Origin of the sequence: Acinetobacter modestus (genome assembly GCF_014636095.1) — a bacterium.
GTDB lineage: Bacteria > Pseudomonadota > Gammaproteobacteria > Pseudomonadales > Moraxellaceae > Acinetobacter > Acinetobacter modestus.
Genome location: NZ_BMDV01000008.1, coordinates 1 through 99,339 on the forward strand (window position 1 = coordinate 1; position 99,339 = coordinate 99,339).

Below are 99,339 nucleotides of genomic sequence, written 5' to 3' on the forward strand. Positions count from 1 at the left end.
ATCCTTGTTTCTCAACAAGTTTTTATCTGCATCACCGCCGATGGATGTGCATTCTACAGCATTCCCAAACCAATACAACCCCCTTTCTTAATCTTTTTATTTAAGTGAACATTTTTAAACCAAAATCACAATTTTTCTTATATTTTTCGACCGAATTTGTTTTAATAATAAGAGAACAACTAAACTGTATACCTTATATCTATGTTTTGCGTCATGCAGCGCAATCATTCTAATGACTGTATTTCGCTCTAATGGCGATGAAGGACTTATATGCATTACTCAAATTATATCTTGCTTGGGCTGTTAACCGCTGGGGCATGCTCACCTGTATTAGCACAAGAAGTTCAAAACGAGCCATCTATTCAAACAAGCTCTGTAGCAAATACTAACAATCAACAATCAACATCGACGATTCAAGCCATAAAAGATTTAAAACATATCACTAGAAATGATTTAAAGGTCAATGCAAACGCTGCCCAACCTGATGCTGTAAAAGATCCTTTACAACCATTAAATAGACAGATCTTTGCTTTAAATGATGCTTTGGATCGTAATTTATTAAAACCTATTGCAATACAGTATGTAGCAAAAGTTCCAGAAGAAGTTCGTACTCCTTATCGCCAATTTAGAAAAAATCTAGGTGAACCTTGGAATGCAGTCAACCAATTAATCCAAGGACGACCAACTCGCGCTGCCAAAACATTAGGTCGCTTCACGATTAATACACTTACAACACTAGGTTTTGCTGACCCTGCTCGTCGTTTAGGCCTAACCACTGAAGAGGAAAGTTTTGGCGTCACTTTAGGTTACTACGGTGTACCATCAGGTCCTTATGTGATGCTGCCATTTTTTGGTCCAAGCACATTCCGTGACGGTTTTGGTTTAGCAACAGATAGTTTTGGTCGCCCACAAAAATATTTATTAGATGATCAAGAAGGTATTTATTGGTCTACTAATTTATTACAAGCAATTGATGCTCGCTCACAAATTTTGGATATTGAAGAAAGCTTAAAAGGCGATAAATATTCAATGATTCGTGATTTTTACTTACAACGTAAAGCCTTCCAAATTGCTGAAAAGCATGGAGATTCGGCAGATGTTTCATTTGTAAGTGACGAAGATGATAATAACGATCAATCAGGTGATGACAAGTAATCTCTGAGGAACTTTAAATGATAGACTTATCTATTAATTTAAAGTTTTAGCAATACTATGTTTTTCATCATATTTCATCTATGATGAATTAAAAAATGATCATACAAATACAAAAGGTCGGCTACTTATCTATGTATTTTATTCAACCCACACGCTCAATATCTTATTTAGACCAAGCACTAAATGAGTTACCGAGTTTACAAATCATTCATATTGATGATTTAGATTTGTATGATCAAACTATAATTGCTATTGCCGATGTACAAGATTTTTTAAAATACCAATGGAAATTGCCTACAATTGTTCTTGCTTTTGAACATGAAGGAACTGCATTAGCTCAAGCATGGGAAATGGGTGCGTTGGCAGGATGGATCTGGAGTGAATTACCAAAAAATCCTGTTCACTCATTGTTTAAAATCGATGCTCAATATAAACGTAATCAAGATAGTAGAGATTTACCTTCCGCCGCAGAACTACAAAAAAGATTATTACCAAACCCGATCGAATTACCAAACTATCAATTTGAATCATTTTTTCAGCCTTCAGCTTATCTGTCAGGAGATTGGTATGATTACTGGAGATTAAATGATGATGAAGTCTTGTTTTATTTAGCAGATGTTTCAGGTCATGGGGTAACAAGTAGTTTACTGACATCTTGGATGGCGGCATTTCATGGTCGATCAAAGACACCTAGTCAATTGATTCAAAAACTAAATGCAATGTTAGTACAAGAAAATATTGAAAAGCATATTACTATGGTTGCAGGAATATTAAACTTAGCAACCCATGAAGTATGTTGGTCTAGCGCTGGTCACTACCCTCCTCCAATTATTTTTGAGCCCAACCAACCTCCACAAATCCTTACAACAAGTAGCTTTCCATTAGGTCTTACTGAAGAGCTAGAAGTTGAAGAACATTGTTGTACGCTGAGTCGTAATGCTCGTTTTATATTATGTTCTGATGGCGCACTTGAACCATTTGATGGCGGTTTGAATGATCAATTTAATCAATTGGTCGAACATCTTCAGCATGACGCTTTCAAAGCACCAGATCACGTTGCTGACGATATTGCAATATTAAGCATATGTCGAATGAATTAACTCTAAAATCAATATTTTAATTAGATCACAGCATCCAACCACTTGTGTCTAGAATATCACTATGGGATAATTTTATATCCTTTCTCTGAAAATGGCATTTATATGTCAACAGGTCATGTTGAATATGCAAGTTTGAACGGAACGCATATTTTCAAGCTTATTGGCGAAGTGCGCGCTCACTCTTGTATAAGTTTAGACAAGTTACTCAACAAAATTGAACAGCAACAGAATGTTGTCGGTGCAATTGTTGATTTAACTGAAACTACATTTATTGACAGCACAGTCTTGGGTGTACTTGCAAAACTAGGTCTTAAGCTTAAACAAGTTCATCATATTCAAGCTGTTATGCTCTCGACAAATCCAGATATTACAACTTTAGCCAACAGTATGGGGCTAGGTCAGGTATTTGTGATTTTAAATTATTGCGGCGATCCAAACGTATGCACTTTAGAATTAACTGAAGAGCATGTTACACATAGTGCAATGCTCAACACTGTGTTAGATGCGCATAAAACTTTAATGCGTTTAAATGAAAACAACCAAAATATGTTTGAGCCACTTGTAAAGCAATTGCAAAAAGAACAAGAGTGTTTATCTCTTGATTCACAAAAACAAAATGCATAATTGCTGAAAACTAAATTGTGATGCTTGTATGACCTTACTTTCTGTTGCACAAATGAACTCTCAAAATGACATTGAAGCAAATTTCATCGTCATTGAGTCATTGATCCAACAAAGTAAGGCCCAAGCTGCTGAGCTTATTGTTTTCCCAGAAAATTTTGTTTGTTTTGCAGCAGGGAAACAACGCGAGACAGCAGCACAATTCGAGAGCATCCAACAACGATTGGAACAATTGGCTCATCGTTATCAAATTTGGATTATCGCGGGTACCCTCCCTTGCCCATTTCGTCCTGATGGTTCAATCATTGATGATGGTCGAGTTCGAACCGTCAGCTTATGTATTAGCCCTGAAAGAACTGAAGCGCGTTATGACAAAATCCATTTATTTGACGTTCAGGTCAGTGATGCTGTAGGTGGCTATCAAGAATCAAAGTTCTTTGAACCTGGCGATCAAGTGGTGGTTGCCAAAACACCGTTTGGTAATATTGGACTGATGGTATGTTACGACTTACGCTTTCCAGAACTTGCTTTGATTCTACGCCAACAAGGTGCAAATATCTTAACCGCGCCTGCCGCATTTACTTACACCACAGGACAACTTCATTGGCAATTACTATTACAAGCACGTGCAATGGATAGCCAATGTTATGTGCTTGGTGCAGCTCAGCAAGGCTGGCATGGTGAACAGCGTCAAACTTGGGGTCATGCAGGAATTACAAATAGCCGAGGGCAACTATTAGAAATGATTACGGCTGAAGGGCATGGTTTAATTACATCTTCATTTGACCTAGTAGAACAAAATAATATTCGACTAGCAATGCCACTGATGCAGCATCGCAAACTTATCAATTATTAAAAATAATCGTTTTATCTGAACATACTTTTGTTCAATTTATCCCCATATGGCATCACTTTGACTGTTATAGTCAATTTTCATAAATGTATGTTTTGTAGGATCATGATTTAATAGGCTTTATTTATCATGGTAGAACAAGATCAAATGGTCGTATTCTATACTTGATGTAATATCCTCAATTAATTCATATTAAGTTTGATTTATGTTTAAAGTAGTTTTCATTTTTTTATTTTTCATAGGGGCAATTGCACAACTTCATGCAGCAATCGTTGAAACCAATACCAGTCCACAAAGTGTCTTATCTACACCGCAAAATTTATCATTAAATTCTTTTGGGCAATGGGTGATTGGTTGGGGGACGGGTGCTGAAGGTGCAAGACAAAGATTAGATAATATTCAGCGAGAAGACGTGCTTATTATCAAACAAAAAGGTGCAACTTTAGAAATGATTATTGCTTGGCAACAATATTATGAACAAGAAGCGCTTAATAACCCCAATAATCCAACAGCTCGCTACAGAGCACGTTTAATGAAGAAGATTACTGAGCTTTGGTAATTATTGATGTGAAATCTGCGTAACTAATCATAAGCGGATCACGATATACTGATCACATGAATATAATGTTTGAGAAGCGCATGGGTGATGAACATAAGCAATTACTATTAGATAATCAGCTTTGTTTCCTGATTTATTCAACCAACCTTGCCTTAAATCAAGTCTACCGTCAATTGCTCTCTCCTCTCGGATTAACTTACCCTCAATATCTGGTAATGTTAGTGCTTTGGGAAAGGGATCAACTCAGTGTTTCTGAGATCGGTGAAAGATTATTCTTAGAATCTTCCACACTCACTCCATTATTAAAAAAACTTGAAGCCTCACAACTAATTTCACGCAAACGCTCAGTCGAAGATGAAAGACAGGTTATTATTTCCCTTACACCACAAGGTCATACTTTAAAATTACAAGCAGTCGATATTCCATCCAAAATTTCAGAAGCAGCGGCCTGTTCAACCGCATCACTTACAGAGCTTAAAGATCAGCTTGCGACATTACGTCACCATCTCACGCAATAGAACCTAAGTTTACAAATCGATAACTTGCATTCCTATATATATCGTGTACGATTTAATTGTATACAATATTTATTCAGGAATAAGAATCATGTCTCTAGAACAAGTCGTTTATCGTGCAAAAGCAAAAGCTACAGGTGGTCGTGATGGTCGCGCAACTTCATCAGACGGTGTCTTAGATGTAAAATTAGGTGTGCCAAAAGAAATGGGCGGTGCTGGTGGTGAAGTTACCAATCCTGAACAGCTTTTTGCGGCGGGTTATTCAGCATGTTTCTTAGGTGCAATGAAATTTGTTGCAAATCGAGATAAATTCAAAATTACGAAAGATGCTTATGTTGAAGGTGAAGTGGGAATTGGTCCAATTCCAAATGGCTTTGGTATCGAAGTCACTTTAAATGTCTATCTGATTGGTATGGAACAAGCTGAAGCTGAACAACTGGTTGCCGCTGCACACATTGTTTGTCCATATTCAAATGCAACTCGTGGCAATATTGATGTGAATTTGAATGTAATTGTATGATTAAATAATTACTCTGAAGTCATAATCATCACTTCAGGGTAATTTTTTATTTAAAAGGGTTAAAAATTAATATAGTCTAAACCTTTACTTTCTTATAAAATATTTTATATTATGAATTTAAATGATTTAATTGGCAGAGGATACTTCCCAAAAGAATTACCGCCTCCATTCAATTCAAAAAAATTAGCCCTTCAAATTGGAACTATACTTCCTGCATGGACAACAATCTATGAAAATAATACATTAATTAGTTCACCAAATTTTATTTTAGTACAAAATTCTGGTGAAACACTTCAGGATTTTAAAAAAAGAAAAAAAGTACATAAAGCTCAATTTATTTCTAAATACAATACATCTAAAGCCACTACTTTTTCTATTTCAAAAGGCAAGTTATCAAGACGCTTTCTTCAAATCCCAAATCCTAAACACTTTTCACTTTTAGCAGAGAAAATTGTTTCTCGTTGGAGTGATTACGAAGCAGTATTTCAACTTTCTACATATTCACATAGTTATCCTGTACTAGAACCAAGTCTAAATAAAAGATCTGTTTCAACATTTAGTAAAAATGTGTCCGAATTTAGAAACTCTCTCTTGAGTACTTCTATAGACAAATTAATAGAAGTAAAAGTGGATATATCAAAATTTTACCCAACTATCTATACACATTCAATTGCATGGGCATTACTTGGTAAAGAAAAAGCTAAACAGTATTTTAAACAAAAGGATAATTTAGATATATTGATTACCTCTGGAGATACTGATGCTGAACTATATAAATATGCTGAAAGTGTTGATATAGCTCTAAGAGCTTGTCAAGAAAGGCAATCTATAGGAATACCGATTGGACCAGATACCTCTCATATAATTGCTGAAATTATTGCATGTAGAATTGATAGCATTATTAAAACTCGTTTTAATTCACTTGGTCTTAAAGCGTGTAGATACTACGATGATTATTATTTATATGTTTCTTCCAGAGATGAAGCCGATAAAATATTGAAAGGTCTTCAATTAATCCTATCTGAATTTCAACTTGAAGTGAATGAATCTAAAATTAAAATTCATGAATTCCCTTTTGGTTTTGAAGATGAATTTACACATAGCTTACATTCTTTTGATTTTAAAAAATCAAAGCAAATTAATAATATTAAATACTATTTCAGTATGCTTTGGATGTTTGCAGAAAAACAACCAAATAAAACAGATTGGATATTCAAATATGCCTTAAGAGTTTTTGAATATTCATCTATTGCTATCCAAAGAGAAAATTGGAAAGTATTTGAAGATTTATTAATCAAAACAGCATTAGTTGAACCTGCAATTCTCGATATACTAACTCGGATTTTTCTGACTTATAATTCATACTTAGATTATGACTCAAAAATAAAATTAAAAAAATTAGTCAATCTAACTATTAAAGAACACTGCTCAGTTCATCATAACTTTGAAATAGCTTGGGCTTTATGGATCTCAAAAACTTTTAATATTGAAATTGAGGAAAATTGTGCAAATCAAATTATTAAGACTAAAGATAGTGTTTCAAATCTAATTTTATTAGATCTAATTAATAATACTAACTTAGTACAAGGCAACCCCAATATAGATATACTCCGTGCTGAATTGAAAGATGACATTCTAATGACTGAAAACTGGCTATTAGCTTATGAAGCAGTAAAAAAAGGATGGTTAATACCATCTGATACAAATTTTATTGATAATAATCTGTTCTTCAAAATTCTAAGGGATAATGATGTAGAGTTTTATGACACAACAAAGCAACTCGAAATTTATGAAGCAAGTACCGTACCCGTAGAAATTTCTACAACAGTGTTTTCAGGCTTTTTAGCATCATATTAACTTAAATAAGAGAGCTGGCTGTTATAAAAACTTCCTAATAATGGTGAGCTAGTACTTAAATTAGCTCACCAATGATTTATGATTCAGCCGCTTCGTTGGTCACACGCAATACTTCTTCTAATGTGGTTTTACCTGCTAGAACCTTGAGCAAACCATCATCACGAATCGAAGCTGCATGGCGACGCGCATGATTTTCTAATTCAAACTCAGCTGCATTACCATGAATCAAACGGCGCATCGACTCATCTACTGGCACAATTTCATAAATTGCAGTTCGTCCGCTAAAGCCAACATGTGAACATTTCTCACAACCATGCGGTTCAGGTAACTGCATATATTCATCAACTTTGAGATGTTGGAACACTTGTCGCTCAAAATCATCTGCTTTTCGCCAAGCCACGCAATGTGGACACAAGGTACGAACAAGACGTTGTGCAATGACACCTATCAAAGAACTTGCCAACAAGAATGGTTCGATTCCCATATCTTTTAAACGTGTTACCGCACCAATTGCTGTATTGGTATGCAGTGTTGATAAGACTAAGTGCCCTGTTAAAGATGCTTGTACCGCAATTTCAGCAGTTTCAAGATCACGAATCTCACCCACCATCACCACATCTGGATCTTGGCGTAGCATCGCTTTTAATGCACGTGCAAAGGTCATATCGACTTTAGTATTGACCTGCGTTTGACCAATCCCTTCCAATTGATATTCAATCGGATCTTCGGCGGTCAAAATATTACGTGTATTGTCATTAAGATCAGACAATGCAGCATATAAGGTTGTGGTTTTACCCGAACCTGTAGGACCTGTAACTAAAATAATGCCATGTGGACGATGTACCAATTGCGTTAAACGCTCATAGTCATTTTTCATTAAACCAAGATGAGTCATGTTTAAACGCCCAGCTTGCTTGTCTAATAAACGCATTACCACTCGCTCACCATGCGAAGATGGTAAAGTCGATACACGTACATCCACTTCACGTCCCGCTAAACGTAATGAAATACGTCCATCTTGTGGAACACGCTTTTCAGCAATATCCAGTTTCGCCATGACTTTAATACGTGATACCAATAATGGCGCAAGTTCACGGCGTGGCTGTACAATTTCACGCAGTTGACCATCGACACGTAAACGTACCGAAAGTTTTTTCTCAAAAGCTTCAATATGAATATCAGATGCGCTGACACGAATCGCTTCAGACAATAAGGCATTAATTAGGCGAACAATTGGTGCATCATCCTCTTGATCCATCAAGTCTTCAGCTTCAGGCACTTGGTCTGCCAAACTTAATAAATCTGGATGATCTTCTAGACCCGCAGCCACTTGTTGTGACTCACCTGTATCCCCTGCATAACTCGAACTCAATAGAGCATGGAACTCTTGATCAGTACACAACTGATCGTGAGCCGATTTCCCCAAAATTCGACGTGCTTCCTGCAAAGCAATACGCGCGGTGTCCTTCCGTCGCACAATAAAAATTTGATCGCCTTCATAACGTAATAAAACGCCATGTCGTTTAGCAAAACTATAAGGAATTTGTATTTGTTTAAGTATTTGCATCACACAAATAATGATAAAAGAAAACAGTGAGTGTACTCTAAGCAGATTACAGCGTGAAGTCTGTTTAGCATACTCACACAGGAATTTTGCATCTTGTCTCAAAATAATCAATATCAAGCTCCACATGCCAACGAATTGAAATGGTGGGGCGAACAACAATTTGAAATTCAACAAGCCAAAGCTTGGCAATTTGGTTCATTATTATTTCGTCTGACACGTGGCATTAAAGAATGGCGCTTGGAATATCATCGTCCTCAATCTCAACATGATTACGAACAGCAATGGCATGTCTTGAATGACACGATTTTTGCAATGCCACAACCTGCAAAGATCGAACGTTATATGTTCCATAACACCCACAGTACGTTTCATTTAATGCCCCGTTTAGCAGATCGCTCTGTGGTAATTAAACCCGTTGATCCGATTTATATTCCTGCTGGACAACGTGGAACTTTATATATTAGTACACCACTATGGATTGCAGGTTTAGTGGATGGGCTCACTGAACCTCTATTTGATATTCCTGTGATCCAGCCGAAAGACACATGGTTCGGTAAAGATCCTCAGCACGGAGAGATTTGTTACGCGACCTCTGTAGATGGTCGTACTGATTTAAATTTGTTAAAACCACGTGCTTTTCGTGCAGTCACTCCAATTGAATTCCACAATACTAGCCAACATCAATTACGTTTTGATCGTATGAATGTTCCTGTTCCTGCTCTTCCCCTTTTCTATAGTGAAAGTACAGGTCGTTTATGGACTTCACAAATCAAAGTCTATTATGAAGGTACGGATCATCCAGCACGTATTCGGATTGAGAATAAAACCCCAACTCAAGCGGGTGAGGTTATCTATGTACATCCTCCTCGTGCGCCTGGAAGTACATTATTCAATATGTTTGATTCATTCTTTTAAGAGGTTGCTATGCCTGATTCGAATATTCCAAAGGATGTTGCTAGCAGTCTCGCCAGTATTTTCACCAATATTAACTTCGAACGTTTAAGCGAAATCGTTGTTGCGATTATTTTAGCGTTTATTGGTTTTGTGATCGCAAGGCTCGTATCGAATGCCTTCATTCGTACAATTGGAAATCGTTTTAATGCCCATCAACGCCTGCTATGGCGTAGAGGGATTTTTTATTTTATTTTCCTGTTATTTATTATGACCAGCTTAAGAGAAGCTGGATTTAAACTCAGCGTGTTCTTGGGTGCGGCAGGGATTCTGACCGTTGCTTTGGGTTTTGCATCACAAACATCGGCAACCAACTTGATCAGTGGTTTATTTTTGATTGGCGAAGGTTCATTTGAAGTTGGTGATACGATTCAAATTACCTTAATTCGCGGACAAACGATTGAAGGACAAGTCATTTCAATTGACCTCCTCTCAGTTAAATTGCTAACACTAGATAATGTGTATATTCGCCTACCAAACGAACAATTGATTCGAACACCCGTCATGAATTTATCAAAATATCCAATACGGCGTATTCCAATTACATTGGCGATCAATTTCCATGAAGACATTATCAAAGTACGACAAGTACTTTTAGATGTTGCTGCTAAATATCCTTTGGTCATGGATGACCCGAAAGCAACTGTTACTGTAACAGCATTTAGGGAGTCATCGATTGAACTTCTCTTTGCGGTATGGTGTAGACAGGAAAATGCATTGAAAGTTCGCGATGAAATGCAAGAACGTGTACGTAATGGTTTCTTAGAAAATCAAATTGAGATTCCTGTACCTAAAATGGGTCTAATTGATCGCCCTTTACCATTAGAAGATGATGAAGTCGATCAATATGCAAATCAAAAAGAACTGAAAACAGCAGAGAAAGAGAGATAATTAACTCTCTTTCTGAGTATCAGAAATTGCTGGTGGTAACGGTGCAATATATGCAATCACAAGCATGATTGCACCTGACCCAATAAATGAAATGACACGAGTCAATGTGCCACTTTGCGATAGATCAAGCAGCAATAATTTAGCGACGACAATTGCCAATAATGCAGCTCCAACAAACCAGATTTGTCGAATATGGCGGCGACTGGAAAACGTCATCAAAATAAAGGCCAAAATCACCCATAATAAAGTTAGGCTCAGTTGTACATCACCATTCGACCAAATCTCGATACCCCATAGTGGTGTCGCAAGATAATAATGCATCGCACGCACAACAATACTACTCAAAACCAATAAGCCAACTAAAATAGTGGTGACTTTAAAGCCCCATTCTATTGAATGCTCATCACTCAGCTTGTATCGATAGACTATCCAGATCAGTCCTATAAAGATCAATAACGAGAAAAGATCAGTAAGATTTAATAAAGGTAAGAAATAATATTGTTCAGCAGAATGTATATCTAAACTAATCAGGATTAACCAAACTAGGCTTAAACTAAGCACAGGTATTTGTTGTATAAGCTGTGTATTTTTAGTGGTTATTAAAAACATTCCATACAATACTGGAATAATGGCTAATCCAATCAATGGCATAATTGGGAAAATCGACAAACCAATGCTCGCCAAACCTAGCCACAATAAGCTTGACCATATAATGAGACTTTCCTTAGAAGTAGTACTCTTCAAAGTGATTAGTATTAGAGCCAATACAACCGAAGCAACCGCAAAGCTGACTTGATTTAACTTACTTGACCAATGCAACAGAACATACACATTCTCTGCAAAACTTTCACCATAAAGCAGAAATAATAAACTTCCCAATAAGATCAGCTGTACATTGTCCCACTGTAATCTTGATGTAAAGTGAACGGCCAGATTGAATGAAGCCAATAATAAAACTGCTATTGCTAAATATGGGCTCAGTCCATATTGTTGCCACCGCATCAATTCAACGCCTGCAATCGCTCCTGCATACATTCCCAAGGCTAAAAAAATTCCACTGAGCATTCGAGCACTAAAATATTTTTCAACTTGTTGATAATTTGATAAATAGTAAGCTGAAATAAACTGAGCGATTGCATAGATGACTGTACTGAGTATCGGAAAGTGGTCATTTGACCAAACTTGGAAAATGAGTGCCACTGAACTTAACAACACCAATACAACACCCACATAACGACTTAAACGATAACGTTCAGTTACTCCCCAGACAATCAATGCTGTACCTTGAATCACCCAACCCGTTGAAGTCCAATGTGCCCCTTTAGCCAATGGGAAAATTAATGCCGTAAAAACCACTGCAAGAATAAAGAAACTTTTTGCCAAGATAGATAATTGTGGATGCCGACGTTTAATCCATAGATTTAATGCGATGTACACAATGGCTAATGCAACAGCTCCCCAAGTTAATGCTTGAGTCGAGTTATGCATTAAATATGCATGCAAGGAAAAACCAAGTACAGGAACACTAAAAATAAGCCCAACATCTAAGATAGGCTGTAAACGTTGACGACTTTGAGGAACTGTCCGATCGATACTTGTATCTTGAGTTTGTGTCCGTAACATTAGTTGGCTATAGCGAATACTTAACCAAATGAATAAAGCAATATGCAGCCATAAGATAATATCTAAGGTGTCAAATTGATATGTTTTTGCATATATCCCAATCGTTGCACCACCGATAAACATCGTGGCAAAAAATGCGATTTGATGCAAAATTTTCCACGGCTGAATAAAATTAACCGCAGCAACAGCTAAATTAATTAAAAAGTAATAGCCAAATAAGAAAATCACATCAGGATGATTTTGTGGAATCACCAGTGGTGCAAGATATGCCATGCTCAAAGCTAACATCGCTAAATACAAGGCTTGCTGTTTTAAACTAAGATAGACCGTCGCTAATAATAGAATTACAAATAAAATACTCGCTGTACTTAAGCTAGCAATCACGGCGAAGTGATGAGAGAAAATCAAGGTCAAAAAAACGACTGCTAAACCCACGCCTTGTAAAGCTACAGCAAATAATTGGTTTTTCTTTTGCAGTAAATAACCAGCAATGGTCGTGATAACACCAGCAATAGCAATAAAACTCAGTTTTACCCCCAAGCTTAATTGCCAATGCTCGCTAGCAAAGCGTAACAGTAACACCACGCCAACCATTAATATTGCAACTGCAACGCGTAAAATTGGATTGCCATGCATCATCCAATCAAGTGCAGGTTGCCACCATGATACTGTTTGAGTTGTTGCTTGATGCTCAAAATCAATAGGTGACTGACTATTTTGATTTGGTATCGCCTGATAATCAGCTTTCATCCACGCAGGATGTTGTTCAAAAACTGGTGTCTGAGCTTCTGTCTTCTTGGCTTCATCAAGATACCGTTCAATATTTTGGGCGTTGATCTTTTGCTGAGCTAAAGCCTCTATGTCAGGCTCTACATTTGCATATTGTTCTAAATGAGTCAGTCGAGTTTGAAATGCACTAATCGTTTGGATTAAACATAGCATTAATACCAATAATGCACTGCCAGCTAACCACATCCACGTATTGGCGTAAGCAAAAAGTGCCACGAGTGCCGCAGCATAAATGATAATTTTTTGCCCATTTATATTCGCTGATTGTGCAAAAAAACTTGGCGCGACCTGCTCTAGCTGGCGTAAGCGCTGATGAATTTCTGAAATAACGTGCACAATAACAACAGTTAATCCAATTGTTGCAGCAACAATCGCTCCATGCCATTGAAATGCAATTGCGCAAGCAAGCAGCACAGTCAAAGCAACTAAAACGATAATAATTCCCTGTTTATTTTTTTTATACATAGACTTAGATCAATTATGACAGCTTCATTTAAGTTATCTTACTTGATCACTTGATAAGCAGCCATTTTTACATACAAAATACTGCAATTATTTAATGCGACACAGTTTGCCACTGCTCTACAAGACAACAAGGACAGCCACTACTTTTTCACGTAAAATGACATTTAGTTCATAATAAGGATTTGCATAATGCCACCTTTTGTCTTGGTTGACGGGTCTTATTTTTTATTTCGTGCTTTTCACGCTTTACCGCCATTAACAACCTCTACAGGTTTACACACCAACGCAATCCGTGGCGCAATTTCAGCAATTCAAAAGTTAATGCGTCGTACTCAGCCTACTCATATGGCTGTGATTTTTGATACACCAGAACCAACTTTTCGCCATAAATTATCACCCATTTATAAAGGTGATCGCCCAAGCATGCCTGAGGAATTATCTCAACAAATTCCCTATCTACATGCATTAATCAAAGCTCAAGGAATTCCTCTGTATAGTCTTCCAGGTGCGGAAGCCGATGATATTATTGGCACACTCACTAAACGTGCCTTGGCTGAAGGTCACCATGTCTTGATCTCAACAGGTGACAAAGACATGGCACAATTGGTCAATGAACACGTTAAACTCGAAGATAGTTTTAAAGAACGTGTGTTAGATGAAGCTGGGGTACTAGAAAAATTTGGCGTACATCCACATCAAATTATTGATTATCTCACTCTGATGGGAGATGCCTCTGACGGTATTATGGGAGTGCCAGGTGTAGGCGCAAAAACTGCCGCAAAATTACTGACTGAATATGGTTCATTAAATAATATTATTGCCAATGTTGATCAACTGAAAGGTAAAATCAGCCAAAATATTAAAGACAATTTAGAAAATATTAAGATTGACCATCAACTGGCCAGTATTGTCTGTGATCTAGATTTAGCTTTAGATTGGCATGATTTAAAACTGAGTAACCCAAATGTAGATCAATTACGTGACCTCTATACAGAATTAGAATTCCGTAACCAATTACAATCTTTAGACCATCCCAACAATCCAAATAACTCAGCTTACCAACAAACATCTCAAAGTATTGTCAAAGCCGAACAGAAAGTTGAGCAAGTGGTCACTGAGGATCATGCCAACCTTTCCAGTCAAGATGATCAACTCGGAACTGCAACCTATCACACTGTATTAACCCAAGATGCTTGGGATGCTTTATTTCAACGTATGCAGCATGCTGATCATTTTGCAATTGATACTGAAACTACTAATCTAGATTATCGTGTTGCTGAGTTGGTCGGTTTCTCAATCGCATTCGATGCTCATGATGCTTATTATGTACCTGTTGCACATGACTATGAAGGTGCACCTGTTCAACTCAACCGTGAAACATTATTAGCTCAGATCAAACCAATTTTAGAAAATGAGCAAATCAAGAAAATTGGTCATCACTTAAAATATGATGCGCATATTTTTGCTAATCACGGTATCACGATTCAAGGCTGGTATTTCGATACCATGCTTGCCTCGTATGTACTCAATGCAGCGGCAACCCGTCATGGGATGGATGATGTAGCACGTGTTTATCTCAGCCATTTGACCACCACTTTTGAACAAATCGCAGGTAAAGGCGTAAAGCAAAAAACCTTTAATCAGATTGAATTAGAAATAGCGGCACATTATGCTGCTGAAGATGCACATGTCACTTATCGTCTTTATGAAGTATTAAAAGCAAAACTTCAAAGCCATCCTGAACTTGTTCATATTCTACATAATATTGAAATGCCTGTAGCACGTGTGCTTACAGGTATGGAAGAAGATGGAATTAAACTGGATCATCAATTTTTGGATCAACTCAGTGTTGAGTTCTCTGAAACGATTCAAACTTTAGAAAACCAAGCAACTGAATTAGCAGGTGAAGCATTTAATATCGCATCACCTAAACAAGTGGGTGAAGTCCTATTTGATAAGCTTGGACTTAAAGGTGGTAAGAAAACTGCCACGGGTCAATACAGCACCAGTGAAAGTATTTTAGAGAAAATCGAACATCCTTTAGCTGAAGTCATTTTAGAACATCGTGGATTAGCAAAACTCAAAAACACCTATACTGATCGCTTGATCGAGCAATCACATGACGCAACGCATCGTGTGCATACCAGCTATCACCAAGCACTCACAGCAACTGGGCGTTTATCTTCCACTGATCCAAATTTGCAAAATATTCCAATTCGTACACCAATTGGCCGTCAGATTCGTAAAGCATTCATTGCGCCTGAAGGTCGTGTATTACTCGCAGCCGATTATTCACAAATTGAGCTACGCTTAATGGCACATTTTTCGCAAGATGATGCTTTAGTCCATGCTTTCCAACAAGGCCAAGATGTACACCGTCGTACTGCATCAGAAGTCTTGGGAATTGCGATTGAAGATGTCACTAATGATCAACGTCGACAAGCCAAAGCCGTTAACTTTGGTTTACTCTATGGAATGTCTGAGTTTGGGCTTACTCGTCAACTGGGTTTTACACGCGAAGAATCTCGTAGCTATATTGCACGTTATTTCCAACGCTATCCGGGCGTACTCGACTATATGGAACGTACCCGTCAGATTGCACGTGAACAAGGCTTTGTTGAAACCATTCTAGGTCGTCGTTTATATACACCCGACATTATGGCAACCAATAAAATGATCAAACAAGCGGCTGAACGTGCTGCGATTAATGCGCCTTTACAAGGCAGTGCAGCTGATATTATTAAACTTGCAATGATTGCAGTTGATAAAGTCCTACCAAAAGATCAGGCTAAGCTGTTATTACAAGTTCACGATGAATTGGTATTTGAAGCAGATGTCGCAATTGCAGATGAACTTTCAAAACAGATTGCTAAAGTGATGCAGTCTGTATTAGAAATTTCAGTGCCATTTGTGGTTGAAGTTGGGCAAGGTCTTAACTGGGATGCTGCTCACTAATATGTGAACAATAAAAAAAGGATTGTGTAACACAATCCTTTTTTTATTTAAAACAGATTAAAGTCCTGTTAAAAGAACTTTAGCCGCTTCATTCATTAAGATTTCAGCAATATATAAAGCTAAGAAAGCCAAAATTGGAGACAGGTCAATCATCCCCATATTCGGCAACAGACGACGAAATGGCGCAAGTAAAGGTTCTGCAAGCTCTTGAATCACTTCAATATAAGGTGACCGTGACTGCGTAAACATCACCACCCAACTCAAAATGATCGTTGCAAAAATCAAATAACGACAGAAACGAATTAAATCTTGGATCATCGTCACAAATGTCGTGATCACAAGATACACCGCACTATGTGGCATTTGCCCTGATAAATACATCAACCCAAAAATTTTCAGTAAGTACAATACCACTAACAAAGCAACTGCGGCTAAATTGACACGCCCCTTACCTAGAGTGGGAAAAATACGGCTAAAAACATCCACAATCTTGGTCGCTTTCACGGTTGAAAGGACCACCGGATTGTATGGACTGACTGCCGCTAATTGCATTAAAAAACGGAAAAAGACCAATAAAATTGCAACATTGATCAAAACACCAAAAATTAGCGCAGAACTTGCACCCATAATTGTCTTATCCTACTTAAACCGATTTAGTCTTGTCACTCAACTCTTGTGCAAGCTCTTGGCTACGCTTCTGAGCTGCTGCAAGCGCTGCTTGAATATTTTGTGAAATCTGCGCACGATCAAACACTTCTAAAGCTGCTTGCGTTGTACCATTTGGAGAAGTCACATTTTTACGTAATTCTGCTGGAGAATTTGAGCTAGTAATCGCCATTTGTGCCGCACCCAACGCTGTTTGCAGGGTCAATGCCGTCGCGACTTTCTCATCTAAGCCCAAGTTTTTACCTGCACGAATCATACTTTCCATCAAGTAAAAGAAATAGGCTGGACCAGAACCAGAGACTGCTGTTACTGCATCAATTTGCGCTTCATTGTCTACCCAAATGGTTAAACCTGTCGCAGCCAAAATTTGACTGGTTAATTCACGATCTTGAGCATTTACTGCTTCAGATGCATAAATACCATGCGCCCCCGTTTGTACCAATGCTGGCGTGTTTGGCATTACACGAACAATACGCTGACTACCGCCAATTAAATCTGAAATCGTTTGAATTTCAGCACCTGCAATGATCGAAATCACGAGTTTATCTGACAATAAGTCTTTTAATGGTTGTAATACCGTTGCCAAAACTTGTGGTTTTACTGCTAACACCACCACATCGGCGTGTTTAACTGCTTCGACATTATCGACTGTGGTTTGAATTCCTTTTTCTTCTAATATGTGACGAATTTGTTCAACTGGATCAGAAACGGTAATGCGGGTCGTCGGTAAACCACGAGAAAGTAGCCCACCAATCAAGGCTTGCGCCATGTTACCACCACCAATAAAACAAATATTTTGATTCAATGTTGTCGCCATGTCCTACTCATCATATGAAAAAGACTGCTGAAAAAAGTCATTGCAGTCAGAAATTAAACTTGGTTGCCAACCGCCCTGTTCTAAATAATCAGATTGCGCCAACCAAAAACCCTTTGGGCTAAAAACCCCAAGCATAACATTATCTACAACTAATATTTGAATTGTATGACGTAACCAAGGCAAAATCTGCGCATCTTGAATGGCTTTTTTCAGTGGCCAATGTCCAACACGACCATAGAGATGAATTTTTTCTCCCCCTAGGCGTTTCAGCAGCTTTAACTCTCGCCCTAAAAGCTGGGATGAAAACCCAATCGCTTGAGATTCGATTTTAAACGTTCCAGCCGCAACTTTGATCGTTTCACCCATCTCATATCGCTCTAATAATGCAGGCAGAATGGTAGATTGTTTTTCTGCATATAATTGGTTGTGAGTTAAACGATATAATTTTTTCTGATAGCGAACAAAATAGTGTTGATTGATATGTAAAATTGCCTGAGCATCTGGCTTTGCCAGAATAACCTCTTGTTGTAAACGTTGTACCATATCGAAGCTTGGGCGATATTGATCCTTAGCTTTTACCCAAGCGGACAATAATTGACGTTTTCGTGCATCCGATAATTCCAACAGACAAGTTAAATCCAGCTCATTCTCAGTTGCACATAATTTCCAATCACTTTGCAACACATCATCTAAAATTTCTGCGGCATCTTGCATCAGATAACTCGTTCGTGACACAGCTGACTGCATTTTAGGGAAGCGATTTTCTAATACAGGCCATAACTCTTCTCGACACCATGCCCGATCATAGTGCGTATCGTAATTGGTTTGATCAGTCACATAATCAAAACTCAGTTGCTGTGACCAGTGCTTAATTTGCTCACGACTCATATCTAAAAATGGTCGCCAAATGGTCATATCTTGCCGAACATCAATTTGCTGCATCGCTGCCAAACCATTGACACCTGCACCAGAGAATAATCGTAATAACAGCGTTTCCGCTTGATCCTGCTGATGATGCCCGAGTACTAAAATGTCATTCTCAGTTAAATGTCTACGATAAGCTTGATAGCGCGCATTTCGTGCTTGTTGCTCTAGATTACCTGACTCAACTGAGACTTTTTGCAAAACACAAGGAATCTTTAGCGCATCAGCGTGCTTTTGTACTAAATTTCCCCATTCTTCACTCATCGATTGAAGTTGATGATCAATATATATCGCGCGGGTTCGGGTGGGGAAAAGTTCAGACATCAGATACAGCAACAGCATGGAATCCATGCCGCCGCTGCACCCAATTAAGAATTGAGTTTGTTCAGAAAAATGCTGAGTTTGTGCTAAGACGCGATGCCTAAATTGCTGCTGCCAAACTTCATTAAACGTTGATAACGTGCATCGCATCGTTCTTGTGCATCCATCGGTTGCAATTCATTTAAGGCTTGTTTTAACACATCTTTCAAATCATGCATGACTTTTTCAGGTTGTAAGTGTGCACCTTCACCCTCATCCACCACATACTCAACAATACCTAAAGCTTTCAGCTTGTCGGCAGTTAATGCGAGCGCTTCACTGGCTTGAGCAGCTTTATCTGCAGTTTTCCATAAAATCGAAGCACAGCCTTCAGGTGAAATGACTGAGTAAATACTATGCGATAGCATAATTACGCGGTCAGCGACACCAATACCAAGTGCCCCGCCAGAACCGCCTTCACCAAGCACAGTCGCAATCACAGGTACTTTTAAACTAGAAAGCTGTGCTAAACTTGTTGCAATCGCTTCTGCTTGACCACGCTCTTCGGCACCTACACCAGGATAAGCTCCCATGGTATCGACAAAAGTAAATACTGGAAGATTAAAACGTTCAGCCATATCAAGTAAACGCTGTGATTTACGATAACCTTCTGGATTACACATACCGAAGTTATGTTGTAATTTTTCACGCGTACTGCGACCACGATGTTGACCAACCACCATCACTGACTGCCCATCGAAACGAGCCAAACCGCCAATCATAGCACCATCGTCACCATATAAACGGTCACCATGAAGAGCATCAAATTCAGTAAAGATTTCACTGACATAATCTAGAAATTGCGGACGTTCAGGATGTCGTGCAATTTGAACCGTAGCCCAAGCCTTGGACTGAGTCGCTTTATTTTTCATAAGTCGTAGATAATCCCTAACAAGGATATATTGTTAATCAACAAAATTGTCTGACTGAATATTTAACTCAATGTCCCAATGTTTAAATTGCACTTGCTCATCATGCAAGTCTGCAACCAATAAAGGCCATTGTTTAGCATCACCAGAAACGCTGAGTTGCCATTGTTGATCATTTTCAACGCTCAGTTCAATGGCAGGAAGCATCTGATCACTACGACTATGGTTCAGCAAAACAGCGAGACGAAGCAACAAGCAGAGATACAATAAATGACTACCACCAACTTTTAGAACATCATTTTTTGCATCAGCGCGTAACTTACGACGATGATGTGAAACTAAATGAGACAGATGATTTTGATCAATTTGTGAAAAACCGGGAATATCGGAGTGCTGTAATAAATATGCACCATGACGATGGTATCCACCATGACTAATTGCTAAGCCGATCTCATGCAAATAGGCTGCACGACGCAGTAAGTCACTGTCTTCAGTCGTTAAATTTAAAGCATCCGCCACACCATCAAATAACTGTTGTGCTGTATTTACGACACGTTCAGCTTGCTTTGGGTCAGCATTATAACGTCCCATTAAGGCTTGCACACTTCGGTCACGAATATCTTCATGTTTAAAGCGACCCAGTAAGTCATACATCACGCCTTCACGTAAAGCACCATCAGAATATGCCAATTTATCAAGCTCTAAAACTTCAAAAATGGCATATAAAATCGCAAGACCTGCTGGCAAAACTGCTCGTCGATCTTCACGTAGACCTTCAAAATCAATTTCAGAAATATGTTTAAATTTGAGCAAACGATCTTTTAACTTATATAAACCTTCACGAGTTAAATTTTCTTGTTCATCGCTCAAACCAAGATTTACTGTAATTTGACGACAAGCTTTGATTGTTCCACTTGAGCCAACAACAGTATCCCAACCTTCTGCTTTATAGGTATTTGCGATCGCAGAAAGTTCTTTACGCGCTGCAACAACAGCCTTATCAAAAGCCTTGCTTGAAATCTCACCATCAGCAAAATAAGCTTTACTGTAAGCGACGCAACCCATTTGCAAAGATTCAGTGTGCAGTGGCTCAAATTCTTCACCAATAATGAACTCTGTTGAACCACCACCAATATCAATCACTAAACGTCGACCACCATTGGCCATCGTGTGTGAAACGCCTAAATAAATTAGACGCGCTTCTTCACGTCCAGCAATAATTTCAATTGGTTTTGGTAAAATTTCAGCCGCTTTTTGAATAAATTCATGACCATTTTTTGCTTGTCTTAAAGCATTCGTCGCCACAATTCTTAGACGATTTGCTTGAACAGAGCTTAAACGACCTACAAAACGAGCCAAACACGCCAATCCACGCTGTTGCGCAGCTTCAGTTAAATTTTTATTTTCATCCAGCCCAGCTGCTAATTGTACTTTTTCTGACATTGAAGCAACTTTTTTCACTTCACCGTGATCAACACGAGCAATCGCCAAGTGGAAACTATTCGACCCCATATCAATTGCAGCAAGTAATTCTTCATCAATCAGAAAATCAGACATTATTCATATAAACCTATGCTCAATTCACGCATTAGAGTAATTCACACGCCAATAATTTTAAAGTCATTTTAAGCAATAATAGGTGCGTATTTTCGCTTTTAAGCTATAAATGATTGTAGAAGTCGATAATCAACATCGTGAGCATCCATTAGACTTTTCATTTTGAAACTTGAATAATCAGAACAAACCCTTACATTGAATAAAGTAGCAATGTAATATTCATGCTGATGATGAACGAATTTGCACTTTATTTATTAAATTTGGAGTAACCTTATGTCTGCGACTATTGTTAATACAACTGATGAAAACTTCCAAGCAGATGTTTTAGATTCTGAAACTCCTGTACTTGTTGACTTTTGGGCTGGCTGGTGTGCGCCATGTAAAGCCATTGCACCAGTGCTAGAAGACCTTTCAAATGAATATGCAGGAAAAGTCAAAATCGTTAAAGTTGACGTGACTGCATGTGAAGACACTGCTGTGAAGTACAACATTCGTAACATTCCAGCATTATTAATGTTTAAAAATGGTGAAGTTGTTGCTCAACAAGTAGGTGCAGCGCCTCGTTCTAAACTTGCAGCATTTATTGATCAAAATATCTAATCAGATTTTGACCGTATAAATAAGAGAAATACGTCTAAATTAAGCGACGTATTTCTCAGTAAAAATTGACAAATTTCTTAGTTTCGCTTATATTCTTGGATCAAGAAGCTTTGAATGGAATCTACTTCATCGCGTTTCTTACAAGACACAAACATAAGATCGCCGCTCGGCAATAATAATTGTTTTCACATTTCTCTCTGAAACAATGAACCAGACTACTGAATTGTGGTTGTGTAACTATACAATTACATCAGCATGTATGTATGCGGTCGATTTTTTATTCTTTCCAAACACTCCTCCACTTATTCCATTCTGTCTGACCACTTATGAACTTAACTGAACTCAAGAAAAAACCCATTGGCGAACTCATTAAAATTGCGGAGTTTATGGGCCTTGAAGGCATGGCACGTAACCGTAAACAAGATATTATTTTTGCCATTTTAAAACGCCATGCCATGAATGGCGAAGAAATTTTTGGTGATGGTGTTCTCGAAATTCTTTCAGATGGTTTTGGCTTTTTACGCTCTGCTGCTGGTTCATATTTAGCAGGACCAGATGATATCTATGTCAGCCCATCACAAATTCGCCGTTTTAACTTACGCACAGGCGATACCATTACAGGTACTATTCGCCCACCAAAAGAAGGCGAACGTTACTTTGCATTACTAAAAGTTAATCAAATTAACTATGACACACCCGAGAACTCGCGTAATAAAATTTTATTCGAGAACTTAACCCCTCTCTTCCCAACAGAACAACTGATTATGGAATTGGGCAACGGTACAACTGAAGATCTCACAGCTCGTGTGGTCGACTTGGTTGCTCCGATTGGTAAAGGTCAACGTTCTATTATTGTTGCACCGCCTAAAGCGGGTAAAACAATGCTATTACAAAACATTGCTCAATCAATTGTGCGTAATAATCCCGAAGTGTTCTTAATCGTACTTTTGATTGATGAACGTCCTGAGGAAGTTACAGAAATGGAACGTACTGTTCGCGGTGAAGTTGTGGCATCAACATTTGATGAAGCACCTGCTCGCCATGTTCAGGTTGCAGAAATGGTGATTGAGAAAGCAAAACGTTTAGTTGAGCATAAAAAAGACGTTGTGATTTTACTTGACTCAATTACTCGTCTTGCGCGTGCCTACAACACTGTGATCCCGTCATCAGGTAAGGTATTAACTGGTGGTGTTGATGCTCATGCATTAGAACGCCCTAAACGTTTCTTCGGTGCTGCACGTAACATCGAAGAAGGTGGTTCTCTAACCATCATTTCAACTGCTTTGATCGAAACAGGCAGTAAAATGGATGACGTGATTTACGAAGAATTTAAAGGTACAGGTAACCAAGAAATTACGCTTGATCGCCGCATCGCAGAGAAACGTGTATTCCCTGCAATGAATATCAAAAAATCTGGAACTCGTCGTGAAGAGCGCCTAATGAGTGAAGAAAATCTACGCAAAGTTTGGATTTTACGCAAATTGCTTCACCCTATGGATGAACTTGCTGCAATGGAATTCTTATTAGATCGTATGAAGGAAACCAAAACTAATGATGACTTCTTTGATCAAATGAAACGTAAAGCATCTACATAAGATAAGTGCATTAAAAAAGGCTACCTTTATGGTAGCCTTTTTTATTTGGTTGACAAACTTACATAATATTTACAGATTATTTTAAAATTCCAATAAAACCATAAGCTATTGTTTTAAATATATTTAAAATTAATTTCAATAAAAAAAACAATGAAATACCGATTTTAAATTTAATTTCCATAGTTTTTTTCTATCAAAAAATAGCCAAATTCTGCCCATTTTTGTCGTTTTGTTGGACAGAACAGTAGTAATTCATGATCTGCTTTGATAGGATAGCAGCAGACCAGTTAGGCTGCTCCCTGCGTTGTTACCTAAAGCGTTTAGGAATAATAAAAGCACAAACAGACTAACTCTAGGTTTTTTTTAATCTCACAATTTTATGAGAGTGATGCCATGTTATTCAAAAAATTCGCTGTTGCTGCTGCTATTGCTACTACTTTAGCTTTCGTTGGTTGCTCTAAGAAAGAAGAAGCTCCTGCTGCTGATGCTAACGCTGCTGCTTCTGAAGCTGTAGCTGCTGCTTCTGAAGCTACTACTGCTGTTGAAGCTGCTGCTTCTGACGTTGCTGCTGCTGCTTCTGACGTTGCTGCTGCTGCTTCTGACGTTGCTGCTTCTGAAGCTGCTCCAGCTTCTGCTGCTCAATAATCTAATATTTAGATTATCAAAAAGAGAACCTTTTAGGTTCTCTTTTTTTATGCCTAGATTTCTAATCAAATAAAAATATAACTATAAAAAAAGCAGATCAATCGATCTGCTCATTTCCAACGCGCTGTCTAAATTTTTGACCCGCTCTAAACGTAACCACACGGCGGGCAGAAATCGGAATTTCTTCACCCGTTTTTGGATTGCGTCCTGGACGCTCACGTTTATCACGTAATTCAAAATTACCGAAACCAGAAAGTTTGACTTGTTCACCAGCAATTAATGCTTGGCTGATCTCATCAAAAAATAACTCAACCATCTGTTTTGCTTCACGGCGATTTAAGCTAGTAAGCTCACTTAAATGGTCCGCCATCTCTGCTTTTGTTAATGCTGTCATGAGGCCCTCAATGTCGCTTGGTAAGTGTCTTCCAACACTTGAATAATGTTATCCATACCAGATTTAATTTCAGCATCTTCAAGCGTACGTGCTGGATGTTGCCACAACACTGCAAATGCTAAAGAGCGCTTGCCTTGTTCAACCCCTTGCCCCGTATACACATCGAACAACCATGTTGAGTCGAGTAACTCACCACCAGTCTGCTCAATTAACCGCTGAATATCTCTTACCTCAATATTATCAGAGATTAAAAGCGCAATATCACGTCTAACCGATGGAAAACGTGATAATTCTGTAAAATTAGATACATAAGATTGCAAAACTGCATGCTGATCCAGTTCAGCCACCCAAGTTGTGCCCAAATCTAGTTCATTTTCCAAAGATGGATGTAAGCGACCCAGATAACCAATTGACTGCCCATTCACTAAAATTTCAGCTGACTGACCTGGATGTAACCACTCGCGTTCAGTACGAACAAATTCAACAGCAATACGGCCGGCTGCTAAAATCTCTTCAATCTCACCTTTGAAATCGAAGAAGTCCATTGCTTGTGGTTTTGCATGCCAAGACTCTGGTACACGTGAACCGACCGCAATCAATGCCAAAGTTGGGATCTGTTTTAGATCATGAATGCTTTGCGCATTCTGATAATCAAAACGCAAACCGAGCTCGAAGAAACGAACACGCTGCTGCTGACGGTTTAAGTTGTATTGAACACAAGGAATCAAGCTTGACAGCAAGGTACTACGCATTGCTGCCAAATCACTTGAAATCGGATTCGCCAACATCAGCGGGTGTACATTTGGATTCAATTGCTTTTCAAGTTTTGCATCAGCAAAGCTAAAACTAATCGCTTCTTGGTAACCCAAGGTTGCAATAGTTTGACGTAATTGAGCGATTTCAAAACGATCTTGATATTTCTCCAATTTCACATCAATTTTTGGCAAACTGATTTGGATATTGTCATAACCATGAATACGAGCAACTTCTTCAATCAGGTCTTGATAAATTGCCATATCATAGCGATGTGATGGTGGAACTACGCTCCACTCACCTTGTGCTTTGCTTTCAACCACACAGCCCAACCGTGTTAACGCATCCGCAATAAAATCACTAGCCACTTCATAACCCAACAACTGATCAACTTGCGCTTGTTGTAATGCAATCGCTTCACGCTTCGGCAATAAAGCCTCTTGCTCAGCAACAGTAATTGGGCCAAATTCGCCACCAGCAAATGCTTGAATCAGCTCAGAAGCACGATGCATTGCAATCATTGGTAATTCAAAGTCAACGCCACGTTCGTAGCGCTGTGATGAGTCAGTATGCAAACCGAAACTACGAGCACGCCCTGCAATAGCTAAAGGTGCAAAGAACGCACTTTCAAGGAAAATGTCTTGAGTCTCATCAGTTACCGATGAATCCAACCCACCCATAATCCCTGCAATCGCCAATAGTTTTTGATCATCGGCAATGACCATGATGTCATCTTGCAATTCAACTTCTTGATCATTGAGCAAGGTCAGTTTTTCTTGTGGCTGCGCTTGGCGCACTTGAATCGAACCTTCGATTTTTGCCAAATCAAAGGCATGCATCGGTTGACCCAATTCAAGCAACACATAGTTGGTAATATCCACCAAAATACTATGCGTACGGATGCCTGAGCGTGCCAATGCCTGTTCCATCCATTCCGGTGTCGGCGCTTTTACATTGACATGTTTAACGATACGACCTAAATAACGTGGTGTACCTTCTGTACTGATGTTGACCACTTTCTCATCAGCAATATTTGCTGCAATGGCCTGAATCTTTGGCTCATTCACTTCAAGCTGGTTAATCACCGCGATTTCACGTGCAATCCCGCGGATACTAAAGCAGTCACCACGGTTTGGCGTGATACTGATGTCAATCACATTGTCATCAAGTTTTAAATATTCACGAATATTCATTCCCACTGGTGCATCAGCAGGCAACTCTAACAAACCATCAATTTTGTCTTCTAAATCAATTTCAGAAGCACCACAGAGCATACCTTGTGATTCAACACCACGGAGCTTGCCTTTTTTAATTTTGAAATCACCTGGTAATACCGCACCGATCGTTGCAACAGGTGCTTTCATACCCACGCGAACATTTGGCGCGCCGCATACAATTTGTAATGGCTCACCAGAACTAATATTAATTGTCGTTACACGTAAACGATCTGCATCTGGATGTTGTTCAACAGTTAGAACTTCCCCCACCACCACGCCAGTAAATGGTTTTGCTACAGGCGCTAACTCATCAACTTCCAAGCCCAACATGGTCAATTGATCAGAAAGTGCTTCGCTATCAATTGCAGGGTTCACCCACGTGCGTAACCAATTTTCACTAATTTTCATTTGTATAAACCTTATTTAATCCTGAAAAAATGTTTAGGCAAACTGGCGTAAAAAACGCACATCATTTTGGTAGAACATACGCAAATCGTTTATGCCATAACGCAACATTGCAAAACGCTCTACCCCTAAACCAAAAGCAAAGCCTTTGTATTTGTCAGGATCAATCCCTGCAGCACGCAGTACATTTGGATGCACCATGCCACAACCTAAAACTTCTAACCAACGACCACGCTCATCCATAATATCTACTTCAGCGCTTGGCTCAGTAAATGGGAAATAAGAAGGACGGAAGCGTACTTTCAAATCTTTTTCAAAGAATTCGTTTAACAGGTTAATCAATAAACCTTTTAATTCAGCAAAGCTGGTATTTTCTGCAACGTACAGACCTTCGATCTGATGGAACATTGGCGAATGGGTTTGATCTGAGTCACAACGATAAACACGGCCAGGACACACGATACGAATTGGCGGCTGACTAGTTTCCATGGTTCGAATTTGCACGCCCGAAGTATGGGTACGAAGCAAATGCGTTGCATCAAAGTAGAAAGTGTCATGCATCGCACGGGCTGGGTGATGTCCCGGAATATTTAAGGCTTCAAAGTTGTGATAATCATCTTCAACTTCTGGACCATGAGCAACTTGGAAACCTGCTTTAGTAAAGAATTGGCAAATACGCTCTTGTACTTGAGTCACAGGATGAATACTTCCCATGCGCTGACCGCGGCCCGGCAAGGTAATATCAATGGTTTCACTTGCTAATTTTTTTGCAAGTTCAGCTTGTTGTAATGTCTGTTGACGCTCAGTCAAAGCTGCATTGATTGCTTCACGCACAGCATGAATCGCAGCACCTTGTACTTTTCGCTCTTCAGGATCCATTTTTCCAAGTGCTTTCGACTGTTCTGCGAGCTGGCTTTTCTTCCCTGTAAATTGCACACGAACTTGATCGAGTGCAGCAAGGTCTTGAGCCGCTGCAATGGCAGCAAGCGCTTCAGTGGTCAGGGCTTCCAGTGACATAGTAACTCTCAAAGCAACAAAATATAGAAATATAATAAAACGCTATAGTTTATCAGCTTTTTACCAGTTTGATGAAAATAAACAGCGGTTTAAATAGCGTACTTTTGAAAATATAGATGCAAAAATAAAACAACAAGATACCTAAGCAGATCAACTAAAATTTCTGAAAAATTACTCAACAATTGAATAAAATGTATAAGATACTGATATCGTCAATGAGAAAGAATAACGATGGCGCTTGATCAAATCTGGAAACAACAGCTTACACTAGTGACTTATGGCAATGAATATTTAGCAGGAAATCTCAATTTTAGTCGTTGGATTGAACATCCGATTTTCAGTCAAAATCGACTCATTTTTAGAGACTTACTGTCTCAACACCTATTGGCACAACATTTCCAGATTTGGCTTGAAGGCTTAAAAAAACAAGGTGTTAAAAAACTCAGCCTACATTTATCTAGCATCCTCAATGATGAGCAAAATCCAAATGCCAACGTAGAGCTGCTTCCTTTTGCGCATTTTATTGTGAGCCATCAAGGCAATAAAAAAACCGCATGGATCTGTGGGCATGAACTGGCTGAATGGGACAACAGTGATCAAGCCTTTAATGTGCCGGCACCTCAACAAACAACACTCCGCCAAGAAATATTTTGGCGTTATGAGTTGAATGATAAATTCGCTAAAAAAATTGATGCTGACTTACAGAAGGTAAATTGGAATCAGGTTGCCATTTTCTTGGAGAAAGAACTGTTCGATAGTAAATATGCTGAACATTTTCCAGAGCCAGAACAACAAGATTTGCCTTTTTATGGTTATGAAGCTGATCTTATACATCTTTCTAGCAAACAATTAGCATTGATTCCAACAGATTATCCAGCGGATTGTGCACATCGATTATTACATCGCACACAAGCATTAACTGATTATTTAGAACAACAAAGAAAGCATCCTTATACGGCTACAGGTGAGTTAATTAGCCCTGAAGAACAGATTAATCTCCGTAATTTTTCACAAAAAACTGATGACTTATTTGCAAAGCTGATTGTAAAAACCGCAAATCACTACCAAACGGCTCAACTTACGGCAGAAGAACCTGAAATCATTGACCGAACCATGGAAATTCCACATCAGATTGATAAGTCCCACCATCATAAAGTAGGTGCGTCTAGCGTAATTAAATTGATTATATTAACCGTGATTATTTGTCTAGTTGCTTATTATTTTGGGCTATAACTCCCATCAAATGCTCAGTCATATTCATAGATGTTGATAAATCAGATTCAGATGATAGCTCAAATTCTATCGTCATAACATCAGCATGTTTGAACAGATTTATATAAGGGCTATACAATAAATCTGAGTATAGCTTCTTCTCAAAGGCTCAATACTACTGAGCCAGAAATTGAGACCGAACCTGTATCGGAGCAAATCCAAGTAAGTTTAACCCCTGCCATTGGTTAGGGTCTTGGATATGCTCGTGATCTTGTGCCATACCAATCCCCCAAATCTGATCGACAGGCGATGCTTCAACCAAAATACGTTCATGCGTAGTAAGTAGAAAATCTCTTAGCTCAGGATGCTGTGAAAATTTAGCCAAATTTGCCTGTACTACGATCTCAAAACGCTTTTCCTGCCACAATTGCTCGTCATAATGCTGTACTTTCCGACCGAGTTATTTTGCTTCATTCGGGTGTGTGACCTTCAAAATCTGTTGAAATATCTCATCATCGTTAAAGAGTTTTGCTTTTTGCGCCATCATATAATGTTCCGCAGTGAGATATTCAATACCCTCCTGTTGGAATGACGATGGAAACCACTGGCTAAAACAACTTTTGTCTACATGATTGGTTTGCTTTGGGGTATGTCCCCAGAAATATAAATATTTAAATGGGCGACCTTGTTGGACTTTTTGAATTAAATCATTTAAAAATTGTTCATCTTGCATCGTCCATCTCTGATTATTATCTATTGTTGGAAATTCAATACGCTAAAAATAAAAAAGACCGCTAAAAAGCGGCCTTCTTTGAATCTCTAAGCTTATGCAGCTAATGCGCCTTTAGCTTTTTCAGCTAAAGCAGCAAATGCAACTGCATCATGCATAGCGATGTCAGCTAATACGCGACGGTCGATGATCACTTGAGCTTTTTTCAAGCCATCGATCATACGGCTGTAAGACAAACCATTAAGACGAGCACCAGCATTGATACGCGCAATCCATAAAGCACGGAATTGACGTTTCTTTTGACGGCGGTCACGGTAAGCGTATTGACCAGCTTTGATTACCGCTTGGAACGCTACGCGGTAAACGCGTGAACGAGCACCATAGTAACCTTTAGCGCGAGCAAGAATTTTTTTGTGACGGCGATGAGCCACTACACCACGTTTTACACGAGCCATTTATAATCTCCTTAGATGTATGGGCACATAGCACGAACTGATGCAACGTCACTTACGTGAACCATTACACAACCGCGCAATTGACGGATACGCTTAGCAGATTTTTTGGTCAAAATGTGGCGCTTGAATGCTTGTTTGCGCTTGAAACCGTTTGCAGTCGCTTTAAAGCGTTTAGCTGCACCACGGCGAGTTTTTAACTTAGCCATAGTAACCTCTTTTGGGCACCTGTTCGGCTCGTTTGCACTATTGCAAATCGACCTGCAGGTAAGGAAGGCAGTATCATATAGCATCTGCCTTTAAAACAAAAGTAAAATGCTCATTTTTTAACAGCAACTACTTTATTTTTCTCAAACGTTATTTTCCATAATTAATTCTCAAATTATGAGAAACATCCACAAAATCAGCGCCTATAATAGAATCAAATTATTAAATCTTTATTCTTATGAATATTCAGAATGACGCATTCGCCGCGTTACGGTATCGAGATTTCTCTATCGTGACCTTGAATCAATTTTGCTTAACACTGGCAATTTTAATTCAGGAAATTATTGTTGCTTATTCACTCTATCAAATCACTCGTGATCCCCTAACCTTGGGTTTTATTGGTCTAGCTGAAGCAATCCCATTTATCACGCTTTCTTTATGGGGTGGTTATTTTGCAGATAAACTGAATAAACAAAGCATTATGAAGGTGTGTTTATTCTTTTCCATTCCTTTACCTTTGGTTCTTTGGGGCTTATTCCATTTACATGGCTTAGAAAAAATTGGTATTAGCACACTTTCTTGGGGCATTTATGCTGTCATATTTGCCTTGGGTACTATTCGAGGTTTTTACAATCCATCAGCAACCTCACTCAAACCCTTTTTAATTCCACGCGAACTGTATGCAAATGGTGCCACTTGGACCACGATCGGCTGGCAAAGTGGTGTCATTATCGGGCCAATGTTGGGTGGCTTTATGTTGGCATTTCTGGGACGTGAAACGAGCCTTTTTGCAGTATCAGCATTATTATCAATCTGCTTTATTTTGATTAATTGCTTACAGAAACGAACATTCCCAAAAATGGAAACTGAGAATGTCTTACAAAGCCTGACCGATGGTTTCCGCTTTATTTGGAAAACCAAAATTGTTTTATGGGCAATCTCACTAGACTTGGTATCGGTACTCTTTGGTGGTGTGATTGCACTATTACCCATTTTTGCCGAAGAAATATTAAAGGTCGGCCCTGAAGGTTTAGGTTATCTACGCGCCGCCCCTTCGATCGGCGCACTAATTACTATGATTGCCCTGACCAAGTTCCCACCGATGCATCACGCTTGGCGGAATATGTTATTGGCTGTCGCTGGCTTTGGTATTTTTACCATTCTGTTCGCCTTTTCAAACAATATATGGCTATCACTATTTGCCTTAGCCATGACCGGTGCTTGTGACAGTGTTTCTGTCGTGGTTCGTCAAACTGTGCTACAAATTTTCCCGCCTGAAAATATGCGAGGTCGAGTGGCTGCGGTAAATGGAATGTTCGTTTCATCGAGTAATGAACTCGGGGCTTTTGAATCAGGTCTGGCAGCCAAATATCTCGGAACAATCACTGCGACCATATTTGGTGGTTGTATGACGCTTGCAGTTGTAACTTACTGTTGGTTTAAAACCAGCGATTTATTTAAAGTCGATATTACTAAAGGTACTGATCATTAAAGGTTTTAGGGAAAGTCAAACTTTCCCTTTTTTCAAACAACTCCAAGATATAACACATACAATGTTAAATAACGCCCACCTTTGGCGATGGTGACAATCAATAAAAATCGCCAAAAATTTTCTTTCATCAATCCCGCAATCAAGGTAATCGGATCACCAATCACAGGTGTCCAACTCAGTAGCAGGGAATAAAAACCATATTTATGATAAATCTGTTGTGCCTGCTCTAAACGCCGTCCAGAAACAGGAAACCATTTTTTATCTTTAAAATGTTCAATTTTGAGTCCTAACCACCAATTCACACATGAACCCAAGACATTTCCAATGGTTGCAACTAAAATCAGATAAAGAGGATTGGAAAGCCCTTGTATCAATAAGGTTATTAATACTGCTTCCGACTGTAAAGGTAATAATGTTGCAGCCCCAAAAGCAGATATGAACAACAACCAATAACTCATGAGGCAAACTTAAACACAGTAAAATATTAGACTTGGATCGATAAAGCTTTTTGTATCGCAGAGCGCGCCGTTAAGCGTTCAATATAGTCTTGCACATATGGATAATCTTCAAGTTGAATGCCTTGCCATTCATAACGCAATGCCCAAGGCAAGATTGCCATATCAGCAATTGAATACTCACTTGCCACGAACTTCTGACCAATCAATTGCTTATTTAAAACAGTGTAAAGGCGTTTAGTCTCATTGATATAACGATCAATTGCATAAGGAATACGTTCAGGTGCAAATTTATTAAAATGATGATTTTGCCCTAGCATTGGACCAAACCCACCCATTTGCCACATTAACCATTGCTCTACTTCAACTCGCTCTTGTTCATCCGTAGGATAGAATAATCCAGTCTTCCGACCTAAATATTGTAGGATCGCACCTGATTCAAATACAGAAATCGGTTCACCTCGTGGTCCATTTTGATCAACAATCGCTGGAATTTTATTATTAGGAGAGATTCTTAAGAAGTCTGGTTGGAACTGATCATTTTCTAAAATATTAATAGGAAAAATCTGATATTCGAGTCCCATTTCCTCCAAGGCAATTGTTATTTTATGGCCGTTAGGTGTACCCCAATAATATAAGTCAATCATTATATTGTCCTATTCATCGTTATCTTGACTGTTGTTGCGTTATAGCACATTTCATAGTAAATGATCAGCAAACCAGCACGAAAAGAAACAATAAAACCGTGTTTTCAAAGGTAATCTTTTTAAATATCTAAATCCGATCAGCTAAGAATTGTTTTGCTTGTTTTCCTACAAATCTACGCCCCGCATTAGTTCCATTGATCCACTCATCAGCAGAGAATAGATCAAACATACCCACTTTAAATAAAGTTGGAACTGCGAAAATCAGCTCTTCCTCTACCGCACCTCGAACGCCTGCATTATAGAGATTAATATTATGCAGCATAGTGGCAACTGTTCCTGTTTGAACCCGACTACCATCTTTAAGCTTTACCTGTGGCAATACCTCACCATCTTGTACCACTTTTTGATTAATTTCTGCGAGTTCTTTAGTTCCTATAGTTGTAGTCATAAGTGTTCCTATTCTTAAATTATGTAATTATCAATCAAACCTATCATATTTTATTTTAGATATTGTTGAGTGATATGGATAAATTTTAAGTAGATAAATATATTATTTTTTGACATAAAAAAGCACCGCTTGTTGCGGTGCTTTTTCTAAAGAAAAATTACTTTTTCTTTTTCGGACCAAGTAACATGCCCATCTGACGACCTTCCATCTTCGGCGCTTGTTCAACTACGCCAAACTCAGCAACGTCAGCTTCAATTTTTTGCAATTGAGCCAAACCAAGCTGTTGATGTGCCATCTCACGACCACGGAAACGCAAGGTAATTTTTACCTTATTTCCTTCTTCAAGGAAACGTAAAATTGCACGCAATTTTACTTGGTAATCACCTACGTCCGTTGCAGGACGTAACTTGATTTCTTTCACTTGCACTTGATGCTGTTTTTTCTTCGCATCTTTTTGCTTTTGCTTTAAGTCAAATAAGTGCTTGTTGTAGTCCATGATTTTACAAACAGGCGGTTCTGCATTAGCAACAATCTCAACAAGGTCAAGATTAGCTTCTTCAGCAGCACGTAATGCTTCAGTTAATGAAACAACACCTTTTTGTTCTCCATCTGCAGCGACGAGGCGTACTTCTTTCGCACGGATCTCTTCGTTAATTGCAGGACGGTTACTTTTAGCACCTTGTTGCTGGTTACGGTCAGGCTGTTTAATCTTTATTACTCCACAATGTACCGGCCGCGTTCGGCAACGGCAGATTTCACTAGGTCAATAAATGCATCTACTGACATAGTACCTAAATTTTTTCCTGAGCGAGTACGCACATTAACAGTACCTTCTTCAACTTCTCGATCACCAAGAACTAGAAGGTAAGGAATACGCTCTAGGGTACGCTCACGAATCTTAAATCCGATCTTTTCATTTCTCAAGTCAGAAATAGCACGAAGACCATTTTCTTTGAGTTTTGCAACCACTTGTTCACATGCTTCTGCTTGTGAATCAGTAATATTCATAACACACGCTTGAATTGGTGTTAACCAAGGCGGCATAAAGCCCGCATAGTGTTCAATTAGTATACCAATAAAACGCTCAAAACTACCAAGAATTGCACGATGAAGCATGACTGGTTGATCACGATCGTTGTCTTCAGTGACATAAGACGCATCTAAGCGAATTGGTAAGTTGAAGTCACATTGAATCGTACCGCACTGCCATACACGGCCTAAGCAATCTTTCAATGAAAATTCAATTTTCGGACCATAGAATGCACCTTCACCAGGTTGCAAATCCCAAGCCAAGCCTGCGTTATCTAAAGCATCCGCCAAAGATTTTTCAGCCAAATCCCAAAGTGCATCATCACCGACACGTTTTTCAGGACGTGTAGACAATTTCATTTGCACTTCTTCAAAGCCGAAGTCTTTATAAACATCTAAAGTCAGCTTAATAAAGTCAGCAACTTCTTTACCAATTTGTTCTTTGGTACAGAAAATATGTGCATCATCTTGAGTAAAACCACGAACACGCATAATCCCGTGTAAAGAACCTGATGGCTCATTACGGTGACAAGAACCAAATTCAGCCAAACGAATTGGTAAATCACGGTAAGATTTCAAGCCTTGGTTAAACACTTGTACGTGACAAGGACAGTTCATTGGCTTAACAGCATAGTTACGACTCTCTGAATGAGTTGTAAACATGTTATCTGCGTAGTTGGCTGCATGACCAGATTTTTCCCAAAGCGTAAAATCGACGATTTGCGGCGTTTTAATCTCTAGGTAGCCATTGTCTTGCTGAACTTTACGCATGTATTGTTCAAGCACTTGGTAGATTGTCCAACCATTTGGATGCCAGAACACCATACCCGGTGCTTCTTCTTGCATATGGAATAAATCTAAAGCTTTACCAATTTTACGATGGTCACGCTTTTCTGCTTCTTCGATACGTTTGATATATGCAGCTAACTGTTTTTTATCAGCCCAAGCCGTACCATAGATACGTTGAAGCTGTTCATTCTTCGCATCACCACGCCAGTAAGCACCAGAGATTTTTGTGAGCTTGAATGATTTTAAGAATTTAGTGTTTGGTACGTGCGGACCACGGCACATATCCAAATAATCTTGATGGTAGTACAAGCCCATTTGTGTTTCATTCGGCATGTCTGCGATCAAGCGCAATTTGTATTCTTCGCCACGTGCTGTGAATTCTGCAATCACCTCATCACGTGGTGTCATTTTTTTGATGACATCATAATCTTGGTCGATGAGCTTTTTCATACGCTCTTCAATCGCTGCCATATCATCTAAAGTAAAAGGACGTGGCATCCAGATGTCATAGTAGAAACCTTCTTCAATGACTGGACCAATTACCATTTTTGCTTCTGGAAACAGCTGCTTAACAGCGTGACCAACGAGATGTGCGCAAGAGTGACGAATAATTTCTACGCCTTCTTCATCTTTAGGCGTGATAATTTGTACAGTTGCATCTTCGGTAATCAAGTCTGAAGCATCGACTAGACGATCATTGACACGACCTGCTACGGTATTTTTCGCAAGACCCGGACCAATGCTTAATGCAACGTCCATCACAGATACGGCTTGATCAAACTGTTTTTGATCGCCATTTGGCAAAGTGATAATTGGCATAATAAAATCCTTAAGGAGTGATGCCCTATACGAAGGAGCATATCACCGCGAGATTATGTATTGAGGCGAACCTCAAAAGATAAAAAACGGCGGATAAAAAAGTATTCAAGATTTTACACAGGTTTAGTTGAGGATGAAACCTTTGAATCATAAAAACCTAGATTGATTAGGCTTCATCTCCGACTAAAGCCTAAATGATTTAGACTGAATGACGCACTATGTTGATATAGATATAAATGAAAAAAACACAAATGGAGCAAACACATGGTTAGTGCATATGATGAATTACCGAGAACCCCTGCAAATTTCGTTGCTTTATCACCTTTACGTTATTTAGAACGTGCTGCTTATATTTATCCACACCAAGCCGCAATTATTCATGGGGAACGTCAAATCACATGGCAACAAAGCTATCAACGTTGCCGCCAGTTTGCACATCAGCTCACTCAGTTAGGAATTCAAAAGAATGATACCGTTTCGGTACTCTTGCCAAATGTACCTGCAATGATTGAGGCACATTTTGCTGTACCAATGGCAGGTGCAGTACTCAATACGCTGAATACTCGCCTCGATGCCAAAACTATTGCTTTTATGCTGGCTCATGCAGAATCAAAAGTTCTTTTGGTCGATCCAGAATTCAGATCACTTGCTGAAGAAGCATTAAAGCTGATCACTCAAGATATTATTGTGATTGATGTATTTGATCAGGAGTATGAAGGTGAGCAAATTGCGATTGGTCAATACGAATATGAATCATGGTTAGCACAAGGTAATCCTGAATTTGAATGGCTACTTCCACAAGATGAATGGGATGCGATTAGTCTGAATTACACTTCAGGAACCACAGGCAATCCAAAAGGTGTGGTTTATCACCATCGCGGCGCTTATCTCAATGCGGCCAGTAATATTTTGGCATGCGGTATGAAGCCTCGTGCGGTTTATCTATGGACGCTACCACTATTTCACTGTAATGGTTGGTGTTTTGCATGGTCAATTGCAGCTAGTGGCGGCACCAATATTTGCTTACGTCGAGTTGATCCAGTTTTAATTTTTAAATATATCGCTGAACACAAAGTCGATTATTTCTGCGGTGCGCCAATTGTCTTATCGATGCTCATCAATACTCCAGCAGAACAAAAAACAGCTTTCAACCACCATGTTGAAGTCATGGTTGCGGGCGCTGCGCCACCTGTGGCAATCATCGAGGGGATGCGTCATATTGGAATTAATGTCAATCATGTCTATGGTTTGACAGAAACGTATGGTCCATCGGCATTATGTGCTTCGCAAGCAGGATGGAGTGACTTATCCATTCAAGAACAAGCACAACTACACTCTCGTCAAGGTGTTCCTTATCCACTCCAAGACAGTATGAGAGTACTTGATCCTGAAACGATGCAACCAGTACCGAATGATGGGCAAACCATGGGCGAAATTATGTTTCGTGGTAACATCGTGATGAAAGGTTATCTCAAAAATCCACAAGCGACTGAAGAAGCTTTTAAAGGTGGTTGGTTTCATACAGGAGATCTAGCTGTTTGCCATCCTGATGGTTATGCCAAAATTACTGATCGCTCTAAAGATATTATCATTTCAGGTGGCGAAAATATTTCATCACTCGAAGTCGAAGATGTACTTTACCGCCACCCTGCTGTACTCACCGCCGCAGTGGTCGCAAAACCTGATGAACGTTGGCAAGAAGTGCCTTGTGCATTTATTGAGTTGAAGCAAGGTGCATCTGCTTCCGCAGAAGAGATTATTGCACATTGCCAAAAAGAACTGGCTCGCTTTAAAGTTCCCAAAGATGTGGTAATTACTGAGATTCCAAAAACATCGACAGGGAAATTACAGAAATTTATTTTAAGAGAATGGGCAAAAGAACGAGCAAGCGTTTCGTTTGCGAATTAACCCCTAAAAACAAAAAAGAAGTTTCAACTGAAACTTCTTTTTGGCTTTAACCTTGATCAGATAACAAGGCGACTTGCTGTACATAGTTCACAAATTTGAGCTTGGATGCGGCAAGTTCTTCTTCACTCACCTGCTGTTTGATATCTCGATGAATGCGTAAAACATGCTGGCGCAAAGTATGGCGTTCAGAAGCATTAAAAACTTTACTAAACTCATTAATGATTGGATCACCTTGATCAATCATTCGATCTACCCAACGCATCAATTGCATTTGTTTTTTAGCACCTTGTTGCGGTGTCAAATAAGATAAAATCGTGGTTTCATTTTCATTACGCAATAACTTACCAACACGTTGAAACTGACGACGACGTGCTTCAAATGAACTGATCTTCTGCACTTCGAGTAATGCATCAATCAAACGCTCATCGACAGGAAGCTTTTGAATTTGTTTTGGATTGAGTTGAGCCAATTGCTCACCTAAAGCAGCCATACGTTGCACAGCTTTTTTTTGCTCGGTTCTACTCGCACGTCCATCTAATGACTCAAAATCTTCATCTGTATAACGTTGTTGGGTACCACGTGCCACTATTACTCTGCCTCATAAAATTTTGCTGCGAACAGCGTTTGAATTTCTTCCAGTGCTTTTTCTTCATCAGCACCATCAATCACCAATCTTAATGTTGTGCCTTTACCAGCACCCAACATCAACAATGACATAATATTTTTTGCATCAATCAACTTTTCACCCTTACCAATTTGTATCGAAGAGCTAAACTTGGTTGTGACTTCAATAAGTTTACCAGATGCACGTGCATGTAAACCGAGTTTATTAATTACATCAATTGTTGTGTCTATCATGACCAGTGCTTCATTTCTCTATGTAAGATTTGGACAGTCCATTTTGCCTTAAGGGCCTGTTTGAGTCTATCCACGATATAAACTGAACGATGTTGCCCACCTGTACATCCCACTGAAATGGTCATGTAATGTCGATGTCCTTCTGCAAAAGCTGGCAACCATTTTTCTAAGAAGTTATAAATATCGGTAAACATTTCATTGGTTTGTTGATTGCTTTCTAAAAAACGGCAGACGGGATCATCCAACCCAGAAAGACGACGCAACTCTAAATCCCAGTGCGGATTAGGTAAATGACGCACATCAAATACATAATCGGCATCAAGCGGAATGCCATGTTTATAGCCAAACGATTGTAGAATCACAATCAACTTATCAGACTGCCCCAATCGAGACAGCAAGATATGTTTGAGATCATGAACACTTTTACCCGTCGTATCAATATGCACCGTAGAGCGGAATTGTATCGGGATGAGCAACTGTTTTTCTTCCTGTATACATTGCAACAGGCTATTAAAACGATTTGCTAAAGGATGTGGTCTACGCGAAGAGCTAAACCGTGCAACTAAGTCTTGATCTTGCGTGGTTAAATAAATGATATCCACCGTACCATGTTTTTTTAATTGTTCAAAAACATGATCGAACTCTTGCATATCCGCACGAGTACTTCGAATATCCACACCTAATGCTAACTGCTCTAAATTATTTTCATGATCCAGTTTAGCTACAATTTCAGGCAATAATGCCAAAGGTAAATTATCTATACAATAATAGCCCAAATCTTCAAGCACCTGTAATGCAGATGATTTTCCTGAACCTGACTGTCCTGTAACGATAAGAATACGCTTCATCGCATATCGCCCTTTAATTTATTTTATGTTTTGAAATTAATTTGTAAATTATCAATCAAACGTGTTGAACCTAATTTAGCCGCAATAAATAAAACTAAATCACGATCAAACTCGTCAATTGGTTGCAAATTAGGTTGACGAGCCTCTACATAATCCACAACAAATCCAGCTCGTGTCAATTCCGTTGAGATATTTGCTAACACTTGTGAAAGTGATTGCCCCTCTCCCAAACCAACCTCAGCTTGTTTTAACAACTGATAAATTGTTGGCGCAATACTTCGTTGCTCTTCTGACAAATAACCATTGCGTGAACTTAAAGCCAAACCATCTGCTGCTCGTACAATTGGTACGCCGATGACTTCCAATGGAATATTTAAATCCTGCACCAACTGACGAATTACAGCCAATTGTTGATAATCTTTTTGCCCAAAAAAAGCATAATCAGGTTGTACAATATTGAATAGTTTAGTGACAACAACCGCCACACCATCAAAATGACCTGGACGCGATTGACCACATAAATCATTGGTAATTTGACTAACACTAATATTGGTTAAACGAGGCTGCTTGCCATACATTTGATCGACAGAAGGGGCAAAAATAATGTCACACCCTACATCTGCCAACAAACGACTATCTTGTTCTAACGTACGTGGATAACTATCAAAATCTTCACCCGCACCAAACTGGATTGGATTAACAAAAATACTCACCACCACGACATCACAGATTTTTTTTGCGGCGCGCACTAAAGTCAAATGACCTTCATGCAAGTTCCCCATAGTTGGAACAAAACCAATAAGTTTTTTTGCTGTTCTTGCGGGAGCTAATGATGCAGTTAAGCCTTGTATTGTTGTTTCTGTTTTCATGAGTTAGAGCTCAACTTGAAAAGTGTGTTCTTTAGCAGGAAATGATTGGTTTTGAACAGCTGCATGATACGATTTAAATGCATCTACAATTGCTGTTTCGCCCGCTTGTTCTTTCATGAAATTACGCACAAAACGCGCAACTCGACCAAAAGTCAAACCAAGCATGTCTTGTACAACCAAAACTTGTCCATCAGTTTCATTGCCTGCACCAATACCAATCACTGGAGTATTAGGAAATAGTTCAGCAATTTCCTTGCCTAACTGAGCTGGAACACACTCTAATAATAATACCGCAGCACCTGCATCAACCACAGCTTGGCAATCCGCAATTAATTGATCAGCTGCTTCACGCGTTCGTGCTTGAAGTTTATAGCCACCGAATACGTGTACTGATTGTGGCGTTAAACCCAAATGCACGCAGACAGGAATACCATTACGTGTCAAAACTTGGACTAATTCACTTAACCACGCACCACCTTCAATCTTGACCATCTGTGCGCCAACTTGCATTACTGCTTTTGCATTTTTCAAACCATCTTCAAGCGTTGCATAACTCATAAATGGTAGATCAGTCATAATTAAGGCGTGCGAATTACCACGACGTACAGCTGCTGTATGATAAGCCATATCTTCAACTGTCACAGGAAGTGTGGAATCTCTTCCTTGAATCGCCATTCCTAGAGAATCACCAATTAAAATTGTATCAATTTCAGCTAATTCCATCGCTTTAGCCATACTTGCATCGTAACAAGTAAGACATGAGAACTTACGTCCATCAGCTTTAAATTTTCTTAAGTCACTTAGACTAATCATGATGATATCCTCTGCAGGCATTTCCAGAACGAAACAATCTTACGCAGTTGCCCAAGATTGATCTGCGATTACAGTCAAGTTTGCTTGCTGCACTAGTTCTAAATCTTTTAATGAGTGCCCATTTAACTGTAAATGAGCATCTAAATCTAATAAGGGAAGGATCACAAAATCACGTTCTAAAATACCAATATGTGGTACGGTCAAACGTTCATTTTGAATCTGCTCTTGACCATAAATCAATAGATCTAAATCAAGCGTGCGCTCTCCCCATCGCCTTAAACGAATACGACCTGCTTCTTGCTCAAATTGTTGTAATTGGTCTAATAAGGCAAGTGCTTCAAGTGTCGTGTCCAATTGAACAACGGCATTTAGATAATTTGGCTGGTCCTGAGGACCCATCGGTGGACTTTGATAAAGCCTTGAAACTTTTACCGAACCTAAACTAGCCAACTTCACAACAGCTTCGCTAAGAAGCTGTTGTGAATCACCTAAGTTACTGCCTAAACCGATATAGGTACGAATAGTCATTGCGTCGGTCCAAAAACCACTTGGCTCAGATCACGTTGTACACGCTTACGCTTAAGGATCGGATGATCTGCATTGATTTGTCCAGAAATGGCAGTCGCTTTTTCAATAAAACGGCTAGTTGATTCATCTGCTCTAACACGTTCTTTCTTGGCACGGCGGCTTCTCGGCTCAGGGACATTCACCAAAGGCTCAATCTCAGTGGTCTTTGGCTCATCAACTTCAACTGTCTTACGACGTGTTTTACTACGTTGACGGTTGTACTGACGAATTGCGACTTCTTTCTGATCGATTGACATTTCTTGGTAAGCTTCCCACCAAATACCCATGCCTTCGGTACTGCTATCACCTGATTTCTCACGTAACAACAAGAAGTCAAAGCCTGCACGGAAACGTGCATGTCCAGCTAAAGCTTCAATTTGCTGTGGTTTTGGATTAAGCAAACGGGTTTGCATTTCCCATACTTCACGAATGAAAGTTTCAGCAAAACGGGGAATAATGGTACGTGTGGCTTGACGTTTCAATACATCTAAACCAGCTTGGGCACGTGCTTCAGCAGGAACAACACCTTTATTTAAATAAAAATCACAACGCTCTAAGAATGGCTTCCACAACAATACTGCATAAAAAAATGCGGGATTAATAGTCTTACCAATTTGAATTCGTTGATCAGTATTTTTAGCTGCACGTTCGATGAAAGCTGTTAGATTTGGAGGAATTTCAGCAAATAATTGCTTCCAAACACCAAACTCAATCAGCATCGGCAAAACGCGTGCAAGATGCCCCATAGTAAATAATTTTTGAGACTCATCGTATAATCGATGAGGCGAAACGTCACGTAACAGTTGCGTCATTTCAACATCAAAAACATCAATAATCGATTGATCAATTTGGAAGTTGAGTTTCGCAGCAAAACGTAAAGCACGTAACATCCGAACAGGATCTTCTTCAAATCGCTGTGCAGGCTCACCTAAAAAACGCAAAGTACGCGTTTTAATATCATCAACTGCATGACAAAAATCTAACACGATCGCTTGGCGCGGTTGATAATACAAAGTATTAATTGAGAAATCTCGACGCGCAAAATCTTGCTCAATTGTTCCCCAATTATTATCTCGCAGGATCATACCAGAAGCACTGGTGACTGCTTTTTTGGGAGGAGCGCGGAAAGTTGCGACTTCAATCAGTTCGCGACCAGAATAAACATGTGCTAATTCGAAACGTCGACCAATAATTCGGCAACGTCGACCAAAAACTTCTTTCACTTGTGCTGGTGTTGCATTGGTGACAGCATCAAAATCCTTAGGATTAAGACCTAACATCATATCGCGAACACCGCCGCCCACAATATATGCCTCATAGCCCGCTTTCGTTAGGCTATCGATTACATCTAATATTGAAGAAGGGAGTTGGGCTGTGGACAAACCACATTTTGACGCACGCAAAGTTTGCAAAAGACACTGTCTCCTACGTCAGGACGTAAATAACAATTTGTCGCTAATCATAGCTCTAACACACTCAAAGGGCAATTTATTCTGTTGAAGTTTCAACAGATCAGTATGTTTTAATTGCAATATCATCTTTATTTTTATCCTATAATCCTAAGCGTGCTTTATTTTTTTCAAGCAATTTTGGACCAATTCCTTTGACATTGACCAACTCGTCCACCGTTTTAAAACCACCATTCTTTTGGCGATATTCAACAATTGCCTGAGCCTTTTTCTCACCAACGCCATTTAAAGTCTGTAACTGCTGTAAATTTGCTTGGTTCAAACTAATCTTATCTCCCTGAATATTGACAGGGGATGAAACTTGCTGAGAGCTTTTCTGTGGTGTAGGTCTTGATAAATAATAATTATTGTTAGGCTGCTTCGCTAATTGCTGATCACGTGCTTGTTGTTGAGCTTTCCATTTTTCATAGGATTGATCAAATGGTTGTGCACTCACACAATCAAAGCAGCTTAAAAATATAAAAATAAACAGAATAAAGTTATGTTTGCTGCTTGGTTGCGGCAAATTCATTGGATTTCCCCTGAAGTTTTAAGTGTCGTTTTGCTTGCTCCCATAGTTCATCCATTTCTGCCAAACTCATTTCTTGCAAGTCTTTATTTTGTCTTTGTGCTTGTTGTTCAATATATGCAAATCGGCTTCTAAATTTATGAATCGTTGCCAATAATGCAGTCTCACTCGACACGCCAAGTTTACGTCCTACGTTAATTAAAGAAAATAGACAATCTCCAAACTCTTCTTGTATTTCATCAGCTTTTTGAGTTTTTATTGCCTCTTGTAATTCCTCTAATTCCTCATTTAACTTCCCATAAGCATCTTCAACTGTTTCAAAATCAAAACCCAGCTGCGCTGCTTTTTTTTGAATCTCATGTGCCTGTACCAATGCTGGCGCATGTTTCACTTCATCTAGTCGAGATTGAGCCTTACCTTGTTTTTCTTGTTGCTTAATTTTTTTCCATAATTCACTGACTTGTTCTGGATCTAAATTTTGATATTTTTCAGCTTGAAATACATGTGGATGTCGACGAATTAATTTTTCACTAATCGCATCGACCACATCATGAAAATTAAATGCACCTTGTTCACTATACATCTGAGATTGGAACACGACCTGCAATAACAAATCGCCTAACTCATTACGAATTTCATTTAGATCCCCCTCTCGAATCGCAGCTTCTACCTCATAGGCTTCTTCGATCGCATAACGCGTCAAACTATTTGGTGTTTGTTGTTGATCCCATGGGCACTTTTGTCTTAATTCGTGCATGATTTCTAATAACTTTTCCATGAATTTCTCCAAATACACCAAATTGTTGCAGCCTGAACCTGCTTATGCGTAATATACGCCGATTAAAGAAATATGATAAAGCAAGGGAAAGTAATGCAACATAGCGTATTTATCAGTGGGGCCGCACAAGGAATTGGTGCTGAGATCGCACGTATGTTTTATCGACAAGGTTATAAAGTCGGTATATATGATATTAACGATGAACAAGCGCGACAATTAGCCGATGAACTTGGGGAAAATGCGAAAGCGGGCTATCTCGATGTAAGCAACTTTCGTCAATGGCAAATCGCTTTACAAGACTTTAATAATTGGGCTGGTGAACTCAATATTTTAATTAATAACGCTGGCATCCTATATTCAGGTGCATTTGAAAACACCCCAATCCAATCTCATCATCGTACCATCGACATCAATGTAAAAGGTGTTTTTAATGGTTGCCATGTTGCCTTACCTCACCTACAAAAAGCCAGTTTTGCTCGTGTAATTAATCTTTCTTCAGCTTCAGCAATTTATGGACAAGCAGATTTAGCCTCATATTCAGCAAGTAAGTTTGCTGTTCGTGGTTTAACAGAAGCTTTAGACGTCGAGTGGCAGAAATATAATATTCGTGTGCTTGATGTAATGCCTTTATTTGTACAAACCAATATGGTGAAGAATATGGATGCGGGCAGTATTCAAAATATTGGCGTAGATTTAACCCCCGCTGATGTAGCAAAACAAGTATTACATCTAGCACAACAAAAAGATCACGCCTTGATTCCAACACACACTCCTATAGGAATTAAAACTAAATTGATGTATCAATTGTCGAGCATCAGCCCACAGTTTTTAAATCGATTGACCAATATTTTTTTATCAAAAAGATAATTTAAAAGATTCATTCAAATAATATTTGAATGAATCAAAATAAACATTATGTTTCAAAAACTTATACTAATAAAAAAATCTTTTACTTTATAAAATAAAAATATTTATTAAATATCTTCTTAAATTCCTGTTAATTATTTAGAACTTTTTGTATATTTGCGTAATTTTTTAATACAGTTTTTATTTTTTATAGGGGTATATATGTCATCTTTATTATTAAAACCAAAGCTTTCATTCTTATTCATCAGCTGCATGAGTTTGTCGATTTCTGGTCTAACAACTCAAGTACATGCTGGTTTATTTGATAACTATACGGACACGGCTCAAAATTTTCGTTCATCACTGACTCAACCGATATCGACGCCAACACAAGAATTATTTGAAAAAAAAGCTAAAAGTAATGATGCAGCATTATATCTATTAGAAAAAGCGCGTTTAGAACAAGCAAACAAACAATATGAAGCTAGTAAGCAAACTTTTGAAAATGCATTTGAATTGTTAGATGCTCAAAATAATAAAGCGACAATTAGCGCTTCTAAATTAGGTTTTAAGGCACTTTCCCTCGTGAGTAATGATAGCGTAGCACCTTATAAGATTCCTGAATATGAACAGGTATTAGCACATGTTTACCAATCGATAAACTATCTAGCTTTAAATAATACTGAGGGTGCGGCTGTTGAAATGCGTGTAGCGCAACGTATTCAACGCGAAATTGAATTAGCTCATAGCAAAGAAGCAGAAAAAGCAACAGCCAAAGCTCAAAATGATAATTCTGCTCCAGCTGAATACGATGAAGCTTTAGCTGGACTAAATACAATTGCGGGTAAAGTAAAAAACACGTATCAAAATGCGTATGCATTTTATATGGCGGCAACCTTATGGGAAGCTTTGGGTGAAAAAAATGATGCTTTAGTTGATTATAAAAAAGCATATGAACTACAGCCAAATGATTTTATTAAAAATGATGTAAAACGACTAGATAACGGTGCAAACAAAGCAAATGCTCAATATCCTGTCGTTATTTTCCTGGAGCAAGGATTAGTTCCTCAAAAAATTTCTTCGACCTTAGCAATTCCAACACCAAATGGATTAGTGAATATCTCATTTGCAAGCTATGACCCTTCAACCTATATCACACCAAGACAGGTCGATATCGCAGTGAATGGGAAAACCGTTGCAAATACAGCATTACTTACTGATATTGGTGCATTGGCTGTAAAAACACTAAAAGAAAATATTGCCGCTAATCTCACAACTCAAATTGCACGTTCTACAGCGAAATACGCTGTACAAAAAGAACTGGGCAATCGTTTAGGCGTATTTGGACAACTTGCAGGCAATGTCTATAACACTGCCACAGAAAAAGCAGATGTTCGTGCATGGAATACCCTCCCAAGCAATGCACAAGTCACTCGCCTTTTACTCCCTGTTGGTAGTCATACCATTCAACTTAAAAACAACTATGCAAACCAATCGATCAATATTGAAGTGAAAGCTAATCAGACGACCTTTATTCATGGTATCGAAACCAACCAACAAATTGTCGCTGATAGCTTCAGTATCGCTAAATAATAACTTGAGTAAAACATAATGAAACAACGCCTTTTACCCATAATTCTGTGTAGCTTTAGCCTTGGCTTAACTGCATGTACAGCACCAAATGCGATGCGTACACAAACAGACCCAAATACTGGTGCAAGCAATGTCAGAACCATGACAGGTAATCCTATTCTCGCAACCCGTATTGGTGTCAATCGAATCAATATGGTCAGTCTTGGAGATATTAAAAAAGCATCACTCGCCTTAAAAAATGGTTGGTTCTACGCACAATCTTTTGAATACAAAGTTGTTTGGTTTGATGCCAATGGAACAGAAATCAATCCAGAAGGTGCAACTTGGAAACCAATCACATTACAAGGGCGTGAAGTAAAAACTGTTCAGTCTGTCGCACCCAATCCAAGTGGTGTTGATGTACTGATTTACATGAAAAAAGATTAACCAATAGATTCTTGATCAGGGGGAAATATATGAAACTTCGCACTTTAGCTTTAGCAACAACAATCAGCACAATCGCTTTTGTGAGTGGTTGCACATCACAATCAGTCTCTTATGGCGATGCACAGGCAACTGAAACACTTACTAAAGATTTTGGATCAACTGATCTTCAACAAATCGCTGCAAAAATGGTTGATGACATGTTGGCATTTCCACCTGTCATTGAAATGACTCAGTCTCGTCGCCCTGTGCTCTTCGTCGATCGCATTAAAAATAAAACTCAAGAGCACATTGATACTGAATCAATCACGGATACGATCCAAACTAAACTCATCAATTCTGGAAAATTCCGTTTTGTAGATATGACTTCTGTTGGCGCTATGGCCGATCAACTGGTATATCAACAACAGAGTGGTATGGTAGACAAACGAACAGCTGTTAAAACGGGTTCGCAAATTGCTGCTGAATACATGTTAAACGGTAATTTATCGAGTATCGTGAAAAACTCAGGTGGTAAGAGTGATGTTTATTATAAATTCACGTTTAAATTACAAAATCTAAAAACAGGAATTGTTGAATGGACGAGTGAAAAAGAAATTCGTAAATCTGCGAAACGTTCGACATTTGGTTTATAAACTCTTTAAAAATTAAACCTGATACACAGTATTCCTGTGTTATCAGGTCTTTTGGTTAGAATGATAGATAACGATGAAATCTTTACTTTATGCAGCTTTATTCTGCCTCACAATAACGCATTCAGCCTATGCTGCTTTACAAGAAATTATGAAAGAAGCCACAGGCAGTGGCCCTACGCAACAACAAGCAATTGCCGAAGCTTTGCTCATCGCAGCACAATCTGTGAATGGAACTAGTGTCACTTCACGTACAGATCTGACTGAAGAAGTGAACATGGTCGTAACAAACAATCATTGGAGCTACCAAGGAAAAACCTCTCCTGTTTTTAGTATTGAAACACAAGGTACCAGTGCAATTAATCGTTTTCAGGTGCTGAGTGTATCTGGTTCTGGTAAAAACTATCGCGCGAAAGTCCGTGCTTATGTCAGCAAGTTTCAATCAAGTGTAGCGGATCAACACTTACGCCGTATTGCGGTTATGCCATTTCAATATAACTATTCAAAAACTCAACTCACAGATGGCAGTGATGCTGATGACTTTGTGACAGAAGTTGCCGATCTAATTGGTACTCAGCTATCAAACTCACGCCAGCTCAGTTTAGTCAGCCGTGACTATATTGAGGAGATGGCAACTGAAAATGCATTTCTTCGTTGGGATGGTGCACCAGCAGAAATGGCAAGACTTGGGCAAAAAGTGGGTGCTGACTATATTTTAGTTGGACGGATCAATGAAGCAAAAACGACTCAAGGACGTTCATTTTATGGCGCTGTTCCAGCTGGGCAACAAGCAATCCGTCTAAATTGGCGAGTGATTGAGGTGAATACAGGGAAAGTTGCTGCTGCAGGAACTGTAAATCAACAGCAACGCCAATCTCTAGGAGAGCTTATTCATAATTCACAATCTACAACCTCATCAGACTTACTCGCACAACAAATAAGTAATGATGTCTTAAATGGCTTGTCTTTAATGCCGATCAGTTACTCTCAACAAAATTCGACACAAGTCGAGAGTTCAGAACCACTGTCGGATGCTGAACTTACACCAGGTTCGAGTGAAAAACCGATTCGTTGGTGATCGAATAATCTGTGTATATTCAACTTATGAATTTTTGTTGATGCAAAAAAAAGAACACTTTAAATTAATTTAAAGTGTTCTTTTTTATAAAGATAATACCAACTAACTCCCTTGAACCAATCGTCGTGCGCTGATAATGCCCGGCTGCTGCTCTAAACGAGCTAAAAGACGAGACAATTGCGCCAAACCTTTCACTTCAATCAGTAACTTCATATTGGCAATCCCATCTGCCTCAGAAATCGTATTCACCTGACGAATGTTTATTTGATCTGAGAAAATCACTTGCGTGAGGTCTTTAAGTAGACCACGACGATCATAGGCTTCAACCACAATTTGCACACTCTGACCACGCGTTGGTTGCATTTCCCAATCCGCTTCAACAGCACGTTCAGGCTCTTGTGTGGTCATACGTAAATAATCTGGACAAGCAACCTTATGGATACTGACACCACGATTTAAAGTGATATAGCCCCCAATCGACTCACCATGTACAGGTTGACAACACTGTGCAATATGCAATTCAACATTATCCAAACCGTCAATCAAAATCCCATGCGCAGATAAGGTATGGCTGGCACGTGGATTTAAGGCAGGTTTTAAGACCAGTTCAGGCTCATCTTGATCCAAGTGCATCTGACGATTTACTTGATTCATCAAGGCATGCAAACTGATATCACCGCTGACCAATGCAACTAAAATATCATCGCCAGATTTCAGATTAAAGTGAGATGAATAGTCTTTAAGATCGATACTTTTAGGGTGAATTGCTAACCGTGCCAACTCTTTATTAAGTAACTCACGCCCCACCTCAACATTCTTACTACGATCTTGTTGTCTAAACCAATGGCGTAACTTGTCACGCGCACGAGCAGTTTTGATATAACCTAAAGAGTTCACCAACCAATCACGGTTCGGTTCACGATCTTTTTTGGTTAAAATCTCAACTTGTTCACCCGTCTTCAACGTATAGGTTAATGGCACATAACGTTGATTGACACGTGCTGCATAACACTTATTACCTACCTCAGTATGTACATGGTAAGCAAAATCTAAAACCGTTGAACCTCGTGGCAATTCTTTAATATCACCATCACGACTAAACACATAGATTTTTTCAAAATTTTCAAAATCTTGAATTTGATCTATACCGTTTGACTCTTCATCCTCGCCATGTGGTGTGGTTTCGGTACGCTCTTGATAATGTTCCAATACCGCACGTAAAGAATGTAGACGATGATTAAATGAATGATCGGTATTTTTTGCACCTTCTTTATAATTAAAATGCGAACAAACGCCCAGTTCGGCTTCATTATGCATTTCAAAGGTACGAATTTGTACTTCTAAAGACTTATTTTCAGCAATCACTGCTGTGTGTAATGAACGATAGCCGTTGGCTTTTGGATTGGTGACATAGTCATCAAACTGGTTCGGGATATGACGCCACAACTGATGCACAATACCTAAAGCGTGATAACAGTCTGGTACACTTTTTACCAATACACGCACTGCACGAATATCATAAAGCTGATCAAAACTCAGATTTTTGCTTTTCATTTTTCGATAAATCGAATAAATGTGCTTCACTCGTCCAGTGATTTCCGCCTGAATATGATGCATACCCAGTTCAGTCTTTAGCTTATCAATCACAAACTGAATATATTGCTCTCGCTCTAAACGTTTTTCATTCAGCAACGATGCAATTTCTTTATAACGCTCAGGTGCCAAATAACGGAAAGCGAGATCTTCTAATTCCCATTTTAGCTGTGCAATACCTAATCGATGTGCAAGTGGTGAATAGATTGTTAAAATCTCGCGTGCAACGCGTTCTTGACGTTCTTTACTTGCAGTGGCTAATTCACGTAAAGCATAAGTACGTTCAGCCAATTTGATCAAAACGACGCGTACATCTTCTGTCACTGAAATCAGCATTTTATAAATGCCGTTTAAATGCTCACGCTGATTGTTATTAAAATGATCTTCTAAACGTTTATTTTTTTCAATCAATTCAGAGAGCTTACCCATCGCAAGCGTGCCTTGTACAAGACCAAGTACCTGTTCGCCGAATTGTTGTTGAATATCCTCTAAAGTAATTAAACCTTCGCGCACACTTCGATACAACACTGCCGCTGACAATGTGTCTTCATCAACATGTAAATGCGCCAAAATATCAGCCATACCAATACCTGTACTAAAGGTATTGCTACGATGATGAACCGTGGTTTCTAATTCTTTTGCCAAGGTCAGCTCTGCAACTTTTTGAAGTTGCTTTAGCTCTGCCCCATCCAAAATATCACGCACTCGATCTAGCCAAGAGACCAGACCACTTTGCGCTTCAGCGGCATGTTCTACAGTCGTTTCCTCTGACAACTCATGGAGTCGTCCAGGTAACTGCTCACGTACTGTGACCATACCATTCTCCTCTGGATATGTAACTCATTCTCTAATCGTTTATCTCTTGGGTCTTTTCAAATTGCGCAATTTTTTCAAACAAGGCAATTGATTCAACATGCTCAGTATGGGTAAACATATCCATTACTGCCGCTTTTTTAAGTTGATAACCATATTGTGCCAGTACACCCGCATCCCTTGCCAGTGTTGATGGATTACATGAAACATAAACGATTCTTTTTGCTCCAAAATTAGGTACATATTGCATAACCTCAAACGCACCTGATCGAGGAGGATCAATTAATAATGCATCAAATCCCTGTTTTGCCCAAGAATGATGCGAAAAGTCTTTTGTTAAATCTTGTGAAAAGAACAATGCCTGAGACAATTGATTTGCTTTCGCATTCTCAGTTGCCCGTTGTACCATCTCATCACTTGCTTCAACACCAACGACCTGACCTGTCTCACCAACACAACGTGCTAAAGGTAAGGAAAAATTACCCAGTCCACAAAATAGGTCGAGCACTCTCTCCCCTTTCTGTAAATCTAGCAATTCACATGCCAAGTGAATCATCTTTGCATTTACATCACTATTTACTTGAGTAAAGTCTAAAGGTGAAAATGCAAATTTAACCGCAAACTCATCCAGACTGTAGTGCAAACGCATAGGTGCTTGAGCATCATCAACACGATGTAAACTATCTGCGCCCTTAGGTTGCAAATACAACTGCCAATCCTTTAGTAACGCAAATTGACGTAATTGGTTGACATCCGACACATTTAATTCATCCAAGTGGCGAATCAATAACGCTGTCTCGGTATCACCCATTGCTAATTCTATATGACCAATGTGGGCTTTGCCTGTTAGACTTTCGAGTAGTTTTCTCAACTCCACCAAACTTTCGGACAAGCGCTGATCAAGAACATGACACTGCTGAATCGGTGTTAAATGATTACTGTGATGCTCACGAAAGCCCATCACCAAACGATTTTGTTTCGCAATATAGCGAACGCCCACTCGAGCACGACGGCGATAATCTATTTTTTCAGAGCGGATTGGATCTAACCATTGTTCTGGTTGTAAACCAGCAAAATGTTGTAAATGTGACTTCAATACATTCTGTTTTAATAAAATCTGTTCGTCTGGATGAATATGTTGCAAGCTACAGCCACCACAGACCCCAAAATGCGGACAAATCGGATCAACTCGCCCCACAGCCGCATCACTTTCTAGCTTAACCATATCCGCTTCTTCTAAACGCGAAGTTTGATTGCTAATCTTGGCTTGTACTGTTTCACCCACGAGAGCATAACGAATAAAAACCTTCTTACCATGCTTTTCTTTTGGATGATCAGGATGCGTTCCATAATGCGCAATCCCTCGCCCCTCATGAGAAAAAGCTTCGATTTGAAAGGTATATGTTGGATATTGAGCTGGGCGCTGTTTCGCTTTATGTTTCAAAAGATCAACCTAATTTTTTGGCGCAAACGTATTTGCGGTAAATACAGTATATTGCGATGTTTGTTGCCATACCTGTAAGAATTCTGTTTGTTGCGTTTGAGTTTGTAAATAATCGATCGTGGTTTGAAGCCAATGCTGATGATCATGTTGATTAAGCTGCCCTTTAAGCAACAACCAACGTAAATAGATCAACCATGTATTTAAAACATCACCTTCACAATAACTGCTCAGTTTTAACCATTGTTCAGTACGTACATACTCTGGCACATGATAACCAGTCTCACCACGTTTCCCAGGTAATCCTAAAAGGCAAGCAACATCATCAAGTTTTTGAAAATTTCGACCATTAAACATTGCCATCACATCCATCAAATCGACATGACGATGGTGATAACGGTTTTGATAGTTATTGAAACGCTTTTGGTTATCAATTTCACCCTGATCAAATAAACTTGACGCAGACAAACCATGATACATGGCACGGAATAAAATCACAGGCAGATCAAATTGCGAACCATTCCAACTGATTAATGTGGGTTGCTTCTTATCAAAAATAGATAAAAATTTAGTCAACATCTCAGCTTCTGTATTTTGCTCCTGACTAAATGAAAAAAGTCGAACACCTTTTTCATCAATCCACAAACCAGAAATACACACAATTTCATGCAAAGGTAGGCGTTGAAAATCCATACCAGATTCTTGACGGCGAATCTTCGTTAATGCTTGTTCAACATCGGCTTCAGGTAAATCAAGATGATAAAGATGAGCACCCGCCTTTAAATCGGTTAGTGTCTCAATATCAAAAACTAAAATTGGAAAACGTAAATTCATCTTGAAATCTCTTCCAATCCCTCCCAACCTCCCTTTTATAAAGGGAGGAGTTCCCCCTCTTTTTAACAGAGAGGGATTAGGGGGAGATTTTAATCTTGAACTGAAAACAGCCCTGTTGACAAATAACGATCACCTCGGTCACAGATAATGCAGACAATTACAGCATCTGGATGTTCTTCAGCAATTTTAATTGACGCCCAAACTGCACCACCAGAAGAAGTACCTGCACTAATACCTTCAGTACGTGCTAACTTACGCATGGTTTTTTCTGCTTCGATTTGTGGAATATCAATAATTCGATCCACACGACGACGATCAAAAATAGTTGGAAGATATTCTTCCGGCCAACGACGAATACCTGCAATGCTCGAACCATCAGATGGTTGTAAGCCCACAATTTGAATATCAGGGTTCTGTTCTTTTAAATACTTAGAGACTCCCATAATGGTTCCTGTCGTCCCCATCGAACTCACAAAGTGGGTGATTTTTCCGCCCGTTTGCTTCCAGATCTCAGGTCCAGTTGTGAGGTAATGCGCCTCTACATTGTCTGGATTACCAAATTGATTTAGGACAAAACCTTTGCCCTCAGCCTGCATTTGTAAAGCTAAATCGCGTGCGCCTTCCATACCTTGCTGTTGAGTCACTTCGATTAACTCAGCACCATAAGCCAACATTGCATCTTTACGTTCTTGACTCATGTTATTTGGCATGATCAGCTTCATTTTATAACCACGCATGGCTGCAACCATGGCTAAAGCAATGCCAGTGTTACCACTAGTGGCTTCAATTAAAGTATCACCAGGTTGAATTTGTCCACGCTTCTCTGCTTGAACAATCATGTTATAAGCAGGGCGATCTTTGACTGAGCCAGCAGGATTATTACCTTCTAATTTCGCTAATACGGTAGCTTGAGTATGACTTGCTAAACGTTGCAAACGCACTAAAGGGCTTTTACCGACATAATAGTCTAGTAAAAATTCATCTGCTAAAAAATCAGTTTGCGTATTCGTCATGATCGACACCGATATTAAGGTGGCGACTATTGTATGAAAAAATAAGAAATACTGCACCTTTTCACTATGCTTTTTATTGGCTAGCCAATACCTCTGATTTCGGCAAAGCATGATAAGATGTTTCACAGAATGATAAATCTGACCGCGCTATGTCAAATTTCAATAAAACCCTATCTAAACGCTTACGGCTCAATCATGCTTATGGACAATTGATTGCACTTATTTTAGTGCCAATCGCCGTTCTAACAGGAGTTGGTATTTTATGGGTTCTATCTGAAACCACCAGTGCAGCAAAACAGCAACAATATTCAGATGCTTCTGCGATTTTAGCTCGCTACCATCAAACCGCAGAAAAATTGCTGCAACTGGTACAACAGCACCCCGATCAATATGATCGCGCTCAAAACATTATGCAAAAAATGTTTGATGAGAAAAACTTACAACGCGCTGTCATTATTGATAATCAAGGGCAAACCTATCTCAGTGTTGGTTATCAAAATAATCGTTTTTGGCCAACTTTTCCAAATAACAGTAATTTTTTTGGTCCAATCGCACATAACCACAACAGCATCTATGGTGCAAAATTGGCCGGTGGTAATAACGAATCAATTTGGCTCATGATTGAATTAGACAATCAGCCACTTGAGTTAGCTCGCTATAAAATTCTATTAGCCTTGGTCGTGACTGGACTAATTACCCTATTACTTTTATTACTCTGTTTAAACGTATTTTCAAGAATTTGGCTTGCTCCACTCTATGAAATTCGCATGCAAATGCAACGCTTAAATGCAGATACACTTGATCAGCATATCGTGGTGAACAGTACAGGTGAGTTACGCTTACTCCAGCGTGATATTGCCAATGTAGTCAAACGTTTACATTTTAGCTTCTTGGAGTTGAAAGAGCATACTGAACAAACAGAAGAGGATTTACGTCGTACCTTAGATACACTCGAAGTCCAAAATATTACTTATCGTCAAGCACGTGACCAAGCAATTTCATCGAATCAATCTAAATCAGTCTTTTTAGCCAATATCAGTCATGAACTTAGAACACCTCTCAACAGTATTGACGGTTTTATTCACCTCTTACTGCGTCAGCAAAACTTAAGTAATGAACAGAATCTGTATCTTCAAACTATTCGTAAATCTTCAGCTCACCTTTTAGCACTCATTAATGATGTCCTCGATTTTTCTAAAATTGATGCAGGTAAATTAGAGCTCGAAACAGCGCCATTTGATTTGGAAGAAGCTATTTTTGATGTGATGGATATGCTTTCTCCGCTTGCAGCGCAAAAACATATCAATATGGCATTTTACTATGCTGAGAATATCCCACAGCATGTGGTTGGCGATGCCTTACGTTTTAAACAAATTCTGACCAACCTCATTTCCAACGCCATTAAGTTCACTCCAGATGGAGAAATCATCGTTCGTGTACGCATGGAAGATGATGATATTGGACAATGCCTATTACATTTCAGCGTTCAAGATAGTGGTATTGGTCTCAGTGGTACCGACCGTAAAAAATTATTTGAATCATTCTCTCAAGGCGATGCTTCCGTTACTCGTCAATTTGGTGGTACAGGATTAGGCTTAGCGATTTCCAAACAACTTGTTCATTTGATGCATGGTCAAATTGGCTTTGAAGACAACCAAGAACGTGCCCCAACAGAAAAAGGTTCAACCTTTTGGTTTACGGCTTCATTTAAAGTGGATGAACAAGATGAATTTGTTGAGCATCCACATTTTGATCATTTACAAGTGGTCTCTTACCTTGCCCATCCTGCCACAGCGAGCGTGCTTCGTTCATATTTAGAAAACTACCGTGTCTCACATATCGAAACACAATCAATTTTGGATTTATTTAGTCGTCTGAATCATTTAAATCAGCAAGAAAATACATGGCTGATTGTCGACCACAGTGGTGATACAGAAGCACTACTCAAAGAAATTCGTCAGCGTTACCAAGGAAACTTAGCCGTTTACGGTTATCAAATGAGCCTTGAGCCGAACATGCTGAATGAATATCGTGCGCGCCCGCTCTACCAACCGTTGAGTCGTCGTGAACTAGTTCAGTTATTAGGAAATCAAGCTATCTTCGAACCAGAACCAGAAAACTTTAATGGTCAAGGATTACATATACTTGCTGTAGACGATCATTTACCTAACTTGATTGTACTGGAAGCATTACTTGGTGAATTGAACGTCACCACTACAAAAGCGCTCAGTGGGCAGAAAGCGATTGATATCATTCAAGCACGTATACAACAAAAATTACCGCCATTTGACTTAGTCTTTATGGACATCCAAATGCCAGTGATGTCAGGAATTGATACAACACGAGCAATTCGTTCCTTAGAGTCAACTTTAGATACAGGCATGCAACTTCCGATTATTGCACTCACTGCACATGCTCTAGCAGACGAGAAGCAAAAATTACTCAAAGTTGGTATGAATGATTACGTAACCAAACCGATTCAAATGGAACAAATCATTCAAATCTTAACGCACTGGACAAAAAACAATTTCTCTTCTCAACCAGCAAATACGGAACAAAAACGTTCGACTGAAACGATTGATCCTCAAATTTTGAATTGGCAACAAAGTGTTCAATTAGCAGCGAACAAAGAAGATCTAGCACAAGATCTATTGAATATGTTGATAGACAGTTTCGATACTGAACTTGCTGAAATGCAACAATTGATTGAAATGGAAGACTTCCCTCAACTGGAACATGTATTGCACCGTCTATATGGTGCTACTCGATACGTAGGAACACCGAATTTGCAACAGGTTTCTGGCGAGTTTGAACAATTCGTTTCAACCCTGCGTAAAGAACGACGTAAAGCAGACGACGGCTTTATTCGGGAAACAAATTATCGCTTTAATGAATTAAATACAGCCATTGAACAGGTGCGACAAGCCGCAAATCTCATCTTACACACCCATGACATTTAATGTGACTGCGGTGTCATGTTTCAGGTTAAAGACTCATGTTATGCTGCCTCAATCAAACACAATAAGAGTATGGTAAATGGCACTTTTACGCGTTGAAAAGAACAATGGGATTGCAACTGTTTCCTTAAATCGACCAGATAAACGCAATGCAATGAGTTTTGCGTTATTAAAAGAACTGGTTGCAACAGCTAAAAAAATTGAGAAAGATCGTTCAATTCGTTGTGTCATCCTCACGGGTGAAGCACAGGTATTTAGTGCTGGTATCGACTTATCAGATCTAAATAATCCAAAAAATACAGCATTTGCAGCATGGGAACTGATCAAACCAGGACAAAGCTTATTTCAAAAAGCTTTTTTAATTTGGCAAAATTTGCCTATTCCTGTTATTGCAGCGATCGAAGGTTTTTGCTTTGGTGCAGGAATGCAGCTTGCACTCGCAGCGGATATTCGTATTGCGACTCCCACTACTAAAATGTCGATTATGGAAAGCCGTTGGGGCCTAGTACCTGACATGGGTTTAACACGCTCATTAAAAGGGCTGATCGGCGTTGATCTAGCCAAAGAACTAACGCTGACTGCGCGTATCTTTGACGCAGAATACGCTAAAGAAATTGGTCTAGTGACACATTTAGATCAAGATCCATTAGTCAAAGCAAACGTGATCGCCCAAGAAATCTTACAGCGCTCGCCAGATGCAATTATGGCAGCGAAACGAGTATTGGATGCAATGGAACATCAACCTGAAAAGGCTTTACGTTTAGAAAAACTGTGGCAGCTTAAATTACTTTTAGGTAAAAACAGTAGCCTTGCACGTAAAAAAGATAAGAATCCAGAAATTCAATTCTTGCCGCGCCAATATAAATAAGCACGAGGATAAATTCACATGCATGCGAATCAACAAACACCTATCGCGTTCTTAGGTATGGGTTTAATGGGTACACGTATGGCTTCTCGACTTCTTCAAGCTGGTTATACTGTAGCTGTATGGAATCGAAGCCAACATGCATGTGAAGCACTTATTCAACAAGGTGCAACTCAGTTAGAATTAGGCAAGATTGCGAAATACCCTGTTATTTTAATATGTTTAGCGGATGATCAAGCTGTTCAAAGCGTTTTCGATCAAATCCAGCCCTATTTAAAAGCAGAGCAAGTGATTGTTGATTTTTCTAGCTTGTCGGTAACCGTGACACAACAATTGGCGCAATCTGCCCAACAGCAACAAGTGACTTGGATTGACTCGCCTGTTTCAGGCGGGACTATCGGGGCAGAACAAGGTACATTGGTCATTTTTGCTGGTGGCGATGAACACACCATCCAAGCACTCGAGCCTATTTATAAGGTCTTATCCCAACGTGTCACTCGTATGGGTGAAACAGGGACTGGACAAGCCACTAAAATTTGTAATCAATTAATTGTTGCCGCAAATAGCACTTTGATCGCAGAAGCGGTTGCATTAGCGAACCAAGCAGGCGTAGATACCAACTTACTTGCCCCTGCTCTCGCGGGCGGTTTTGCAGATTCTAAACCATTTCAAATTTTAGCTCCTCGTATGGCAACCCATACTTTCGAGCCTGTGCAATGGAAAGTGCAGACCTTATCCAAAGACCTTAATAATGCATTAAAACTTGCACATAGTTTTAACCTAAATATACCTGTTGCACAAAAAGCTCTACTACAGTTACAAGCCCACCAAGAAAACGGCTTTGCTGATAATGATTTAGCGACTATTATTCAATATTTAGAGCAATAATAATTGATTGAAGGAGATTGAATATGAGCCATCTTGCAGTCAATTTGTCGATGATTTTTACGGAAGTCCCTTTGATTGAGCGTTTTGCTTTAGCTCATGCACATGGCTTCCAACATATCGAAATTCAGTTCCCATATGAATTAGAAATTTTTGATATTCAAACTCAGCTTGAACAATACGATCTTTCCCTTTGCCTCATTAATGTGCCTGCTGGCGATTTAATGCAGGGCGGTAATGGCCTAGCAGGTATTCCTGGAAAAGAAATTGAATTTCATCATGCCCTTATGCTTGCAATTCGTTATGCAAAGGCCCTGAATGTTCCTCGAGTCAACATTTTAGCCGGTAAACAGCCTCAAGATGCTGACCTCTTACCCTGTTTAAATACCTTAGCAAGCAATTTGAAACTTGCTTGCCACATGCTCAGTGAACAAGGTATTGAACCCGTTTTTGAAATGATTAATGGCACTGATATGCCACGTTTTCTAGTTCAGAATATCGCTCAAGCCCAAGAAATGCTGGAAGTCGTCAACCATCCTGCTTTAAAAATGCAATATGATTGTTACCATATGGCAATGATGGGTGAAGAAATTTTGGCTGGATTACAAGAAAATTTACATCAAATTGGACATATCCAATTTGCCGATTATCCAAATCGACATGAACCTGACACAGGAAATATTCCCTATAAGCAAATTTTTGACTGGTTACGTCAAAGTGACTATCAAGGTTATATTGGTGCAGAATACCGACCAAAAACTCAATCAGATCAATCTTTTGCATGGAAAGAAAAGTACTTTTCCAATGACGTGAATACATAAACTGTTACTGCTGAAATTTGAATTTTATAGAGAAAAACGGTATATTTGACGATGAGCAATTGTCAGGAAAATATACCCTCTATGAATTTAGAACCATCGCCCAGCGCTTCTAATTCTCACGACCTAAAAATCAAAACAGCAAACAAAGATGTACATGCTTGTTTAAAAGTTGTACATGAAGCCCTTACTGATGTAAAAGCCAAAGATATTCTAGAACTTGATGTAAGTTCTATTAGCAATGTTGCCGATGCAATTGTGATTGCAAGCGGAACATCTACTCGTCATGTCAAAGCACTTGCTGACAATGTTGCTGATGAAGCACGTAAAGCAGGTTTTCGCCCGATTGGTGTTGAGGGTGAACGAGATGCTGAATGGATCCTAATTGATCTAGGGTTCGTTGTTGTACACGTTATGCTACCTACCGCCCGTAAATTCTATGACTTAGAAAGTTTATGGCGTGCACCAGAATCAGTAGCGTAATGCTCAAAAAAGCGACCCAAATTGGTCGCTTTTTTTATATTCATAATAACTGTTTTAAATCAATTTCAGGATATTGTTGCTTCACTATATTCTTAATCTGCGCATAAAGCTGATCAGCTTTATTTGGCCCATAAAAATCACAATAAATGGCATAAAAAATTGTAATCAGTTCCGCATAGAGTGTTTGAGGTATTTGCTTAAGACAATTTTTTTCTGAACCATCAATAAACCGATAAGCAGCCAATGAGCGATGCTTCTTCATTTTTATCCCCAATTCATCTACGAACTCTAAATAATCATTCCGATGAACTGATTTTAAAATTGTGATAATAAAATCATAAAAAGCTTGAAATAGATCTACAGGCTGCTCTTCTTCCACAATCACCACATCTTGATCTTCTTTAACCTCAAGATGTTGCTGTTTTTCAACAATAGATATTTCATGCAAGACCTGACGCAACATGTCTTTGCGGAGCAACCGCAACTCATGTGTTGTACAAATTTCACTTAAAAAACGGTTTAATACAAAAGAAGGCTGATGTCCATATTCACTTTCCCAATACTGTAAAACACGTTGCAACACGGTATCTGGCAAAAATTGGGATAATCCTTTTGTGACTGCCTGCTTCTTTTGTTCAATTGTCAGTTCTACCATAACGATCACCCCTTAATGCCGATGAGTGATGTTTTCAGTCTCAAAAGTCACATCTCTTTGAAACTCAGGATAAGATAACTCCGCATGTTCAGTGTAGTCCAAACCACGTTGTTCATGCTGTTGTGAAACTCGCAAACCACCTAAGAGCTTATCAAGTAATTTAAACATAATAAAAGATGCACCAAATCCCCAAATCAATGCAGCCCCCACACCTAAGGCCTGAACAAGAATAATATCTAAATTAAATAGTGCTTTTTCAAAGAAAATACCTGCGGCTAATGTCCCCCATGCACCACAAACACCATGAACAGTCACAGCATCCACAACATCATCTAATTGCATCTTTTCTATAAATTGTGGAACAAAGGTAATTAATAATCCCGCGATTGCCCCTGTGATAATCGCAAACGGCGGTGACATTGTGGCACATCCTGCCGTAATTGCGACTAGGCCTGCTAATGAAGCATTAATCGTATGACGCATCAAGACTGCTTTTGATTGAAGCAGTGCAAGAATCATGTAAGTTGAAGCTGCAGCACACGCAGCAAGATGTGTATTCAGTGCAATACGCCCAATACTAACACTGGCTGCAACGGTTGAAGCGGCATTAAAACCAAACCAAGCAAACCACAAAATAAAGCCCCCTAATGCAACGAGAGGTAAGTTATGTCCTGCTAAAAAATGGCTTTGCCCTTTGCGACCAAATCGACCTAAACGTGGTCCTAACACGATAATGCCTGCCAGTGCCACCCAACCACCAATTGAATGCACGACTGTTGAACCTGCAAAATCAATAAAACCTAGAGCTTTTAACCAACCATCTCCACCAAACAATCCTCCCCAAGCCCAACTTCCAAATATCGGATAAATCACGCCACTGACAAAGATTGCACTCACCACATAGGCAACAAAATGTATTCGTTCTGCCATCGCACCACTTGCAATCGTGGTTGCTGTTGCTGCAAACATCATTTGGAAAAATAATAAATTCCAATGCCAGTCATCTAATTGACTCGGCATAAAATATCCCCACCCTATCCAGCCTGTTTGATTTAAACCGAACATCAACCCAAAACCAAATAGCCAGAAAATGATGCCACCTATACAGGTATCCATATAATTTTTCATAAGAACATTAACGGTATTCTTACTACGAACAGATCCACTTTCAATTAAAGCAAATCCTGCTTGCATAAAGAAAACTAAAATTCCACCAACAACCACCCACACGCTATCCAAGGAAAGGCGAATTTCTTGAATATTAGGTGCAGTTTCGGCAAAAGTAGCGGAAGAGAGAAACAACAGAAATGGCAAAATCAATACGACATTTTTCATATAATTCCCCTAAAAAGAACAAGAAATTAAATGCAAAGAGAATGCCAAAACAAACTTCATTTATTCAAAAAATTTATTGGTTTATATTTATCTATCATAAAAAAGCGATTTAACATTCATATTGATGATTAAAGTTTTTTACTCAAAGTACAAAGATGAGCTATTGGTAATTTTAAAAAATTGACATGACAAATTGTCAAATTTAACGCACTATAACACCACCTTAGAACTCGGTTAATAAAAAGTATCACAGGAGTAACACATGAAGGTCTTGATTACAGGTGCAAATACAGGAATTGGCTTTGCTACAGCGGAGCAATTGGTCAAACAAGGACAGCATGTCATTCTTGCCTGCCGCAATCCTCAAAAAGCACAAGCTGCACAAGAAAAATTACGTAAACTTGATCAAGCACAAGTAGACTTAGTTTCACTTGATTTAAATAGTCTTGAACAAACCCGAAAAGCGGCAGATCAAATCGCCGATCAATATGGCAATCTAGATGTTTTAATCAACAATGCTGGTCTTTTTGCCAAAACCAAGCAACTCACTGCTGATGGATTTGAACAACAATTTGGGGTGAATTATTTAGGACATTTTCTTTTAACTCAAAAATTACTCCCAGTTCTAGAAAAAGCACCTAAAGCCCGAATCGTACACCTTGCTTCAATTGCACATTGGGCAGGTTCAATCAAACCAAATAAATTTCGTGCTGAGGGTTTTTATAATCCACTGTTTTATTATGGCCAGTCTAAACTTGCAAATCTATTATTCAGTAATGCACTAGCAGAAAGAATGGCAAACAGCACAATTACCAATAATGCTTTACATCCAGGCGGTGTTGCATCAGATATCTATAGAGAACTCCCTAAACCAGTATATGAAGTCATGAAAATTGGTTTAGTGCCAACCTCGGTTCCTGCAAAGTTGATTACACAAATGGCGACTGGAGATGAGTGGGCAAAGCGTAATGGAGAATATGTCAGTGCTCATATGCCAGATTGGAAATCACCACATGCTAAAAACCAACAGCTTGCACGCGATCTTTATACTCAGTCTATGGATCTGGTAGAAAAATATCTTTAATTAAATCGAAAATAAAAAAGCCACCCGAGGGTGGCTTTTACAATCTTAATGAGGTCAGATTAGTGACCACCACCATTAATTGCTTTCGTCATATCTTCCACAACTTTCTTCGCATCACCGAAGATCATCATCGTTTTTTCGTTATAGAACAAGTCATTGTCTAAGCCAGCATAACCTGTTGCCATAGAACGCTTGATCACCATGATGGTACGTGCTTTATGCGCTTCAAGGATCGGCATACCATAGATTGGTGATGTCGGATCGTCTTTCGCCGCAGGGTTAACTACGTCATTCGCACCAATCACAAGTACTACGTCTGTTGCAGGGAAGTCTGAGTTAATCTCATCCATCTCTAAGATGTCTTCATATGCAACATCAGCTTCAGCAAGTAATACGTTCATATGACCAGGCATACGCCCAGCAACTGGGTGAATCGCGAAGCGAACTTTTACGCCTTGCTCTTTCAAAATTTCACACAATTCTTTTACAGCATTCTGTGCACGACCTTGCGCCATACCATAACCAGGTACGATCACAACGCTGTCTGCATTTGACATCAGGAAGCCTGCGTCATCTGCTGAACCAGAACGGTGATTACGTTGAACTTGCTCACCTTTATCTGCTGATGCAACTGCTGCACCACCCATTGCACCACCAAACAAGACGTTGATGATTGAACGGTTCATCGCCTTACACATGATGTAAGAAAGAATCGCACCAGAAGAACCTACAAGCGAACCCGCAACGATCAACATATTGTTTTCAAGTGTGAAACCAATACCTGCCGCAGCCCAACCAGAGAATGAGTTCAAGAGTGATACTACAACTGGCATATCACCACCACCTACTGGCGCAATCCATACCCAGCCAAATGCAAGTGCAAGTGCTGTCATTGCCCAGAATGCAGTCATGTTACCCGTAGTGAAGAAGTAGAAACCACATGCAAGCATCGCAATAAAGATTGTTGCTTGAACTGGTTTAACCCATGCACCAGAAATTGTTTTTGCCCATTTCTTCGCAGCCAATTTACCGTAAGCAAATACCGACGCAGTAAATGTAATCGCACCAACGAAACAACCAACAAACAATTCGAATAAATGAACTGGACTCATATGTGCGTGTTGAACACCAGCAGCAGTTAAAGCAGCTTCATTTTGTTCAAATAATACATTGAGTTGGTTGTTGTGCAGAATCGCAGCAATCGCAATTAATACCGCAGCCAAACCAACGAGAGAGTGCATTAATGCAACCGTCTCTGGCATTTGCGTCATTGGAACTGTTTTCGCACGTGCGATACCAACAACAGCACCCAATACCATTGCACCGCCAATCATCCAAACTACTGGATGCTCAGCAACAAAGAAGGTTGTTACTACAGCAATCGCCATTGCGATCATACCGTAGCGGTTACCTGCAATTGCAGTCTTAGGGCCAGACAAGCCACGTAAAGTTAAGATAAAGAGGACAGCACCAATCAGGTAGAACCAATCCGCATAGTCTCGAATAAATTCCATTGCTTAGCCCTCTTTTTTCTTTTGCTTCGGCTTGAACATTTCAAGCATACGAGCAGTTACAGCAAAGCCACCAAAAATGTTGATACTTGCCAAGAACACAGCAACAGCACCTAAGATGCTTACAACATTTACACTTTGGAATGCTACATTGGCATCAACACCAATTGCAGGCATACCTACAGTCTGGATCATCGCTCCAACCACAATAATTGAAGACAACGCATTCGTTACTGCCATTAATGGTGTATGTAACGCTGGCGTTACACCCCACACCACGTAATAACCTACGAAGATGGCAAGGACGAAAATTGTAATCGTTTCAACCATGAGAACTCTCCTTAACCGCGCTTGAGCAGTACTTGACCGCCATGAGTCACGAGTAACGCTTTTTGGATTTCTTCTTCTGGATTAATCGCAAAGTTTTTGTCTTTGTCGAATAATGTTTCAAGGAAGTTAAAAACGTTACGTGCATACAATGCAGATGCTTCAGTTGCAACTGTGCCTGGAATGTTTGGAATACCCAAAATTTTCACACCATTTTCAGTAACAACAGTTTCGCCTTCTTTAGAACCTTCAACGTTACCACCCGTTTCAACTGCCATATCTAAAATGACAGAACCCGGTTTCATTTTGGCAACAGTTTCAGCTTTGATCAGACGCGGAGCATTACGACCCGGAATCAATGCAGTCGTGATTACGATGTCAGCATTTGATACAGCTTTATCTACAATCGCAGCTTGATCTTTGATGTATTGCTCACCCGGCTGCCAACCATAACCGCTTTTCGCAGCTTCAGCAGCACGTTGTTTTTCTTCGTCTGACATTGGTACGTCTAACCATTTACCACCTAAAGACTCAACTTGTTCTTTAGCAGTTGGACGTAAGTCAGTTGCTTCTACAACTGCACCTAAACGTTTTGCAGTCGCAATCGCTTGAAGACCAGCAACACCAACACCCATGATCACGACACGCGCAGGTTTTACGGTACCCGCAGCAGTCATTAACATTGGGAACATACGTTGATATTCAGCCGCAGCTAACAATACAGATTTATAACCAGCCAAGTTTGCTTGAGAAGAAAGTACGTCCATGTTTTGTGCGCGTGAAAGCGTACGAGGAAGTAACTCTAAAGCAAAAGCAGACACTTGCTGAGTAGCAAACTGGTCTAGTTCTGGATTGCGGTAAGGGTCAAACATAGCTACTACAGTTGTATTCGCCGCAAGTTTTTGAATTTCGTCACCGCTAGGAGCACGTACCTTCAAAATAATTTGGCTGCCTGTATAAGCATCGTCCGTAATAGTTGCGCCAACTTGTTCATAAGCACTGTCAATATAGGCTGCTTTAACACCAGCGCCACGTTGAATGACAATGCTATGACCTGCGTTAATCAACTTCTTAACTGTTTCTGGTGTTGCCGCTACACGACTTTCACCTGCAACAGTTTCGGTTGGGATTCCGATCTGCATGAGCGTTCCTCAAGCTAGTTTTTCTTAAGTAAACATCGCGAGTAGCAATGTTTCCCCCAGGAGTATTCTTTGTTGAATTTTGGATTCTAATGGAACTTTTTTAAAATTCCACCCAATATTTATTTAATAAATACCTATATTTTGAACTGATGATTCAGATTAATGTTTACAACTTGTATAATCAGCATGTTTGCCTGCTTATAAGTAAAAACACTTTATCTTTATATACTATATGAGTAAGTCTGATTATTTAGACAAACTCACCAGCTCACTGTCTTTTTCAGTCATCAACTACTGATAAAAAAGTAAGGTACAAATAACAAATCAGGGCTTTGTTGCATCAATGACTCATAATCAATACAAATTACTTATCTGGTTTAGATATTGAACGTATTGTGATTTATAAATCATCCGAATCTGCATCATAATCATGCAATTAATTGGTGGGATTGGCTTCTTAGAACATTTATAGCGTTTTTAGAGCGACTTCGATCAATTTTTTACAGATAAAATCATCGATTAGCAAAGACTAAGCAAATCATTCAAAATGATCCAAAGATGCGAATAGCGATTAATGAAGATAATTATCAAAAATAAATGTAAAAATTTTAAATGGCATTTTTTCAAGTGATATTTGTATGATTTTGTCTAATCAAATCTTAAAAATTGCACAAAATTAGTGCAATAAAATCATCTTTTAAAATTCTGACTCATTTTTGTGATTCAATAAAAATAAAAATTCTTGAAAATGTGCACCCATTGCCTCCTCTGCAAGACAATCTTCAGGATTTCGCAAAGGACATTGCTCCAAAGACAAACAACCACAACCGATACATTGATCCAATTGTTGGCGTAACTGCAACAACATCATGATTTGCTGATCCAATTGCCCTTGCCACTCTTGTGACATGATTTGCCAATCTTTTTTCGTAGCCACTTGTTGCTTTGGTAAAATACTCAACGTTTGTTTTATTTGTTTTAAACTGATCCCAACCTGTTGAGCCGCTTTTATAATTGCAATTCGCCTAAGCATCGCACGCTGATATCTACGCTGATTCCCCTCCGTTCTAGTACTCCAAATCAAATCTTTTTCTTCATAAAAACGAATCGTTGGAACACTTACGCCGCTACGTTTTGCAAGTTCTCCGATGCTAAGCCATGTTTCTGGCGAATATTTCTTCAAAATTTTATTGACCTCTAGTTAACTTGAGCTTTGATACTAGCACATATCAGATTTTATGAAGATGTACAGTAATGAATAAAATAAATACTCAAGCCTTTGAAATAATTAATCCTGATACGCTCTATCATCCTAAACGCAATGGATATAGTCATATTGCTGTTGTGAAACCGAATATGCGAATTATTCATCTAGCGGGGCAAGGTGGAGAAAATAAAAATGGTGAACTTTCACCTTTTTTTGACCAACAGGTACAACAAGTCTTCTATAATATTCAACAGGCTTTAGCCTCAGTTCAAGCAACGCTTTCAGATATTGCCGTGTTACGTGTTCTGATTGTTGATCATGACGCTCAGAAACATCAGCTGGTGATTAAAACAATAGTGGATCTTTGGAAAACTCATGAATTCCCTGTTTGTACACTTATTCCAGTCACAGGCTTAGCATTACCAGAAATGCAAATTGAAATCGAAGCGACTGCGTATACTGCCTAAGAATCAGAGAAGAGAATATTATGTCAAACACCCAAAATATTAGTCAAAATAAAGCCTTACTCTGGTTTATGGCAGCAGCATGTGGTTTATGTGCAGGTGCAAACTATTATAGCCAACCCTTAATTCATTCCATTCAGCAATTTTTTGCAGTGACAGAGGGACAGGCAGCTCTGACTGTAACTTTTGCTCAGGTTTCTTACGCGCTCGGTTTGCTCTTTATTGTTCCAATGGGCGATGTCGTTAATAAGACCAAATTTATTCCACTCTTAATGGCATTGTGTGCGGTAGGCTTATTTATTTGTGCTTTCTCTGTGAATCTACCAATGCTTTGGATTGGTACAATTTTAGTTGGACTATTTTCTGTCGCTGCTCAAGTTTTAATTCCACTCGCAACCATGACTGTTGAACCAGAAAAAACAGGTGAAGTTGTTGGCTTTCTCATGAGTGGTTTATTGGTTGGTATTTTACTTTCCACAAGTCTTGCAGGGCTCTTTTCAAATTTGTTTCATTGGAAAGTCATTTATGTGGTGAGTGGTATTTTAATGTTGATTTTGGCTTATGCACTCAAAAGTCGACTCCCATATGTTATGCGAATCAAAATGGATTACAGACAAATTTTTGTCTCTATGGCTGAATTATTAAAACAAGAAAAACGTTTGCTATTACGTGCATTGACAGGTGCTTTTGCATTTGCAGCAGTCAGTATTTTGTACTCAACGATTGCGTTATTGCTCACAGCAGCACATCACCTTCCTGACCTTGTGATTGGAATGGTTAGCCTTGTCGGTATCTTCGGCGCATTATCAACTCAATATATAGGTCGCTACGCTGACCAAGGTTATACCAAACAATTAACTTGGATCGGTTGTGGCTTGTTCATCCTCAGTTGGATTTGTTTCTATTTTGGACAAACTTTTCTATTCAGCTACATTCTTGGATTTGCCGTTATCCAATTGGCTTTAGCGCTTGTCCATACCAGTAATCAAAGTATTATTTTCCGCTTAAGACCTGATGCAAAATCTCGAATTAATGCTATATATATGACGGCGTATTTTACAGGTGGTGCTTGTGGCTCTGCACTTGGGATTTTTTCATGGAACCATGGCGGTTGGACAATGACTTGCCTCGCTGGAATGAGTCTTGTTTTTGCCTGTATGCTTTTTAGTTTATTAGATAATTTCTTAATTTATAAAAATGAAAATACTGCAAATAATTGCTAGGCTTCAAACTAAAATCACTTATCAATCAATGCATACTAACAATATCTTTGAGCTTCAAAAACGCACCCCAAAACAATCAGCTTAATGCTCATTATTTTGGGGTTACCATTTTATTAGCCAATATCACAGCTAACTACTTTTGAGAATCAATGACTTTTAATGATTCATAATAAAAAAGTATTCACGGTAATATTTTAATTCAGCAATCGAATCACGAATATCGTCCATCGCCAAATGTGAAGCATTTTTCTTTAAACCACTCATAATCTCAGGTCTCCAGCGTTTCGCTAACTCTTTTACAGAAGACACGTCTAAATTACGGTAATGGAAAAATTGTTCTAACTCTGGCATTAAACGATGCAAGAAACGGCGATCTTGGCAAATTGAATTACCACACATCGGTGAAGATTTTGGATTGACCCATTTCTTTAAGAACTCAAGGGTTTGCTGCTCTACATCTTGCGCATTCAACTTGCTGCGACGTACACGTTCGATTAAACCAGATTGACCATGTTGCTTGGTATTCCACTCATCCATTGCATTCAAAATGAGATCTGATTGATGGACAGCTAAAACAGGCCCTTCAGCTAAAATATTAAGGTTGTCATCTGTAATAATTGTTGCAATTTCAATAATCTTGTCGTTATCAGTATCAAGACCTGTCATTTCAAGGTCAATCCAAATTAATCGTGTATCTGGGGTGCTGCTCATAAATAGCGATTCTAAAGGGCTTAAAAACATCAATAATAGCAAATTAATTACATCTTGGCTGTAATTCTATAGTGGCTTCATGCTATTTTTGCGGTCTTCAAAGTGTGGATTTTTTGGGACATGAATGGCTTTAATTCGTAAGCGTCGTTTAACTGAACAACAACAGCGTCGTATTGAGAAACAACACAAATCACGTCAAGACGACATTGATACATCGCAAGATTTAGATGGACTGGTTGTTCAGCATTATGGTCGTCAACTCGAAGTGCAAGCCTTATCGGTTCCAGAACAACATCCTGAAAAACCACAAATTGCCGAAGGCGAACCAGAGCCATTCTGGAAACCAATCGAGTTAGATAGTATTTGGCGCTGTCATACTCGTACTAATTTAGAACTATTGGTTACAGGTGATCGAGTCAAGTGGCAAGCAGATCCGAATACGGGCTTAGGTATCATTACTGCGATTTATCCAAGACAATCATTGCTCACTCGACCAGATCGTTATCATAAAGTTAAACCTGTTGCGGCAAATATTAGTCTGATTGTGATTGTATTTGCGCCGTTACCAGAACCCGCTCCAACATTGATTGACCGTTATCTAGTGGCCTGTGCCGATGCCAACATTCCTGCGTTATTGGTACTCAACAAATCAGATTTACTGACTGACAATGATCCTATTCTCACGATGCTCAGTGAATATGAAACTTTGGGTTATGAAACCCTGATTTGTCATTCTCGTGGTGATCTATCTGAGTTATCTACACGTTTGGATAATGAGACGGTGGCGTTCGTTGGGCAGTCTGGTGTCGGTAAAAGCTCGCTCATCAATACCATCGTTCCAGATGCTGCACAGAAAACCAATGTGATTTCCGAAAATTCAGCACTTGGTCAGCACACCACCACGTCAACGCGTTTGATTAAATTTGGAACAAACGGTGCGTTAATTGATTCTCCTGGAATTCGAGAATTTGGGCTATGGCATCTCAGTTTAGAAAAGGTACGTACAGGTTTCCCAGACATCGAAGCCCATTTAGGGCTGTGTCAGTTCCGTAACTGCACCCATACTCATGAGAAAAATTGTGCCCTAAAACAAGCGGTTGATGCAGGCGAAATTTTGCCACGTCGTTTAGACAGTTACCTACGCCTCATTGATGAGATTCAAGAAGCGCAGCAAAAAAGTTAGTTTTCTTCAAGTTTTGCCCTTGAACTAACATTTTTGATCACCATAGAGATAAGTTATACTCAGGGTCAATTTTGATTTTAACTTTAGGTGACTTGTGGAACGCTGGTTAGAGTTTATGGGGAATCACCCCTTCTTGTTTGGTGCGCTCGGCGTGTTAATTGTGTTGTTCTTTATTTTAGAAGGACAACGTAATGGTCGTAAAATTTCACCACAATCACTTGGTATTTTGGTCAAGGCAAAAAATGCCATGTTGATCGACTTACGTGATGCGAAAGATTTCCGTGATGGCCATATCAGTGGTAGTCAAAATATTCCATATAGCCAAATCACTAGTCACATTGATGAGTTAAAAGCAAGTGATCGTCCATTGGTATTTATTTGTAACTTAGGGCAAGTTGCAGGCTCTGCATTGCAAAAAGTTGCTCATACGGATAGCTATCGTTTAGATGGTGGTATTAGCAACTGGAAAGCTCAAGGCTTACCTTTAGTGAAAAGTAAAACCAAAGCTTAAGGAGAGATGAAATGACAACCTCAAACGTCACAATTTATTCAACGCTTTCTTGTCCATATTGCGTACGCGCAAAACAATTATTGGAGCGTAAAGGCGTTGCTTATAAAGAAATTAATCTTTCCAACGAAGCCCCTGAAGTTCGTATTGAGTTAATGCAACGTACCAATCATCGTACTGTGCCTCAAATTTTTATTAAAGATCAATTTATCGGTGGTTTTGATCAACTTTATGCTTTAGAGCGTGAAGGTAAACTCGACCAATTATTAGCTTAACAACACTCCAAGATTTAAGGAAAAACAATGAGCGAAGAACAAGTTCAACCACAACTCGCGTTAGAACGTATTTATACAAAAGACATTTCTTTTGAGGTTCCTGGTGCGCAAGTATTTACTAAACAATGGCAGCCAGAACTCAATATCAATTTATCTTCTTCAGCAGAAAAAATTGATCCAACACACTACGAAGTGTCTTTAAAAGTTGTGGTTCAAGCAAATAATGAAAATGAAACTGCGTTCATCGTTGATGTAACTCAATCAGGTATTTTCCTTATTGATGGTGTAGAAGAAGATCGCCTTCCTTACATCTTAGGTGCATACTGCCCAAATATTCTATTCCCATTCTTACGTGAGTCTGTAAATGACTTAGTCACTAAGGGTAGCTTCCCACAATTGTTACTTACACCAATTAACTTTGATGCTGAGTTCGAAGCAAACATGCAACGTTTACAAGCGGATGCTGATGCGCAGGGTCAAGCATAATTACGCTGATCATAGTATTAAAAAAGGACTGATTTTCAGTCCTTTTTTATTGTCAAATAATCAATCAACAATTGTTCTGAAAGTCAAATTAACTCTAGGTGTGGTCACTTTCTTGGTTGGTGGTAAACGATGTAGCCAGTAGCTTTGAGTCGTATCTTTCATGACCAATAAACTACCATGCTCTAAGTACAACTCGACTTTTTCTTTACTGTGTTTATGTTTAAACGCAAATTTTCTTTCTGCCCCAAAACTGAGTGAAGCGATTGCACCATCTCTTTTAAGATCTGTTTCATCATCACTATGCCAAGCCATGCCTTCTTCACCTGTATGATAAAGATTGAGCAGACATGAGTTGAATAATTCACCTGTTAAACTTTCGACAAGTACCTTTAATTCGAGTAATTCTTTTGTCCAAGGCAACGCGTATTTATTGATATTTGAATAGGTATATTCAAATGCCTGATCACCATACCAAGCCACTTTTCTTTTGGTGATAATTTTTCGCCCAAAAATGATTGCTTGATCATTTTCCCATGCAATATTTTGCATGAGCTTGTCAAAATAATCGTCTGCTCTCAAATTTGGAATCACCTTTCCATAATATTGAACAGTGCCTTGGTAGGGTAAATAGTTATGACTTGGATCTGCATCAATATCAAATAGTTGCATGGGTATGTACGCCCTCCCAAGCAATCATTGCCGTTTTTCTCAACTGTCCCCATTCATATCCGCCGAATGCACCTGTCGATTGAATCACACGATGGCATGGGATCAAGAAAGCAATCGGATTACTACCAATTGCGGTACCCACCGCACGTGCAGCTTTAGGATGATCAATCGATTTTGCAAGCTCTCCATAAGTCGTGAGTTGACCCATTGGAATTTTGAGTAAAGATTGCCAAACCTTCAACTGAAACGCTGTCCCTTTTAAATGTAATTTAATCTTGGCCAATTGATTGTGATCTGTCTGAAACAGTGCCAAAGCACTTTGCTGAAGTGAATCTGATTGAGCAATAAACATTGCTTTAGGAAATTGTGCTTTTAAATGCTGTAAAGCTTCTGTTGTATTTTTTACAAATGTTAAAGCGCAAATTCCCTTGGATGTTGAAGCAACTAAAACCTCACCGAATAATGTTTCTGCAAATTGATAAGAAATTGTTAAAGCTTCCCCACCATTTTTATATTCAGCAGGTGTCATTCCTTCAATCTGAAGAAAAAGATCATGTAATCGACTGGTACTCGATAAACCTGTGGCAAAAGTCGCATCAAAGATACTGCCCTGTTGCTGCTTCAGAATCTGTTTTGCATATTCAATACTGGTATATTGCAAAAATTTCTTAGGGCTCGTCCCCACCCATTCCGTAAACAGACGTTGAAAATGTGCTGGGCTCAAATGAATATGAGCTGCCACCTCTTCAAGTTGTGGCTGCTGCTGAAAATTTTGTTGAATATAAGCAATTGCTTGAGCAACTTTCTGATAATGTTGTTGTGAGGACATAGACCACCTCTCATCATTCACATTTTCACTGTATCAATTCTAAAATGCAGTGAAAATCTGAATCATGCTAAGTTTAAGTTTTTGTTTATTCTTCTCTCTGTACAAATAAAAAACTGCGCTCATTCAAGCACAGCTTTTAAAAGATAGAACATAAAATACTTTAGCTCATTACAAGGGATGACTCATCAATCATATCGATGAGATTAGTGTGTATAGTATTTATGTCCCTGATCACGTAACTCGGCAATTTTTTTGCCTTGTTTTTTTGCTTCATCTAATTTACCTGCTTGAACAAGTACTTTAGCCTTATCAATCTCAACAATAATTTGATCAAATAAAGCTGTTGAGGTCGGTACTTTGTCCGTTGTATTTGCAGCTAATTTATATTGTTTTGAATGCGTTGCTGCATTACGCATATTATTTAAAGCAGTTGTCGCTGCTTGTGGATTTTCAGCTTGGTTAAACGCTTTATAGTTTTTACCTAAAGCTTTCATATCATCAGATAAGCCCGCAGCCATAACGGTGCTGCTAAGGGCAAGAGAAGAAAACATAATCACGGTGGCTAAAGTTTTTTTAATCATCAAGATATCCTATCGAAAACTGTGGCTGTAGATGGCTGATCAGAAGCAAAAATTATTGAACTCTGATTTGGCTGCATATATTGCTGCGCTGTTTTAGCATACATAAAAAATGCAACGATTTCGTTGCATTTTAATAAAAGGATATGTGTGCAGTCATAGGATGTAGACATTTTAATCACACACTCCATGATCTGTTCCATAAAAGATGTTATTCATAACGCTACTATCCTGCTTTATGATGGCAGATCCAGATAAAGAACCATAATAAGAGCGAATAAAATGCCGATCACACCTTTACACTTAGGAATTGGCTGTTGTTGTAAAGCAATTGGTCAACAACGATTTAGCATGATGATTTTTGCAGGTACACAGGTTTTAATGGATATTGAACCTTTATTGGGTTTGATCTATGGCTGGCAATATTTACACCTATATACACATAATTTAATGGGTGCGACTCTCATAGGTAGTATTGCTCTCCTGATCGGTAAACCTATCAGTGAATGGGGGTTATCAATTATAAGTCATAGAAAATGGAACATCTCATGGAAAACTACTGCGATCAGTGCCTATATCGGTAGTTTTAGTCATATTCTCTTAGATGCCTTCATGCATCATGATGTTTATTTGTTTTATCCATGGATATTACAAAATCCATTATTAGGCTTAATTCCTTATTCAATTATTTTTTATGGCTGTGTATTCAGTGCCATTTTAGGCAGTTTATGCTGGTTCATTATTTTGAAACTTAAAAAGAAGGGAGTGTAAAACACTCCCTTGATCCATTCTATAAACGGCGCCGTAATGCATCCGCAATTGACTCCACCAATTGTTGTGAAATCTCTTGTTTTGATGCTTTCTCTAATTCGCGTTTTTGCATATGGTAAGACTGGGCAAAGAAAACCGTCATTGCATTTTCGTCTGAGGCAAAACCAATATCAGGGCGTGATACATCATTACACGCAATCATATCGAGTTTTTTAGCAACCAATTTTCCTGCTGCATATTGCTCAACATTTTGGGTTTCAGCTGCAAAACCAACCATAAATGGACGTTGTTGTTGCTCTGCAATCGTCGCCACGATATCTGGGTTCTTCACCAAAGCGACTGCAAGTTCATCACCTGCTTTTTTAATTTTATGTTCTGCAACTTGAGCCACGCGATAATCAGCAACTGCCGCCGTCGCAATAAAAATATCACAACCTTCTTTAAGCTGATTCATACTGACATCAAGCATTTGCATGGCTGAACTTACATTAATTCGTTGTACACCATTTGGTGTATCTAAACTCACTGGACCTGCAACTAAAGTGACTTTTGCACCAGCTGCGTAACAAGCGGCTGCTAGTGAAAAACCCATTTTACCAGTACTGTGATTGGAGATATAACGAACAGGATCAATTGCTTCTCGTGTCGGACCAGCTGTAATAGTGACACGTTTACCAGCCAATAAGCCAAATTTTTCAGCAATCGCACGCTGAGCTTTATGAAAATATGCAGCAACTTGACGTGCCAAATCTTCAGGTTCAGGCATACGTCCTAAGCCGACATCACCACATGCTTGTTCGCCAGCATCAGGCATAATGACATGTACACCATCTTCAACCAAAGTTTGCAAATTACGCTGAGTCGCTTTCGCTGCCCACATTTGTTGATTCATCGCAGGTGCAACCCACACAGGGGCTTTCGTTGCTAAATATAAGGTGCTCAGTAAATCATCTGCCAAACCATTGGCAAATTTTGCAATGCTGTCACAACTTGCAGGTGCAACCAAAACGAGATCGGCCCAACGCGCCAATTCGATATGCCCCATGCCTGCTTCTGCTTCAGGATCCAATAATTCAGTATGTACAGGATTACCTGACAAAGCTTGGAAAGTGAGCGGTGTAATAAATGCTTGTGCGCCGTGCGTCATTACGACACGAACATCGAAACCAAAATCTTTTAAACGGCGTACTAAAATCGCACTTTTATAGGCAGCAATACCACCAGTAACCGCTAATATAATGTTTTTATGTGGAATAACACTTAGATCAAAGCTCACAAACAGGATACCTTACTGTTGCAGTGGCGCTCACAATAGCATTAAATACGGTCATACCCAAGTGATGTACTTGGAAAAATCATCATCATAAAAAAATTACGTGAATAAAAATGAATCAATCTATAAAAACTTGGCCTGAACAAGAACGCCCACGTGAACGCTTATTACTACAAGGTGCGCAAAGCTTATCTGATGCAGAACTTTTAGCAATTTTTCTACGTTCAGGCTCAAAGCAACATTCTGCTGTTGAACTATCTCGGATTCTGATTCAACATTTTGGCGGCTTAAATCCAATTTTTGATGCTTCACTTGAGGACTTATCTCAATTTAATGGAATTGCATCCACCAAATATGCCCAATTGATGGCCGTCAAAGAGTTAGGAAGACGTTACCTGCATAATTATTTTCATCAACAACGTTTATGTCTAGATACCTCAAGCTTAGTACTCGATTATTTACGCTATGAACTTCAAGGTGAAAAACAAGAGGTATTTGCTGTATTGTGTTTAGATGCTGAGCTGAGAAAACTACATTTTAAAAAACTCTTTTTTGGTTCACATCATTCATGCAGCGTTTCACTGAATCAAACCTTACGTTATGCCTTACAACAACAGGCTTGCCAAATCGTGGTTGCACATAATCATCCTTATGGTGTTGCTCAACCTTCACCAGAAGATATTTATCTGACTCAGCAACTCAAACAAGCCTGTAAACTCGTTGAAATTAAACTGATTGATCATTTCATTATTGCGCCTGATGCTCATTTTTCATTTTCTGAACAACAACTACTCAGCCCTATTCAAATCAAGCAATCTGAGCTTGACAAAGCATAAATCTAACCCGAACATCAACACATAAAATTAATGATTCAAATAACATGATTGTCCGTGATCAACCGAGTATTTTTAAAGTTTTATTCTCATGGCGCGGGACGATTTTACCTAAAATTTTACCCTCTCTAGGATTTGTCATGCTCATCTCTGCCATTATTGGTGGTGTTGAGTATGTAGATCTGTATCGATTTCCAGAAATTCCTTTGGTAGGTTTTACACTGATTGGGGTTGTCCTTTCGATTTTTTTGGGTTTTAAGAATACAGCTTGTTATGATCGCTGGTGGGAAGCACGTAAGCTTTGGGGTGTTTTAATTGCAACTTCTCGTCATTTTGACCGTGACTGTCGTGTATTAACTCAGGCTCGCCGTGAACGTATTATTCAAAATGTAATTGTATTTGCGAATGTGTTACGCGACCGCTTACGCCACCAAACAGCAAATCCCACTGAACTTACGGAAACCAGTGGTCTAAGCCAGCAAGCACTAACTCAACTCTATCAACAACATAATGCACCGCAATACACACTTAGCCTGATTCAATGGGAACTATTACAAGCCATGAAAGAAGGTGAAATATCAGATATTATTTATACTCAAATGAACCGCCATGTCGCGGCTTTAAGTGAAATGCAAACGGGTTGTGATCGTATTGCGAATACCCCGATTCCATTTGCCTACTCTGTTTTACTGAATCGTACTGTATATTTTTTCTGCTTTATGCTGCCGTTTAGTTTAGGGTCTTTATTAGGTCTAGTAACCCCACTTTTAGTCGGAATTTTGGCTTATACATTTTTGGGGTTAGATGCTTTAAGTACAGAAATTGAAGAACCATTTGGAACACAAAGCAATGACTTGCCTTTAGATGCTATGGTGCGTTCAATTGAAATTGAGTTACTGGGAACATTGGGTCGCCCAACACCACCACCGATTCAAGCACATGATCATAATTTATTGTAAATTATAATTTTAGATAAACCGATGACGTTTTGTTCAGTTGTAATCAAACCCAGTATTTGATGATTTATCAAATACTGGCAGTGGCAAAGATTGATTTTTAGATTAAAGAAATCATTTGATTACAAAACCGTGAAACATCCATTGTATGCCCCATAAAATAATGATCAAAAAGATGATGATTAAAAATAATTCTATTTTTCTCATGCGCAGATTTATCTAAAACTTTCCCAAATACCTATCTGCCCTTCTTTCACTCTAGGTGTATTACCCAGTTTAATCCACGGCATATTTTCACCATGAAAATCACTACCAATCGAAACAGCCAAATCAAACTGCTGAATCATTCGATCCACCATTTGACGTGTTGAGACCGGTTCTACACTCGGAGGAAGTTCAACAGCATCTCCACCCGATTCAGCAAATAATTCAATTAAATAACGAATATTGGTCGCTGATAAATCATATCTGGTTGGATGTGCTAAAACTGCGAAGCCTTGGCTGGCATGGATCACGTCAATCGTTTCTTTCAACCCTAAACCTTCAAATTTCACAAATGCTTTTTTCCTTCTTTAAGAAAACGGTCAAATGCTTGTTGTGGGCGACTGACAATATTTTATAATTCTAATAAATCACACTAACATTCAATCATGTTAAAAAATTATCAATAAGTTCAGATAAATGGTTGTTTTTTTACATGCGTTGGCAATATATTTTCATTATTATAAATTTCGAACAAATAACAATCACTAAATTTTCGAAAATGAATATTTTATAATTATTGGTTGTCCTTTGTTCATTTATCATTATGCACTATGGAGAGATGTATTATGGGGCTGAGAAGTTTAAAGTTTGGCGCAGGGTTTGCACTGATTTTAGGAGGTCTTGCTTCGCAAGATGCAGTTGCTGATTCTTATGTATTTGTGACCAATACCACACCACAAACTGTTTCTGTTCAAATCAGTCAAACAGGTACACATATTTTACAACAAGGCAATGAATGGGCGCAGGAAGCAACTCAAATTGCACCATACGAAACTAAACGCGTACTTCGTATCAATCGCTATACGGGTCTAAAATCAGGAAAAACCTATAATTTCGATACAGTTGTAAGTACAGGTAATTCACAAGTCACGTTGAAACAAACAATGACGGGAACTTGGTCTGGTAGTACGATTAAGCATGGTATTCAAACGGCGACCACTACTTCACCATGGTATTCAGACCGTGATATTCATCGAATCAATACAACTTACGCTGGTTTATCTGCACAAGCCGCAGTAAAAGCTGAATATACTGGAGGCTATGATGATTTCCATTACACGATTCATCAAAATACAGTGCAAGAACCTGTTTCTAGCAGTGCAGATGAATTAAAAGTACTGACTTATAATGTATATGCTCTGCCAATGGTCGCAAGCAAGATCAGTGAACGTTTGGCTGAGTTACCAAATCATTTAAATGGTTATGATGTGATTATGATGCAAGAAGCTTTTGCTTCTTCTCGTACAGGTATGCTGAATCAACTCGCTCAACAATATCCATATCAAACCCATATCCCTGTTGGTTCAGGTTATAACTTATTTGATAGTGGTCTCGTGATCGTTAGCCGCTACCCAATCGTGAAAACTGCACAATTAATCTATCCAGACTGTACAGGAACGGATTGTTTTGCTGATAAAGGCGTGTTGTATGCTGAAATTATTAAAAATGGTAAAGCCTATCATGTGACTTCAACACACACTGCATCATTTGATACCGATGAAGCACGTGCCCTTCGCCAAGTTCAATTCCAGCAAATTCGCCAGTTAGTCAATCAACAAAATATTCCAAGTTTTGATGCTGTGTTGATGGGCGGTGATTTCAATGTCAATAAGTTGTTATGGCCTCAAGATTACCAAAATATGCTGACTAATCTCAACGCAACAGCAGCGCCAAGTACAGGTTATACCGCATCGACATTTGATCCACGTGTCAATAAATTAGCAGGTGCGGCTGGTTCAGGTGGCACAGCCGTTGAATATTTAGATTATGTGGTGGCTTCAAATACACATCGCCAACCTACACAATCTCGTAACGATGTGCGTATTTTACGTACCACAGCAGATCCTTTGTACATGACTTGGGATCTCTCAGACCATTTCCCTGTAATGGGACAATTTAATTACAGTCCATAAGCAGGATGCTGTATGAATAAAAGACTATTGCTGACAATTATTATTGTTTTAGTGGTCTTGGTCGGAATTGTAGTTTGGAAGAGCACCGCCTCTTCCGCTGCAATTCAGCAAACCAAATCCACCTCATCATCCGAAAATTCATCTGTACAGATGAACGATGCAAATATGTCAAATAAAAATAAGGATGAATTGCTGCAAGACGCTTTATTAAAGCAACTGAAAGTATTACAGCAGCAGCCTGGCAATATCACAGAATTCCTTAATAATTTTAAGGCGAATTGTACAGTGACTGATTGTAATGCAGCTTTAGCAAAAGCATTAGCCAATTATCCTGATCAAGCGTTTGCGCATTTAGTTGAAAATTTACTTAAGCGTATGCCGCAATATGAGCAACAAATGCAAAGTACAGTCTTATCGACATCTTTATCGCCTAAACAACGTTTCGAGGCATTGTGGAAACTCAGAGAACAGACTTTAGGGCAAGCCGAAGCGATGCTTGGCTTTGGGCAAGAACGTAATTATGCAGACTATCGTTTTGCCTATAATGATTTGACTCAGAATCAAAATCTGAGTGCGGAACAGCGTCTAAAAGCTTTTGAGGCATTACAGCGTCAATATCCTGATGCAACAAAACAGGAAAGCAAAATGGGGCTTTATGAACAAGCGATTCAATTACTGAATCAAAGTTCAAATAATCCTGCTGAGATTGCAAGTTTGAAACAAAAATTGCAGCAGCAGTATTTAACCGAACAAGAACGACACGATATTCAACTTCGTGATCAACGTGAAGTTCAACAGCAGCAGCAAGTCAATCAATATCAGCAAGCCGTGCAACAGCTCCAACAAGAAATGCAGCCATTAAAATCGCAGCTTTCTGATGCAGAATGGCAAAAACAATATGAAACCCGTTTGCAAGATTTACGTCTCAAAATGTTTTCTTAATCATCATTTTTAAAACCATCTGTATCATGAACATGGATGGTTGAATATACGTTTTAACCAAATATTGTGGTATTTATAAAAAGGAAAACTAAGATTATTGATGGAAATCAAAGGAATGAACTATCCAAAATTTCAACATGACTTAAATATTGCACTTGAATCAGAAATCTTAGGAGAATTAATTTTTCTGAATGCTGCTCAACATGCTCGTTCTATAGAACAACAGCAAAAATGGAAAACATTGGCACAACTGGAAACTCAAACACTTCAACGGTTAGGAGATTTCTTAGTACAACAGGGGCACACTGCTTCAATTCGACCACACATTAAGTTGCAAGCGAAAGCATCAGGTATCGCGATGGCAAAGCTTCCGTGGAAAGTTGCGATGCATTTACTCAAACAAGGTACAAAACCTTTTATGGAAACATTTGAGCGAATGAATCAACATGCCGATGCAACGACTCAAGAATTTCTTCGATACTTATTGGCACATGAACAAGCACTAGCTGAATTTGCAACCCAAGAATTAAAAGGAAATTCCAGACACTCATTGGTCGCGGTTGAAAGGCTATTAAAAAGCTAGGCGTAGAACCTAGCTTTTTAATTTACACATTTTATGCAATCGCGACATTTAATAATAATTGTCGTTTTTTCACTTGTTGTCCAATTTGACCAATCAACTCATCTACCACGCCGTCAACATCCGACTTGATTTGTTGCTGGATTTTCATGGCCTCCAAGATCAATAAGGTTTGTCCCTTAACAACCGTGTCTCCAGCATTAACCAATAGATTCACAATCGCCCCATCCATCGGCGCACGGATTTTACCATCCCCTACCACTTCAGCAGCTTCAGGTGCGGCATAGGTGATATTTTCAATCACTAAATTACCATTCGCTGTATCTAAATAGAGTTGGTTTTGATCAAGTACATAACTCAATTTACGGCGCACACCATCAACGTTATAGATGATCTGAGTATCGCTTATTTCTACAACCTGAATCGTACAGTGCTGATCACATAATCGCACGGTAACTTGCTGTTGATCCATTTCGACTTGTAGTGACAGTTGTTGATCTGCACATTTCAACTTTAATGGCAGCGGCGTTGCAATACCTGTTTGCCATGCCGTTTTTGAAGCCTTGTGTTGCGCAAATAGTGTTGCTGCAATCGCTAGACTTTCAAGGGTTGGAACTTGTTGATGTAGGCTGACGTCATCCTGAAAATGCTGCTGGATAAATGCAGTATTGGTATCACCCGCTACAATAATCGGATGACGCAATAAATTTACCAAAAATTGTTTATTGCTATTTACACCAAGCAATACACAATCATCAACAGCACGCGCTAATAGACGAATGGTATCTTCACGGGTTTTACCATAGGCAATCACCTTCGCCACCATCGGATCATAGAATGGGCTAATTTCACCCGCTTCTAACATGCCATGATCAATACGGACATTAGGCAATGCCGCAGGTTGCCAACGTAATACTTTTCCCGTTTGTGGTAAGAAATCCTGACGTGGATCTTCTGCGTATAACCGCACTTCGATCGCATGTCCATTTAAACTAAGTTCATGCTGCTGCAAGGGTAGAGTTTCACCATTGGCGACACGGAGTTGCCATTCGACCAAATCTAGTCCCGTAATCATTTCTGTTACAGGATGCTCAACTTGTAAACGAGTATTCATTTCAAGGAAATAAAACTCGCCAGACTGATCCAGTAAAAATTCAACCGTACCTGCGCCGATATAATCACAGGATTTTGCTGCCGCCACCGCAGCTTCTCCCATTTTTTGGCGTAACTCAGATGTCATTACTGGGCATGGTGCTTCTTCCACCACTTTTTGATGACGGCGTTGAATTGAACAATCTCGTTCAAATAGATAAACATAGTTGCCATGTGTGTCACCAAACACTTGGATTTCCACATGACGAGGTGCAATCACCGCTTTTTCAATAATTAATTCACCTGAACCAAAGGCATTTTCGGCCTCTGAACGTGCAGTTTTTAAAGCTTCCAACAAATCAACAGACTGGTGCACCAAGCGCATGCCACGCCCACCACCACCAGCAGATGCTTTCACCATCAATGGAAAACCAATTTTTTCCGCTTGCTCAGCCAAGTATTCAATATCTTGCTGATCACCCTCATAACCAGGTACACACGGTACACCTGCATCAATCATGGCAATTTTGGATAAGCGCTTGCTGCCCATTAAATGAATCGCAGCAGCGTTTGGCCCAATAAAGGTGATACCGTTATCGCTACAAGCTTGGGCAAAATCGGTATTTTCAGACAAGAAACCATAACCTGGATGAACTGCATCTGCGCCTGTCTTTTTGCAGGCTTCAATAATATTGGTGATCGACAGATAGGATTCTGAAACTTTAGATGCACCGATATAAACCGCCTCATCGGCAACTTGAACATGGCGTGCATTTGCATCTGCATCTGAATACACAGCAACAGTTTGATAACCCATTGCTTTGGCCGTTTGCATCACACGAACTGCGATTTCACCACGATTTGCGACTAAAACTTTTGAAAATTTCATCATTGCTCAGTCCAATTTGGTAAACGTTTTTGAATAAATGCCATCGTTCCTTCTTGACCCTCTAATCCGCCAACGGCTTGAGCAAACTGCTGTGCAGCAGCATCAAGTAAAGAATCTAGAGGCTCATTTAACGTCCGATGTAGCAATGCTTTGGTGTTTCGAGATGCCAAAGGCGCAGCACGTTTGATCTGTTGAATGGTGTCAGCAAGCAATTGCTCAAGCTCAACGTCATCACGCACAACTTCATGTATTACACCTAACTTCTGCGCAGTCTCACCATTAAAACGTGAACCTAACAGCGCCAAACGACGCGCTTGGGTCAGCCCAATCCGTTTCACCACGAAAGGTGCAATTTGTGCAGGTAATACCCCAAGCCCTGTTTCAGGTAAGCCAAACTGAGCATTATCACGACTAATCGCTATATCAGAGACACATGCTAAGCCAAAACCACCGCCGAGCACTGCCCCTTCTAAAATTGCAACAATCGTTTGAGGAGCTTGATCAACTTGTTCAATCATGGCACCAAAACGACGGTTAAAATCAACATAGGGCTGTAAGCTGCCTGCATTGGCTGATTCAATGCGTAATGCAGCCATATCCTTAATGTCACCACCCGCACAGAAATGCCCGCCTTTACCACGCAAAATTACCGCACGAATAGACACATCATTAGCAATGTGAGCAAAGACCTGTTGAATGGCATTGACCATGTTGAGACTCATGGCATTACGGCTTTCAGGTCGATTCAGCCACAACGTTAAAATACTGCCTTGTTGTTCAAGTTGGATACTTTCATCCACTTGTAAATCAGTAAGAGAAGTTGAAAGTGTCATTTTTCTTCTCCTATCTTATTTCTGTTTCTTCGGCAAAATATCCATCAATTTACAGATGATCCCAAGCATGATTTCGTCTGCACCACCGCCAATCGAACCTAGACGACCATCGCGATACAACTGTGATGCAGGATTTTCCCACATAAAGCCATTTCCGCCCCAATATTGTAGGCAGCTATCTGCAACTTCACGGGTTAAGCGCCCTGCTTTAAGCTTTGCCATAGATGCCATCATGGTGACATTTTCACCCGCAATATGTTGTTCACAGGCTTGATAAGTTAAAGCTTTTAGCGCTTCAACTTCAGTCATCAATTCAGCAAAACGGAAATGTACATATTGGTTATTGATGAGTGGCTGACCAAATGTCGTCCGTTCTTTCGTATAATCAATGGTTTGTTGAATCACATTTTCTAAACCACCGACAGCATTTGCACATGCCCACATACGTTCTTCCTGAAACTGCATCATCTGCATCATGAAGCCCATACCCTCAGCACCCACAAGATTGCGCTGTGGTACACGAACGTTATCAAAATAAACTTGAGCCGTTGTGGTTGAACGCATTCCTAGCTTATTCAGTGGTTCTGAGAAACTAATGCCTGCGGTTTTAGCAGGAACAATGATCATTGATTTATTGACATGTGGTTTGTCATCAGAGGTATTGGCAAGTAGGCAGAAGAAGTCCGCTTGCAGTGAATTAGTAATCCACATTTTGCTGCCATTAATCACATAATCATCGCCATCTTTTTTTGCGGTGGTTTTAACCGCTGCAACATCTGAACCTGCATGCACTTCTGAAACTGCAATTGATGCCACATATTCACCCCGAATCGCAGGATTCAGAAACTCTTCTCTCAGTTCTTTACTGCCAAAACGAGCAAGTGCAGGTGTTGCCATATCGGTTTGTACACCAATCGCTAGAGGCACACCACCACAGGCTGCACGCCCCAATTCTTCTGCCACCACAAGGTTATACGAATAATCTAAACCCAAGCCGCCATTTTCTTCGGGCTTACAAATACCTAGCAAACCTAAATCTGCCATTTTCTTAAAGACTTCATGGATCGGAAAACGTCCCGCTGCTTCCCATTCTGGAATGAACGGATTAAGTTCGTTTTCTACAAACTGACGTGTAGTACGGCGTAATGCTTCATGCTCTGCGGTAAATTTCATAGTTCTGTCCTAAATATTTTTATTGACTAAATTTTGTGTTGAATTAGAAACGTGATACACCAAAACGAGTTGGATTTAACTCACGTTGCTGTGCTTCATAAATGGTCTGTAACAGGAAGATCAATACTTTACGTGTATCTCTAGGATCGATAATGCCATCGTCATGCAACATCGCTGTATTAAATAAAGCGGTCGATTGCTGTTCCAATTTCATCGAAGTACTTTGTTCTAGGAAATCCAACATTTGTGGATTCGGCTCCATACCAGAGGCCTTTTGCTTCCCTTCAGCTACGATACGCAACACTTTTCCTGCCTGAGCTGAACCCATTACCGCCACATGTGAATTTGGCCAAGCAAAGATAAAGTTAGGCGATAAACTACGTCCACACATGGCGTAGTTACCTGCTCCATAAGAACCTGCAACAATGATCGAAATTTTAGGTACAGTCGCGTTGGCAACCGCTTGGATCAGCTTAGAACCATGCTTAATAATGCCGTTTTGTTCAGCATCCGTTCCGACCATAAAACCCGTGGTGTTATGCAAGAACAAAAGTGGGCGTTGGGTTTGTTCACAAAGATGAATAAACTGCGCAGCTTTGACCGCACCTTGTGGTGTGATTGGCCCATTATTGGTGATAATTCCAATATGTACCCCACCCATTTTTGCCCAACCGCAAACAGTAAGCGCATCATATTCTTGTTTAAATTCTAAAAAGTCTGAATCATCAATAATCCGCGCCACGATTTCTTTCATATCCAAAGGTTGCTTCGGATCTTGCGGAATAATGCCTAACAATTCCTCAGCTGAGTAACGAGGTTCTTTATAGTCGTGATTAAGACTTTTGGTTTGTTCTTTCCAGTTAAGATGCTCAAAAATTTCACGAGCAATACGAATGCCATCAGCATCATTTTCAGCTAAATATTCAGCTACACCAGAAACCTGAGTATGCATTTCAGCACCACCGAGTTCCTCAGCCGTTGCCACTTCACCTGTTGCTGCTAACAATAATGGGGGACCAGCCAATAGCATTTCTGTTTGCTTACGGACGGCAATCACATAGTCAGATAGACCTGGTTGATATGCACCACCTGCGGTGGCATTACCATGTACCACCGATATCTGCGGAATCCCTGCCGCAGACATTCGTGCCTGATTGGCAAAAGTCATACCGCCATAAGTAAACACTTCGGCTGCATAGTTTAAATTTGCGCCGCCACTTTCGGTCAATGTCACAATCGGTAATTTTTGTTCAAGCGCAATCTTTTGCAAGCGTAAGGTTTTTTGTACACCCATCGGTGACATGGTGCCGCCTTTGATTGCACTATTACTGGCAGTGACCAAAGCACGAACGCCACTGACAAAACCAATTCCCGCAATAATACCCCCACCCGCTTCAGAGCCATCTTTATCATCATGCATGTTGTAGCCAACTAGACCGCATAACTCAACAAAAGGTGAATCAGCATCGAGAAGTAAACGTACACGTTCGTGTGGAAGAATTTTGCCTTTCTTATCAAACTTTGGTTTTGCTGCATAAGACTTATCAATGCCTTTTTGCTGTACGGCACGAACTTCTGCAATTTGGCTTAATAAGGCATCTCTATTTTGTTGATATTGTTCACTACCGACTGCAATTTCAGATTGAAGAATAGTCATGATTTAATCCTTATTTGCATCTTGCGCTTGGGCAGATTGTTGCTCTGCTTTTTCAATCTGATCTTTGAGTACATCAGGAATAAATGCTCGATGGAAGCCATTAAAAGACTGGCTATTGGTTGCATCTGCCAGTGGATACATCCTTGTTCCTTGTGAAGCAGCACCATCAACTCTTAAGGTCACACCCGAAACAAATGCAGCAGCATCAGACAGTAAGTAACAAATCGCTGAAGAAATTTCCGACTCTGTACCCATTCGTTTTAACGGTACATTACCTGCCAAACTTGGAATAATAAATTTGGCAAAGTCACCACTGTAGTTATCCATACCAGAAGAAATAATCCAGCCTGGCGCGACACAATTAACCCGAACGCCTGAACGTCCCCATTCAACTGAAGCGGTTTTGGTCAGGTTATCCACACCTGAACGTGCTGCACCAGAATGCCCCATTCCTGGCATACCGCCCCACATATCAGCAGCCATATTGACAATGCTACCGCCGTGTTTTGCCATCCATTGGTTATAGGCTTCACGCATCAGGTAAAAAGTTGAATGTAGGTTATTACGTACTACAGCATCAAAGCCATTGGCAGAAATACTTTCAAGTGCAGATGGAAATTGCCCACCTGCGTTATTGACTAAGCCATCCAGTTTGCTGAATTTTTCAATCACTTCAGCAATCATATTTTTGACTTGTTCTTCATCACGGTTATCACAGACGATGAAATGGACTTTGCCACCATCTTCTAAAATTTCTTGGCTGACTTTTTCTAGCTTTTCAATTTTTCGCCCTGTAATCACCACTTGTGCACCCAAAGATGCTAGTTCATGTGCGGTACAACGGCCAATACCGGAACCTCCGCCTGTCACGATAATCACTTTGTCAGTAAATGCATCTGCCCTGAAAATTGATTGGTAACTCATTTGATTTACATCCTTTACTTATTTTTCTAACAGTTGTGCTGGTACTTTGACTGGCATATCTAACAATTGCTGTGCAAAAGCCTTACCTTGCGGATCGATACGCAAACTAGCAATTCCACCACCACCTAGTGCATTTTCAAGCATAAAATTTAATGCCTTCATCGCAGGCAATTCATAACGAATAACTTTTGATTTATCTGGGTCTAGTACATGCTGCATATAATCAGCAATATTGGCTTCAGTCAGAGCAGCACGTATCCAAGGTAAATACTCAGTCTTACGTGCAATAACACCAATATTGCTATGATTTCCTTTATCACCACTTCGTGCATGTGCCACTTCAATCAAAGGCACTTCAATTTCATCACCTTGATAAATTGCGACTTCACCAATTGGGTGTGGAACATAACTTTGTGTCGCTAAGCCTGTTGGAATCTCAACAGCATGACGTTGCCCTGCAAAATCGACCTCAACCTTGATTTGATCTTTATCAATTAAGAAAGAGAAAAGTTTAACCACCGCCGAAGCTTTAGGACGACCACCAACAATCCCAGCCAATGCAGGTGCCATACCTGTGGAGGCTTGTGCAATTTCTGAAGCAAAAAACATACAAGCTTCTTTAAACATATGTTTCACGGCAATTTTGACGACCACCTCACGACTATCGTTCACTCTGGCATGCGAACCATAAGTGCTTTCGATACCCAAGATTTCAATTGATTTTTCACTAAATGGTGGAACAGAGCGTAAAGCCAGTACACGTTCACATTTATTTAGAATTGAATTGGCAATCGTTTGTGCTTTCTCTGGTGCTTCACGACCTGCGATTAAGAAGCTAACTAAAACACGATAACCATCCGCATAGGTAGCACTGACTTTATATTGCTGCGTTGGTGCACGACCTGTTGCACCTGTAACTTTTACTCGATCTTCACCGATTTGCTCTAAATGAACTTGGCTAAAATCAGCCGTCACATCAGGAAGTAAATAAGCTTGCGGATTACCAATCTCATAAACAATTTGTTCTGCGACTGTTGCTGTTGAAACTAAGCCACCTGTGCCTTGTGGTTTAGTCACAATAAAGGAAGCATCGGCACTGACTTCTACAATTGGAAAGCCCATATTGTCAAAGCCCTGTACTAAGCGCCAATCAGTAAAATTACCACCTGTACATTGAGCACCACATTCAATCACATGCCCTGCCAATGAGCCTTGAGCCAACTTATCATAATCATCGAGTGACCATTTATATTCATGCAGTAATGGTGCAAGTACCACAGCCGAATCAACCACTCGACCTGTAATCACAATATCCGCACCTAAATCCAAGGCATCGCGGATCGCAACCGCTCCTAAATAGGCATTACTGCTGGCTACATGATGTGGTAAAGCCTCACCATTAAACATTTCCTGAACATTTTGTTTCAGTAACTCAGCATGTTTAGGTAATACATCATCCCCAAGCACCACAGCAACTTTTAAATCTAATCCTTTTTCATCAATTATTTTTTGTAAGGCATCACGACAAGCTAAAGGATTAACTCCCCCTGCATTACTAATAACTTTGATTTTTTTCTCAGCAATTTTATTAATCAGTGGTGCCATCACTCGGCTAACAAAATCCAATGCATAACCATGACTTGGATCGGTCATCATTGCCTTTGCCATGATAGACATAGTAATTTCTGACAAATAATCAAAGACTAAATAATCAATATCACTCAGATGCACCAACTGAAAAGCGGCTGTATTGGTATCCCCCCAGAAACCTGATGCACACCCAATTTTGATTACCTTCTTATCATCCTGCTTGACACTTGTCATGAGCTTTCTCATTGTTATTTCTAAGTTGCTCCAACATTACCAAGCAAGTGCTTGGTTTGTAAAGTACATAATGATATGCTGTATTGGCAAAAACAGACAAATTCAAGCAAATGCTTGTTATAAAAAGATAAGACAATTCATGAAATGAATTTTGTTACAATGCTCACTAGATTTAATAGGATAGACGGACTGGCATGATCGCAACTTCAATTGAGCAAATACCTAAAATTGTATGTTTTGATGATAGTCCACGTGGGCGTTTATTGCTTGGTGCTGCTTACCTATTTTATAAACAAGGTTATGACAAAACCACGGTTCGCCAACTAGGTGAATTTATTGGTATCCAGTCAGGTAGCTTGTTCCATCATTTCAAAAGTAAAGATGACATTTTAGCGACTGTCATGGAACAAACCATTATTTATAACTTTGCCCGCTTAAAAGAAGCAGCCGAACGTTCAAATGAGCCAGAGCAACAATTACGTGATCTGATCAAAGCTGAGCTGATTTCGATTACTGGAGATACTGGTGCGGCGATGGCCGTACTCGTTCATGAATGGTTTGCCCTCTCCAAAGAAAAACAAGACTATCTTTTAAAGATGCGTAATGAATATGAGCAAGTTTGGCTGAATGTGATTGAAAAATTACGTGCTCAAGGCAAAGTTAAACATGATGCATTTATTTGGCGTCGATTAGTTGGTGGTTCTATTTCTTGGTCGGTCACGTGGTATAACCCAGATGGTAAAGTCAAAGTGGATGAACTGACTGAAATGGTTTGGGAAATGGCTTTGAAATGAGTTATCGAATGCATCCTAAACAACTTGAAAATGTATTTGCATTAACAAGCAAACAACGTTACGAACATTTTATATCAAAAGTTTGTGATTGGGAGGAACTTTGGATTTTAGAAGACAATAATGAGAATTTCCTTATTATTACTCCGCAACAGAACCTAGAATATTTACCTGTATGGCCTCACGCTGACTATGCATCAGCTTTTTATGAGGTTTATCCATCGCTTAAACCATCCCGAATAGAGTTGGATACCTTTCTTAAAACATGGCTTCCAAATTTAAATAATGACGGTCTAAAAATAGGTGTGTTACCTAATCTAGGAACAACCGTTTGGATTATAGATCCTTTGGATTTAAAAGAAGAATTAGAAAATGAACTAAAGCAATATGAATAAAATGAAAGACATTTATTTACGTAAGCCTCAACTGAGCGATTTAGCTGAAATCAAACAAGCCTACCAAAATAGTATTCATCTACATCAACCGTGGACATATCTTCCTACAGATTTTGAACAATACCTACAACAAGAACATCGTTATTTTGTCTGCTTTACTGAAAACCACGCAATCGTAGGAACCTTTAATATCTCGAATATTATTCGAGGTCACTTCCATTCTGCATATTTAGGTTATGAAGCCTTTTATCCTTATGTAGGTCAGGGATATATGCGACATGGGCTTCAACTTATTTTACAAGAAGCATTTCAAACACTGAACCTGCATCGATTGGAAGCGAATATCCAACCTGAAAATTCTCGCTCTATTCATCTTGTTGCTAGCGTGGGCTTTGTCAAAGAAGGGGTTTCACGTCAATATCTTCGTGTAGGCGGCAAAGAATGGAAAGATCATGAGCGTTGGGCGATTTTAAACACCGATTGGACAGATAAGAAATATCTAGCATTCTAAAAAATTTAAGGCCAATCTAACTGCGACACAACTTAACGCCTAACCAATTTGCTCTATTCTCGTTCAAATTAAAAACTGCTATTCTGCTTAAACATCAAAAGATTACAAGAAATAGTAAAAATGAATCCAGTTCAACATGCCAATATTTCAGTGAAACGTCGTGGGGGCGAGCTTGAAGATTATATTGATATTCATGCGCTAATCGACAGCACAAAAATGCTATGCACTGACAATCGCCATCGTATCTTGCATACTTTTTGGGGAGTTCAAGAAGTGATTATTCCGATTTTTGGACATCACTTTGAAAATAGTGCGGGAAATAGCATTGAAGTTAAAGACCTCTGCGAAAAAGATCATCTGTTAGTGGATTTTCATCACCGCTTTATTCCAACGATTGGAGACTTCGTTGCTGCAATGCAGGATATTCCTACAGATGGACTGGCTAAACGCCTCGAAAAATTCCACTCAGTTGTGATTGATGATCCAAAGCTATCAGCAACATTACTCTCTCCATTATCAGTGACAGGTCAACTAAAGTCTTTACTGATCACTCACAATAGTTGGTTTATCAATACCATTCTTCCAATGATGGGAAAAAGCGAAGCCAAGTTTATTGAGTTTGATATTAGCCCAGACTTCTTTTTCAATCCGATGCGTTTTGAACTGTGGATGGACAATGGAATGGCTGTCCCACCGAGTGCAGCCAAACTGCAAGACTTAAAAATGAAAATCGCTTAATTTAAGAGGGAAATAAAAATGAGTAATATCCAATATGTTATTCGTCAAAACGACTTTGCTTACAATGATGAATGGCATCTGACCAATTGCGTTTCAACTGGGGCTATCAAGCAGATTTATACGGATAAAGCTGAAGCTGAAAAGGCATACAAATCACTAGTCGTCGAAGGCTTATACTATGATGAACTATGTAACTATGATATTGGCAATGGTGAAGCAGATGATGAAATCTACGAAAAACTTGAAACTTTAATTTTAGAAAAAACAGGAAAAACTTTTAATATAGATGATGGTGAAATTCCTAAATTGAATGAAGATGATGCTTTTGAATTTGCTAAAATCTCAGGTATTGTCTGGTACCAATTATTGGAAGTTGATGCATCACAACCTTGCTATGTACTCTGGATTAACTCTGAAGAAGACTATTTTAGTGGCTATGAAACTGGCAGCATCATTTCAAGTCAAGATGAAAACTTTGGTGACGTTTCTTGGGAGTCCAATATTTATGCAATGGACTATGAGTTTGAAGCCTTAATGGACAAATCACTTGCGGAGTTAAGTGATAGTCCACTGTTACTCAAACAGTTTATCGAACAAACTCCAGATATTCGTTACGATGCTGAAAAAGACAGCATTGAGGGTATTGCTCTCGACAACATAAAATTTATTGATATCAAAGCACTGAATTCATTTCTAAAACAACCCATCTTTGAAATCCGTCAGATTTCTTTAGAAGAGTTAGCTGAACTAGAATAAATTTGAAAATAAAAAGTGCGGAAATTAACCGCACTTTTTATTCATCATAGGTATTAATAACCTAGCTGCTTACTGATTAGATCCTTCATAATTTCTTCAGCACCACCACCAATCATATTCACTTTGACTTCACGATAAATTCGTTCGGACTTGGTTCCACGCATAAAACCCATTCCACCCAAAGTTTGTACAGCCGCATCCGCGCAAAATTGCATCGTACGAGTCGCTACATTTTTTGACATCGAAATTTGCGCAATTAGGCCTGCACCTTGTAACTCTTTTTGTCCCATTCGATAAGCTGTATCTTCTAATAACGCTCGTGTTGTAGTCAATTGTGTTGCCATATCTACAAGTTTGTGGCGAACCACCTGATGATCCACCAAGCGCTTTCCAAAAGTTTGTCGCTGTTTTGCCCAATCTAAGGCTTCCTCATAACACACCAAGGCATAACCATATGCCATCGCGGCTAGCCAAAAACGCTCCATATTAAAGTTATTCATAATGACTTTAAAACCAGCATTTTCCTCGCCTAGCAAATGACTAACTGGGACTTGAACATTGTCAAAATGCAAATGTGCAGTATCTGATGCCCACCAACCCATTTTCTTTAATGGTGATTTGCTTATTCCCTTGCTATGTGCATCAACCAATAACATAGAAATGCCTTTTGCGCCTTGTGCATGCTGATCCGTCTTTACAGCGACCGTATAATAATCAGCACGAATCCCTGATGTGATAAAGGTCTTTTCACCATTCAAAATATAATGGTCTCCTTCTCGAACTGCTTTGGTTTTAATTGCAGCGACATCAGAACCGCCTCTAGGCTCTGTAATTGCCAAGGCTGATATTTTTTCACCTGCAATAATCTGTGGCATAACTTCATCACGAATCTCAGATTGAGCAAAATGATGAATGGGTGGTGTTCCAATGCTATGAATCATAAGCGAAATATGTACACCACCAGATCCAGCTTTTGCCATCTCAATTGCTGCTAACATGACATAAAAGGCGTCTGCGTCGGGAATGCCACCATGTTCAGCATCATAACCTAAGCCCATTAAACCAACATTTGCAGCCTGCTGATAGAGTGCTCTTGGAAATGATCCTGCCTCATCCCATTCATTCACATAAGGTGAAATTTCTTTTTCTACAAAACGTTTGACGCTGTCTGCAAAAGCCCGATGTTCAGATGTGTAATAAATCGGGTTAAGTGATAAACCATCCATGCTATTTTTCCTAAATTATTATTTAACTAGTTGTTCTTTTATAAATACAGCTTTAGACCAATCTCATCATGATCTAAAGCCTTAAAATTTCGCTTAATAACCGAGTTGGCGGCTGGCAAGGTCTTTCATAATTTCCTCTGCACCACCACCAATCATGTTCACTTTCACTTCACGATAGATACGTTCAGATTTTGTACCACGCATAAAGCCCATCCCTCCTAGAGTCTGCACTGCGGCATCAGCACAGAATTGCATGGTTTGTGTAGCCACATTCTTGAGCATACAAATCTGAGCAATCAGTTCATTTCCCTGTAATTCAGGTTTTCCTAAACGATAGGCTGTATCTTCCAATAGCGCACGAGTTGAAGTTAAACGTGTCGCCATATCTACTAGCTTATGACGAACGACTTGATGATCAATTAAGCGTTTACCAAAAGTTTGTCGCTGTTTAGCCCAATCCAAGGCCTCTTCATAGCAAACCAATGCGTAACCATAGCTACTGGCTGCAAGAAAAAAACGCTCCATGTTAAAGTTGTTCATAATGACAAAGAAGCCCATATTTTCGGCACCCAGTAAATTTTTGGCTGGTACTCGTACATCATCAAAGTGCAAATGCGCTGTATCCGATGCCCACCAGCCCATTTTATCTAGCTTTGATTTTGTAATGCCTTCACTATGCGCATCAATCAACAGCATTGAAATACCATTAGCCCCCTTAGCATTAGGGTCAGTTCTCACCGCAACAGAATAATAATCCGCACGAATACCCGATGTAATAAAGGTCTTTTCACCACTGACAATATAATCGTCACCATCTCGAACCGCTTTGGTTTTTAAAGCCGCAACATCAGAACCACCGCTAGGTTCAGTAATTGCCAATGCAGAGATTTTCTCTCCAGACAAAATTTGTGGTAAGACTTCAGCCTTAACCTCTTCTTGAGCAAAATGCTGAATTGGTGGCGTCCCAATCGTATGTGAAAGTAATGATGCAGCCAAACCACCTGATGCACACTTCGCTAACTCGACTGAGGCGAGTAGAGTATAAAATGCATCCGTTCCCGCAATACCACCATAATTTTCATCAAAGCCAACACCGAGTAAGCCAATATCAGCAGCCTTTTTATAAAGCTCACGCGGAAAGGTTTCCGCTTCATCCCATTCATTGATAAAAGGACTAATTTCCTTTTCAGTAAAGCGCCTAACACTCTCAGCAAAGGCTAAATGTTGCTCAGTGTAATATAAGGGGTTGAGTAGCATGCTTGCTTCCTAGTAATTATTGATCATTGTTTATTGAATGAGCACTAAAGTAGCAAAACCAGAAAAACCAAGCAAGCGCTTGGCAAAATTTAAAATTAAAAAATTTTAGAATAATGACATAAGGTACAAAATTATATTTTTAGTCGACCACGAAAACCACGAGTCGCATAATAAGACTGTGCACCATTGTGGTAAGTAAAGACCCGTCCATATCGGCTATCACAAAAAATTGCACCACCCAATTTGCGTACATCTTCTGGTGTTTTTACCCAACTCGAAGTTTTTAAATCAAAATGCTCAACCGACTGCAATTGCTTGTATTGCTCTTCTGTTAGCAATTCAATTCCTATTGTCTCTGCAACCTCAACTGCATTGTTTTCTGGCTTATGTTCTTTACGTGCATCCAAAGCAGCACGATCATAACAAAGGCTTCTACGCCCTTTTGGTGTTTCTACAGCACAATCATAAAAGATAATTTCAGATAATTTTGAATCAAATGAAATGATATCTGGTTCTCCGCCAGTCTCTTCCATTTGATTGAGTGACCATAGCTTTTCGGGTTGCTGTTTCAACTGTTCCTCGATATCCACCCAATTCAAACCATGATGCCGATGCATATTAGCTTCAAAACGCTTTTTTAATATTTCGAACAAGACGATCGTCTGTTCAGCACTTAACTGTTTTTTCTTAGTCATTTTTCGTCTCTAAATTTTAATACTACACCGAACGACCATCAAAATGATTGATTTTGATGCTTTCCAAATCTAAATCTTCGATACATCTGATATTAATGGCATACATTCGATTGCCTTTCGGATCAATGCCTGTTGCATAAGGATGAATACCGCAGATCTTACAAAAATGATGATTGATCACATGCTTATTAAATTGGTAACTAGCTAAAGTATTTTCTTGAACTGAAACATTAACTTTATCTATCGGCAAGAACCATAATAGTGAACCTTTTCTTTGACAAATCGAGCAATTGCATGACATTGCTTCAGTCAAATCACCTTGTGCAATGAAGGTGATTTTTCCACAATGGCAACTTCCTTTATATTCCATCTTATTGTCCTTTTTATATTGTTCTATCGTATTAAACAAAGCTGGTTAAATGATGTCCACTTAATTTAGTTATTTCTTTCGTGATAAGAAAATGTAAGTTGATATCACCATTGATATTCAAGTCGAGCCAAAGTGCTTGCAAAGACCACCTCTCTAGCAACATGGATTACTATAAAGATGTCATTTGTCGTCAGAATTTCCAGAGCATAATCAGACAAACCAAGAGCTAAATACTATTTCAATCACTAAAATATGAATAAGGGACAATGAGCATTTTTTATAATTGGCGAGTGTAAATGAATAACTTACGTATAAGAGATTCACGCAGCGCACGAAAACAATAATCCCCTTAAATGATAGAGTTGACTTAATCATGTGCAATCAACAATACAATCAGTCCAAGAAATGCAGCCACAATAGAATCTATCCATAAAATATACTGGGCAATCTTCATTATTTAAATGCTCTTTTTATTTTAGTTTGAGCATATACAGATCATTGATGATTTAAAAAATTTTGCTGATTTGCTATACGGCATTAACTCCAAAAATGTTGGCACTGCCGGCACTTCATTCCATTTTTATAAGAAAAGAGTGGAAAACCCAGCAGTAGAAAAACAACATAAGCAGGGCGTTTACCTTCTGTATAAGGTTGTATATCAGTACTGCCACAATGAGGACAGCTTTCACTTGCTCCAAACTGTTGTTCTACTTCTTGGCTAAAATCTTGAGCCAGTAATGCTTTAGCCTCTTCGGCATAGCTTTCAGGAACTAACAGTCGAACACCACCTAAAGCATTGGAGTAAAGCCAATCCATATTAATAGTATGTTCATTTTCAATACGTGCTGGAATTTCAGCTGCTTCTAACTGAGTTTTAGCAATTTGTGCTTCGTAGGGAAATGAAAAGCTTTGTACTACGATCCAAGTCATATCAGAAAGCCCTTAAAACAACCAGTATATAAAATTCTTTGCCATAAAAAACACCCCTAACCGTTAGGTTAGGGGTGTTTAGTATTTAAAAGCTGGCGATGACTTACTCTCACATGGCAAACGCCACACTACCATCAGCGCTAAGAG

At 39.2% G+C, this 99,339-nt stretch carries 97 protein-coding genes and 2 pseudogenes; 45 read left to right on the forward strand and 54 right to left on the reverse strand.

The window, feature by feature from the left end; all coding sequences use genetic code 11:
* Positions 1-270 precede the first annotated feature (270 nt).
* The 8 genes from IEV17_RS14845 (at position 271) to IEV17_RS14880 (ending at position 7,180) form a co-directional block, all read left to right on the forward strand.
* The gene (locus IEV17_RS14845) at positions 271-1,155 is read left to right on the forward strand and encodes an MlaA family lipoprotein (RefSeq protein WP_004664263.1); all 885 of its coding nucleotides are present in this window, start codon (positions 271-273) and stop codon (positions 1,153-1,155) included.
* Between the two features lie 131 nt (positions 1,156-1,286).
* Entirely contained in the window at positions 1,287-2,255 is a 969-nt protein-coding gene (gene gigA, locus IEV17_RS14850) for an RsbU family protein phosphatase GigA (RefSeq protein WP_034601930.1), read from the forward strand.
* A 102-nt stretch (positions 2,256-2,357) separates the two neighbouring features.
* Positions 2,358-2,879, forward strand: coding sequence for an anti-anti-sigma factor GigB (gigB, locus tag IEV17_RS14855; protein ID WP_004664261.1), 522 nt, complete (start codon positions 2,358-2,360; stop codon positions 2,877-2,879).
* Between the two features lie 28 nt (positions 2,880-2,907).
* On the forward strand, positions 2,908-3,732 hold the full coding sequence (locus tag IEV17_RS14860) for a carbon-nitrogen hydrolase family protein (RefSeq protein WP_004664259.1): 825 nt from the start codon (positions 2,908-2,910) through the stop codon (positions 3,730-3,732).
* A gap of 202 nt (positions 3,733-3,934) precedes the next feature.
* Positions 3,935-4,288, forward strand: coding sequence for a DUF4951 domain-containing protein (locus tag IEV17_RS14865; RefSeq protein WP_004664256.1), 354 nt, complete (start codon positions 3,935-3,937; stop codon positions 4,286-4,288).
* Between the two features lie 80 nt (positions 4,289-4,368).
* A complete protein-coding gene (locus IEV17_RS14870; protein WP_004664254.1) occupies positions 4,369-4,806 on the forward strand; it encodes a MarR family winged helix-turn-helix transcriptional regulator in 438 nt (145 codons plus the stop codon).
* Positions 4,807-4,894: 88 nt separating this feature from the next.
* A complete protein-coding gene (locus tag IEV17_RS14875) occupies positions 4,895-5,323 on the forward strand; it encodes an organic hydroperoxide resistance protein (RefSeq protein WP_004664252.1) in 429 nt (142 codons plus the stop codon).
* 111 nt (positions 5,324-5,434) lie between these two features.
* Positions 5,435-7,180, forward strand: coding sequence for an RNA-directed DNA polymerase (locus IEV17_RS14880; protein ID WP_004664250.1), 1,746 nt, complete (start codon positions 5,435-5,437; stop codon positions 7,178-7,180).
* Between the two features lie 76 nt (positions 7,181-7,256).
* On the opposite strand, the gene gspE is transcribed toward IEV17_RS14880, so the two are convergent.
* Positions 7,257-8,747, reverse strand: coding sequence for a type II secretion system ATPase GspE (gene gspE, locus IEV17_RS14885; protein WP_004664247.1), 1,491 nt, complete (start codon positions 8,745-8,747; stop codon positions 7,257-7,259).
* 93 nt (positions 8,748-8,840) lie between these two features.
* On the opposite strand from gspE, the gene IEV17_RS14890 reads away from it, so the two are divergent.
* Positions 8,841-9,662 carry a DUF432 domain-containing protein gene (locus IEV17_RS14890; RefSeq protein WP_004664245.1) on the forward strand — a complete coding sequence of 274 codons (822 nt, stop codon included), beginning with the start codon at positions 8,841-8,843 and terminating at the stop codon, positions 9,660-9,662.
* Positions 9,663-9,671: 9 nt separating this feature from the next.
* Positions 9,672-10,589, forward strand: a complete 918-nt coding sequence (locus tag IEV17_RS14895) for a mechanosensitive ion channel family protein (RefSeq protein ID WP_004664243.1) — start codon at positions 9,672-9,674, stop codon at positions 10,587-10,589.
* Here the strand turns inward: IEV17_RS14895 and IEV17_RS14900 are convergent, their stop codons facing one another.
* Entirely contained in the window at positions 10,590-13,466 is a 2,877-nt protein-coding gene (locus IEV17_RS14900; RefSeq protein ID WP_004664241.1) for a DUF2339 domain-containing protein, read from the reverse strand.
* A 189-nt stretch (positions 13,467-13,655) separates the two neighbouring features.
* Between IEV17_RS14900 and polA the strand changes: the two genes are divergently transcribed.
* Entirely contained in the window at positions 13,656-16,421 is a 2,766-nt protein-coding gene (polA, locus tag IEV17_RS14905) for a DNA polymerase I (protein ID WP_004664239.1), read from the forward strand.
* A 57-nt stretch (positions 16,422-16,478) separates the two neighbouring features.
* Here polA and IEV17_RS14910 read toward each other — a convergent pair whose 3' ends face one another.
* From IEV17_RS14910 to ppx, 5 genes are read right to left on the reverse strand one after another with little or no spacing between them, the layout of a single operon-like run.
* Complete coding sequence (locus IEV17_RS14910; RefSeq protein WP_004664238.1) at positions 16,479-17,048, reverse strand: YggT family protein; 570 nt, start codon at positions 17,046-17,048, stop codon at positions 16,479-16,481.
* A 16-nt stretch (positions 17,049-17,064) separates the two neighbouring features.
* Complete coding sequence (proC, locus tag IEV17_RS14915) at positions 17,065-17,904, reverse strand: pyrroline-5-carboxylate reductase (protein ID WP_004664236.1); 840 nt, start codon at positions 17,902-17,904, stop codon at positions 17,065-17,067.
* Positions 17,905-17,907: 3 nt separating this feature from the next.
* A complete protein-coding gene (gene tilS / locus IEV17_RS14920; protein WP_081399797.1) occupies positions 17,908-19,299 on the reverse strand; it encodes a tRNA lysidine(34) synthetase TilS in 1,392 nt (463 codons plus the stop codon).
* Positions 19,236-20,060, reverse strand: a complete 825-nt coding sequence (locus tag IEV17_RS14925) for an acetyl-CoA carboxylase carboxyltransferase subunit alpha (protein WP_004664231.1) — start codon at positions 20,058-20,060, stop codon at positions 19,236-19,238. Before IEV17_RS14925 ends, tilS begins: the two co-directional genes overlap by 64 nt.
* Positions 20,061-20,093: 33 nt before the next feature.
* Positions 20,094-21,614 (reverse strand): exopolyphosphatase, encoded by a 1,521-nt coding sequence (gene ppx, locus IEV17_RS14930; RefSeq protein ID WP_004664230.1) that lies wholly within the window; start codon positions 21,612-21,614, stop codon positions 20,094-20,096.
* Between the two features lie 273 nt (positions 21,615-21,887).
* Here ppx and trxA point away from each other — a divergent pair, with 273 nt between their 5' ends.
* From trxA to IEV17_RS14945, 3 genes are all read left to right on the forward strand, one after another.
* Positions 21,888-22,214, forward strand: coding sequence for a thioredoxin (trxA, locus tag IEV17_RS14935; protein WP_004664228.1), 327 nt, complete (start codon positions 21,888-21,890; stop codon positions 22,212-22,214).
* A 326-nt stretch (positions 22,215-22,540) separates the two neighbouring features.
* Complete coding sequence (gene rho / locus IEV17_RS14940) at positions 22,541-23,809, forward strand: transcription termination factor Rho (protein ID WP_004664227.1); 1,269 nt, start codon at positions 22,541-22,543, stop codon at positions 23,807-23,809.
* A gap of 393 nt (positions 23,810-24,202) precedes the next feature.
* Entirely contained in the window at positions 24,203-24,454 is a 252-nt protein-coding gene (locus IEV17_RS14945; RefSeq protein WP_004664225.1) for a hypothetical protein, read from the forward strand.
* 97 nt (positions 24,455-24,551) lie between these two features.
* Here the strand turns inward: IEV17_RS14945 and IEV17_RS14950 are convergent, their stop codons facing one another.
* Genes IEV17_RS14950 through pheS form a run of 3 tightly spaced genes read right to left on the reverse strand, consistent with a single transcriptional unit; the run spans position 24,552 to position 28,240 of the window.
* The gene (locus tag IEV17_RS14950) at positions 24,552-24,848 is read right to left on the reverse strand and encodes an integration host factor subunit alpha (protein ID WP_004664224.1); all 297 of its coding nucleotides are present in this window, start codon (positions 24,846-24,848) and stop codon (positions 24,552-24,554) included.
* Positions 24,845-27,226 (reverse strand): phenylalanine--tRNA ligase subunit beta, encoded by a 2,382-nt coding sequence (pheT, locus tag IEV17_RS14955; protein WP_004664222.1) that lies wholly within the window; start codon positions 27,224-27,226, stop codon positions 24,845-24,847. The genes IEV17_RS14950 and pheT overlap by 4 nt, the downstream gene beginning before the upstream one ends.
* A gap of 33 nt (positions 27,227-27,259) precedes the next feature.
* Positions 27,260-28,240: a phenylalanine--tRNA ligase subunit alpha gene (pheS, locus tag IEV17_RS14960; RefSeq protein WP_004664219.1), complete on the reverse strand. Its 981-nt coding sequence runs from the start codon at positions 28,238-28,240 to the stop codon at positions 27,260-27,262.
* Between the two features lie 231 nt (positions 28,241-28,471).
* On the opposite strand from pheS, the gene IEV17_RS14965 reads away from it, so the two are divergent.
* A complete protein-coding gene (locus tag IEV17_RS14965) occupies positions 28,472-29,473 on the forward strand; it encodes a hypothetical protein (protein WP_004664218.1) in 1,002 nt (333 codons plus the stop codon).
* A 154-nt stretch (positions 29,474-29,627) separates the two neighbouring features.
* Here the strand turns inward: IEV17_RS14965 and ybiA are convergent.
* The 3 genes and pseudogenes from ybiA to rpmI all read right to left on the reverse strand — a co-directional run bounded on the left by ybiA (position 29,628) and on the right by rpmI (position 30,843).
* Positions 29,628-30,185: pseudogene (gene ybiA / locus IEV17_RS14970) on the reverse strand (riboflavin biosynthesis intermediates N-glycosidase).
* Positions 30,186-30,277: 92 nt separating this feature from the next.
* Positions 30,278-30,637, reverse strand: a complete 360-nt coding sequence (gene rplT / locus IEV17_RS14975) for a 50S ribosomal protein L20 (protein ID WP_004664213.1) — start codon at positions 30,635-30,637, stop codon at positions 30,278-30,280.
* A gap of 11 nt (positions 30,638-30,648) precedes the next feature.
* Entirely contained in the window at positions 30,649-30,843 is a 195-nt protein-coding gene (gene rpmI / locus IEV17_RS14980; RefSeq protein ID WP_004637967.1) for a 50S ribosomal protein L35, read from the reverse strand.
* A gap of 236 nt (positions 30,844-31,079) precedes the next feature.
* Between rpmI and IEV17_RS14985 the strand changes: the two genes are divergently transcribed.
* The gene (locus IEV17_RS14985) at positions 31,080-32,333 is read left to right on the forward strand and encodes an MFS transporter (protein WP_004664212.1); all 1,254 of its coding nucleotides are present in this window, start codon (positions 31,080-31,082) and stop codon (positions 32,331-32,333) included.
* A gap of 32 nt (positions 32,334-32,365) precedes the next feature.
* On the opposite strand, the gene IEV17_RS14990 is transcribed toward IEV17_RS14985, so the two are convergent.
* The 5 genes from IEV17_RS14990 to thrS form a co-directional block, all read right to left on the reverse strand.
* The gene (locus IEV17_RS14990; RefSeq protein ID WP_004664210.1) at positions 32,366-32,791 is read right to left on the reverse strand and encodes a YqaA family protein; all 426 of its coding nucleotides are present in this window, start codon (positions 32,789-32,791) and stop codon (positions 32,366-32,368) included.
* Between the two features lie 26 nt (positions 32,792-32,817).
* Positions 32,818-33,435: a glutathione S-transferase N-terminal domain-containing protein gene (locus IEV17_RS14995; protein ID WP_004664207.1), complete on the reverse strand. Its 618-nt coding sequence runs from the start codon at positions 33,433-33,435 to the stop codon at positions 32,818-32,820.
* A 127-nt stretch (positions 33,436-33,562) separates the two neighbouring features.
* Positions 33,563-33,883: a DUF7709 family protein gene (locus IEV17_RS15000; RefSeq protein WP_004664204.1), complete on the reverse strand. Its 321-nt coding sequence runs from the start codon at positions 33,881-33,883 to the stop codon at positions 33,563-33,565.
* A gap of 157 nt (positions 33,884-34,040) precedes the next feature.
* A complete protein-coding gene (infC, locus tag IEV17_RS15005) occupies positions 34,041-34,592 on the reverse strand; it encodes a translation initiation factor IF-3 (protein ID WP_081399795.1) in 552 nt (183 codons plus the stop codon).
* Between the two features lie 5 nt (positions 34,593-34,597).
* Positions 34,598-36,520 carry a threonine--tRNA ligase gene (thrS, locus tag IEV17_RS15010; protein ID WP_004664201.1) on the reverse strand — a complete coding sequence of 641 codons (1,923 nt, stop codon included), beginning with the start codon at positions 36,518-36,520 and terminating at the stop codon, positions 34,598-34,600.
* A 264-nt stretch (positions 36,521-36,784) separates the two neighbouring features.
* Here thrS and IEV17_RS15015 point away from each other — a divergent pair, with 264 nt between their 5' ends.
* Positions 36,785-38,428 (forward strand): acyl-CoA synthetase, encoded by a 1,644-nt coding sequence (locus tag IEV17_RS15015; protein ID WP_004664199.1) that lies wholly within the window; start codon positions 36,785-36,787, stop codon positions 38,426-38,428.
* Between the two features lie 46 nt (positions 38,429-38,474).
* Here IEV17_RS15015 and yjgA read toward each other — a convergent pair whose 3' ends face one another.
* From yjgA to mazG, 9 genes are all read right to left on the reverse strand, one after another.
* Positions 38,475-39,014, reverse strand: coding sequence for a ribosome biogenesis factor YjgA (gene yjgA / locus IEV17_RS15020; RefSeq protein ID WP_004664198.1), 540 nt, complete (start codon positions 39,012-39,014; stop codon positions 38,475-38,477).
* A gap of 2 nt (positions 39,015-39,016) precedes the next feature.
* Positions 39,017-39,286: an HPr family phosphocarrier protein gene (locus IEV17_RS15025; protein ID WP_004664196.1), complete on the reverse strand. Its 270-nt coding sequence runs from the start codon at positions 39,284-39,286 to the stop codon at positions 39,017-39,019.
* Positions 39,283-40,134 (reverse strand): RNase adapter RapZ, encoded by an 852-nt coding sequence (rapZ, locus tag IEV17_RS15030; RefSeq protein ID WP_004664195.1) that lies wholly within the window; start codon positions 40,132-40,134, stop codon positions 39,283-39,285. The genes IEV17_RS15025 and rapZ overlap by 4 nt, the downstream gene beginning before the upstream one ends.
* A gap of 23 nt (positions 40,135-40,157) precedes the next feature.
* Positions 40,158-41,003: a pantoate--beta-alanine ligase gene (gene panC, locus IEV17_RS15035; RefSeq protein WP_004664192.1), complete on the reverse strand. Its 846-nt coding sequence runs from the start codon at positions 41,001-41,003 to the stop codon at positions 40,158-40,160.
* A gap of 3 nt (positions 41,004-41,006) precedes the next feature.
* Positions 41,007-41,816, reverse strand: a complete 810-nt coding sequence (gene panB / locus IEV17_RS15040) for a 3-methyl-2-oxobutanoate hydroxymethyltransferase (RefSeq protein ID WP_004664191.1) — start codon at positions 41,814-41,816, stop codon at positions 41,007-41,009.
* 39 nt (positions 41,817-41,855) lie between these two features.
* Positions 41,856-42,344 carry a 2-amino-4-hydroxy-6-hydroxymethyldihydropteridine diphosphokinase gene (folK, locus tag IEV17_RS15045; protein WP_004664188.1) on the reverse strand — a complete coding sequence of 163 codons (489 nt, stop codon included), beginning with the start codon at positions 42,342-42,344 and terminating at the stop codon, positions 41,856-41,858.
* Positions 42,341-43,795 (reverse strand): polynucleotide adenylyltransferase PcnB, encoded by a 1,455-nt coding sequence (gene pcnB, locus IEV17_RS15050; RefSeq protein WP_004664186.1) that lies wholly within the window; start codon positions 43,793-43,795, stop codon positions 42,341-42,343. Before pcnB ends, folK begins: the two co-directional genes overlap by 4 nt.
* 139 nt (positions 43,796-43,934) lie before the next feature.
* Complete coding sequence (locus IEV17_RS15055) at positions 43,935-44,363, reverse strand: ComEA family DNA-binding protein (protein WP_004664185.1); 429 nt, start codon at positions 44,361-44,363, stop codon at positions 43,935-43,937.
* Complete coding sequence (mazG, locus tag IEV17_RS15060; protein ID WP_004664184.1) at positions 44,332-45,138, reverse strand: nucleoside triphosphate pyrophosphohydrolase; 807 nt, start codon at positions 45,136-45,138, stop codon at positions 44,332-44,334. The genes IEV17_RS15055 and mazG overlap by 32 nt, the downstream gene beginning before the upstream one ends.
* A gap of 93 nt (positions 45,139-45,231) precedes the next feature.
* Here mazG and IEV17_RS15065 point away from each other — a divergent pair, with 93 nt between their 5' ends.
* The 5 genes from IEV17_RS15065 (at position 45,232) to IEV17_RS15085 (ending at position 49,710) form a co-directional block, all read left to right on the forward strand.
* Positions 45,232-46,005, forward strand: coding sequence for an SDR family oxidoreductase (locus tag IEV17_RS15065; RefSeq protein ID WP_004664183.1), 774 nt, complete (start codon positions 45,232-45,234; stop codon positions 46,003-46,005).
* 201 nt (positions 46,006-46,206) lie between these two features.
* Positions 46,207-47,577 carry a COG3014 family protein gene (locus IEV17_RS15070; RefSeq protein WP_004664182.1) on the forward strand — a complete coding sequence of 457 codons (1,371 nt, stop codon included), beginning with the start codon at positions 46,207-46,209 and terminating at the stop codon, positions 47,575-47,577.
* Between the two features lie 18 nt (positions 47,578-47,595).
* Positions 47,596-48,003 carry a DUF1425 domain-containing protein gene (locus IEV17_RS15075; protein WP_004664180.1) on the forward strand — a complete coding sequence of 136 codons (408 nt, stop codon included), beginning with the start codon at positions 47,596-47,598 and terminating at the stop codon, positions 48,001-48,003.
* Between the two features lie 29 nt (positions 48,004-48,032).
* Complete coding sequence (gene lpoB, locus IEV17_RS15080; RefSeq protein ID WP_004664178.1) at positions 48,033-48,635, forward strand: penicillin-binding protein activator LpoB; 603 nt, start codon at positions 48,033-48,035, stop codon at positions 48,633-48,635.
* A 73-nt stretch (positions 48,636-48,708) separates the two neighbouring features.
* Positions 48,709-49,710 carry a CsgG/HfaB family protein gene (locus IEV17_RS15085; RefSeq protein WP_004664176.1) on the forward strand — a complete coding sequence of 334 codons (1,002 nt, stop codon included), beginning with the start codon at positions 48,709-48,711 and terminating at the stop codon, positions 49,708-49,710.
* A gap of 102 nt (positions 49,711-49,812) precedes the next feature.
* On the opposite strand, the gene IEV17_RS15090 is transcribed toward IEV17_RS15085, so the two are convergent.
* The 4 genes from IEV17_RS15090 to cysM form a co-directional block, all read right to left on the reverse strand.
* The gene (locus tag IEV17_RS15090; protein ID WP_004664174.1) at positions 49,813-52,119 is read right to left on the reverse strand and encodes a RelA/SpoT family protein; all 2,307 of its coding nucleotides are present in this window, start codon (positions 52,117-52,119) and stop codon (positions 49,813-49,815) included.
* A 31-nt stretch (positions 52,120-52,150) separates the two neighbouring features.
* Positions 52,151-53,560 carry a 23S rRNA (uracil(1939)-C(5))-methyltransferase RlmD gene (gene rlmD / locus IEV17_RS15095; RefSeq protein ID WP_004664173.1) on the reverse strand — a complete coding sequence of 470 codons (1,410 nt, stop codon included), beginning with the start codon at positions 53,558-53,560 and terminating at the stop codon, positions 52,151-52,153.
* Between the two features lie 9 nt (positions 53,561-53,569).
* The gene (locus IEV17_RS15100; RefSeq protein ID WP_004664171.1) at positions 53,570-54,391 is read right to left on the reverse strand and encodes a 3'-5' exonuclease; all 822 of its coding nucleotides are present in this window, start codon (positions 54,389-54,391) and stop codon (positions 53,570-53,572) included.
* Positions 54,392-54,480: 89 nt separating this feature from the next.
* Positions 54,481-55,404: a cysteine synthase CysM gene (cysM, locus tag IEV17_RS15105; RefSeq protein WP_004664170.1), complete on the reverse strand. Its 924-nt coding sequence runs from the start codon at positions 55,402-55,404 to the stop codon at positions 54,481-54,483.
* 149 nt (positions 55,405-55,553) lie between these two features.
* On the opposite strand from cysM, the gene IEV17_RS15110 reads away from it, so the two are divergent.
* The 5 genes from IEV17_RS15110 (at position 55,554) to rsfS (ending at position 61,412) form a co-directional block, all read left to right on the forward strand.
* On the forward strand, positions 55,554-58,364 hold the full coding sequence (locus IEV17_RS15110) for a GacS-like sensor histidine kinase (RefSeq protein ID WP_004664168.1): 2,811 nt from the start codon (positions 55,554-55,556) through the stop codon (positions 58,362-58,364).
* 76 nt (positions 58,365-58,440) lie between these two features.
* Entirely contained in the window at positions 58,441-59,229 is a 789-nt protein-coding gene (locus tag IEV17_RS15115; RefSeq protein ID WP_004664167.1) for a crotonase/enoyl-CoA hydratase family protein, read from the forward strand.
* Between the two features lie 18 nt (positions 59,230-59,247).
* Complete coding sequence (locus tag IEV17_RS15120) at positions 59,248-60,114, forward strand: NAD(P)-dependent oxidoreductase (RefSeq protein WP_004664164.1); 867 nt, start codon at positions 59,248-59,250, stop codon at positions 60,112-60,114.
* 23 nt (positions 60,115-60,137) lie between these two features.
* Entirely contained in the window at positions 60,138-60,932 is a 795-nt protein-coding gene (locus tag IEV17_RS15125; protein WP_004664162.1) for a hydroxypyruvate isomerase family protein, read from the forward strand.
* 81 nt (positions 60,933-61,013) lie between these two features.
* The gene (gene rsfS, locus IEV17_RS15130) at positions 61,014-61,412 is read left to right on the forward strand and encodes a ribosome silencing factor (RefSeq protein WP_004664160.1); all 399 of its coding nucleotides are present in this window, start codon (positions 61,014-61,016) and stop codon (positions 61,410-61,412) included.
* Positions 61,413-61,452: 40 nt separating this feature from the next.
* On the opposite strand, the gene IEV17_RS15135 is transcribed toward rsfS, so the two are convergent.
* The gene (locus tag IEV17_RS15135; RefSeq protein WP_004664158.1) at positions 61,453-62,067 is read right to left on the reverse strand and encodes a hypothetical protein; all 615 of its coding nucleotides are present in this window, start codon (positions 62,065-62,067) and stop codon (positions 61,453-61,455) included.
* A gap of 12 nt (positions 62,068-62,079) precedes the next feature.
* On the reverse strand, positions 62,080-63,402 hold the full coding sequence (locus IEV17_RS15140; RefSeq protein WP_004664157.1) for an ammonium transporter: 1,323 nt from the start codon (positions 63,400-63,402) through the stop codon (positions 62,080-62,082).
* Positions 63,403-63,664: 262 nt separating this feature from the next.
* On the opposite strand from IEV17_RS15140, the gene IEV17_RS15145 reads away from it, so the two are divergent.
* On the forward strand, positions 63,665-64,486 hold the full coding sequence (locus IEV17_RS15145; RefSeq protein ID WP_004664156.1) for an SDR family NAD(P)-dependent oxidoreductase: 822 nt from the start codon (positions 63,665-63,667) through the stop codon (positions 64,484-64,486).
* Between the two features lie 59 nt (positions 64,487-64,545).
* Here the strand turns inward: IEV17_RS15145 and IEV17_RS15150 are convergent, their stop codons facing one another.
* The 4 genes from IEV17_RS15150 to soxR form a co-directional block, all read right to left on the reverse strand.
* Positions 64,546-66,000 (reverse strand): NAD(P)(+) transhydrogenase (Re/Si-specific) subunit beta, encoded by a 1,455-nt coding sequence (locus tag IEV17_RS15150; protein WP_004664155.1) that lies wholly within the window; start codon positions 65,998-66,000, stop codon positions 64,546-64,548.
* A 3-nt stretch (positions 66,001-66,003) separates the two neighbouring features.
* Positions 66,004-66,327: a proton-translocating transhydrogenase family protein gene (locus IEV17_RS15155; RefSeq protein WP_004664154.1), complete on the reverse strand. Its 324-nt coding sequence runs from the start codon at positions 66,325-66,327 to the stop codon at positions 66,004-66,006.
* Between the two features lie 11 nt (positions 66,328-66,338).
* The gene (locus IEV17_RS15160; protein ID WP_004664153.1) at positions 66,339-67,466 is read right to left on the reverse strand and encodes a Re/Si-specific NAD(P)(+) transhydrogenase subunit alpha; all 1,128 of its coding nucleotides are present in this window, start codon (positions 67,464-67,466) and stop codon (positions 66,339-66,341) included.
* 697 nt (positions 67,467-68,163) lie between these two features.
* A complete protein-coding gene (gene soxR / locus IEV17_RS15165) occupies positions 68,164-68,649 on the reverse strand; it encodes a redox-sensitive transcriptional activator SoxR (RefSeq protein WP_004664152.1) in 486 nt (161 codons plus the stop codon).
* A gap of 71 nt (positions 68,650-68,720) precedes the next feature.
* Between soxR and IEV17_RS15170 the strand changes: the two genes are divergently transcribed.
* Positions 68,721-69,140 (forward strand): RidA family protein, encoded by a 420-nt coding sequence (locus tag IEV17_RS15170; RefSeq protein ID WP_004664151.1) that lies wholly within the window; start codon positions 68,721-68,723, stop codon positions 69,138-69,140.
* A gap of 20 nt (positions 69,141-69,160) precedes the next feature.
* Positions 69,161-70,360 carry an MFS transporter gene (locus IEV17_RS15175; protein ID WP_004664150.1) on the forward strand — a complete coding sequence of 400 codons (1,200 nt, stop codon included), beginning with the start codon at positions 69,161-69,163 and terminating at the stop codon, positions 70,358-70,360.
* Positions 70,361-70,516: 156 nt separating this feature from the next.
* Here the strand turns inward: IEV17_RS15175 and orn are convergent, their stop codons facing one another.
* Positions 70,517-71,071 carry an oligoribonuclease gene (gene orn, locus IEV17_RS15180; protein WP_034601948.1) on the reverse strand — a complete coding sequence of 185 codons (555 nt, stop codon included), beginning with the start codon at positions 71,069-71,071 and terminating at the stop codon, positions 70,517-70,519.
* 124 nt (positions 71,072-71,195) lie between these two features.
* Between orn and rsgA the strand changes: the two genes are divergently transcribed.
* The 4 genes from rsgA (at position 71,196) to secB (ending at position 73,523) form a co-directional block, all read left to right on the forward strand.
* A complete protein-coding gene (rsgA, locus tag IEV17_RS15185) occupies positions 71,196-72,254 on the forward strand; it encodes a ribosome small subunit-dependent GTPase A (protein ID WP_004664146.1) in 1,059 nt (352 codons plus the stop codon).
* A gap of 94 nt (positions 72,255-72,348) precedes the next feature.
* Positions 72,349-72,765 (forward strand): rhodanese-like domain-containing protein, encoded by a 417-nt coding sequence (locus tag IEV17_RS15190; RefSeq protein WP_004664144.1) that lies wholly within the window; start codon positions 72,349-72,351, stop codon positions 72,763-72,765.
* Positions 72,766-72,776: 11 nt separating this feature from the next.
* On the forward strand, positions 72,777-73,037 hold the full coding sequence (gene grxC, locus IEV17_RS15195) for a glutaredoxin 3 (RefSeq protein WP_004664142.1): 261 nt from the start codon (positions 72,777-72,779) through the stop codon (positions 73,035-73,037).
* 27 nt (positions 73,038-73,064) lie between these two features.
* Complete coding sequence (gene secB / locus IEV17_RS15200) at positions 73,065-73,523, forward strand: protein-export chaperone SecB (RefSeq protein WP_004664141.1); 459 nt, start codon at positions 73,065-73,067, stop codon at positions 73,521-73,523.
* Positions 73,524-73,583: 60 nt separating this feature from the next.
* On the opposite strand, the gene IEV17_RS15205 is transcribed toward secB, so the two are convergent.
* From IEV17_RS15205 to IEV17_RS15215, 3 genes are all read right to left on the reverse strand, one after another.
* Positions 73,584-74,192, reverse strand: a complete 609-nt coding sequence (locus tag IEV17_RS15205) for an alpha-ketoglutarate-dependent dioxygenase AlkB family protein (RefSeq protein ID WP_004664139.1) — start codon at positions 74,190-74,192, stop codon at positions 73,584-73,586.
* Positions 74,179-75,021, reverse strand: a complete 843-nt coding sequence (locus IEV17_RS15210) for a bifunctional transcriptional activator/DNA repair enzyme AdaA (protein WP_004664138.1) — start codon at positions 75,019-75,021, stop codon at positions 74,179-74,181. Before IEV17_RS15210 ends, IEV17_RS15205 begins: the two co-directional genes overlap by 14 nt.
* A 203-nt stretch (positions 75,022-75,224) precedes the next feature.
* The gene (locus IEV17_RS15215) at positions 75,225-75,602 is read right to left on the reverse strand and encodes a cytochrome b562 (RefSeq protein ID WP_004664136.1); all 378 of its coding nucleotides are present in this window, start codon (positions 75,600-75,602) and stop codon (positions 75,225-75,227) included.
* 279 nt (positions 75,603-75,881) lie between these two features.
* Here IEV17_RS15215 and IEV17_RS15220 point away from each other — a divergent pair, with 279 nt between their 5' ends.
* Positions 75,882-76,370, forward strand: coding sequence for a phospholipase C/P1 nuclease family protein (locus IEV17_RS15220; protein WP_004664134.1), 489 nt, complete (start codon positions 75,882-75,884; stop codon positions 76,368-76,370).
* Positions 76,371-76,389: 19 nt separating this feature from the next.
* On the opposite strand, the gene coaBC is transcribed toward IEV17_RS15220, so the two are convergent.
* Positions 76,390-77,646 carry a bifunctional phosphopantothenoylcysteine decarboxylase/phosphopantothenate--cysteine ligase CoaBC gene (coaBC, locus tag IEV17_RS15225; protein ID WP_004664133.1) on the reverse strand — a complete coding sequence of 419 codons (1,257 nt, stop codon included), beginning with the start codon at positions 77,644-77,646 and terminating at the stop codon, positions 76,390-76,392.
* Between the two features lie 110 nt (positions 77,647-77,756).
* On the opposite strand from coaBC, the gene radC reads away from it, so the two are divergent.
* Together radC and IEV17_RS15235 are read left to right on the forward strand one after the other, a co-directional pair.
* Complete coding sequence (radC, locus tag IEV17_RS15230) at positions 77,757-78,479, forward strand: RadC family protein (protein ID WP_004664131.1); 723 nt, start codon at positions 77,757-77,759, stop codon at positions 78,477-78,479.
* 44 nt (positions 78,480-78,523) lie between these two features.
* Positions 78,524-79,435, forward strand: coding sequence for a bestrophin family protein (locus IEV17_RS15235; protein WP_004664130.1), 912 nt, complete (start codon positions 78,524-78,526; stop codon positions 79,433-79,435).
* Positions 79,436-79,647: 212 nt separating this feature from the next.
* Here the strand turns inward: IEV17_RS15235 and IEV17_RS15240 are convergent.
* Positions 79,648-80,048: pseudogene (locus IEV17_RS15240) on the reverse strand (PHP domain-containing protein); the annotation flags it as partial.
* Between the two features lie 214 nt (positions 80,049-80,262).
* Between IEV17_RS15240 and IEV17_RS15245 the strand changes: the two are divergent.
* The 3 genes from IEV17_RS15245 to IEV17_RS15255 all read left to right on the forward strand — a co-directional run bounded on the left by IEV17_RS15245 (position 80,263) and on the right by IEV17_RS15255 (position 83,134).
* Positions 80,263-81,609: a sphingomyelin phosphodiesterase gene (locus IEV17_RS15245; RefSeq protein WP_004664126.1), complete on the forward strand. Its 1,347-nt coding sequence runs from the start codon at positions 80,263-80,265 to the stop codon at positions 81,607-81,609.
* A gap of 12 nt (positions 81,610-81,621) precedes the next feature.
* On the forward strand, positions 81,622-82,551 hold the full coding sequence (locus tag IEV17_RS15250) for a lipase secretion chaperone (protein ID WP_004664124.1): 930 nt from the start codon (positions 81,622-81,624) through the stop codon (positions 82,549-82,551).
* 115 nt (positions 82,552-82,666) lie between these two features.
* The gene (locus IEV17_RS15255) at positions 82,667-83,134 is read left to right on the forward strand and encodes a hypothetical protein (RefSeq protein WP_034601933.1); all 468 of its coding nucleotides are present in this window, start codon (positions 82,667-82,669) and stop codon (positions 83,132-83,134) included.
* A 31-nt stretch (positions 83,135-83,165) separates the two neighbouring features.
* On the opposite strand, the gene IEV17_RS15260 is transcribed toward IEV17_RS15255, so the two are convergent.
* Genes IEV17_RS15260 through IEV17_RS15285 form a run of 6 tightly spaced genes read right to left on the reverse strand, consistent with a single transcriptional unit; the run spans position 83,166 to position 91,523 of the window.
* The gene (locus IEV17_RS15260) at positions 83,166-85,112 is read right to left on the reverse strand and encodes an acetyl/propionyl/methylcrotonyl-CoA carboxylase subunit alpha (RefSeq protein ID WP_004664122.1); all 1,947 of its coding nucleotides are present in this window, start codon (positions 85,110-85,112) and stop codon (positions 83,166-83,168) included.
* On the reverse strand, positions 85,112-85,945 hold the full coding sequence (locus IEV17_RS15265) for an enoyl-CoA hydratase/isomerase family protein (protein ID WP_004664121.1): 834 nt from the start codon (positions 85,943-85,945) through the stop codon (positions 85,112-85,114). The genes IEV17_RS15260 and IEV17_RS15265 overlap by 1 nt, the downstream gene beginning before the upstream one ends.
* A 15-nt stretch (positions 85,946-85,960) precedes the next feature.
* On the reverse strand, positions 85,961-87,118 hold the full coding sequence (locus tag IEV17_RS15270) for an acyl-CoA dehydrogenase family protein (protein WP_004664120.1): 1,158 nt from the start codon (positions 87,116-87,118) through the stop codon (positions 85,961-85,963).
* Between the two features lie 43 nt (positions 87,119-87,161).
* Positions 87,162-88,775 (reverse strand): acyl-CoA carboxylase subunit beta, encoded by a 1,614-nt coding sequence (locus IEV17_RS15275; RefSeq protein WP_004664119.1) that lies wholly within the window; start codon positions 88,773-88,775, stop codon positions 87,162-87,164.
* Positions 88,776-88,778: 3 nt separating this feature from the next.
* Positions 88,779-89,699 (reverse strand): SDR family oxidoreductase, encoded by a 921-nt coding sequence (locus IEV17_RS15280; RefSeq protein ID WP_004664118.1) that lies wholly within the window; start codon positions 89,697-89,699, stop codon positions 88,779-88,781.
* A gap of 18 nt (positions 89,700-89,717) precedes the next feature.
* The gene (locus IEV17_RS15285; protein ID WP_004664117.1) at positions 89,718-91,523 is read right to left on the reverse strand and encodes an acyclic terpene utilization AtuA family protein; all 1,806 of its coding nucleotides are present in this window, start codon (positions 91,521-91,523) and stop codon (positions 89,718-89,720) included.
* 194 nt (positions 91,524-91,717) lie between these two features.
* Here IEV17_RS15285 and IEV17_RS15290 point away from each other — a divergent pair, with 194 nt between their 5' ends.
* From IEV17_RS15290 to IEV17_RS15310, 5 genes are all read left to right on the forward strand, one after another.
* A complete protein-coding gene (locus tag IEV17_RS15290) occupies positions 91,718-92,317 on the forward strand; it encodes a TetR/AcrR family transcriptional regulator (RefSeq protein ID WP_004664116.1) in 600 nt (199 codons plus the stop codon).
* Positions 92,318-92,325: 8 nt separating this feature from the next.
* Positions 92,326-92,709: a DUF2750 domain-containing protein gene (locus tag IEV17_RS15295; protein WP_004664115.1), complete on the forward strand. Its 384-nt coding sequence runs from the start codon at positions 92,326-92,328 to the stop codon at positions 92,707-92,709.
* A gap of 1 nt (position 92,710) precedes the next feature.
* A complete protein-coding gene (locus IEV17_RS15300; protein ID WP_034601932.1) occupies positions 92,711-93,220 on the forward strand; it encodes a GNAT family N-acetyltransferase in 510 nt (169 codons plus the stop codon).
* Positions 93,221-93,340: 120 nt separating this feature from the next.
* The gene (locus IEV17_RS15305) at positions 93,341-93,958 is read left to right on the forward strand and encodes a DUF6915 family protein (RefSeq protein WP_004664113.1); all 618 of its coding nucleotides are present in this window, start codon (positions 93,341-93,343) and stop codon (positions 93,956-93,958) included.
* 18 nt (positions 93,959-93,976) lie between these two features.
* On the forward strand, positions 93,977-94,714 hold the full coding sequence (locus IEV17_RS15310) for a hypothetical protein (RefSeq protein WP_004664112.1): 738 nt from the start codon (positions 93,977-93,979) through the stop codon (positions 94,712-94,714).
* A gap of 53 nt (positions 94,715-94,767) precedes the next feature.
* Here IEV17_RS15310 and IEV17_RS15315 read toward each other — a convergent pair whose 3' ends face one another.
* From IEV17_RS15315 to IEV17_RS15335, 5 genes are all read right to left on the reverse strand, one after another.
* Positions 94,768-95,940: an acyl-CoA dehydrogenase family protein gene (locus tag IEV17_RS15315; RefSeq protein ID WP_004664111.1), complete on the reverse strand. Its 1,173-nt coding sequence runs from the start codon at positions 95,938-95,940 to the stop codon at positions 94,768-94,770.
* Between the two features lie 93 nt (positions 95,941-96,033).
* A complete protein-coding gene (locus IEV17_RS15320; protein WP_004664110.1) occupies positions 96,034-97,197 on the reverse strand; it encodes an acyl-CoA dehydrogenase family protein in 1,164 nt (387 codons plus the stop codon).
* A gap of 131 nt (positions 97,198-97,328) precedes the next feature.
* Entirely contained in the window at positions 97,329-97,892 is a 564-nt protein-coding gene (locus tag IEV17_RS15325; RefSeq protein WP_004664108.1) for a DUF4256 domain-containing protein, read from the reverse strand.
* A gap of 22 nt (positions 97,893-97,914) precedes the next feature.
* On the reverse strand, positions 97,915-98,262 hold the full coding sequence (locus tag IEV17_RS15330) for a GFA family protein (RefSeq protein ID WP_004664106.1): 348 nt from the start codon (positions 98,260-98,262) through the stop codon (positions 97,915-97,917).
* Positions 98,263-98,799: 537 nt separating this feature from the next.
* On the reverse strand, positions 98,800-99,192 hold the full coding sequence (locus IEV17_RS15335) for a putative signal transducing protein (RefSeq protein WP_004664103.1): 393 nt from the start codon (positions 99,190-99,192) through the stop codon (positions 98,800-98,802).
* Between the last annotated feature and the right edge of the window lie 147 nt (positions 99,193-99,339).

Excerpts from the sequence above, each read along its gene's own strand:
- IEV17_RS14845 (WP_004664263.1), top strand. The coding sequence starts at position 271 with ATGCATTACTCAAATTATATCTTGCTTGGGCTGTTAACCGCTGGGGCA.
- gigA (WP_034601930.1), top strand. The coding sequence starts at position 1,287 with ATGTATTTTATTCAACCCACACGCTCAATATCTTATTTAGACCAAGCA.
- gigB (WP_004664261.1), top strand. The coding sequence starts at position 2,358 with ATGTCAACAGGTCATGTTGAATATGCAAGTTTGAACGGAACGCATATT.
- IEV17_RS14860 (WP_004664259.1), top strand. The coding sequence starts at position 2,908 with ATGACCTTACTTTCTGTTGCACAAATGAACTCTCAAAATGACATTGAA.
- IEV17_RS14865 (WP_004664256.1), top strand. The coding sequence starts at position 3,935 with ATGTTTAAAGTAGTTTTCATTTTTTTATTTTTCATAGGGGCAATTGCA.
- IEV17_RS14870 (WP_004664254.1), top strand. The coding sequence starts at position 4,369 with ATGGGTGATGAACATAAGCAATTACTATTAGATAATCAGCTTTGTTTC.
- IEV17_RS14875 (WP_004664252.1), top strand. The coding sequence starts at position 4,895 with ATGTCTCTAGAACAAGTCGTTTATCGTGCAAAAGCAAAAGCTACAGGT.
- IEV17_RS14880 (WP_004664250.1), top strand. The coding sequence starts at position 5,435 with ATGAATTTAAATGATTTAATTGGCAGAGGATACTTCCCAAAAGAATTA.
- gspE (WP_004664247.1), bottom strand. The coding sequence starts at position 8,747 with ATGCAAATACTTAAACAAATACAAATTCCTTATAGTTTTGCTAAACGA.
- IEV17_RS14895 (WP_004664243.1), top strand. The coding sequence starts at position 9,672 with ATGCCTGATTCGAATATTCCAAAGGATGTTGCTAGCAGTCTCGCCAGT.
- IEV17_RS14900 (WP_004664241.1), bottom strand. The coding sequence starts at position 13,466 with ATGTATAAAAAAAATAAACAGGGAATTATTATCGTTTTAGTTGCTTTG.
- polA (WP_004664239.1), top strand. The coding sequence starts at position 13,656 with ATGCCACCTTTTGTCTTGGTTGACGGGTCTTATTTTTTATTTCGTGCT.
- IEV17_RS14910 (WP_004664238.1), bottom strand. The coding sequence starts at position 17,048 with ATGGGTGCAAGTTCTGCGCTAATTTTTGGTGTTTTGATCAATGTTGCA.
- proC (WP_004664236.1), bottom strand. The coding sequence starts at position 17,904 with ATGGCGACAACATTGAATCAAAATATTTGTTTTATTGGTGGTGGTAAC.
- tilS (WP_081399797.1), bottom strand. The coding sequence starts at position 19,299 with ATGCGATGCACGTTATCAACGTTTAATGAAGTTTGGCAGCAGCAATTT.
- IEV17_RS14925 (WP_004664231.1), bottom strand. The coding sequence starts at position 20,060 with ATGAAAAATAAAGCGACTCAGTCCAAGGCTTGGGCTACGGTTCAAATT.
- ppx (WP_004664230.1), bottom strand. The coding sequence starts at position 21,614 with ATGTCTGATTTTCTGATTGATGAAGAATTACTTGCTGCAATTGATATG.
- trxA (WP_004664228.1), top strand. The coding sequence starts at position 21,888 with ATGTCTGCGACTATTGTTAATACAACTGATGAAAACTTCCAAGCAGAT.
- rho (WP_004664227.1), top strand. The coding sequence starts at position 22,541 with ATGAACTTAACTGAACTCAAGAAAAAACCCATTGGCGAACTCATTAAA.
- IEV17_RS14945 (WP_004664225.1), top strand. The coding sequence starts at position 24,203 with ATGTTATTCAAAAAATTCGCTGTTGCTGCTGCTATTGCTACTACTTTA.
- IEV17_RS14950 (WP_004664224.1), bottom strand. The coding sequence starts at position 24,848 with ATGACAGCATTAACAAAAGCAGAGATGGCGGACCATTTAAGTGAGCTT.
- pheT (WP_004664222.1), bottom strand. The coding sequence starts at position 27,226 with ATGAAAATTAGTGAAAATTGGTTACGCACGTGGGTGAACCCTGCAATT.
- pheS (WP_004664219.1), bottom strand. The coding sequence starts at position 28,240 with ATGTCACTGGAAGCCCTGACCACTGAAGCGCTTGCTGCCATTGCAGCG.
- IEV17_RS14965 (WP_004664218.1), top strand. The coding sequence starts at position 28,472 with ATGGCGCTTGATCAAATCTGGAAACAACAGCTTACACTAGTGACTTAT.
- rplT (WP_004664213.1), bottom strand. The coding sequence starts at position 30,637 with ATGGCTCGTGTAAAACGTGGTGTAGTGGCTCATCGCCGTCACAAAAAA.
- rpmI (WP_004637967.1), bottom strand. The coding sequence starts at position 30,843 with ATGGCTAAGTTAAAAACTCGCCGTGGTGCAGCTAAACGCTTTAAAGCG.
- IEV17_RS14985 (WP_004664212.1), top strand. The coding sequence starts at position 31,080 with ATGAATATTCAGAATGACGCATTCGCCGCGTTACGGTATCGAGATTTC.
- IEV17_RS14990 (WP_004664210.1), bottom strand. The coding sequence starts at position 32,791 with ATGAGTTATTGGTTGTTGTTCATATCTGCTTTTGGGGCTGCAACATTA.
- IEV17_RS14995 (WP_004664207.1), bottom strand. The coding sequence starts at position 33,435 with ATGATTGACTTATATTATTGGGGTACACCTAACGGCCATAAAATAACA.
- IEV17_RS15000 (WP_004664204.1), bottom strand. The coding sequence starts at position 33,883 with ATGACTACAACTATAGGAACTAAAGAACTCGCAGAAATTAATCAAAAA.
- thrS (WP_004664201.1), bottom strand. The coding sequence starts at position 36,520 with ATGCCAATTATCACTTTGCCAAATGGCGATCAAAAACAGTTTGATCAA.
- IEV17_RS15015 (WP_004664199.1), top strand. The coding sequence starts at position 36,785 with ATGGTTAGTGCATATGATGAATTACCGAGAACCCCTGCAAATTTCGTT.
- IEV17_RS15025 (WP_004664196.1), bottom strand. The coding sequence starts at position 39,286 with ATGATAGACACAACAATTGATGTAATTAATAAACTCGGTTTACATGCA.
- rapZ (WP_004664195.1), bottom strand. The coding sequence starts at position 40,134 with ATGAAGCGTATTCTTATCGTTACAGGACAGTCAGGTTCAGGAAAATCA.
- panC (WP_004664192.1), bottom strand. The coding sequence starts at position 41,003 with ATGAAAACAGAAACAACAATACAAGGCTTAACTGCATCATTAGCTCCC.
- panB (WP_004664191.1), bottom strand. The coding sequence starts at position 41,816 with ATGATTAGTCTAAGTGACTTAAGAAAATTTAAAGCTGATGGACGTAAG.
- folK (WP_004664188.1), bottom strand. The coding sequence starts at position 42,344 with ATGACTATTCGTACCTATATCGGTTTAGGCAGTAACTTAGGTGATTCA.
- IEV17_RS15055 (WP_004664185.1), bottom strand. The coding sequence starts at position 44,363 with ATGAATTTGCCGCAACCAAGCAGCAAACATAACTTTATTCTGTTTATT.
- mazG (WP_004664184.1), bottom strand. The coding sequence starts at position 45,138 with ATGGAAAAGTTATTAGAAATCATGCACGAATTAAGACAAAAGTGCCCA.
- IEV17_RS15065 (WP_004664183.1), top strand. The coding sequence starts at position 45,232 with ATGCAACATAGCGTATTTATCAGTGGGGCCGCACAAGGAATTGGTGCT.
- IEV17_RS15070 (WP_004664182.1), top strand. The coding sequence starts at position 46,207 with ATGTCATCTTTATTATTAAAACCAAAGCTTTCATTCTTATTCATCAGC.
- IEV17_RS15075 (WP_004664180.1), top strand. The coding sequence starts at position 47,596 with ATGAAACAACGCCTTTTACCCATAATTCTGTGTAGCTTTAGCCTTGGC.
- lpoB (WP_004664178.1), top strand. The coding sequence starts at position 48,033 with ATGAAACTTCGCACTTTAGCTTTAGCAACAACAATCAGCACAATCGCT.
- IEV17_RS15085 (WP_004664176.1), top strand. The coding sequence starts at position 48,709 with ATGAAATCTTTACTTTATGCAGCTTTATTCTGCCTCACAATAACGCAT.
- IEV17_RS15090 (WP_004664174.1), bottom strand. The coding sequence starts at position 52,119 with ATGGTCACAGTACGTGAGCAGTTACCTGGACGACTCCATGAGTTGTCA.
- IEV17_RS15100 (WP_004664171.1), bottom strand. The coding sequence starts at position 54,391 with ATGAATTTACGTTTTCCAATTTTAGTTTTTGATATTGAGACACTAACC.
- cysM (WP_004664170.1), bottom strand. The coding sequence starts at position 55,404 with ATGACGAATACGCAAACTGATTTTTTAGCAGATGAATTTTTACTAGAC.
- IEV17_RS15110 (WP_004664168.1), top strand. The coding sequence starts at position 55,554 with ATGTCAAATTTCAATAAAACCCTATCTAAACGCTTACGGCTCAATCAT.
- IEV17_RS15115 (WP_004664167.1), top strand. The coding sequence starts at position 58,441 with ATGGCACTTTTACGCGTTGAAAAGAACAATGGGATTGCAACTGTTTCC.
- IEV17_RS15120 (WP_004664164.1), top strand. The coding sequence starts at position 59,248 with ATGCATGCGAATCAACAAACACCTATCGCGTTCTTAGGTATGGGTTTA.
- IEV17_RS15125 (WP_004664162.1), top strand. The coding sequence starts at position 60,138 with ATGAGCCATCTTGCAGTCAATTTGTCGATGATTTTTACGGAAGTCCCT.
- rsfS (WP_004664160.1), top strand. The coding sequence starts at position 61,014 with ATGAATTTAGAACCATCGCCCAGCGCTTCTAATTCTCACGACCTAAAA.
- IEV17_RS15135 (WP_004664158.1), bottom strand. The coding sequence starts at position 62,067 with ATGGTAGAACTGACAATTGAACAAAAGAAGCAGGCAGTCACAAAAGGA.
- IEV17_RS15140 (WP_004664157.1), bottom strand. The coding sequence starts at position 63,402 with ATGAAAAATGTCGTATTGATTTTGCCATTTCTGTTGTTTCTCTCTTCC.
- IEV17_RS15145 (WP_004664156.1), top strand. The coding sequence starts at position 63,665 with ATGAAGGTCTTGATTACAGGTGCAAATACAGGAATTGGCTTTGCTACA.
- IEV17_RS15150 (WP_004664155.1), bottom strand. The coding sequence starts at position 66,000 with ATGGAATTTATTCGAGACTATGCGGATTGGTTCTACCTGATTGGTGCT.
- IEV17_RS15155 (WP_004664154.1), bottom strand. The coding sequence starts at position 66,327 with ATGGTTGAAACGATTACAATTTTCGTCCTTGCCATCTTCGTAGGTTAT.
- IEV17_RS15160 (WP_004664153.1), bottom strand. The coding sequence starts at position 67,466 with ATGCAGATCGGAATCCCAACCGAAACTGTTGCAGGTGAAAGTCGTGTA.
- IEV17_RS15170 (WP_004664151.1), top strand. The coding sequence starts at position 68,721 with ATGAATAAAATAAATACTCAAGCCTTTGAAATAATTAATCCTGATACG.
- IEV17_RS15175 (WP_004664150.1), top strand. The coding sequence starts at position 69,161 with ATGTCAAACACCCAAAATATTAGTCAAAATAAAGCCTTACTCTGGTTT.
- orn (WP_034601948.1), bottom strand. The coding sequence starts at position 71,071 with ATGAGCAGCACCCCAGATACACGATTAATTTGGATTGACCTTGAAATG.
- rsgA (WP_004664146.1), top strand. The coding sequence starts at position 71,196 with ATGGCTTTAATTCGTAAGCGTCGTTTAACTGAACAACAACAGCGTCGT.
- grxC (WP_004664142.1), top strand. The coding sequence starts at position 72,777 with ATGACAACCTCAAACGTCACAATTTATTCAACGCTTTCTTGTCCATAT.
- secB (WP_004664141.1), top strand. The coding sequence starts at position 73,065 with ATGAGCGAAGAACAAGTTCAACCACAACTCGCGTTAGAACGTATTTAT.
- IEV17_RS15205 (WP_004664139.1), bottom strand. The coding sequence starts at position 74,192 with ATGCAACTATTTGATATTGATGCAGATCCAAGTCATAACTATTTACCC.
- IEV17_RS15210 (WP_004664138.1), bottom strand. The coding sequence starts at position 75,021 with ATGTCCTCACAACAACATTATCAGAAAGTTGCTCAAGCAATTGCTTAT.
- IEV17_RS15215 (WP_004664136.1), bottom strand. The coding sequence starts at position 75,602 with ATGATTAAAAAAACTTTAGCCACCGTGATTATGTTTTCTTCTCTTGCC.
- IEV17_RS15220 (WP_004664134.1), top strand. The coding sequence starts at position 75,882 with ATGCCGATCACACCTTTACACTTAGGAATTGGCTGTTGTTGTAAAGCA.
- radC (WP_004664131.1), top strand. The coding sequence starts at position 77,757 with ATGAATCAATCTATAAAAACTTGGCCTGAACAAGAACGCCCACGTGAA.
- IEV17_RS15235 (WP_004664130.1), top strand. The coding sequence starts at position 78,524 with ATGATTGTCCGTGATCAACCGAGTATTTTTAAAGTTTTATTCTCATGG.
- IEV17_RS15245 (WP_004664126.1), top strand. The coding sequence starts at position 80,263 with ATGGGGCTGAGAAGTTTAAAGTTTGGCGCAGGGTTTGCACTGATTTTA.
- IEV17_RS15250 (WP_004664124.1), top strand. The coding sequence starts at position 81,622 with ATGAATAAAAGACTATTGCTGACAATTATTATTGTTTTAGTGGTCTTG.
- IEV17_RS15255 (WP_034601933.1), top strand. The coding sequence starts at position 82,667 with ATGAACTATCCAAAATTTCAACATGACTTAAATATTGCACTTGAATCA.
- IEV17_RS15260 (WP_004664122.1), bottom strand. The coding sequence starts at position 85,112 with ATGAAATTTTCAAAAGTTTTAGTCGCAAATCGTGGTGAAATCGCAGTT.
- IEV17_RS15265 (WP_004664121.1), bottom strand. The coding sequence starts at position 85,945 with ATGACACTTTCAACTTCTCTTACTGATTTACAAGTGGATGAAAGTATC.
- IEV17_RS15270 (WP_004664120.1), bottom strand. The coding sequence starts at position 87,118 with ATGAAATTTACCGCAGAGCATGAAGCATTACGCCGTACTACACGTCAG.
- IEV17_RS15275 (WP_004664119.1), bottom strand. The coding sequence starts at position 88,775 with ATGACTATTCTTCAATCTGAAATTGCAGTCGGTAGTGAACAATATCAA.
- IEV17_RS15280 (WP_004664118.1), bottom strand. The coding sequence starts at position 89,699 with ATGAGTTACCAATCAATTTTCAGGGCAGATGCATTTACTGACAAAGTG.
- IEV17_RS15285 (WP_004664117.1), bottom strand. The coding sequence starts at position 91,523 with ATGACAAGTGTCAAGCAGGATGATAAGAAGGTAATCAAAATTGGGTGT.
- IEV17_RS15290 (WP_004664116.1), top strand. The coding sequence starts at position 91,718 with ATGATCGCAACTTCAATTGAGCAAATACCTAAAATTGTATGTTTTGAT.
- IEV17_RS15295 (WP_004664115.1), top strand. The coding sequence starts at position 92,326 with ATGCATCCTAAACAACTTGAAAATGTATTTGCATTAACAAGCAAACAA.
- IEV17_RS15300 (WP_034601932.1), top strand. The coding sequence starts at position 92,711 with ATGAAAGACATTTATTTACGTAAGCCTCAACTGAGCGATTTAGCTGAA.
- IEV17_RS15305 (WP_004664113.1), top strand. The coding sequence starts at position 93,341 with ATGAATCCAGTTCAACATGCCAATATTTCAGTGAAACGTCGTGGGGGC.
- IEV17_RS15310 (WP_004664112.1), top strand. The coding sequence starts at position 93,977 with ATGAGTAATATCCAATATGTTATTCGTCAAAACGACTTTGCTTACAAT.
- IEV17_RS15315 (WP_004664111.1), bottom strand. The coding sequence starts at position 95,940 with ATGGATGGTTTATCACTTAACCCGATTTATTACACATCTGAACATCGG.
- IEV17_RS15320 (WP_004664110.1), bottom strand. The coding sequence starts at position 97,197 with ATGCTACTCAACCCCTTATATTACACTGAGCAACATTTAGCCTTTGCT.
- IEV17_RS15325 (WP_004664108.1), bottom strand. The coding sequence starts at position 97,892 with ATGACTAAGAAAAAACAGTTAAGTGCTGAACAGACGATCGTCTTGTTC.
- IEV17_RS15330 (WP_004664106.1), bottom strand. The coding sequence starts at position 98,262 with ATGGAATATAAAGGAAGTTGCCATTGTGGAAAAATCACCTTCATTGCA.
- IEV17_RS15335 (WP_004664103.1), bottom strand. The coding sequence starts at position 99,192 with ATGACTTGGATCGTAGTACAAAGCTTTTCATTTCCCTACGAAGCACAA.